This is a genomic window from Erysipelothrix piscisicarius (assembly GCF_003931795.1).
Lineage (GTDB): Bacteria > Bacillota_I > Bacilli_A > Erysipelotrichales > Erysipelotrichaceae > Erysipelothrix > Erysipelothrix piscisicarius.
On record NZ_CP034234.1, the window covers coordinates 288,358 to 403,700 of the forward strand.

108 protein-coding genes, 1 other RNA gene, 6 pseudogenes and 2 other annotated features (2 of these 117 only partly in view) are annotated in these 115,343 nt (G+C 36.5%); of the genes and pseudogenes, 74 read left to right on the forward strand and 41 right to left on the reverse strand.

Annotation, left to right across the window (positions count from 1 at the left end):
- The 3 genes in view from EEI45_RS01410 to EEI45_RS01420 are tightly spaced (at most 19 nt apart) and all read right to left on the reverse strand, a layout consistent with a single transcriptional unit that may run on beyond the window.
- A protein-coding gene (locus tag EEI45_RS01410; protein ID WP_125163846.1) for a metal ABC transporter ATP-binding protein crosses the window boundary here: on the reverse strand, window positions 1-347 show its start. It extends 394 nt beyond the left edge of the window; 347 of the gene's 741 nt are visible here — the first part of the coding sequence; it begins with the start codon at window positions 345-347; its stop codon lies off the left edge, out of view.
- 19 nt (window positions 348-366) lie between these two features.
- Window positions 367-1,281 carry a metal ABC transporter solute-binding protein, Zn/Mn family gene (locus tag EEI45_RS01415; protein WP_125163847.1) on the reverse strand — a complete coding sequence of 305 codons (915 nt, stop codon included), beginning with the start codon at window positions 1,279-1,281 and terminating at the stop codon, window positions 367-369.
- A gap of 1 nt (window position 1,282) precedes the next feature.
- Complete coding sequence (locus EEI45_RS01420) at window positions 1,283-1,936, reverse strand: metal-dependent transcriptional regulator (RefSeq protein WP_125163848.1); 654 nt, start codon at window positions 1,934-1,936, stop codon at window positions 1,283-1,285.
- A 146-nt stretch (window positions 1,937-2,082) separates the two neighbouring features.
- On the opposite strand from EEI45_RS01420, the pseudogene EEI45_RS01425 reads away from it, so the two are divergent.
- The 3 genes and pseudogenes from EEI45_RS01425 (at window position 2,083) to EEI45_RS01435 (ending at window position 4,568) form a co-directional block, all read left to right on the forward strand.
- Window positions 2,083-2,742 (forward strand): annotated as a pseudogene (locus EEI45_RS01425) (metal-dependent hydrolase).
- Between the two features lie 98 nt (window positions 2,743-2,840).
- A complete protein-coding gene (locus tag EEI45_RS01430) occupies window positions 2,841-3,314 on the forward strand; it encodes a hypothetical protein (RefSeq protein ID WP_125163849.1) in 474 nt (157 codons plus the stop codon).
- Window positions 3,315-3,417: 103 nt separating this feature from the next.
- Window positions 3,418-4,568 (forward strand): IS3-like element ISErh1 family transposase gene (locus tag EEI45_RS01435; RefSeq protein ID WP_407644011.1). Its coding sequence is split into 2 segments (ribosomal slippage): window positions 3,418-3,706 and window positions 3,706-4,568, totalling 1,152 coding nucleotides; the frame shifts between segments, so codons are not numbered across the junction.
- Between the two features lie 78 nt (window positions 4,569-4,646).
- Here EEI45_RS01435 and EEI45_RS01440 read toward each other — a convergent pair.
- Window positions 4,647-5,270, reverse strand: a complete 624-nt coding sequence (locus tag EEI45_RS01440; protein ID WP_125163850.1) for a sortase — start codon at window positions 5,268-5,270, stop codon at window positions 4,647-4,649.
- Between the two features lie 88 nt (window positions 5,271-5,358).
- On the opposite strand from EEI45_RS01440, the gene dnaX reads away from it, so the two are divergent.
- From dnaX to EEI45_RS01455, 3 genes are read left to right on the forward strand one after another with little or no spacing between them, the layout of a single operon-like run.
- The gene (gene dnaX / locus EEI45_RS01445) at window positions 5,359-7,173 is read left to right on the forward strand and encodes a DNA polymerase III subunit gamma/tau (protein WP_125163851.1); all 1,815 of its coding nucleotides are present in this window, start codon (window positions 5,359-5,361) and stop codon (window positions 7,171-7,173) included.
- 12 nt (window positions 7,174-7,185) lie between these two features.
- On the forward strand, window positions 7,186-7,776 hold the full coding sequence (gene recR / locus EEI45_RS01450; protein WP_125163852.1) for a recombination mediator RecR: 591 nt from the start codon (window positions 7,186-7,188) through the stop codon (window positions 7,774-7,776).
- Between the two features lie 9 nt (window positions 7,777-7,785).
- Entirely contained in the window at window positions 7,786-8,664 is an 879-nt protein-coding gene (locus EEI45_RS01455) for a hypothetical protein (protein ID WP_125163853.1), read from the forward strand.
- Here the strand turns inward: EEI45_RS01455 and EEI45_RS01460 are convergent.
- Window positions 8,627-9,172, reverse strand: a complete 546-nt coding sequence (locus tag EEI45_RS01460) for a CYTH domain-containing protein (protein ID WP_125163854.1) — start codon at window positions 9,170-9,172, stop codon at window positions 8,627-8,629. The two genes, EEI45_RS01455 and EEI45_RS01460, sit on opposite strands and share 38 nt — an antisense overlap.
- A gap of 42 nt (window positions 9,173-9,214) precedes the next feature.
- Here EEI45_RS01460 and EEI45_RS01465 point away from each other — a divergent pair, with 42 nt between their 5' ends.
- A complete protein-coding gene (locus tag EEI45_RS01465) occupies window positions 9,215-9,997 on the forward strand; it encodes an NAD kinase (RefSeq protein WP_125163855.1) in 783 nt (260 codons plus the stop codon).
- A 40-nt stretch (window positions 9,998-10,037) separates the two neighbouring features.
- Here EEI45_RS01465 and EEI45_RS01470 read toward each other — a convergent pair whose 3' ends face one another.
- Window positions 10,038-11,249, reverse strand: coding sequence for an FtsW/RodA/SpoVE family cell cycle protein (locus tag EEI45_RS01470; protein ID WP_125163856.1), 1,212 nt, complete (start codon window positions 11,247-11,249; stop codon window positions 10,038-10,040).
- Between the two features lie 41 nt (window positions 11,250-11,290).
- On the opposite strand from EEI45_RS01470, the gene EEI45_RS08845 reads away from it, so the two are divergent.
- From EEI45_RS08845 to EEI45_RS01505, 8 genes are read left to right on the forward strand one after another with little or no spacing between them, the layout of a single operon-like run.
- A complete protein-coding gene (locus EEI45_RS08845; protein ID WP_228410437.1) occupies window positions 11,291-12,064 on the forward strand; it encodes a hypothetical protein in 774 nt (257 codons plus the stop codon).
- Between the two features lie 43 nt (window positions 12,065-12,107).
- On the forward strand, window positions 12,108-12,854 hold the full coding sequence (locus EEI45_RS08850; protein WP_228410438.1) for a hypothetical protein: 747 nt from the start codon (window positions 12,108-12,110) through the stop codon (window positions 12,852-12,854).
- On the forward strand, window positions 12,851-15,358 hold the full coding sequence (gene mutS / locus EEI45_RS01480; protein WP_125163857.1) for a DNA mismatch repair protein MutS: 2,508 nt from the start codon (window positions 12,851-12,853) through the stop codon (window positions 15,356-15,358). Before EEI45_RS08850 ends, mutS begins: the two co-directional genes overlap by 4 nt.
- Window positions 15,351-17,108, forward strand: coding sequence for a DNA mismatch repair endonuclease MutL (mutL, locus tag EEI45_RS01485; protein ID WP_125163858.1), 1,758 nt, complete (start codon window positions 15,351-15,353; stop codon window positions 17,106-17,108). The genes mutS and mutL overlap by 8 nt, the downstream gene beginning before the upstream one ends.
- A complete protein-coding gene (gene miaA, locus EEI45_RS01490; protein WP_125163859.1) occupies window positions 17,105-18,001 on the forward strand; it encodes a tRNA (adenosine(37)-N6)-dimethylallyltransferase MiaA in 897 nt (298 codons plus the stop codon). The genes mutL and miaA overlap by 4 nt, the downstream gene beginning before the upstream one ends.
- 56 nt (window positions 18,002-18,057) lie before the next feature.
- A complete protein-coding gene (locus tag EEI45_RS01495) occupies window positions 18,058-18,909 on the forward strand; it encodes an ABC transporter ATP-binding protein (protein WP_125163860.1) in 852 nt (283 codons plus the stop codon).
- Window positions 18,893-20,026: an ABC transporter permease gene (locus tag EEI45_RS01500; protein WP_125163861.1), complete on the forward strand. Its 1,134-nt coding sequence runs from the start codon at window positions 18,893-18,895 to the stop codon at window positions 20,024-20,026. The genes EEI45_RS01495 and EEI45_RS01500 overlap by 17 nt, the downstream gene beginning before the upstream one ends.
- A 47-nt stretch (window positions 20,027-20,073) precedes the next feature.
- Window positions 20,074-22,365, forward strand: coding sequence for an ABC transporter ATP-binding protein/permease (locus EEI45_RS01505; RefSeq protein ID WP_125163862.1), 2,292 nt, complete (start codon window positions 20,074-20,076; stop codon window positions 22,363-22,365).
- Between the two features lie 58 nt (window positions 22,366-22,423).
- Here EEI45_RS01505 and EEI45_RS01510 read toward each other — a convergent pair whose 3' ends face one another.
- A complete protein-coding gene (locus EEI45_RS01510; RefSeq protein WP_125163863.1) occupies window positions 22,424-23,278 on the reverse strand; it encodes a DegV family protein in 855 nt (284 codons plus the stop codon).
- 53 nt (window positions 23,279-23,331) lie between these two features.
- Complete coding sequence (locus EEI45_RS01515) at window positions 23,332-24,201, reverse strand: DegV family protein (RefSeq protein ID WP_125163864.1); 870 nt, start codon at window positions 24,199-24,201, stop codon at window positions 23,332-23,334.
- Window positions 24,202-24,280: 79 nt separating this feature from the next.
- On the opposite strand from EEI45_RS01515, the gene EEI45_RS01520 reads away from it, so the two are divergent.
- The 4 genes from EEI45_RS01520 (at window position 24,281) to EEI45_RS01535 (ending at window position 27,377) form a co-directional block, all read left to right on the forward strand.
- Window positions 24,281-24,907 carry an IMPACT family protein gene (locus tag EEI45_RS01520; protein ID WP_125163865.1) on the forward strand — a complete coding sequence of 209 codons (627 nt, stop codon included), beginning with the start codon at window positions 24,281-24,283 and terminating at the stop codon, window positions 24,905-24,907.
- A 12-nt stretch (window positions 24,908-24,919) separates the two neighbouring features.
- Window positions 24,920-25,339: a Fur family transcriptional regulator gene (locus tag EEI45_RS01525; RefSeq protein ID WP_125163866.1), complete on the forward strand. Its 420-nt coding sequence runs from the start codon at window positions 24,920-24,922 to the stop codon at window positions 25,337-25,339.
- 68 nt (window positions 25,340-25,407) lie between these two features.
- The gene (locus EEI45_RS01530) at window positions 25,408-26,247 is read left to right on the forward strand and encodes a VOC family protein (RefSeq protein WP_125163867.1); all 840 of its coding nucleotides are present in this window, start codon (window positions 25,408-25,410) and stop codon (window positions 26,245-26,247) included.
- 17 nt (window positions 26,248-26,264) lie between these two features.
- Window positions 26,265-27,377, forward strand: a complete 1,113-nt coding sequence (locus tag EEI45_RS01535; RefSeq protein WP_125163868.1) for a cation diffusion facilitator family transporter — start codon at window positions 26,265-26,267, stop codon at window positions 27,375-27,377.
- Between the two features lie 29 nt (window positions 27,378-27,406).
- Here EEI45_RS01535 and EEI45_RS01540 read toward each other — a convergent pair whose 3' ends face one another.
- Window positions 27,407-28,084 (reverse strand): hypothetical protein, encoded by a 678-nt coding sequence (locus EEI45_RS01540; protein WP_228410439.1) that lies wholly within the window; start codon window positions 28,082-28,084, stop codon window positions 27,407-27,409.
- Between the two features lie 508 nt (window positions 28,085-28,592).
- Between EEI45_RS01540 and pyrR the strand changes: the two genes are divergently transcribed.
- The 3 genes from pyrR to pyrE are packed head-to-tail and all read left to right on the forward strand — an operon-like array spanning window position 28,593 to window position 30,427.
- Window positions 28,593-29,102 (forward strand): bifunctional pyr operon transcriptional regulator/uracil phosphoribosyltransferase PyrR, encoded by a 510-nt coding sequence (pyrR, locus tag EEI45_RS01545; protein WP_125163869.1) that lies wholly within the window; start codon window positions 28,593-28,595, stop codon window positions 29,100-29,102.
- Between the two features lie 12 nt (window positions 29,103-29,114).
- The gene (gene pyrF / locus EEI45_RS01550; RefSeq protein WP_125163870.1) at window positions 29,115-29,804 is read left to right on the forward strand and encodes an orotidine-5'-phosphate decarboxylase; all 690 of its coding nucleotides are present in this window, start codon (window positions 29,115-29,117) and stop codon (window positions 29,802-29,804) included.
- The gene (gene pyrE / locus EEI45_RS01555) at window positions 29,801-30,427 is read left to right on the forward strand and encodes an orotate phosphoribosyltransferase (RefSeq protein WP_125163871.1); all 627 of its coding nucleotides are present in this window, start codon (window positions 29,801-29,803) and stop codon (window positions 30,425-30,427) included. The genes pyrF and pyrE overlap by 4 nt, the downstream gene beginning before the upstream one ends.
- A gap of 56 nt (window positions 30,428-30,483) precedes the next feature.
- Here pyrE and EEI45_RS01560 read toward each other — a convergent pair.
- The 3 genes and pseudogenes from EEI45_RS01560 to ffs form a co-directional block, all read right to left on the reverse strand.
- A pseudogene (locus EEI45_RS01560) lies at window positions 30,484-31,626 on the reverse strand (IS3 family transposase).
- 91 nt (window positions 31,627-31,717) lie between these two features.
- Window positions 31,718-32,614, reverse strand: coding sequence for a tRNA adenosine(34) deaminase TadA (gene tadA, locus EEI45_RS01565; RefSeq protein WP_228410556.1), 897 nt, complete (start codon window positions 32,612-32,614; stop codon window positions 31,718-31,720).
- Window positions 32,615-32,635: 21 nt separating this feature from the next.
- Window positions 32,636-32,723, reverse strand: an RNA gene (gene ffs, locus EEI45_RS01570) — signal recognition particle sRNA small type.
- Between the two features lie 98 nt (window positions 32,724-32,821).
- On the opposite strand from ffs, the gene EEI45_RS01575 reads away from it, so the two are divergent.
- Window positions 32,822-33,610: an HAD family hydrolase gene (locus EEI45_RS01575; protein WP_125163873.1), complete on the forward strand. Its 789-nt coding sequence runs from the start codon at window positions 32,822-32,824 to the stop codon at window positions 33,608-33,610.
- 11 nt (window positions 33,611-33,621) lie between these two features.
- Here EEI45_RS01575 and serS read toward each other — a convergent pair whose 3' ends face one another.
- From serS to dnaA, 11 genes are all read right to left on the reverse strand, one after another.
- Window positions 33,622-34,908 (reverse strand): serine--tRNA ligase, encoded by a 1,287-nt coding sequence (gene serS, locus EEI45_RS01580; RefSeq protein ID WP_125163874.1) that lies wholly within the window; start codon window positions 34,906-34,908, stop codon window positions 33,622-33,624.
- A gap of 34 nt (window positions 34,909-34,942) precedes the next feature.
- Window positions 34,943-35,131: a binding site (T-box leader), on the reverse strand.
- A 77-nt stretch (window positions 35,132-35,208) separates the two neighbouring features.
- Complete coding sequence (gene gyrA / locus EEI45_RS01585) at window positions 35,209-37,719, reverse strand: DNA gyrase subunit A (RefSeq protein ID WP_125163875.1); 2,511 nt, start codon at window positions 37,717-37,719, stop codon at window positions 35,209-35,211.
- Between the two features lie 9 nt (window positions 37,720-37,728).
- Entirely contained in the window at window positions 37,729-39,648 is a 1,920-nt protein-coding gene (gene gyrB, locus EEI45_RS01590; protein WP_125163876.1) for a DNA topoisomerase (ATP-hydrolyzing) subunit B, read from the reverse strand.
- Entirely contained in the window at window positions 39,648-40,535 is an 888-nt protein-coding gene (gene recF, locus EEI45_RS01595) for a DNA replication/repair protein RecF (protein ID WP_323368224.1), read from the reverse strand. Before recF ends, gyrB begins: the two co-directional genes overlap by 1 nt.
- On the reverse strand, window positions 40,529-40,732 hold the full coding sequence (locus EEI45_RS08855; RefSeq protein WP_228410440.1) for an AAA family ATPase: 204 nt from the start codon (window positions 40,730-40,732) through the stop codon (window positions 40,529-40,531). Before EEI45_RS08855 ends, recF begins: the two co-directional genes overlap by 7 nt.
- The gene (locus EEI45_RS01600) at window positions 40,722-40,943 is read right to left on the reverse strand and encodes an RNA-binding S4 domain-containing protein (RefSeq protein WP_125163877.1); all 222 of its coding nucleotides are present in this window, start codon (window positions 40,941-40,943) and stop codon (window positions 40,722-40,724) included. The genes EEI45_RS08855 and EEI45_RS01600 overlap by 11 nt, the downstream gene beginning before the upstream one ends.
- A gap of 139 nt (window positions 40,944-41,082) precedes the next feature.
- The gene (locus EEI45_RS01605) at window positions 41,083-42,939 is read right to left on the reverse strand and encodes a PTS fructose transporter subunit IIABC (protein ID WP_125163878.1); all 1,857 of its coding nucleotides are present in this window, start codon (window positions 42,937-42,939) and stop codon (window positions 41,083-41,085) included.
- A 4-nt stretch (window positions 42,940-42,943) separates the two neighbouring features.
- On the reverse strand, window positions 42,944-43,867 hold the full coding sequence (locus EEI45_RS01610; protein ID WP_125163879.1) for a 1-phosphofructokinase family hexose kinase: 924 nt from the start codon (window positions 43,865-43,867) through the stop codon (window positions 42,944-42,946).
- 102 nt (window positions 43,868-43,969) lie between these two features.
- Window positions 43,970-44,719 (reverse strand): DeoR/GlpR family DNA-binding transcription regulator, encoded by a 750-nt coding sequence (locus EEI45_RS01615; protein ID WP_125163880.1) that lies wholly within the window; start codon window positions 44,717-44,719, stop codon window positions 43,970-43,972.
- Window positions 44,720-44,724: 5 nt separating this feature from the next.
- Window positions 44,725-45,843 (reverse strand): DNA polymerase III subunit beta, encoded by a 1,119-nt coding sequence (dnaN, locus tag EEI45_RS01620; protein WP_125163881.1) that lies wholly within the window; start codon window positions 45,841-45,843, stop codon window positions 44,725-44,727.
- 263 nt (window positions 45,844-46,106) lie between these two features.
- A complete protein-coding gene (dnaA, locus tag EEI45_RS01625; protein ID WP_125163882.1) occupies window positions 46,107-47,468 on the reverse strand; it encodes a chromosomal replication initiator protein DnaA in 1,362 nt (453 codons plus the stop codon).
- A 795-nt stretch (window positions 47,469-48,263) separates the two neighbouring features.
- On the opposite strand from dnaA, the gene rpmH reads away from it, so the two are divergent.
- The 12 genes and pseudogenes from rpmH (at window position 48,264) to EEI45_RS01685 (ending at window position 58,766) form a co-directional block, all read left to right on the forward strand.
- Window positions 48,264-48,398, forward strand: coding sequence for a 50S ribosomal protein L34 (gene rpmH / locus EEI45_RS01630; RefSeq protein ID WP_003774176.1), 135 nt, complete (start codon window positions 48,264-48,266; stop codon window positions 48,396-48,398).
- Window positions 48,399-48,430: 32 nt separating this feature from the next.
- Window positions 48,431-48,772, forward strand: coding sequence for a ribonuclease P protein component (rnpA, locus tag EEI45_RS01635; protein WP_228410441.1), 342 nt, complete (start codon window positions 48,431-48,433; stop codon window positions 48,770-48,772).
- A 266-nt stretch (window positions 48,773-49,038) separates the two neighbouring features.
- Window positions 49,039-49,641 (forward strand): membrane protein insertase YidC, encoded by a 603-nt coding sequence (gene yidC / locus EEI45_RS01640; RefSeq protein ID WP_267128133.1) that lies wholly within the window; start codon window positions 49,039-49,041, stop codon window positions 49,639-49,641.
- A 17-nt stretch (window positions 49,642-49,658) separates the two neighbouring features.
- On the forward strand, window positions 49,659-50,273 hold the full coding sequence (locus tag EEI45_RS01645) for a Jag family protein (protein WP_125163883.1): 615 nt from the start codon (window positions 49,659-49,661) through the stop codon (window positions 50,271-50,273).
- 39 nt (window positions 50,274-50,312) lie between these two features.
- Window positions 50,313-50,861 (forward strand): aminoacyl-tRNA hydrolase, encoded by a 549-nt coding sequence (gene pth / locus EEI45_RS01650; RefSeq protein ID WP_125163884.1) that lies wholly within the window; start codon window positions 50,313-50,315, stop codon window positions 50,859-50,861.
- A 2-nt stretch (window positions 50,862-50,863) separates the two neighbouring features.
- Complete coding sequence (gene mfd / locus EEI45_RS01655; protein ID WP_125163885.1) at window positions 50,864-54,280, forward strand: transcription-repair coupling factor; 3,417 nt, start codon at window positions 50,864-50,866, stop codon at window positions 54,278-54,280.
- A complete protein-coding gene (locus EEI45_RS01660) occupies window positions 54,277-54,549 on the forward strand; it encodes an RNA-binding S4 domain-containing protein (RefSeq protein WP_125163886.1) in 273 nt (90 codons plus the stop codon). Before mfd ends, EEI45_RS01660 begins: the two co-directional genes overlap by 4 nt.
- An 80-nt stretch (window positions 54,550-54,629) precedes the next feature.
- Window positions 54,630-54,950: an FtsB family cell division protein gene (locus EEI45_RS01665; protein ID WP_125163887.1), complete on the forward strand. Its 321-nt coding sequence runs from the start codon at window positions 54,630-54,632 to the stop codon at window positions 54,948-54,950.
- Window positions 54,951-55,146: 196 nt separating this feature from the next.
- Window positions 55,147-56,476, forward strand: a pseudogene (locus EEI45_RS01670) (IS3 family transposase).
- A gap of 44 nt (window positions 56,477-56,520) precedes the next feature.
- Window positions 56,521-57,459 carry an IS30-like element ISErh2 family transposase gene (locus EEI45_RS01675; protein ID WP_125163888.1) on the forward strand — a complete coding sequence of 313 codons (939 nt, stop codon included), beginning with the start codon at window positions 56,521-56,523 and terminating at the stop codon, window positions 57,457-57,459.
- A gap of 231 nt (window positions 57,460-57,690) precedes the next feature.
- On the forward strand, window positions 57,691-57,906 hold the full coding sequence (locus EEI45_RS01680) for an ArsR family transcriptional regulator (RefSeq protein ID WP_125163889.1): 216 nt from the start codon (window positions 57,691-57,693) through the stop codon (window positions 57,904-57,906).
- The gene (locus tag EEI45_RS01685) at window positions 57,903-58,766 is read left to right on the forward strand and encodes an IS3 family transposase (protein WP_267128154.1); all 864 of its coding nucleotides are present in this window, start codon (window positions 57,903-57,905) and stop codon (window positions 58,764-58,766) included. Before EEI45_RS01680 ends, EEI45_RS01685 begins: the two co-directional genes overlap by 4 nt.
- A 66-nt stretch (window positions 58,767-58,832) precedes the next feature.
- Here EEI45_RS01685 and EEI45_RS01690 read toward each other — a convergent pair whose 3' ends face one another.
- From EEI45_RS01690 to EEI45_RS01700, 3 genes are all read right to left on the reverse strand, one after another.
- Window positions 58,833-59,837, reverse strand: coding sequence for a linear amide C-N hydrolase (locus tag EEI45_RS01690; RefSeq protein WP_125163891.1), 1,005 nt, complete (start codon window positions 59,835-59,837; stop codon window positions 58,833-58,835).
- A gap of 98 nt (window positions 59,838-59,935) precedes the next feature.
- The gene (locus EEI45_RS01695) at window positions 59,936-60,472 is read right to left on the reverse strand and encodes an NUDIX hydrolase (protein WP_125163892.1); all 537 of its coding nucleotides are present in this window, start codon (window positions 60,470-60,472) and stop codon (window positions 59,936-59,938) included.
- On the reverse strand, window positions 60,473-60,667 hold the full coding sequence (locus EEI45_RS01700) for a hypothetical protein (protein WP_125163893.1): 195 nt from the start codon (window positions 60,665-60,667) through the stop codon (window positions 60,473-60,475). It abuts the gene before it with no gap.
- 119 nt (window positions 60,668-60,786) lie between these two features.
- Between EEI45_RS01700 and tmk the strand changes: the two genes are divergently transcribed.
- The 5 genes from tmk to EEI45_RS01725 are packed head-to-tail and all read left to right on the forward strand — an operon-like array spanning window position 60,787 to window position 64,680.
- A complete protein-coding gene (tmk, locus tag EEI45_RS01705; RefSeq protein ID WP_125163894.1) occupies window positions 60,787-61,410 on the forward strand; it encodes a dTMP kinase in 624 nt (207 codons plus the stop codon).
- Complete coding sequence (locus EEI45_RS01710; RefSeq protein WP_125163895.1) at window positions 61,403-62,353, forward strand: DNA polymerase III subunit; 951 nt, start codon at window positions 61,403-61,405, stop codon at window positions 62,351-62,353. The genes tmk and EEI45_RS01710 overlap by 8 nt, the downstream gene beginning before the upstream one ends.
- A gap of 36 nt (window positions 62,354-62,389) precedes the next feature.
- The gene (rsmI, locus tag EEI45_RS01715) at window positions 62,390-63,235 is read left to right on the forward strand and encodes a 16S rRNA (cytidine(1402)-2'-O)-methyltransferase (protein ID WP_125163896.1); all 846 of its coding nucleotides are present in this window, start codon (window positions 62,390-62,392) and stop codon (window positions 63,233-63,235) included.
- 9 nt (window positions 63,236-63,244) lie between these two features.
- The gene (guaC, locus tag EEI45_RS01720) at window positions 63,245-64,219 is read left to right on the forward strand and encodes a GMP reductase (RefSeq protein ID WP_125163897.1); all 975 of its coding nucleotides are present in this window, start codon (window positions 63,245-63,247) and stop codon (window positions 64,217-64,219) included.
- A gap of 59 nt (window positions 64,220-64,278) precedes the next feature.
- Entirely contained in the window at window positions 64,279-64,680 is a 402-nt protein-coding gene (locus tag EEI45_RS01725) for a Fur family transcriptional regulator (RefSeq protein ID WP_125163898.1), read from the forward strand.
- Between the two features lie 59 nt (window positions 64,681-64,739).
- On the opposite strand, the gene EEI45_RS01730 is transcribed toward EEI45_RS01725, so the two are convergent.
- Window positions 64,740-65,096 carry a helix-turn-helix transcriptional regulator gene (locus EEI45_RS01730; RefSeq protein ID WP_125163899.1) on the reverse strand — a complete coding sequence of 119 codons (357 nt, stop codon included), beginning with the start codon at window positions 65,094-65,096 and terminating at the stop codon, window positions 64,740-64,742.
- 263 nt (window positions 65,097-65,359) lie between these two features.
- On the opposite strand from EEI45_RS01730, the gene EEI45_RS08860 reads away from it, so the two are divergent.
- The 5 genes and pseudogenes from EEI45_RS08860 to EEI45_RS01745 all read left to right on the forward strand — a co-directional run bounded on the left by EEI45_RS08860 (window position 65,360) and on the right by EEI45_RS01745 (window position 71,461).
- Window positions 65,360-65,593 (forward strand): hypothetical protein, encoded by a 234-nt coding sequence (locus EEI45_RS08860; protein WP_228410442.1) that lies wholly within the window; start codon window positions 65,360-65,362, stop codon window positions 65,591-65,593.
- Between the two features lie 30 nt (window positions 65,594-65,623).
- On the forward strand, window positions 65,624-68,536 hold the full coding sequence (locus tag EEI45_RS01735) for a Cna B-type domain-containing protein (protein ID WP_228410443.1): 2,913 nt from the start codon (window positions 65,624-65,626) through the stop codon (window positions 68,534-68,536).
- A 54-nt stretch (window positions 68,537-68,590) separates the two neighbouring features.
- A complete protein-coding gene (locus tag EEI45_RS08865; RefSeq protein ID WP_228410444.1) occupies window positions 68,591-68,788 on the forward strand; it encodes a hypothetical protein in 198 nt (65 codons plus the stop codon).
- A 107-nt stretch (window positions 68,789-68,895) separates the two neighbouring features.
- Window positions 68,896-70,827, forward strand: coding sequence for a methionine--tRNA ligase (gene metG, locus EEI45_RS01740; RefSeq protein ID WP_125163900.1), 1,932 nt, complete (start codon window positions 68,896-68,898; stop codon window positions 70,825-70,827).
- Between the two features lie 31 nt (window positions 70,828-70,858).
- Window positions 70,859-71,461, forward strand: a pseudogene (locus EEI45_RS01745) (histidine phosphatase family protein).
- Window positions 71,462-71,515: 54 nt separating this feature from the next.
- Here EEI45_RS01745 and EEI45_RS08870 read toward each other — a convergent pair.
- The 6 genes from EEI45_RS08870 to EEI45_RS01770 form a co-directional block, all read right to left on the reverse strand.
- Window positions 71,516-71,728, reverse strand: coding sequence for an integrase core domain-containing protein (locus EEI45_RS08870; protein WP_228410445.1), 213 nt, complete (start codon window positions 71,726-71,728; stop codon window positions 71,516-71,518).
- 43 nt (window positions 71,729-71,771) lie between these two features.
- Window positions 71,772-72,329, reverse strand: a complete 558-nt coding sequence (locus EEI45_RS08875) for a hypothetical protein (RefSeq protein ID WP_228410446.1) — start codon at window positions 72,327-72,329, stop codon at window positions 71,772-71,774.
- A gap of 46 nt (window positions 72,330-72,375) precedes the next feature.
- Window positions 72,376-72,750: a helix-turn-helix domain-containing protein gene (locus tag EEI45_RS01755; protein ID WP_181950053.1), complete on the reverse strand. Its 375-nt coding sequence runs from the start codon at window positions 72,748-72,750 to the stop codon at window positions 72,376-72,378.
- A 118-nt stretch (window positions 72,751-72,868) separates the two neighbouring features.
- Window positions 72,869-74,863, reverse strand: a complete 1,995-nt coding sequence (locus EEI45_RS01760) for an ABC transporter permease (RefSeq protein ID WP_125163901.1) — start codon at window positions 74,861-74,863, stop codon at window positions 72,869-72,871.
- Window positions 74,847-75,737: an ABC transporter ATP-binding protein gene (locus EEI45_RS01765; protein ID WP_125163902.1), complete on the reverse strand. Its 891-nt coding sequence runs from the start codon at window positions 75,735-75,737 to the stop codon at window positions 74,847-74,849. Before EEI45_RS01765 ends, EEI45_RS01760 begins: the two co-directional genes overlap by 17 nt.
- On the reverse strand, window positions 75,721-76,092 hold the full coding sequence (locus EEI45_RS01770; RefSeq protein ID WP_125163903.1) for a GntR family transcriptional regulator: 372 nt from the start codon (window positions 76,090-76,092) through the stop codon (window positions 75,721-75,723). The genes EEI45_RS01765 and EEI45_RS01770 overlap by 17 nt, the downstream gene beginning before the upstream one ends.
- A 142-nt stretch (window positions 76,093-76,234) precedes the next feature.
- On the opposite strand from EEI45_RS01770, the gene mnmG reads away from it, so the two are divergent.
- The 12 genes and pseudogenes from mnmG to EEI45_RS01830 all read left to right on the forward strand — a co-directional run bounded on the left by mnmG (window position 76,235) and on the right by EEI45_RS01830 (window position 89,334).
- Window positions 76,235-78,085, forward strand: coding sequence for a tRNA uridine-5-carboxymethylaminomethyl(34) synthesis enzyme MnmG (mnmG, locus tag EEI45_RS01775; protein WP_125163904.1), 1,851 nt, complete (start codon window positions 76,235-76,237; stop codon window positions 78,083-78,085).
- A gap of 10 nt (window positions 78,086-78,095) precedes the next feature.
- A complete protein-coding gene (locus EEI45_RS01780; RefSeq protein WP_125163905.1) occupies window positions 78,096-79,055 on the forward strand; it encodes a Gfo/Idh/MocA family protein in 960 nt (319 codons plus the stop codon).
- A gap of 172 nt (window positions 79,056-79,227) precedes the next feature.
- Complete coding sequence (locus EEI45_RS01785) at window positions 79,228-81,648, forward strand: hypothetical protein (protein WP_125163906.1); 2,421 nt, start codon at window positions 79,228-79,230, stop codon at window positions 81,646-81,648.
- A 177-nt stretch (window positions 81,649-81,825) separates the two neighbouring features.
- Window positions 81,826-82,542 (forward strand): 16S rRNA (guanine(527)-N(7))-methyltransferase RsmG, encoded by a 717-nt coding sequence (gene rsmG / locus EEI45_RS01790; RefSeq protein WP_125163907.1) that lies wholly within the window; start codon window positions 81,826-81,828, stop codon window positions 82,540-82,542.
- Window positions 82,535-83,290, forward strand: coding sequence for a nucleoid occlusion protein (gene noc, locus EEI45_RS01795; RefSeq protein WP_125163908.1), 756 nt, complete (start codon window positions 82,535-82,537; stop codon window positions 83,288-83,290). The genes rsmG and noc overlap by 8 nt, the downstream gene beginning before the upstream one ends.
- A gap of 29 nt (window positions 83,291-83,319) precedes the next feature.
- Window positions 83,320-84,117, forward strand: a complete 798-nt coding sequence (locus EEI45_RS01800; protein WP_003774236.1) for a ParA family protein — start codon at window positions 83,320-83,322, stop codon at window positions 84,115-84,117.
- Window positions 84,101-84,970 carry a ParB/RepB/Spo0J family partition protein gene (locus EEI45_RS01805; protein ID WP_125163909.1) on the forward strand — a complete coding sequence of 290 codons (870 nt, stop codon included), beginning with the start codon at window positions 84,101-84,103 and terminating at the stop codon, window positions 84,968-84,970. Before EEI45_RS01800 ends, EEI45_RS01805 begins: the two co-directional genes overlap by 17 nt.
- 88 nt (window positions 84,971-85,058) lie before the next feature.
- The gene (locus tag EEI45_RS01810) at window positions 85,059-85,574 is read left to right on the forward strand and encodes a hypothetical protein (protein WP_125163910.1); all 516 of its coding nucleotides are present in this window, start codon (window positions 85,059-85,061) and stop codon (window positions 85,572-85,574) included.
- 79 nt (window positions 85,575-85,653) lie between these two features.
- A pseudogene (locus EEI45_RS10005) lies at window positions 85,654-86,540 on the forward strand (nucleoside hydrolase).
- Between the two features lie 25 nt (window positions 86,541-86,565).
- Window positions 86,566-87,117: an SIR2 family NAD-dependent protein deacylase gene (locus EEI45_RS01820; RefSeq protein WP_125163911.1), complete on the forward strand. Its 552-nt coding sequence runs from the start codon at window positions 86,566-86,568 to the stop codon at window positions 87,115-87,117.
- Between the two features lie 42 nt (window positions 87,118-87,159).
- A pseudogene (gene mnmE / locus EEI45_RS01825) lies at window positions 87,160-88,499 on the forward strand (tRNA uridine-5-carboxymethylaminomethyl(34) synthesis GTPase MnmE).
- Window positions 88,500-88,548: 49 nt separating this feature from the next.
- Entirely contained in the window at window positions 88,549-89,334 is a 786-nt protein-coding gene (locus EEI45_RS01830; protein ID WP_125164900.1) for a TatD family hydrolase, read from the forward strand.
- A gap of 254 nt (window positions 89,335-89,588) precedes the next feature.
- On the opposite strand, the gene EEI45_RS01835 is transcribed toward EEI45_RS01830, so the two are convergent.
- From EEI45_RS01835 to EEI45_RS08880, 5 genes are read right to left on the reverse strand one after another with little or no spacing between them, the layout of a single operon-like run.
- A complete protein-coding gene (locus EEI45_RS01835) occupies window positions 89,589-90,377 on the reverse strand; it encodes a MetQ/NlpA family ABC transporter substrate-binding protein (protein WP_125163912.1) in 789 nt (262 codons plus the stop codon).
- Window positions 90,378-90,387: 10 nt separating this feature from the next.
- The gene (locus EEI45_RS01840; protein WP_125163913.1) at window positions 90,388-91,059 is read right to left on the reverse strand and encodes a methionine ABC transporter permease; all 672 of its coding nucleotides are present in this window, start codon (window positions 91,057-91,059) and stop codon (window positions 90,388-90,390) included.
- Window positions 91,052-92,113 (reverse strand): methionine ABC transporter ATP-binding protein, encoded by a 1,062-nt coding sequence (locus EEI45_RS01845; RefSeq protein ID WP_125163914.1) that lies wholly within the window; start codon window positions 92,111-92,113, stop codon window positions 91,052-91,054. Before EEI45_RS01845 ends, EEI45_RS01840 begins: the two co-directional genes overlap by 8 nt.
- Window positions 92,110-93,033: a M20/M25/M40 family metallo-hydrolase gene (locus EEI45_RS01850; protein WP_228410559.1), complete on the reverse strand. Its 924-nt coding sequence runs from the start codon at window positions 93,031-93,033 to the stop codon at window positions 92,110-92,112. Before EEI45_RS01850 ends, EEI45_RS01845 begins: the two co-directional genes overlap by 4 nt.
- 18 nt (window positions 93,034-93,051) lie before the next feature.
- On the reverse strand, window positions 93,052-93,291 hold the full coding sequence (locus EEI45_RS08880; RefSeq protein WP_228410447.1) for a hypothetical protein: 240 nt from the start codon (window positions 93,289-93,291) through the stop codon (window positions 93,052-93,054).
- A 33-nt stretch (window positions 93,292-93,324) separates the two neighbouring features.
- Window positions 93,325-93,564: a binding site (T-box leader), on the reverse strand.
- Between the two features lie 80 nt (window positions 93,565-93,644).
- Between EEI45_RS08880 and EEI45_RS01855 the strand changes: the two genes are divergently transcribed.
- The 9 genes from EEI45_RS01855 (at window position 93,645) to EEI45_RS01895 (ending at window position 101,957) form a co-directional block, all read left to right on the forward strand.
- The gene (locus EEI45_RS01855; protein ID WP_125163915.1) at window positions 93,645-95,003 is read left to right on the forward strand and encodes an aldehyde dehydrogenase family protein; all 1,359 of its coding nucleotides are present in this window, start codon (window positions 93,645-93,647) and stop codon (window positions 95,001-95,003) included.
- A 298-nt stretch (window positions 95,004-95,301) separates the two neighbouring features.
- Entirely contained in the window at window positions 95,302-95,769 is a 468-nt protein-coding gene (locus EEI45_RS01860; protein ID WP_125163916.1) for a QueT transporter family protein, read from the forward strand.
- A gap of 163 nt (window positions 95,770-95,932) precedes the next feature.
- A complete protein-coding gene (locus tag EEI45_RS01865) occupies window positions 95,933-96,739 on the forward strand; it encodes a 3D domain-containing protein (protein WP_125163917.1) in 807 nt (268 codons plus the stop codon).
- 94 nt (window positions 96,740-96,833) lie between these two features.
- Complete coding sequence (gene rnmV, locus EEI45_RS01870; protein ID WP_125163918.1) at window positions 96,834-97,391, forward strand: ribonuclease M5; 558 nt, start codon at window positions 96,834-96,836, stop codon at window positions 97,389-97,391.
- Window positions 97,375-98,187: a 16S rRNA (adenine(1518)-N(6)/adenine(1519)-N(6))-dimethyltransferase RsmA gene (gene rsmA / locus EEI45_RS01875; RefSeq protein ID WP_125163919.1), complete on the forward strand. Its 813-nt coding sequence runs from the start codon at window positions 97,375-97,377 to the stop codon at window positions 98,185-98,187. Before rnmV ends, rsmA begins: the two co-directional genes overlap by 17 nt.
- Window positions 98,180-99,022 carry a 4-(cytidine 5'-diphospho)-2-C-methyl-D-erythritol kinase gene (gene ispE / locus EEI45_RS01880; RefSeq protein WP_125163920.1) on the forward strand — a complete coding sequence of 281 codons (843 nt, stop codon included), beginning with the start codon at window positions 98,180-98,182 and terminating at the stop codon, window positions 99,020-99,022. The genes rsmA and ispE overlap by 8 nt, the downstream gene beginning before the upstream one ends.
- A 177-nt stretch (window positions 99,023-99,199) precedes the next feature.
- Window positions 99,200-100,564 carry a bifunctional UDP-N-acetylglucosamine diphosphorylase/glucosamine-1-phosphate N-acetyltransferase GlmU gene (glmU, locus tag EEI45_RS01885; protein ID WP_125163921.1) on the forward strand — a complete coding sequence of 455 codons (1,365 nt, stop codon included), beginning with the start codon at window positions 99,200-99,202 and terminating at the stop codon, window positions 100,562-100,564.
- A 6-nt stretch (window positions 100,565-100,570) separates the two neighbouring features.
- The gene (locus EEI45_RS01890) at window positions 100,571-101,542 is read left to right on the forward strand and encodes a ribose-phosphate diphosphokinase (RefSeq protein WP_125163922.1); all 972 of its coding nucleotides are present in this window, start codon (window positions 100,571-100,573) and stop codon (window positions 101,540-101,542) included.
- Complete coding sequence (locus tag EEI45_RS01895; protein WP_125163923.1) at window positions 101,535-101,957, forward strand: NUDIX hydrolase; 423 nt, start codon at window positions 101,535-101,537, stop codon at window positions 101,955-101,957. Before EEI45_RS01890 ends, EEI45_RS01895 begins: the two co-directional genes overlap by 8 nt.
- On the opposite strand, the gene EEI45_RS01900 is transcribed toward EEI45_RS01895, so the two are convergent.
- Together EEI45_RS01900 and EEI45_RS01905 are read right to left on the reverse strand one after the other, a co-directional pair.
- Window positions 101,933-105,055, reverse strand: a complete 3,123-nt coding sequence (locus tag EEI45_RS01900) for a UvrD-helicase domain-containing protein (protein WP_125163924.1) — start codon at window positions 105,053-105,055, stop codon at window positions 101,933-101,935. The genes EEI45_RS01895 and EEI45_RS01900 overlap by 25 nt on opposite strands.
- Window positions 105,042-107,477 carry a PD-(D/E)XK nuclease family protein gene (locus EEI45_RS01905; RefSeq protein ID WP_125163925.1) on the reverse strand — a complete coding sequence of 812 codons (2,436 nt, stop codon included), beginning with the start codon at window positions 107,475-107,477 and terminating at the stop codon, window positions 105,042-105,044. The genes EEI45_RS01900 and EEI45_RS01905 overlap by 14 nt, the downstream gene beginning before the upstream one ends.
- Window positions 107,478-107,586: 109 nt before the next feature.
- On the opposite strand from EEI45_RS01905, the gene EEI45_RS01910 reads away from it, so the two are divergent.
- The 4 genes from EEI45_RS01910 to EEI45_RS01925 all read left to right on the forward strand — a co-directional run bounded on the left by EEI45_RS01910 (window position 107,587) and on the right by EEI45_RS01925 (window position 112,123).
- Window positions 107,587-108,378 (forward strand): hypothetical protein, encoded by a 792-nt coding sequence (locus EEI45_RS01910; RefSeq protein ID WP_125163926.1) that lies wholly within the window; start codon window positions 107,587-107,589, stop codon window positions 108,376-108,378.
- Window positions 108,378-109,133 carry an exodeoxyribonuclease III gene (locus tag EEI45_RS01915; protein ID WP_125163927.1) on the forward strand — a complete coding sequence of 252 codons (756 nt, stop codon included), beginning with the start codon at window positions 108,378-108,380 and terminating at the stop codon, window positions 109,131-109,133. The genes EEI45_RS01910 and EEI45_RS01915 overlap by 1 nt, the downstream gene beginning before the upstream one ends.
- Before the next feature lie 215 nt (window positions 109,134-109,348).
- Window positions 109,349-111,052: a DEAD/DEAH box helicase gene (locus EEI45_RS01920; RefSeq protein WP_228410449.1), complete on the forward strand. Its 1,704-nt coding sequence runs from the start codon at window positions 109,349-109,351 to the stop codon at window positions 111,050-111,052.
- A gap of 90 nt (window positions 111,053-111,142) precedes the next feature.
- The gene (locus EEI45_RS01925) at window positions 111,143-112,123 is read left to right on the forward strand and encodes a YhdH/YhfP family quinone oxidoreductase (protein ID WP_125163929.1); all 981 of its coding nucleotides are present in this window, start codon (window positions 111,143-111,145) and stop codon (window positions 112,121-112,123) included.
- A gap of 19 nt (window positions 112,124-112,142) precedes the next feature.
- Here EEI45_RS01925 and EEI45_RS01930 read toward each other — a convergent pair whose 3' ends face one another.
- Window positions 112,143-113,402 (reverse strand): replication-associated recombination protein A, encoded by a 1,260-nt coding sequence (locus tag EEI45_RS01930; protein ID WP_125163930.1) that lies wholly within the window; start codon window positions 113,400-113,402, stop codon window positions 112,143-112,145.
- Window positions 113,403-113,458: 56 nt separating this feature from the next.
- Here EEI45_RS01930 and dtd point away from each other — a divergent pair, with 56 nt between their 5' ends.
- The 4 genes in view from dtd to ychF are tightly spaced (at most 39 nt apart) and all read left to right on the forward strand, a layout consistent with a single transcriptional unit that may run on beyond the window.
- Entirely contained in the window at window positions 113,459-113,914 is a 456-nt protein-coding gene (gene dtd / locus EEI45_RS01935; RefSeq protein WP_125163931.1) for a D-aminoacyl-tRNA deacylase, read from the forward strand.
- Window positions 113,915-113,953: 39 nt separating this feature from the next.
- Window positions 113,954-114,808, forward strand: a complete 855-nt coding sequence (locus EEI45_RS01940; protein WP_125163932.1) for a bifunctional 5,10-methylenetetrahydrofolate dehydrogenase/5,10-methenyltetrahydrofolate cyclohydrolase — start codon at window positions 113,954-113,956, stop codon at window positions 114,806-114,808.
- On the forward strand, window positions 114,801-115,004 hold the full coding sequence (locus tag EEI45_RS01945) for a DUF951 domain-containing protein (RefSeq protein ID WP_003774276.1): 204 nt from the start codon (window positions 114,801-114,803) through the stop codon (window positions 115,002-115,004). The genes EEI45_RS01940 and EEI45_RS01945 overlap by 8 nt, the downstream gene beginning before the upstream one ends.
- A protein-coding gene (gene ychF, locus EEI45_RS01950; protein WP_125163933.1) for a redox-regulated ATPase YchF crosses the window boundary here: on the forward strand, window positions 115,005-115,343 show its 5' portion. Its footprint extends 765 nt past the window's final position; 339 of the gene's 1,104 nt are visible here — the first part of the coding sequence; it begins with the start codon at window positions 115,005-115,007; the stop codon falls past the right edge of the window.

The window sequence follows — 115,343 nt, forward strand, 5'->3', positions numbered from 1 at the left end:
TCTTTACGTGGGCGTTTAATCCATCCAATATGACCATAACGTCCCATCAAAACGATGTCTTCCACGGTAGCGGGAAAATCCCAGTCAACACTTCCGCTTTGAGGTACATAAGCGATATTCTTATATTCATCCTTTTGATGCTGTCCATTTATTGTTATTTTTCCAGAAATAGGTTTTAAAAGACCCATAATCGCCTTAATCATAGTCGATTTCCCTGCACCGTTAGGTCCAACAATTGCGGTCAATTTCCCCTTTTCAAATTTTACATCACAATCCCATAGAACAGGTTTAACGTCATAAGTGACCGTCAAATCTTCAACTTCGATTGCATATTCCTTCTCTGCCATATTCACACTCCCTTTTCTTTTATTTTAAGTTGTCTACAATTGTATCAACATTAATTTTATACGTCTCGATATAGCTCGCATCTTCTTTTAAGGAGTCCGAATAAATTTCTCCACCAATTGAAACATCAAAACCACGGTCTTTTACTGCTGCTTGTAACGATTCAATTGTTTTCTTAGGTACGCTTGATTCTGTATAAATTGCTTTAATTTTTCGATCAACAATCAAGTCTGAAACTTTATTGATATCTGCGATACCCGCTTCAGATTGTGTTGAAATCCCTTGGATTGCTTCCACATGAACACCAAAGTATCGACCAAAGTATGCGAACGCATCATGGGCTGTAACTAATACAAGTTGTTGTTCTGGAATCTCAGCAATACGATTTTTAATGTACGTATCCATATCTGATAATTCAGATACATATTCTGTTGCATTATTTTGATAATAATCTTTGTTCTCTGCATCAAATGCTGATAATTTATCCGCTACATGTTGTGCACTTTTTTTCCAAAGATTTACGTCAAACCAAATGTGTGGGTCATGACCCCCTTGTTCTTCATCATTAATGATGTCACTTGGTACAAGTGCATCTTCAAGTTTAATAATGTTTTTACCAGATCCTTCAAGACCCGATAGAACATCATCCAATTTAGCTTCAAGATGAACACCATTAAATGCTACAACGTCCGCTTCTTGGATTGCTTTAACATCACTTGGCTTTGCTTTATACAAGTGAGGGTCAACACCAGCAACCATCATTCCATTAACGGTTACCTTATCTCCACCAATAATTTCCACCAGGTCTTTAATCATTGTTGTTGTCGCAACAACATTAAGTTTCCCCTCTTTTTCAGTCGATGGTTTATCGGGTGCGGATTTACATCCTGTTAATACTAAGAGTGAAACAAGTAAAACTGCTAATATTTTTTTCATACTATTCCTCGCTATCTAATATTACGTAGATTTCTTGTGATGCCTTATGACTTACCGGAACATGACGATTGTCGATCAAGATATGGTGGGGTCCCTCATATGGATCAACTTCCACAACTTCAAACGTTGCACCTAAATTTAATTTCACATGTTCTAAATAATTTAAGAGTTCTTCGTGATCACGTACTTTCGCTAGCACACCACGTTGGCCTTTTTTTAATGAACTTAATGGGACTGACAGATTCGTATCTGCCGTCGCATTTCCATAAATCCGACTTCCGTGAGGACAGTGTTCTGGAAAACCTAGAAATTCATTTAACCGATCTGCAAGGAGTTCTGAAGTACCATGTTCAAGAACTTCCGCATCTTCGTGAACTTCAGTCCATGAATAACCAAGATGCTCTACAAGAAATACTTCCCAAAGACGATGCTTACGAACTAACGTTTTGGCTTCATTTGTTCCCTTTTCCGTTAAAGATAATCCAAGTTGTTTATCTTTAACGACATGATCTGATTCAATAAGCTTTCGAACCATCTCACTTGTTGAAGCAGGAGAAACGCCTAATCGTTCCGCAAGTTCTTTATTGGTTAGCTTTTCATTTTTTTCATTACATGAGTAAATTGTTTTAATATAATCTTCACGATTCGGTGTCATTGCATACCTCTTTCTAATAATTAGTCTAACCTAATTCATTAGTAGTATACACCTAACCTCTATGTTATGCAACCCATTATCCATCATTTTCCTTTCACACACTTACACACAGTCCCGTGTTACATTAAGATAAAAGAGGTCTTTCTATGAAATATATTTGGCACGGGCATTCATGTTTTGAAATTATTTGTAACAACAATCGTATGATTATTGATCCATTTATTACAGGAAATCCTTTAAGCACGACCGATATCACTGAGATATCCGTGGATGCGATTCTCATAACGCACGCACATGAAGACCACGTGGGTGATGCAGCCCGAATCGCGAAACAAAATAACGCCCCGATTATTTGTATCGTAGAGCTTGCGAATTACTTCGAGGAAGAAGGGCTTGAAACCATTGGGATGAACTTGGGTGGAACGTAGCGTCTTCCCTTTGCGTCCATAAAAATGACGCCTTCCCTCCATTCTTCATCTTATAAAGGAAAGGAACTAGGTGTCGCTGCTGGATTTGTCATCGATGATGGGACTTCTCGTTTCTATCATGCGGGAGATACCGCACTATTTAGTGATATGGAACTTATCGGTCCAGTTGACATCGCATGCCTTCCCATTGGAGATCACTTTACGATGGGTATTGAGGATGCAGCTCATGCTCCCCACTTTATTTCATCCCAGTACTATATACCTATGCACTATAATACCTTTCCCCTCATTCAAGCGGATCCAGAATTGTTTAAACTAAAATGCTCCCCCAAAAAAGTTATGATCCCCAAAATAGGCGAAATATATCACGTAAACTGACATCTAAGCGTGGTTTTGTTGTATATAGAATGTTTTCTCTCTTTCAGTATTGTTTAGTAAACATAGAGGAGTATAATTAAAATAAAGGAGTGATAATTATGTTACAGGAAAGAATTAATCGTGTTATTAATAATCATCAAATGAGTTGCGAACACCGCAGTCATTACCTCTATATCTTAAAAGGATTTAATGTTGTCCTTGATCGATTTACGGTTCCCGTTGAGAATTTAGATATCAATCGTATTGAAGAACAAAAAAACTTCTACATTAAATATGAGGAAGCGATGACCCTGGGAGATGGCATCATCAAACGACTTAAAGATAATAACTATGATATTTGGATTGTTGAGTTTAACCTTTTTGAAGGGGCTTATCTTGCAAAACGGGTTCTTTCAGATTATCTTGAAGCAACACCACTTGATGATTTCTATCTCGTTCAATATCCTGATCTTTCATGGGTGGAAACGCATAAAACGATTGCGATTTTCAACACTGATAATCCCCTCAAGGGAATTTCTGACATGCCATTGGATAATGATGCCCGTCTTGATTTGTTTAAATCTATGAAATAAAAAAACTTAGTATAAAAGGAACTGACCTAGTTCCGTGGGACTAAAGAAAAAAACCTCTTGTATGAGAATTATTGTAAAATAGTTCAATATAGGAGGTTTTTATATGGGAACACGAACTATGCATAGCTATGAGACAAAGATGAAAGTTATAGAAATGAAATTGGCAGGCTACTCAAGCAGGTTTATTCAGACTGAACTTGGAATAAAAAATGTAACACAAGTCAAAACATGGTGGAGATGGTATCGAAATGGTGAACACTATCGATTTTCTCAACCTGTAGGCAAGCAATATACTTTTGGAAAAGGGCCTGAAGGAGACACGGTCGAAGAAACACAAAGACTTAGAATTAAATCTTTGGAGCAACAAATTGAACTATTAAAAGTATTTGAAAGAGAAAGGATGTGGTTCCTGAAATAATCATCAAGCTCGTTGAAGAGTATCGCAACACTGTATCTCTTAAAGATATCTTGAATCTTTTTGGGGTACCTAAGTCAACGTATTACCGTTGGACTAAAAAAGAGCAACTAGAGTCTAATAATTATTCTGTCAATGAAGCATTAGTAATTGAACTTTGTAAAGAAAATAAATTTCGTTATGGATATCGAAAAATAACTGCATTAATTCGAAAAGAAAGAATTATCAATAAGAACACTGTTCAAAAGATAATGCAGAAACACCAATGTCAATGCCGTGTTAAGGTCAAACGGTATCGAAAAAACAAAAATCCGAAGATCATTATGCCCAATATCATTAATCGCGACTTTAAATCACTACGTCCTCTAGAGAAATTGGTGACAGATATCACTTACATCCCTTATGGCCATAAGATGCTCTATTTATCTACGATCATGGATTTATATAATGGTGAGATTATTGCGTCTACATTGAGTGACAGACAAAACCTAGAATGTGTGGTTGATACATTAAATCAACTTCCGGATATCGTTCAGCCATGTATTCTTCATTCTGATCAAGGGAGTGTCTATACATCAAAAGAGTATCAACTCAAAGTAAAAAATAAAAGCATTACCATGAGTATGTCCCGTAAGGGTACACCCGCTGATAATGCTCCTATCGAATCGTTTCATGCCTCGCTAAAGTGTGAAACATTCGAATTAAACCCAGAACTAAAGGGTTCTACTGAAATTGTATCACAAACTGTGATAAACTATTTAAAATATTACAATGAAAATCGAATACAAGAAAAGCTAGGATATCAATCTCCCGTAAATTATCGGTTAACTTCATCCTAACTTGGTTTTTTCTTTAGTCCCAAGGAACTAGGTCAGTTCCGAACTGACCTAGTTCCAGGAAACGGTGTTTTTATATGTTTAACGAGTTGGTTCAGAGCTTTCAAGCTCTGCTTTGATTATTGTACGGTTAACGCTGTAATCGTTCGCTTCGGTACAAGTCACAAGTGTAAGTGTTGCACCACGTGATTCATCGTCATTCAGTACAGAAGTATCCGTATAAGGTACTTCAAAGTTGTCATAGACTTTATAGATATAAGTTGTATTATCTTCTTTTCGATGCAATTTAATTGTATCGCCTTTTTCGATTTTTTCGAAATCACGGAAGACACAGCTTGCACAACGTCCATTATGTCCTGCTATCGAGAAGTTTCCTTCTCCAGGCGGGTCAATTGAACGATTCCAAGCTACAACATAACGGTTGAGATAACCCCAGTCGTTTGATTTCACAATCAAATGGTTGATATCAAGTTTTTCAATCTCGATCGAGCCCCATTTATCCGTCTCTTGTTTTGAAGGACCATCAGAATCATCTTGAGGTAGGGGAGCATTTAGAAAGTCTTGTAATTCTCGTTTGAGCGCTTCGCGTTCAAGGTAAGAAGAACCGACATCGTAAATGATTATTCCTAATCCAGCGAGGATCATCATGATTCCTAAAAAACCAAATAAATTAAATTTTTTCTTTTTCTTAGTATTGTTTTCCATAGTCATCCACCTTAAATACATTATATAGATTGTAAAACAGAATATCAATATAAGGTCCTCCATGATATAATGAGATAAAGGTGATAATATGTCGTATCAATCGTTATATCGTAAATATAGACCTTCACATCTTGACGAAGTTGTGGGGCAAGAACATGTCGTTCATGTTTTAAAAAATTCAATTACTAAAGATAAGATATCACATGCATATCTTTTTTGTGGTCCACGTGGAACAGGAAAAACATCGATAGCGAAATTATTTGCGCGGGCAGTCAATTGTGAGAATCCTGATCAAGTAATTTGTGGAACTTGTGACAATTGTAAGGCTGTAGCGGATGGAACGCATCCAGATCTCATTGAAATTGATGCCGCAAGTAACAATGGTGTTGATGAGATTCGTGGTCTTATTGAAAAAGTGAAATATACACCGATTCTCGGAAAATATAAAGTCTACATCATCGATGAGGTTCATATGCTTTCACAAGGTGCTTTTAATGCACTTCTTAAGACATTAGAAGAGCCACCAAGTCATGTTGTATTTATATTAGCGACAACAGAAATACATAAAGTGTTGCCTACAATAATTTCGCGCTGTCAACGCTACGATTTTAATCGTATTGGCGAAGTGGATATTGCGAAGCGATTGGATTATGTCCTTGAAAAAGAAGATGTAGAAGCTGAACAAGGAGTTTCGAAACTTATTGCAAGTTTATCTGGCGGTGGTTTAAGAAATGCATTAACGATTCTAGAACAAGCGATTGTTCTAGCAGATGATCAGATTACGGTAGCACAAATTAATGATACCAATGGTATCATTACAGACCAAGATAAGATTCGTTTATTCAATAGCATTCAGGAACAAAATATGGAAACGCTTGTGAATCAAATTGCAATGATGAGTGAGAAGAGTGTTAATATTGATCGCTTGATGATGGATCTCATTAGTGGATTAAAAGATTCAATTATCTATTCACATACAAATTCTGAAACGCTTGTCAACGAAAATAGTTTAATGTTTATCCAATATCTTGCGAAGTCGTTACAGGTTCAAGAACGATTGCAAGTGATTGACAAACTATTAGGTTATATGGATAAAATGAAATTTTCTCAAAATCAATCAACATATTTTGAATTCGCTATGGTGGATGTTTTTAATTCATTTAATCATAAAAAAAATAATGTGAATTTGAATCAACAAAACCAAGAAGCAATGACAGCTGAAGAAATCTATCGATTAGAACATGGTAATAAGCAGAGAAAGACATCACACAACGATGTTCCTAAGTCAAACGAGTCGACTCATGAACCAATTATTTTCGAAACAAATAATCCGGAAGAAATGATTGAAGATGAGATTATTGAAGAAGAAATTCAAATTGATACAGAAGTCTTTATTACAGAGCCAAATGACCAGCCGGATGCACTTCTAACAGTAGATGAAGTTGTTCAGTATATGGTAACGGCTGATAAAGCAATTCGTATCCAAGACGATGCCTCATATCAAGCAATTGATCGCTATAAGGTTGATTTAACGTGGGCACGCGCAAGTAGACTTATAAGTGGTGGGAAACTGGTATTAAGCAGTAATTTCTTTGTTGTTATTGCACTCGTCAATGACGCAGCGGTTCGAGAAGTGGCAGCAATACGAAATCAAAGCGAACTTTATCATTTCTCAAAAGTTCTTTTTGGTGGATCAAAGCAAATTTTAGCCATTACACAAGAAATGTACGCAGAAGCTGTTTCTAAATTTCTAGATCTTTCAAAGAACAACAATTTACCAGAACCAATAGAAGCAAAACCGTTTAACGATCAATCTCAAGAAGATGAAGTTGAACAAAAAGATGAAAGCTTAGAAAAAGTAAAAGAACTGTTTGGGGGAATCGTAGAGATTATAGAATCGTGAGGTTGTCAATAAATGTATCCTAAAAAACTAGAAAAATTAATTGAATCGTTTATGATGCTGCCTGGGGTTGGACAAAAGACGGCTGAGCGTTATGCACTCAGCATTTTAGATCAAAAACCAGAAGATGTGGATAAATTCTCACAAGATTTGAGTACCGCACGGCATGAAATTCAATCATGTAAAGTTTGCCATAACCTCGCGGATGAGGCGGTTTGTCAAATATGCCAAGATGAAACGCGTAATCGTTCAATCATTTGCGTTGTCGCAACAGCAAAGGAAGCATTTTCAATCGAAAAAATGAATGAATATCACGGTGTTTATCATGTCTTAGGGGGATTAATCTCTACTCAAAAAGGGATTCTTCCAGAGAATTTGAATATTCAGTCACTCATTAATCGTGTTGATGAAAACGTAACTGAAGTTATATTAGCGATCAATGCTACCGTTGAAGGGGAAATGACATCGCTTTATCTGGCGAAAAAATTAGAAGATCAAGCAGATGTTTCACGTTTAGCTTTTGGATTACCAATTGGTGGTCATTTAGACTACGCAGATGATATGACATTGATGAAAGCTTTTGAGGGTCGCAGTAAAGTTAAATAGGAGGTCCATATGAGCTCAATAGCATATATTTCCGATGAAAAGATGATTGAATATCATCGAATTAATGGAAATCAAACCGTAAATTTTTGGAGACTCAGTCTTAAAGGCTTTGAGCGGTTTGATGTTGGCGACTTACTTTTTTTCTTAGACAGGCGTTATATCCATCCTCAAACGAAAGAAAAGGGGATTATTGGTTATGGTCGCGCAAAAACAGTGCGCACCATGAGTGTAAAACGAACATGGGATCAGTATGGAACCATGAATGGCTATACTTCATTTGAAATGTTTGAAGAAGCAATTTTGAACCGTACTAAAGATCATGAAGTGCCAAAGCAAATTCAGAGCATCGAACTCGAAGATCTCAAGTTCTTTGCTGCACCAATCTATCTCCATGAAGTAGATTTTAAACTTACCAAACGTTTAGAATCATTTACTTATCTTGAGGATGATGACCAAAATACCGTATTGAATCTTCTAAACAAAGGATTAGAAATTGGGCTGGATGAGTGGTTTACCAAAGTCCATAAACATGAATTAAGCGAACGTGACATTATTCAAGATCTCGAGCATCAACGTCTAAGAGATATCCTATCAAGCATTCGGACGGAGTGGACGCTTATTCAGGAGTCGATGATTTCTACCAATCAAGAAAAGTATAAAATCGGACCGATTGGATATACCTATTATGGAAACAAAACTGCATCCATATCATTGCCCTGTTCATCCCTTAAGAATCAAATATATCCCTTGCTTGGTATTTCCTGGGTAATAAAAAAAGAACTTGAAGATTTCAAGTTCTCAATTTCTTTATGCATTAAAAATCAAACAGCATCACAATCATACAAGGATCTTATTCAGCAGATGAATCTAGAGCTCGTAGATATTTAGGTTTTGAAGGTTTATATTGAATCCCCAATAATTGAAGCGTATCAAGGTAGTGCGGGTACGCTTTTTCATTGCTTTCATGAAGTTCATATTCCAGTTCATAATCGGAATTATTTAAAAAACGGGTATAATCTAAACACCAAACACCATAGATGTCAGAGTATTCATAGCGGACTGTATTACTGAATGCGATGACCTCCATCGTATTTACGTCAATGTCTTTTTCATTTAAAAAATCAATAATGCGTTCATCCATAAGTGACTTTTCATTTAAAATAACCTCGTATTCCAATACACCTTCTTCTTGAGGTACTTTTAATGTGAACTCATGAATACTACCAATTGTGCGTATACGGCACATGGAGTGTTGTTTAAATAAAGAACCTTTCGGTGTATCATAGTATGTATTTTCTTGATACTTAGGATCTTTAAAAGGGAACGAATTCAAAATATGGTTAAATTCGTCCTGGGTGAGTTGAGTTTTATATTCAATTTCGAGATGTTGTTTCATACATCTATGGTACAATAAGTCTAAAGGAAAAGGAAGTGGATTATGAAACGTTTTACACTTGTTCAACGTGGTGATGCTGCGTCACAAGGGATCTGCATGAAGATTCGCGATGCTCTTGTGAAAAATAATTTTATATTTGATGACCAGAATCCTGAACTCATTATTTGTGTTGGTGGAGATGGAACACTTTTAAAAGCGTTTCATGACTGGATTCACATTATTGACGATGTAGCCTTCGTTGGAATTCATTCGGGAACGTTGGGTTTTTCCACAGACTATACTAAAGATTGTGTGGATCAATTTATAAAAGACGTAATCCATAATGAACCCGTGATTGAAGAAAAACGGATTCTTGAAGCACTCTGTATAAACGATACGCGTGAAATCCAAGTCTGTGCACTAAATGAAATACGTGTTGAAAACATCGTTAAAACACAAGCGTTAGATATTTACATTGATGATTGTTATTTCGAGACATTTAGAGGGAATGGTGTTTGTATCTCTGGGCAATATGGTTCGACTGCATATAATCGTTCCATCGGTGGTGCCGTTATTTTCCCAGGATTAGATTTACTACAACTAACCGAAATATCTGGAATTCATCATCGATATGCACGCAGTTTGGATTCGCCTTTGATTATGAAACCGGACTCTAAAATCATTCTAAAAAGTGATTCATTCGATCATGCATTATTATGTTATGATCACCTTCATAAGCATTTAGATGGTATTCATGAGATTAGAATTTCCAGCTATCCAAAAGTGATGCGTTTTGCGCGGTTTAATGATATTCCGCATATTCAACGATTGAATGCTTTATTTTAAAAAGAAAAGAAGGAGTGACCCTAAAGTCCTTCCTTCTTTTTTAGTGTTTGTGTAAATTAATGGTTTCGCTGTACATATGCAGTGCGACAGCAATGGGTATCATATAGGAAACAAGAGATGATCCTCCATAAGATATAAAGGGTAAGGTAATTCCGGTAATTGGCAGGATGCCTAGAATCATACCGATATTCTGTAAATCCTGGAACACAATCATTCCAATGATTCCCATCATCATATATCGTTCTTTAGATAAATTACTTCTTAGTGTATTTATCACAAGTTTTATATCAAAGGCAAATGATAAGATAACAACTAAAGATGCACCGAGAAACCCAAAGTTTTGCGAAATAACGGCGAAAATAAAGTCAGTTTGAGGTTCTGGGAACTGAGCAATTACAGATCCTAAGGGATGACCTGTAAGACCTGCAGTACCAAGTGATAACAGTGCTTGGAAGAGTTGGTATCCATATGTTTGAGGATACTTCTCATAATCGAGCCAACCATAGAAACGGGTGAGACGATAATGCGTTGCACCACCACCCAAAATGGTATTGAGTAACTCTTGATTATTGTAATAAAGCCAAACAATACCCAGTAGCAGTCCAAGTGCAAGACCAACAATAACAATGATCCATTCGCGTCGAACACCAGATAGGAAGAACATCGTAGCGAGGCTGACAAGAATAACAATTGGAACCCCAGTATCAGGTTGTAGAAATATCAAGATAAAGGGTGGAAGAACATATTTAATCATTTTATAGATTAATTCAAAATCACTTTTAAATGAATATTCAGTTTTCAATGTATTATGTTCATGAATAGTATTGGCGGTTTTAATTACGAGTACGATTTTCATAAATTCACTCGGTTGGAAGGAACCAATACCCGGAATAGAATACCAAGCATGCGTCCCATTTATTTCTGCAGCGAAGGGTATGTGAATACCGAATCGAGAAGATAGAACACGTGCTATAACAAGACCGAGTAGACATACCATTAAAATCCAATAGGCAATATCTACTGCAGTGAAGATACGATCGACGCCGATTTTGAGTAGAAAAGCAACGACTCCAAGACCTACGACAATCCAGCTAATTTGTTTTATTACTAAATTGACGCCCCCATCTTGGTTCATAAGTGGTGCTGCAAGATGAATTGCCACAAGACTTATTCCAAAGAGTGCAAAGAGTAAGACAATTAAAGTTACATCAAGGGTGAAGTGTCGTTTGCTTTCATTTATAAATTTGTTCATCGTGCCTCCTTTTGCGAATGAATGTAATAGTGTATAATAGAATGGAAAAGTTAGAGGTGCTCAAAATGAATCGTCTTCAGACATATTATGAACAGTTACAACTCCCATTGAAATCATTATTCTTGGGTTGTTTCTTGATTACAATCGGTTCTATCATAGCAAACCCATATATCGTAATGATATTTAAATTTAACAGTCCACTATTTGTTACAGCATCGAAATTGTTGTTGTATGCTGGTGGTATCATTTTATCATATTTTCCACTGTATGTTTTTATTAAATTGTTAACGCATCGAAATGATGAAACCAATGTCGTGGTTACAGGATTTATTTCATATTTAGTGTTCTTAGTTGTGATGACGCTGTTGTCACCAACAACATCACCAAAAGCTGCGTATTCAGACATTTTAAACATTACAATTGGAAACGAATCATATGGTTTGTTTAAAACAGGAATTTTTGGCTTCTTAGCCGTACTCCTTGTGGTTCGATATTGTTATCGAAGCCATAAAGAAACAACTGGTTTCTCCCAAGTTTCTTATTTAGATAAAGATACACTTAAATTAGTGAATGCAATTATTGGATCTGCAATCGTAGGGGCGCTTTTTGCATATGGATGGCTTATGTTTGTGGATGGTATCTACAATGCATTGAAATTTATATCTTCAGATTCTCATAATCCGATGAGTCTTTTTGCATACGGAGGGTTAGAACGACTTCTAACACTTGGGAACATTCAAACGATGATGCATCAAGAAATATGGCTTGGATCTCTTGGGGGATCCTGGATGAATATTGAGGCGAAACGTTTGTAGGGATGCCAATATTTGGACGGCTCAACTTAAAGAGGGTCTAAATATGATTAGTGGTGCTGGACGCTATACGAGTGCATACTATGTGCTTAATCTATTTGCGATTCCAGGTTATCTGCTTGCAGTTGTTTCAACAATCTCCAATAAAAAAGTTTTAAAGAAAAACATTTCACTCTTCGTTATTGTAATTCTAACATCAATGCTCGGGGGAATTATCTTCCCAGTTGAGTTGTTAATGCTTTTAACAAGTCCAATTCTATATTTCTTCCATCTCTTTATGACCGCATTTATTTATGCGATTCTTGTTGGATTTGGAGCAACCGTAGGCTTCTCGTATTTGGGAACGTTGACAAGTGCAACACCGGGAAACCTTATCGATTTTATTGGTCTTATGAGAAATACAGTAATGTTTGATAAAATTATGATTATTCTATTAGTTGGTATTATTACATTTATTATTTACTTTGCGATGACCCGTTTCTACTATAGTAGAATGGCAATTGATGTCTTAAATATTGGAAGTAAAAAAGAACGTGTTAATGATTTTATTGAACGATTGGGAGGCCTTGAAAATATTGAAGCGATTTCAAGCACACCAACGCATATCCATGTTGCGCTCCGTGATCGTGATGAATTAAATGTTTCAGGATTACACCGACAAGGGGTTACTCGTATCGTTGAGACTCGACAAGGTTTTACACTTTCTGTAGGATCCTCATCGTATATGTTGCAACGTGCGGTAAATCGTCATCTTGATGCACTTCCTAAAGCGGAAGAGGATGCTGAAGAATGACACAAGCAACATTAACACCAATGTTACAACAATATATGGACATAAAGAAAAACACCAATGATGCGTTGGTGTTTTATCGCTTGGGAGACTTCTATGAATTGTTCTTTGAAGATGCTATCACAGCATCAAAAGTCTTGGATCTTGTTTTAACAGCGCGTTCAGCTGGAAAGGATCAAAAGGCCCCAATGTGTGGTGTTCCACATCATGCGGCGCAAGGTTATATTCAAAAATTAGTGTCCGCAGGGTACAAAGTAGCAATTGTGGAACAAGTTGAAGATCCTAAAAACGCAAAAGGGATTGTTAAGCGTGATGTCGTTGAGATTGTAACGCCAGGAACATATTTTGAAATGGATGATAACGAAACGCGCGAAATTGCTTCAATAACGCTCGATTTAGTGTATGCAACGATTGTCAGTTGCGATATCGTTTCAGGAAATCTACGTGCAATTCGTGTCATGAATGATTTTGTTGAAATTATTAAAGTACTCCAACAATTTCAAGTAAAAGAAATTGTTGTTTCTGAACATTTTGATTCTAAAATTCTAAATGAAATTAAAAGTAAAACCGAAATCTATATTTCGTATCAAGAAGACTTAGCAGAAGATGTTCAACATCAAGATCCAACAATTTGTAAAACACAAGCACGGTTAATTCAATACCTCATTTATACACATAAGCGTAGTTTGAATCATTTATCAGAAGTTGTAGTGCTTAATGATGAAGCATATTTACGTATGGATTATGCTACAATGACGAATCTCGAACTCATTGACCATCAAAAGGGAAAAGAATTATCCCTATTCCACTTTATTAATCATACTAAAACAAACATGGGAGCACGCGCACTTAAAGAAATGTTGATGCAACCATTGGTGAGCGTTGATTCCATCAATAAGCGACACATTCAAATTGAGACACTTATCGAAGATTATCTTCTTGCGGATGCACTTTCTCAATGTTTAAAAGAAACTTATGACATTCATCGCGTTATTGCACGCTTATCAACCGCAAAGCATAATGCACAGGATCTTGTGCGTCTTAAAAAAACACTCGGTACCTTCAAACGAATACAAGAAGTAGTGGACGGTATTGACTGTTTTAACTTTATGCAGATCAACCCTCTTCAGGATGCGTATCAAGTACTTGATACACATATTTTAGACGATGCGCCGGTTGCACTTAAAGAAGGGAGAACCTTCAAACAAGGGATTCATTCTGAACTTGATGAACTTTTAGAGTTATCAAAAAATGGGAAGAAATGGCTTGTTAATTTTGAGGCGGAACAACGCGAAAGAACGGGCATTAAGAACTTAAAAGTTGGTTATACCCGTGCTTTTGGATATTACATTGAAATTAGTAAAGGCCAAATTGAGAATGTTCGTGAAGAGTTTGGTTATATTCGAAAGCAAACCTTAACAAATGCTGAACGATACACTAGTGAAGCATTACAAGAATATGAATTAAAAACAAGCCAAGCCAGTGAACGTATTTTAGAAATTGAACATGAGTTGTTTGATTCTGTTACTCAATATATTTCACAATTTTCAACGGAAATCCATAATATTGGATCATCGATAGCGCTCATGGACGCTTTGCTCTCACTTTCAGAAGTGTCTGCTTTACCAGGTTATCAACGTCCAGAATTTGTATCCGGGAGTGAGTTAGATATTAAAAACGGAAAGCATCCAGTTTTAGAATCAACATTAAAAGATCACCAGTATATTGCAAGTGATGTATTAATGAATGCAACCCGTAATACTCTAATCTTAACGGGACCCAATATGGGTGGTAAAAGTACCTATATGAGAATGGTCGCACTTAATGTTATTTTGGCGCAAATTGGATGTTATGTTCCGTGTGAAAGCATGACACTCAGCCTTGTAGACCAAATCTTTACAAGAATGGGTGCAAGTGATGATATTTTAATGGGACAGTCAACATTTATGGTTGAAATGATGGAGGCTCAAGCAGCACTTTCGCGTGCTACCAAACATTCCTTAGTGCTTTTTGATGAAATTGGACGAGGAACGTCAACATATGACGGAATGGCACTAGCTCAGGCAATTATCGAGTATATCAATAATTCAATTCAAAGTCGCACAATTTTCTCAACGCATTATCATGAATTAGTGACGTTAGAATCGATGTATGAGGGGATTAAAAATATTCATGTGGAAGTACATGAAGAAAACGATGAAGTGACGTTCCTCTATAAAGTCATTGATGGCCGTGCGGATAAGTCGTATGGGATTAATGTAGCGCGTTTGGCTCATTTACCTCAAAGTATCATTGAACGTGCTAAACACAATTTAGAGGTTCTTGAATTGTCCAAAAGCCGTTTAGATATTGATTCTAAGGTTGTTACGGTAGAAGTAGAACCGCAGGGATATAGTGTCGTAAAAAATAAATTGCAGAGCCTTGATGTTAACCAATTAACACCAATTGAAGCACTCATGGTTCTTTCTGAATTAAAATCAATCATTGAGGACAAAGGCGATGAATAAAATAAAAGTACTGGATACACATCTAACGAATATGATTGCTGCTGGAGAGGTTGTAGAACGTCCTGCGGGTATTATTAAAGAACTTGTAGAAAATTCAATTGATGCGAATGCTACAAGTATTGAGGTGCGTATTGTTGAAGGTGGGATGGGCCTTATTGAGGTCAGTGATAATGGTGATGGAATGGGCGGTGATGATTTATCACAAGCATTTGAACGTCACTCAACATCAAAAATTAAAAGTGTCCTCGATCTTAATGCGATTGCTTCTTTTGGATTTAGGGGTGAAGCATTACCATCGATTGCTTCAGTAAGTCATGTTGAAGCGTTATCAAATGACGGTACTGAAGGTCATCGCATTATTATTGATAATGGAGTAAAAAAGGTTAAAGAGCGAGCAGCTCGCAATCAAGGAACAACCATATCTGTTTCAAGTCTATTCCTTAAAACCCCTGCAAGGTTGAAGCACATCAAAAACATCCATTATGAAACATCAATCATCCTTGATACAATTCAAAAGTTTGCTATGGGAAATCCACACATATCATTTACCCTTTATAACGAAAGTAAAATAAGTTTTAGAAGTTATGGCCGGAATGATATAGCGGATGTTTTTCATCGTGTTTATGGTGCTCAAGTGACTCAAGACACGAAACTTTTTAATGCTGAAAATTACGATTTCAAAATTGATGGAATTATGGCGCTCCCTCAACATAATCGCGCAAACCGATATTCAATTTGGCTTTATATTAATAATCGTATGATTCGATTCCCTAAGATTCAAAAAGCAATCGTTGATGGTTATCGCCGTCATATGCCTACTGATCGCTACCCAATTGTTGTGATGAATATTCACGTTGATCCTCAATTAGTGGATGTGAACGTACATCCAAGCAAGTGGGAAATTCGTTTATCAAAAGATAATGTTCTTGTGGAACTGATTCAGGACTGTTTTTCATCAATTTTAGATCAACATATGCGTCCACAACGCATTACCTTTCCCACGCAACCACCCGTTCAAACAGATATAAAAGAAGACCTGCTTGGTGAACCACTACCACGTTTTGAACCGTTGATTGAAGAACCCAAAAAAGTCTATGTTCCTGATTATCTGCCTGAATCATTGCCACTTTCAGACTTTAAACCCCGAGAAATTGAACCTTTGGAGGTATCTGAAAGAATCGAACCCCTTACCGTCTTATCACAAATGAGTGGATGTTATATTTTAGCTCAAGGCGATCAAGGCCTGTATATCATTGATCAGCATGCTGCAATGGAGCGTGTACGGTATGAATATTATCAAAATAAAATGTTAAATCAAAACAACCCTACACAAGATTTTTTAATACCTCTAATAATCGAAGGACGTAAGCCAATTATTGGTCGTGTTCACGAGATTAATCAGATTCTTAAAGAATTTCAACTTGAGTTGGAAGTGTTTGGTGATGATGCATTTGTATTAAGAAGTACACCTTTATGGATCGAGGAAAAAATCGTTTCGGAGTTTATACATGAAGTTTTGGATATGTTTGAAGATGAACGAACAATTCGTGAAGAAGACTTACGACGAAATGTTTTGGCTACGTTAGCATGTCATTCTTCAGTTCGATTTAATGAATATATGTCTATGGATGAGATGACGGAGTTGGTGCGACAACTGAGAGCGTGTGATCAACCCTTTCATTGTCCACATGGTCGACCAACATTTATTACAGTTGAGCATAAACAACTCATCAAGGAGTTTAAACGATGAAAAAAGTTATCGTCATTGCCGGTGTAACAGCATCCGGAAAATCGAGCTTGGCAGTTTCATTAGCCAAAGAACTTAATGGAGAAATTATAAGTGCCGACTCCGTTGCTGTTTATAAAGAACTCAATATTGGCAGTGCAAAACCAACCGAAAAGGAACAAGATGGAATTTCGCACCATCTCATTGATATTGTTTCCATTACGGACGCATATCATGTTGCACGTTTTCAAAAAGAAGCACGAGAAGCGATTGACTTAATATTAAGTAGAGGTAAAACACCAATTGTGGTAGGTGGAACAGGGCTCTATATTAATGCATTGCTTAATGATTATAGATTTAATGAGGAGGTTCACCTTCCTCAAATTGATGAAACGTTATCCAACCAAGATTTACTGAATGAACTATTAGAAATTGATCCAGTTACTGCAGAAAAAATTCATGTCAACAATCGAAAGCGTCTTATTCGATCTTTACAAATGGTCAAGAGTGCGAATTTGACCAAAGCGGATGTTAATGAGAATAGGGGAAAAACACGTCTTTATGATGCTAGAATCTATTTCTTGCAAGGGGAGCGTTCAAGACTTTATGACCTAATAAATGCGCGTGTTGATATAATGATGCAACAAGGACTTTTGGAAGAAGTGACTGAACTTTATTCGAAGTATCCTGAGTTATTCACGATGCAAAGCATGCAATCGATAGGGTATCGAGAGTTCGTAGATTATTTCCAGGGGAATAGTACGTTAGATGAAGTTCAGGAATCCATTAAGAAAAACACCCGAAGATTGGCAAAGCGTCAAATTACCTGGTTTAAGCATCAAACTGAAAGTACATGGATTGATATTTTTAACAGTAATCCGTTAGAGTTCGTGCTAAATGATTTAAAAAAGTGGTAGATCCACTTTTTTTAGGTCAAAATTTAAAGAGTGCACATCTATTAGAGGGGTGTACTATGAAAGTTGAACAGTTAACGAAGCTTTATAAGAACAAACGAGGAATCAAAGATATCTCGTTCGAAATCAATGACGGTGAAATTCTCGCTGTGTTGGGGGTGAACGGAAGTGGTAAATCGACGCTGTTTAAGACAATTACAGGTCTAATTCAAAAAGATTCAGGAAATATTTATGTTACTAACATCGGATATATTCCGGAAAATCGTTCGCTGTATAAGGATATTACAGTAAAAGAGCATTTAGAACTCTATGCGCAATTGCATGGTATGGAACTAAATGAAATACAGTCAAGTTTGGAATATTGGATGAAGTATTTGGAAATTGAAATCTATTTCAAATCTAAAATCATGACACTTTCTAAAGGGAACCAGCAAAAAGTACAAATTCTATGTGGGCTGATTCACGATCCCAAAACAATCATAATGGATGAACCACTCAGTGGTTTGGATATCCACAATATGAGACTGATTAAAGGATTACTTCGTAAACTGGCGAAAAAAGGAAAATCAATTCTAATTTCAAGCCATCAATATGAAGAGGTCGAAGAGGTCTCCGATTACGTTCTAATTTTAAAAAACGGGAAAATGATGAAATATGGATCACTCAAAGCGTTAAAGCGGGATGCAGCGATAACATATCTAATAGTGGAAAAGGAACAGTTTTATGATATCAAACATCTTGGCTTAGACTTTAAAGTTGTAGAGGACAAGGTGTATCTGATTATTCATAATAAGGACATTTTAAAAACTATACTTCCAAATTTAATTGAGAATCGATGCGTTGAAAAAATTATCGTTGATTCAATTTCTTTAAAAGAAATGGTGGAAACTACCTATGAAGACACTCATTAAGTTTTCAATTAAGCGACGCATGCTGAATCGCGCCACCATCCTATTTTATGCAATCGTATTTACCGTGATGGGATGTTTGCTTTTTGGTGATAAAATTTTAGCGATTCTTTTACCCAGTGTTTCAGAACCAACACCCATTAAAACCATCGATATTGATTGGGAACGTTTTGCTGATGGATTCGAAAAAATCATAAAATATGATGATGAAGCTTCAGTTCTAATTACAAAAAAAGAAGGCGTTTATACAATCCAAACGGAAACACCCTTAAGTCCGACCGAGAAGAGTACATTAGGCTTGATTATTGATAGCTATGAAAATGGGAGTCATGAGAAGCCAGTGATTTTATACAAGACTACCGCCAAGAATAATCTTAATCTTGAAATTGTCTTTTCAATTCTTACAACCTTATATTTCTTAATTACCTCTTTAAGTTCTTCCGCAATGAGTGAGGTTATTATGGAGAAAACTTCCAACGTCCTAGAGATGGTACGTTCGGTGATTCATGTGAAAACATATTTTGTTACTAAAGTAATTCTTGGACTCATGATGATGACAATTCAACTCACAAGTCTTGCACTTATTTTTAGTTTTTGGGTATGCATGCGTCAGACATATGATCAAGGTGAGGGGTTGGTCGATTTATTACAAACGCTTGGTATTCTTGATTTTGAGGGACAAACATTTATTGATATCATAAAGAACCTAAACTTATCACAGAGTGATTTTATTAATATTGGATGTGCCTTTTTAATTCTAATGGTTGGAATTGCAACGATTCAAATCATCCTACTCGTACTTGCAGTTCGTATTCGATCCATTGAAGAAGCAGGTAGTGTTCATGGTCCGCTATACTTTTTAATGTTATGTATTTACTATCTATCGATTTTTCTCAATACACGTTATCATATGACCGAAGGTTGGGGTGTCTATTTGTCCCTAACACCACTATTTAGCATGTTGTTTCTCCCTCTTCGTGTGCTTGTCTATGATGTCAGCATCTACGAGATTGCATTTTCATTTGCGACGGCCATTGTTTTTTTTACACTCGTTTTTGAGTACTCGAAGTACTACAGTGAGAAGTTTATTTTTGACAATGATACGAAAAAGATTGACTAATAACCTCTAATGTATTACTGTGTTAATACATTAGAGGTCAAAATAAAATGTTAAAATTAGATAAAATAACCAAAAGATATGGTGAAGTAGAAGCGCTCAAGGGCGTCTCTTTAACATTTAGAAAAAACGAGTTCGTTTCAATTCTCGGTCCTTCAGGATGTGGGAAGACAACGATGTTGAATATAATAGGTGGACTTGATCGTTATACGAGTGGGGATCTTAATATTTCAGGAATCTCAACGAAAAACTATAAAGATCGTGATTGGGATTCTTATCGGAACAGCTCTGTAGGTTTTGTTTTTCAATCCTATAACTTAATTCCGCATCTTACGGTTCTTCAAAATGTTGAACTATCATTAAAATTATCCGGAATTTCAAAAAAAGAAGAGGAGTCACGTGCTCGTACTGCTTTAGAAAAAGTTGGATTAATCGATCATATTAATAAAAAACCGAATCAATTGTCAGGTGGACAAATGCAACGCGTTGCAATAGCGCGTGCGATTGTTAATGATCCTGAAATTATTCTAGCCGATGAACCCACGGGAGCACTTGATAGTAAAACCAGTGTTATTATCATGGATTTACTCAAAGAAATTGCTCAAGATCGTCTTGTTATCATGGTTACTCATAATGCAGAGCTTGCGCATGAATACAGCAATCGAATTGTAGAATTGTTGGACGGGCAAATTATAAGTGACAGTAATCCTTATGAAACAGATATTAATGGAGAAAAACTTACTAAACAAAAACGTACAAAAATGCCATATATTACAGCGCTTGGACTCAGTGGAAAGAACTTGTGGGCTAAAAAAGGACGTACCGTCTTAACAAGTTTTGCTGGAAGTATCGGAATTATCGGAATCGCGTTGATTTTGGCGCTTTCTTCAGGTTTATCCAACTCAATTAATAAAATGCAGTCGGATACACTCGCGACATCACCGATTACAATTAATACCTCCGTTTTTGATTTTTCAGGACCTGTTGTGGCAGAAGATACATCGAATATGAGTGAGTTTCCAACAGATTCCAAGTTGCAAATCTATGAACCTAAAGTTCAAACAAATGTTATTACAAACAATATTACTCAAGAGTATATTGATCATGTGAATAAGCTTGATGCAGATAAATATATCTCAATCCAATATATTCACAAAGCAAATATGAATATGATACGTAAAACCAGTGATAAATACGTTCATGTACAATCAAGTTCATCACATATGGGTGAGTTACTCGATAATGAAGACTTCAACAACAATCAATATGATGTTCTTGAAGGCCGTATGCCTCAAGGTGATAACGAGATGATTTTAGTCGTGGATAACTATAATCGTATCGCAAAAGAAACAATTAAAGAATTGGGTCTAGGTGATATCGAAAATAACGTTGATTTGAAATCGCTTATAGGTCAAGAATTTAAGTTAATTCAAAATAACGACTATTTTGTTAAAGATGAATTTGGGCTCTATCGCGAAGCAAGTCAACAGAACTATGAGACAATCTATGGATCTGAAAATGCCAGAACCTTATCGATTGTGGGTGTGATGAGACAAAAAGAAGATTCATCATTCCAAATGTATCAGCCGGGTTTATATTACCGTTCGGATTTAGTTAAGGCCTTTATCAAGGACTCTACAAATTCTGATGTTGTAAAAGCTCAAAAAGAGGTTGGTAAAGCGTATAGTGTTGTATCGGGGATGGGATTTGAAGGGCATTCATTTAAAGAAGCGGATGCACTCTACCAAGATCAACTTGAGGAACTTGGGTCATCTTCATTACCACGAAACATCTCAATTATTTCTTCAGATTTTGAAGCGAAAAAGGAAATTCGTACACACCTTGACGCTTACAATATTGATAAAAAAGATGCTGATAAGATCACTTACAGTGATATGTCAGAAATGATTACAGGTGTCATGGAAACAGTCGTGAATACAATTTCTTATGTGTTGATTGGATTTTCATCCATTTCTCTTGTCGTTTCTTCATTGATGATTGGAATTATTACATACGTTTCAGTTATCGAACGTACCAAAGAGATTGGTGTACTTCGTAGTCTAGGAGCTCGTAAAAAAGATATTTCGCGTGTATTTAATGCTGAAACATTCTTAATAGGATTTGTATCCGGGACATTGGGGATCGTAGTTACATATCTACTTACCTTCCCAATCAACGCGATTATTTATAACCTCACAAAAACAGAAAATATCGCCGTGGTTAATCCAATACATGCAGTGATTTTAATTATAATTAGTATCGTACTAACATCCATTTCTGGAGTAATACCTTCAAGAATGGCTGCCAAAAAAGATCCTGTAATTGCTCTAAGAAGTGAATAGAAAAAAAAGGCATCCTCGTTCAAAGGATGTCTTTTTTTAAAAGAAAAAGAAGTCCAAATTAGACTTCTATTTTTTTCATATATTGAAATGCAAGTGAACCAATTCCCACATGAACACTAACGGTTGAAATTAACTCCGTTACATATATTTCAGTATTTGGGAATGCTTCTTCAAACTTCTTAACAGTTTTTTGAAGTTCATCTTTCGCATCCACATCTACGATTGTAATTTTAAAAGTTTCATCAACGCCCGCTTCCTGCATCGCTTCAATAACACGATCAATTGCTTTAGACATCGTTCGTACTTTATCAAAAGGTTCAATAATTCCTTTTGTTTCTTTATTAAGATGAAGTATTGGTTTGATTTTTAGAAAACCACCAAGGTTTGCGGCGAGTGGTGATAGTCGACCTCCACGTGATAGATGCGCTAAATCATCAGGAATAATAAACGTGTTGCCGTTATTGAGCGCTACATCAATGCGTTCTTTAATTTCAGGGATATCATATCCTTGATCAAGAAGCTTGCGAGCAGCAATTGCACAGTCCAGTTCAATCGAAGCAGCTGTAAAGCAGTCGATATAAACAAACTCAATATCAACAAATTGAGCCGCAGTATTCATGGCACCAATTGTTCCAGAAATTCCAGTAGTTATCGGTATCGCAAGAATACGCTCATAACCTTCTGATTTAATTTCTCTAAATAAATCTTCAATCATGCCCAGTGCAGGTAGTGATGTTTGAAGCATAATATTTTTCCTCATGAGGGCATTAACTTGATCAATTGATATCTCAACACTCTCAAGTGAAGCATCCTCCTCATTGATGATCTGTAAGGGTATCGCGAAAAGACCATCCATTTCGATATGTTCATTATAATAATTACTACTACTATCGACAATAACCGCAGTTTTCATAATACAACCTCCAAGTACTACCATTATACACTAATAATGAAATGCATACGACCTCACATGATATATTTATCGGTTTTTGGAATCCATTGAATTGCGACGGTTCCAAGACCTGCATGCGTGGCAACCGCAGCTGGAAGATCCATAATATATGCATCATGGTTCCCAAACGAATCTAAAAGTGCGTCACGAAGACGTGTAATGATTTCTTTAGCGTCGCTATGTAGGTAATAAAAATCATACGCTTCAGGGGTAATGCCTTGTTCTTTCATATGATTAATCAACAGTTCAAAAATTTTAGTTTCAGTCCGTGCAGTACCAAATTTCTCAATCGTCAAACCATGATTTTCAAGATAGAGGAGGGGTTTCACCTTTAAAAGTGAAGCCAGTGTGGCTGCATGTTTCGAAATACGACCACTTACTCGTAATTGATCTAAGTTTTGGGGATAAACAAATGATTCTGTGTGAAGTAAGAATTTGTTTATTCTTTCAATCATCACATCAAGTGTAATTCCATTTAACTCCATAGCGCGCACAAGCTTTACGGTTTGTTGGACGGGTCCACCTAACGTAAAGGAATCTACAACGCGAATGTCGCAGTTCTCGACATGAGAAGCAGCCTGGTTGAAGGCACTATAAGTTCCTGATAAATTCGATGAGAGTGTTATCGAAAGAATCTGATGATAGCCCTCGTCTCGAATTGATTCAAAAAGATTAATCAAAGATCCAAGATTTGGTTGTGAAGTCATAATCTTTTCTTTCTTAGAGAGTAAGTCATGAACTTCTTCTTTGGAAATCGTTTCTTGATCTAAGTACTCCACATTGTTATGAATTAAAGTTAAGGGTGCAATAAAAACGTTATATTTCTTAATTTCTTCTGGTGTGAAACAAACTGATGAATCACATACAATCGCTAAATTTTTCATACATATCCTCCGATGAGAGCATTATAGAATATAATACTTTGAAAGTCAAACTATTATATTCCTTTATGAACGCGGCGAAATGATTTATAATAAATATATGGAACAATTAGACTATAAAACAATTCAATCAGAAGTCATTGCAGAACAAGAAATCAATAAGTCAAAATTTATTGGTTATTTGGCCCCGATTCATTCTGAAGAAGAAGCAAAAGCATATTTAAAATCAATTAAAAAGATGCACCCAAAGGCAACCCATCATTGTAGTGCTTATCGGACGGGTGATATTGAACGATCAAATGATGATGGTGAGCCTGCATCGTCTGCAGGATTACCCATGCTTCAAGTGCTCCGTGGTCATAAGCTTGACGGTGTTATTGCGGTAGTGGTTCGCTATTATGGCGGTGTTTTGCTAGGGGTTGGTGGTCTTATTCGAGCTTATGGTTCAACCGTTTCGCTTACACTTGACGAAGCAAAACTCCTTGCACCTCAAAAGGTATTTACGATTGATCTTTCGTTCCCATATGAGTTTATTAATGATGTGGAGATTCATATCACAAGCGTGGGTACGGTGTTGGATCGCAATTATGATTCCTTAGCTCGCTATCAGATTTGTGTAACTGACCCAATGTTGTTTGAGCCACTAAAGGATATAACACGGGGTACGTTAAGCACGTTCATTGTGAATGAAACCATTGAATTTATCTAGGAGGTCTTGATTATGGATATCAAAACAGAATTAAATCATCATGGCATAAAATCAACACGACAACGCGAGGCAATTTTAACGATCTTAAAGGATAGCGATACGCCTATCACGATTAATCAGATTCGTGAAGCCTTGGATGCAGATGGAGAATATATGGACTTATCAACGATTTATCGCGTGTTGGATGTCTTTGAACAGAAAAATATCATAACCAAGACGGTTCCGATTGAGCCCTCTCAAAGTGTTTATGATTATAAACGTCATATTCACAAACACCATCTTATTTGCACGCATTGCGGAACAATTACGATTATTGAAGGATGTCCTTTGGGAGATTATGAAGGTAAGGTAGCCCGCGAGAGTGGTTATATTATCGATCGTCATCAATTAGAACTCTATGGTTTATGTCCGAAATGTCAAAAAAGTGCCTAGCACTTTTTTTTATGCATAATACTTCCATTTATAACATAGTGTAGTAGTATGTTAATAGAGGTGAAACTATGAAAACATTAAAAAATATTTCAATTAAAAATGTCATTCTTAAAGTTCTTGATCTTGAAGCGATGAAATCATTTTACGAAAATACATTAGGACTTACTTTATTAAGTCAAAATCAAAATACAGTTATCTTGGGTATTGATGATGTGCCCCTTGTCACACTTAAAGCTTCCGAAAGTTATGAAAAACCAAACAAAAACTATAGTGGGCTTTATCACATGGCCTTTCTCTTACCGGATGAATCACATTTAGGTCCATTTTTAAAACATCTCATTTCGGTTAATCAATCGATTACAGGACTTGGGGATCATCTTTATTCTCAAGCCATTTATCTCAATGATCCTGAAGGAAATGGTATCGAGGTTTATGCCGACCGATCACGATCATCATGGATTATTCATGATGATGGCAGTATTGTTGGTGGGACAGAACCTGTAGACGTAGACCGACTTATGCGGATTGCTGATCCAAAAGCATGGGATGGGATGCCTTTGGGTACAATTTTAGGTCACGTTCATGTTCAGGTCGCCGATATCGAGAAAGCACGGATGTTCTATATTAATCAGTTAGGGTTTGATCTAAAAACAGAAATGCAAAAGGCTCTCTTTGTTTCTCGTGATGAATATCATCACCATATAGGGATCAATGAATGGGCGGGACCTCATATTGGAGACCTTCCTCATAATAAAACAGGTATGGAATCCTTTACAATTTCAACGTCATCTTTTACGGAATATCGAAATGAACTGATTCAAGCCGGAGAAACGATTAGAGATCTCGATGAGAATCATTTTACAGTCATGGACCCATTTCACATAAACATTATCTTTGAGAAAATTTAATATGATATAATATGGGTATGAAAAACTTAGAAAACAGAAATGTGATTGGAATCAAGGCAGGTATCGTGGGGATAATCTGTAACTTGATTCTTTTTACTTTAAAATTAATCGTTTGTACTTTGTCGCATAGTTTTGCGATTCTTGCGGATGCAATTAATAATCTATCAGATAGCTTATCATCCATCATTACGATTGTTGGATTTAAAATTGCGGCAAAGCCCGCAGATAAGGAGCATCCTTATGGACATGAGCGATTTGAATACATTAGCGGATTTGTGATTTCGATTATCATGCTTTATTTAGGTGTTGACATTATCAAGTCATCCGTTAAAGATCTTCTCAATCCTCAACCGATGCAGATGAGTCAAGCCATCATTTTTGTATTGGTATCCTCAATCATCGTGAAAATAGCGATGGCTTTATATTATTCAAAGAAAGCGAAAGAAGTAGATTCTGATGTATTGGTTGCGAGTGCTAAAGATAGTCAAAATGATGTCTATATAACAGGCTCGATTTTGTTGGCATTGATTGTTCAATATTATTTTAAGTTTCGAATTGATACCTACCTTGGGATTATTATTGCTCTTTTTATTATCTATTCTTCGGTGATGATGCTTCGTGAATTTATGAATGAACTCTTAGGAAGTAGACCGGATGGGGATACATTACAAAAAGTAAAAGAAATTCTTTGTAGGAATTCAAATATCGAGGGTTATCATGATTTAATGATTCATAATTATGGTAAATATCATATTTATGGTGTTGTCCATGTAGAAGTTAATGCAACGTTATCCCTGATTGAAGCGCATAATATTATTGATGCGATTGAACGTGAAATAAAAGAAGAAATCAATATCGACCTTGTGATCCATTTAGATCCATTGGATATGGATAGTCCGGAAATTTTAAATATTCAACAGGTAATTAAACATTACCTAAGAGATTCTTGCGCGGGATGTACATTCCATGATTTACGAATTATTAATAATGTCCTACGATTTGAAATTGTTTTATGTGATGCATTAAAGCATGAACCCGATCGCATTAAACATGAAATGACAGAGTATTTAAGAGAAGAAGGAATTCCTTACGAGTTAGAAATCACCATGGATACCGATCAGCTAATTTAAAACGTCTTGGAACAAAACCAAGACGTTTTTTATGCATACGTGGCAAGGACGGAAAAAGACCATGATAAAAGATGATAAATAAGAATGAGAGAAGGTATAAAAGGATTCATGAGATGATCCTTTTTGATTTGAGAAAAGGGGAAAAGAAGAAGTGCTAGAAAATAGAAGGGATTGATCCATAGAGAAAAGATTAATGTAAGGACGATCCCTCCTGAAAATTGAAGACGCGGAGCATCTTTTAAAATATAGAGAAGACTTGCAAAGGAAATAAGGATAAGCGCTTGATTAAGATATTTAAAGCTTAGAAGCAGTGTGATCGGAAGACAAATCCAACCGATTAATTGAAAAGTCGGGTACTTTTCTGTAATAAAGTATTCGTAGAGATAAAACAACAAGAAAATTAAAAAGAACGTCAAGCACAAATTACGCTTAACCTGGTACTGAGGAGCAAGTACAAAGGCATTAAAGAAAGCATTGAGGATAAACAAAAGTACGCTACCACCCCATAATTTGTAAAGTAAAAGGCGCTTGTTTTTTGAAGCAAGAAAGTAACGATATACCATCACAGCAATCATGGGATTAACAAGTAAAGCGAGGATTCTAAGCGGCTCAAGATTTAAGAATGAATGAATGGATTCTAAAACAATGGGTGAGCCCTGCGAGAATAGAACAAATAACATTGGATCAACTCCTTCTATAATTATCATAAGAAATAATTGGATTTTGAACCATTGAATTTACTTACACAGGTCTTACAAAGTTGTAAGTTAATGTATTTGATAATTATATAATTGTTTCACATTAATTTTGGGAGCATCTCTTAATACTACAATTCCTAAACTATCAAAGAAATATATAAAAAATATCATACTGGGAATGACAGTGTTTGATTCGATTTTGGAAAAATATATGAAATAGAGCAAATGCCTTCAGAAAGTGCTTGTAGACTTATGCTTGGTTAGGTGTTCATGTTTTCATAATGTTCCAAACATTGTAATACCTCTTTTAATTTATTCTATCATCAACGTTAAATATGAATAGTTATTATGTTAAGGAGTTGACAGTTAAATCAGAAACGCATATGATTAGTTAGAAATAGGAACCTTTAAAATTGTCCAGAGAGGCAAGCAAGGAAAGAGAAATTACCGCTTCATCTAATGATGAGCCTCTTTTCGTGCGCGAGAAGGGGCTCTTTTCTATGATTGGAGGGAAATGATGACAAAAATGATTATGAACCAAGAAGAAATTCAACGTGCTATGAATCGGATTGCGTTTGAAATTTTAGAGCGTTTCCATGGTGTTGAGAGTGTTGTGCTCTTAGGTATTGAAACACGAGGTATCGATATTGCAACGCGAATCCAGAAGAAACTTGAAAGCATTGAAGGACCGGTTGAATGCATAAGTTTAAACATCCATGCTTATCGCGATGATGTCCGTTCCAAGCAGGCACTCAAGCGATCGGATGCATTAACACAAAAACATGTGGTTATCGTAGATGATGTTTTATTTACAGGACGAAGTGTTCGCTCATCGATGGATGCGATTATTGATTTAGGGCATCCAGCTTCCATTTCCCTTGCTGTACTTATAGATCGAGGCCATCGCGAGTTACCTATTAGTGCAGACTTTATTGGTAAAAACATTCCAAGTTCACTTAAGGAGCGTATTTACGTTCAAACTGTTGAGACTGATGGAATTGATAGAGTTGTACTTGAAACTACGTAAAAGGAGAATATAATGGAAAACGTAATTATTGCATTAGATTTTGATGGAACGGACGCTGCATTAGCATTTTTAGATTTATTCGAGGGTAAGAACCTCTTTGTGAAAGTGGGAATGGAACTGTATTATCAAAGTGGTCCCTCTATTATTCATGAGATTAAAAAAAGAGGACACAAAATTTTCTTAGATCTTAAACTCCACGATATCCCCAATACTGTTGAGCGAACCATGCGTCGTTTAAAAACAATGGGTGTTGACATGACGAATGTTCATGCAGCGGGCGGTCTTGAAATGATGGAGGCGGCACGACATGGGTTTGGTGATGAGAGTGTATTAATTGCGGTAACACAATTAACATCAACATCGGAATTCCAAATGCAACAAGAACAACTTGTCCATGCATCTTTAAACGATTCGGTACTGCACTATGCTGAGCTAACACAGAGTGCTGGCCTTGATGGTGTGGTGTGTTCTCCACTCGAATCCAAACTGATTCGTGAAACTTTGGGAAATGACTTTTTAACCGTTACACCGGGCATTAGACCAAACGCTGCTGATAAAGGAGATCAAAAAAGGGTAACGACGCCTGCTCAAGCGCGTGCAAATGGTTCAAGCTATATTGTTGTGGGAAGACCCATTACGCAAGCCGAAGATCCTGTCTTAGCATATGAACAGATTGTTGCAGAATGGGAGGTCGCATCATGAATACATCTAAAAAAATAGCACAATATCTTCTTGAAGTAGAAGCTGTAACCTTAAGTCCAGATAATCTTTATACATGGGCAAGTGGAATAAAGAGTCCAATATATTGTGATAACCGAATCACAATGAGTTATCCTCATGTTCGAAAATATATTGCGGAAGCCTTTGCAAAAGCAATTCGTGAAACGTATCCAGAGGTAAATTATATTGTTGGAACTGCAACTGCTGGAATTCCACAAGCATGTTGGGTCGCAGATTTATTAGACAAACCCATGGCTTATGTTCGACCTAAACCGAAAGATCATGGGAAAGGGAAACAAATTGAAGGGATGATTCCAAAAGGTTCAAAAGTTATCGTTATCGAAGACTTGATTTCAACTGGGGGAAGTTGTATCAAGGTTTGTGATGCATTGAAAGATGAAGGAATTGAAGTTCTTTGTGTTTATGCGGTCTTTACTTATGAGCTCCAAAAAGCTCTAGTGGCTTTCAATGAAGCAAAAATCACGTTACATACTTTGTCCAATTACTCAACATTGATTCAAGTAGCACGGGAAATGGAAGCGATAACGGACGAAAACCTATCATTACTCCAAGCTTGGGCTGAAAATCCATCTTCATTTAAATAAAAAACTTAGTATATTTGGAACTGACCTAGTTCCTTGGGACTAAAGAAAAAACCAAGTTAGGATGAAGTTAACCGATAATTTACGGGAGATTGATATCCTAGCTTTTCTTGTATTCGATTTTCATTGTAATATTTTAAATAGTTTATCACAGTTTGTGATACAATTTCAGTAGAACCCTTTAGTTCTGGGTTTAATTCGAATGTTTCACACTTTAGCGAGGCATGAAACGATTCGATAGGAGCATTATCAGCGGGTGTACCCTTACGGGACATACTCATGGTAATGCTTTTATTTTTTACTTTGAGTTGATACTCTTTTGATGTATAGACACTCCCTTGATCAGAATGAAGAATACATGGCTGAACGATATCCGGAAGTTGATTTAATGTATCAACCACACATTCTAGGTTTTGTCTGTCACTCAATGTAGACGCAATAATCTCACCATTATATAAATCCATGATCGTAGATAAATAGAGCATCTTATGGCCATAAGGGATGTAAGTGATATCTGTCACCAATTTCTCTAGAGGACGTAGTGATTTAAAGTCGCGATTAATGATATTGGGCATAATGATCTTCGGATTTTGTTTTCGATACCGTTTGACCTAACACGGCATTGACATTGGTGTTTCTGCATTATCTTTGAACAGTGTTCTTATTGATAATTCTTTCTTTCGAATTAATGCAGTTATTTTCGATATCCATAACGAAATTTATTTTCTTTACAAAGTTCAATTACTAATGCTTCATTGACAGAATAATTATTAGACTCTAGTTGCTCTTTTTTAGTCCAACGGTAATACGTTGACTTAGGTACCCCAAAAAGATTCAAGATATCTTTAAGAGATACAGTGTTGCGATACTCTTCAACGAGCTTGATGATTATTTCAGGAACCACATCCTTTCTCTTCAAATACTTTTAATAGTTCAATTTGTTGCTCCAAAGATTTAATTCTAAGTCTTTGTGTTTCTTCGACCGTGTCTCCTTCAGGCCCTTTTCCAAAAGTATATTGCTTGCCTACAGGTTGAGAAAATCGATAGTGTTCACCATTTCGATACCATCTCCACCATGTTTTGACTTGTGTTACATTTTTTATTCCAAGTTCAGTCTGAATAAACCTGCTTGAGTAGCCTGCCAATTTCATTTCTATAACTTTCATCTTTGTCTCATAGCTATGCATAGTTCGTGTTCCCATATAAAAACCTCCTATATTGAACTATTTTACAATAATTCTCATACAAGAGGTTTTTTTCTTTAGTCCCACGGAACTAGGTCAGTTCCTTCCCTTAAATCGGTGTTTTTATATGTTTAATCATTTTAATATGGGAAATACCTACTTCTTCATATATTTCCCCAGTTATTTCAAATCCTTGTCTCTTATATATGTTCATTGCACTCAGTTGTGCGTTCAATTCAATTTTATCAATCCCATTGTTTTCTGCTTGGATAATTGCATAGCGAACTAGTTTGGAAGCAATTTTTTTATTACGATATGGTTTTAGAACTGCGAGTCTTCCAATTTTCATTGTTCTATCAGAGCAATATAATCGCATTGTACCGATAACGTGATTCTGTTGCATTGCAACTACATGACTAACTTGTTGATGGTCAAGGATGTCAAGTTCATCATATTCTTCTGAAGGGTCAATATTTTGCTCATCTACAAATACTTTTTTACGGACATCAAGATATCTTTTAAACATAGATTCATCTACCTTTTTAATTTTCACTTGTTTATTTCGTTGCTGTTTAAAGAAATCCAACATCAGTTGTTTGGTTTTATCTCCTTGTATTCCCGCAATCACTTCTGGATAGTGGTTATAGCCCTCTATCTTCGTAAAATCGATTACCGACCCTAAACAACCACTTTTAGGTTCTTTTGATCCGTAAACAACGGTACTTACCCTTGATTGCATAATGGCTCCTGTACACATTGCACAGGGTTCCAGTGTTACATATAAAGTGCAACCTTCTAAATTCCAAGAACCAAGTGTTTCTCCTGCCTGATCCATCGCAATAATTTCCGCATGCCCAGAAGGTTGGTGTTGCGTTTCTCGAACATTATGACCTCGTCCAATGATTTGATTGTTGTAGACAACGACAGCACCAACAGGAACTTCTTCTTTATCATAAGCTTGAAGTGCTTCTTGATATGCCGCATCCATATATTTGTTATGTTCGATAGTAACGCCCCCTTATATACAAAAAGAGCCACAACACACATAAGAGCTAATGTAAGGCTGCTGCATTCCTGCCCTGACCTGGTTAACTAGATTATGTTGTTGTAGCATAGTTATTATACCAAAACTGTCTTAAAATGCAACCTCTTAAACGACTAATTTAAATGTTCCACGTGAAACATTATGGTATAATTTCAATGGAGGTTTCTTATGATTAAATTAATAGCAACTGATATGGATCACACGCTTTTAGATGATGATTCAAATCTTCCTTGTAATTTTGAAGAGGTGCTTGCGGAGCTCAAGAACAACAACATCCATATGGTACTTGCAAGTGGTCGCACCCTCTTTAGCATTAAGAAGAAGGCCCATGATTATATCGATGATCTTTCGTTTGTTTCTGATAATGGTGCGATCGTTGAACATCAGGGTAAGATACTTTATCAATCTGTCTTTTCAAAACGCGATATTAAGATTGTTACCGAGGTTTTTAGACAATGCAAAGAAACATCGATTATCGCTTCCGGTATTAATTGCGCCTATGTCGAACTTGGTGATCCAGTCCACGAACAATATCTTGAAGAGTATTATCCTGGCTTTGTTATCGTCGATGACTTAACAGACGTTGATCTTAATTTCGTTAAAATAACTGCATGCAGTCTTCATCACACCGTTTCTAATTTCCAAGAGATCGTACAATCAGCTCTAAACGGAACCTTTAATGCCGTTACAGCTGGCGCGGTGTGGATCGATGTTATGAACTCTGATGTTAATAAAGGACAAGGAATCCAGCACCTTCTACAAACGCTTAATATCGATGCTGCGGACATTGTTACGTTTGGTGACTATCACAACGACATCCAGATGTTAAAGCTCGCTGGACGCTCGTATGCCGTTTCTAACGCACACGAAGATGTGAAGCGAATCGTTACTGAGGTAATTGATTCAAATAACAATAATGCGGTAATGAATCAAATTCAAAAATTAATCACTAAATAAAAAAATAGAGCCTATTGATTCGGCTCTATTTTTTTATTAAATCCCATATAGGGTTGTAATGCTTCTGGTATAAGTACGCTTCCGTCTGCTTGAAGATTGTTTTCTAAAAAGGCGATAAGCATTCGTGGTGGTGCTACTACCGTATTGTTTAAGGTATGTGCGTAAACACGTCCTTCTGGTGTGTCAATACGTATTTTTAATCGACGCGCTTGTGCATCTGTTAAATTTGAGCAACTTCCAACTTCAAAATATTTTTTCTGTCTAGGACTCCATGCTTCTACATCAACACTCTTGTTTTTTAAATCGGCAAGGTCTCCGGAACAACATTCGAGTACACGTACAGGAATATCAAGGGTTCTAAAGAAATCTACTGAATTATGATAAAGTTCTTCAAAGAGTGCTGCACTATCATTTGGATGACAAACGACTACCATTTCTTGTTTCTCAAATTGGTGTATACGGTATACACCGCGTTCTTCAATACCGTGCGCGCCCACTTCTTTTCGGAAACATGGTGAGTAGCTGGTAAGTTTGTGTGGGAGCGTTTCTCCATCAATAATTGTATCGATATACTTACCTATCATTGAGTGTTCACTCGTACCGATAAGATAAAGGTCTTCACCTTCAATTTTATACATCATGTTTTCCATCTCTTCAAAACTCATAACACCACTAACAACGTCACGATGAATCATAAATGGAGGGATTCCATAGTCATATCCACGATCAATCATGAAATCACGGGCATAAGTTGTCACCGCTGAATGAAGTCTCGCAATGTCTTTTTGTAAATAGTAGAATCCTGCTCCGGCAACCTTACGTGCGGCATCAAGATCAATTCCACCAAATGACTCCATAATATCCGTATGGTAAGGAACATCGAAGCCTTTATCGATAATTTCACCTACAGTATAACGTTCTACATTTTCGCTATCATCTTTTCCGATAGGAACGTCATCCGCAATAATATTAGGGATTTCCATCATCAAACCTTTAATTTTTTCAAATAGAGGTTCTTCTCTCTCTTCGATTTCTTTTAGTTCAAGGGCGAAGGCCTGTACCTGTTCCTTTACAGCATTTGCTTCTTCAATCTTCTTTTGTCCCATAAGTTGGCCGATTTGCTTACTTAAAGCATTACGTTGCCCTCTTAATTCATCCGCACGTGTTTTAATACCGCGGTATTCGATATCCAAAGCAATGATTTCATCTACCATATTTTCCTTATGATCTTGGAATTTCTTCTTAAGGTTGTCCTTAATAAGCTCAGGATTCGTTCTAAATAGATTAATATCTAACATATTTTTCTCCTTTTGAAAATAAAAAAAACACCTCTTAAGGGACGTATGTACGTGGTGCCACCCTTTTTTCATATGTTCCACGTGGAACATACCTTTAACAGATAACGGTTGTCTTCCGAAATTAATCTCTCCAGGGTGGAACTATAGCGTTTTATAATGATTTTCACCAAACATCATCTCTCTTAAATAAAACAGTTATATTATTCCCTTTCAACGAGTTTAAGTAAATTATAGCGATTATCATATTTTAAGTCAAATAGAATCGAAAGAAAAAAAGCAAGGATTTTATCCTTGCTTTGCTTATTCGGTTATTTCTATTTCTTTGTTTTCAATTTGTACTTCCGGTTCGTTCGTTTGATCGTCTTCGGGTTCCTCATCAACTGTCGGTTGTAGTATTGCTACTTGAGAAACAGAATCCGATTCACCAACATTAATCAATCTTACACCAATTGTTGAACGTCCATAGATTCCGATATTGCTAATCTCTGTTCGAATAACAGTACCCTCGTTTGATATAATTAATGCTTCTTCATCACCGTTAACTGCACGTAATGAAACAAGTTCGCCGTTTTTCTCAGTAATATTTACTGTTTTAACACCTTTAGCACCACGTTTCGTACGGCGGTATTCCGAAATGTCTGTACGCTTACCGTATCCCTTTTCAGTTACCGCTAAAATATATTGACCTTCACGATCCGTCGCAATCCCTACAACTTCACCTTCATCAACATTGAATCCAATAACACCTGACGCTGTACGTCCCATTGAACGAACCTCATTCTCATCGAATCGAACAGCTTTACCGTTGCTTCCTCCGATAATGATTTCGTTGTCCCCGTTAGTCATACGAACACCTACGAGTTCATCATCTTCTCGTAACGTAATTGCAATTTTACCGTTTTGACGGATCGATTCAAATTCTTGAACTTCAACTCGTTTCACTATACCTTGCTTTGTAACGAAGAATGCATATCTCGATTCATCATCTTTGGCAACTTTCACGAGCGTTTTAACGGTTTCTCCTTCTGCAAGATTCAATAAGTTTACAACAGGTATCCCCTTTGATGTTCGGCTTGAAGACGGTACATTAAATCCACGAATACGGTAGACTTTACCAAGGTTTGTAAAGAGTAGTAGATAGTCATGCGTCGACATTGCAATGAATTGATCCACTGTATCTTCATCATAAGTACTAATACCACGTACACCTTTCCCACCACGGTTTTGTGTGTTGAATGAATCAACTGTTGTTCGCTTGATATAACCATTCATAGTCATCGTAACAACAATATCTTCCACCGGAATTAAATCTTCATCCAACATGTCAATATCCGCTTCTACGATTTCTGAACGGCGATCATCACCGAATTTTGTTTTAATTTCGGTCAATTCGTCTTTAATAATGGTAAGTAAGCGATCATGGTTCGCTAAAATATCTTTTAAATCAATAATTAGAATTGTTAATTCATTAAATTCGCTCTCGACTTTATCACGTTGTAACCCAGTTAAACGACGTAATTGCATATCTAATACCGCTTTAGACTGGATCTCTGTTAAGTCAAATGCTTCATTAAGTCGGGTAATCGCCTCCGGATCGTCTTTAGATGATCGAATAATTGAGATTACTTCATCGATATGATCAAGTGCAATCATCAACCCTTGAAGAATATGTGCCCGATCTTCGGCTTTCTTCAATTCAAATTGTGTTCTACGTGTAACGATTTCAATTTGATGGTCGCGATAATGACTTAATACCTGTAATAGATTTAAGAGCTCGGGACGGCCATTCACCAACGCAAGCATATTTACCCCAAAAGATGATTGGAGGGCAGTAAGACGATAAAGTTGATTTAAGACAACCTCTGCTTGAACTTCTCTTCGTAATTCAACAACAATACGAATTCCTTCACGGTTTGATTCATCTCTTAAATCGGTAATTCCGTCAATTTCTTTATCACGAACAAGAGTAGCAATTTTTTCAACTAATGTGGCTTTATTTACTTGATATGGAATTTCAGAAATAACAATACGTGGCTTCCCGTTTTTCATTTCTTCGATATCCACTTTAGCCCGCATAACTACAGAACCGCGTCCTGTTTCAAATGCTGACTTAATACCACTACGACCTAATAGGAGCGCACCTGTTGGGAAGTCGGGTCCGAAAATGTATTCATCCATTAATTCTTTAATTGTAATATCTGGATTATCGATAAGTGCAATCGTTGCGTCAATAACTTCGCCAAGATTATGAGGAGGGATGTTTGTTGCCATACCAACCGCAATTCCGGTTCCACCATTAACGAGAACGTTTGGGAAACGTGACGGAAGCACTGCAGGTTCGCGTTCTTCACCGTCGTAGTTATCAATGAAATCAACGGTGTTTTTATTGATATCACGAATTAATTCCATCGAAATTTTAGACATACGCGCTTCGGTATAACGCATCGCAGCTGCACCGTCGCCATCGACTGATCCAAAGTTTCCGTGACCATCAATCAACATATAGCGGTATGAAAACTCTTGGGCCATACGTACCATTGAATCATACACAGCCGTATCCCCATGCGGGTGATACTTACCAATTACTTCACCAACAATACGTGCTGACTTTTTATAAGGTTTATCACTCGTCATACCAAGATCATTCATTGCGTATAAGATTCGACGATGAACGGGTTTTAGACCATCACGGACATCTGGCAACGCACGTGAAACAATAACCGACATGGCATAGGAGACGAATGATTTTTTCATTTCTTCAGAAATATTACGTTGTTTTATTTTGTCATAACTTTGTGTATTATCTTCCATTGTGTCCTCCTAAATATCCAAATCAGCATATTCAGCGTTCGTCTGAATAAATTCACGACGCGGTGCCACTTCATCACCCATTAAGGTTTCAAAAATAACATCGGCTTCCATTGCATCATCAATTGTAACTTGTATTAATGTACGTGTTTCTGGATCCATGGTTGTATCCCATAACTGCTCCGGATTCATTTCCCCAAGACCTTTGTATCGTTGTACGTTAAATCGGTCTCCAAATTCGACCTTTAGTTCATCCAACTCCTCTTCCTCATAGGCATAAGCAATCTTATTTCCACGAGAAATCTTATAAAGTGGTGGTTGCGCGATATAGACGAATCCATTTTCAATGAGCGGTCTTAAGAATCGGTAGAAGAATGTTAATAATAACGTTCTAATATGTGCACCATCGACGTCCGCATCAGTCATGATAATAATTTTATGGTAACGTAATTTTTCGATGTCCATTTCATCTGATACACCCGTACCAAATGCTGTAATCATCATACGAATTTCATTGTTATCAAATATTTTATGTAGGCGTGCTTTTTCTACGTTAATAACTTTACCTCGAAGCGGTAGAATCGCTTGGAATTTGCTGTCGCGGCCTTGTTTAGCACTACCACCCGCAGAATCCCCCTCGACGATATAAATTTCGCACTCAGATGGATTACGATTTGAACAGTCCGCAAGTTTTCCAGGTAAAGAAGAAACTTCAAGAGCCCCTTTTCGACGTGTTAACTCACGCGCCTTGCGAGCAGCAACACGCGCTTTCGATGCGATTGCAGCCTTATCTACGATGATTTTAGCGTCATCCGGATGTTCCATCAAGAAACGTTCTAATTGCTCACCAAAGACACTAGAAACAATCTTACGCACTTCACTATTCCCGAGTTTAGTTTTAGTTTGTCCTTCATATTGAGGATCAGGATGTTTTACAGAAATAATTGCGGTGAGTCCTTCACGAACATCGTCCCCTAAAAATCCATCATCATCCTTTTTAAGTAGATTGTGATCTTTTGCATAATTATTAATTACACGTGTTAATGCGAGTTTAAACCCATCTTCATGGGTTCCACCTTCATGTGTATTAATATTATTACAGAATGAATAAATGTTTGGCGTAAAACCATCATTATATTGCATTGATACTTCAACGAGTATTCCTTCTTCTTCTCCTTCACAATAAACAATCTCTTCATGTATTGGAGATTTATTCGCATTCATATACTGAACATATTCACGGAGCCCATCTTCGTAAATAAATTCAAGATGTATTGTTTCTTCAGGTTCACGTTCATCTTGGAAAACAAGTTTAATTCCCTTATTTAAAAATGCAATTTGACGTAAACGATCACGTAAAATATCATGTGAGAATTCAGTTGTTTCCGTAAAAATAGTAGGATCAGCCTTAAATCGAACCGTTGTTCCTTTTTTATCTGTTTTACCAACTTCTTTAAGTGGTATTGCTACTTTTCCACCTTCTTCAAAACGAAGATAGTATTCTGTACCATCCAAATAAATTTTAACTTCCAACCATTCTGACAACGCATTAACAACAGAAGCCCCAACACCGTGCAGACCTCCCGATACTTTATATGCACCACCACCGAATTTTCCTCCGGCATGGAGTACTGTAAAGATCGTCTCAGCTGTTGAAACGCCTGTTTTCGCATGAATTCCAATTGGAATCCCACGACCATTATCTGATACAGAAATTACATTATCTTTATCGACATTCACAACAATTTCTGTCGCAAATCCAGCTAAAGCTTCATCAATCCCATTATCTACAATTTCCCAAACCAAATGATGTAAACCACGGGATGAAGTTGTACCAATATACATCCCAGGTCGTTTACGTACCGCTTCCAATCCTTCAAGAACTTGAATATCGGAAGACGTATATGAATGATCTACTTTTGTATTCGACATTAAATAACCTCCTCTACATTACCACTAACAACTTTAAAGACCGTCTTATCGCGTTTGGATTTAATATAATCTAAATCTGTAGTAGTAATAAATACTTGCATTTCTTCGTGTAACACGTTTAGAACACGCTCACGTCTGACATTATCCAATTCAGAAAACAAATCATCTAAACACAAAATTGGATAAGTTTTACGACTTTGAAAAATCAATTCCACAATCGCAAGTTTAAAAGCAATTATAAGCATTCGCTTTTGTCCCTGAGATGATACATTCACAACAGGAATATCATTTATCATAAAAATAAAATCATCGCGGTGAATTCCATTCTGTGTGACTTTAAAATCACAGTCACGTTGGAATGAATCTTGCATCTTTGATAATAATTGCACCTTCAAATCCCCTTCGAGTGTAATCGGTGCTTTATAATGTAGAACGATATGATCATCAGAATCAGTGAGTAGATGATAATAGTGATTAATGATTGGATTGAGCGCTTGAACAAATTTTGCTCTCATTTCAATAATCAAAATAGACGCATCCACTAATTTTTCCGTTAAAATTTCTAGATAATCTCGATCAACACTTTTATTTTTCAAGTACGCATTGCGTTCTGATAGAAACTTATTCGACAAACTTAATTGATTGAGATACCGCTTTGACATTTTCCCCAATTCAAAGTCAATTTCTCTTCGTCTTTTTCTCGGACTATTAGAATAAAAGTTAATATCCTCAGGATTAAACAGCACAACATTACAACGACCGATAAACTCGGTCATTTTTTTTAATGGTTGTTGGTTTACTTGAAGATACTTTCCAGCAGTACTGAGTACTACCTTAAGGTTTTGAGTATTATTCTGATCCTCAATATCGGCAATAACACTTAAAATTCCTTACCGTATTGAATGAGATATTCATCCGAATTAACACGAAAGGATCGCCCTGAAGAAAGATAGACAAGCGACTCGATAATATTCGTCTTCCCCTGACCATTATCCCCTACAAAAACATTTATGTTTTTGTTAAATGATAGATTGAGATTCGAAATATTTCGAAATTGCCTTAATTCAAGATTTTTAACCTTCATGTTCTGTTGTGATTTCGTGTTTATTACCGTTAATTACAACAACATCTCCAGGATACAACTTTCTACCGCGTCGGTTCTCTTCTTCACCGTTTACTTGAATCGAAAACGTATGAATGAGGTGTTTCGCTTCTCCACCTGAATTAACATAATCCGCCACTTTTAGAAATTGCCCTAAAGTGATATATTGAGTCTCTTTTTTCATAGCACCCATCCTTTTTATTACCTTTTTATTACCTTATTATTATACTATAAAAACGAATTAAAATCATCTTTTTACGGCTCATATAACGCACAAAAAACCACATTCTTTAAACCAAATGTGGTTTCATGATAATTGTGTTAAAAAAGAACTAATTACGCTTTAAAATACCCATTAAAAGCCCACTAACAATCGAACCAATAATGATAAATAGAATATATAAGAGTGGCTGACTCACAAGAAGAATCACAAAGAGACCTCCATGTGGTGCGTTAACGGTAATATTAAATGCTAATGACAAGGCTCCTGTCAAGGCAGAACCCACAAAGAAACTTGGAATAACACGAAGGGGATCACTGGATGCAAATGGAATCGCTCCCTCAGTAATGAACGAAGCACCTAAAATTAAGTTTGTCATACCAGCTTGACGTTCTTCATCTTTAAATTTGTGTTTAAAGAACAGTGTAGCAACAAAAACAGCAAGTGGTGGAACCATCCCTGCTGCCATAACAGCAGCCATAACAGCGCTACCTTGCCCTGCGGCAGTTGCAGCTAACGTACCCGTTCCAAACACATAAGCAGCTTTATTAATTGGCCCACCAAGGTCTACAGCCATCATACCACCTAATAATGCACCTAAAAATATTGCATTGGTACCTGATAAACCATTTAAGAAGCCATTCATCGCCTCATTTACGGACTTCATCGGTATATTAATTAAAACCATTAATAAACCGGTCACAAGTACACCTAAAACGGGATACAAGAGGATTGTCTTAATACCATCAAGACTTTGTGGAAGCGTTGCAAGGAGTTTTTTAATCATGTTCATTGCATAACCCGCTAAGAAACCACCAATTAATGCCCCTAAAAATCCTGCTCCACCTGCCGAAGCAATACCTCCAGCAACAAACCCTACAACAAGTCCTGGACGATCAGCGATACTGTAAGCAATATAACCAGCGAGTACAGGCAACATAAATCCAAATGCTTGCCCACCAATATCTTTTAAAATCGCTGGAAATGCGTTATATGAACCAAGCTGTCCTAATTCTGTAGTTGGAACTCCCATCAATTGGTCAAGCATAAATGCAATCGCAATTAGAATACCGCCCCCTACAACAAATGGGAGCATGTGTGATACACCATTTAAGAGATGTTTATACAGATTACTGCCTTCATTTTCCTCACTCGATGTTACAGAAGATGATGACGTATAGATTTCCGATTCTGTTAATGCTTTATCAATAAGAGAATCGGGATGACTGATTGCGGAAGCAACCGGAACTTTGATTAATTTTTTACCGTTAAAGCGATTCATCTCTATATTAATATCTGCGGCAACAATAACTGCATCAGCATTATTAATATCACTTTGTGTCAAGCGATTTCCTACACCCGAAGAACCGTTTGTTTCGACTTTAATTGCGATTCCTTTGTTTTTAGCTGTTTCTTGAAGCTTTTCTGCTGCCATATACGTATGTGCAATCCCTGTTGCACATGCTGTTACCGCAACTACAAAAGATTCACTCTTATCATTATTCTCTTTTTCTTCTTGATCAACATCAAAAGCCGCCACAAGTTCATCATACGTTGAAGCAGTTTTTAATGCTTCTTGAACTTCTGATTTCATGAGTAAACCTGATAATGTAGATAAAATCGCTAAATGATCATCCCCAGAATTTTCTGGAGTTGCAATCATAAAGAACAAATGGGCTGGCTCACCATCCATAGAATCAAAATCGATGCCCTTATCACTTCGACCAAAGACGACAACAGATTCTGATACGACTGAACTTCGACCATGAGGGATTGCAATACCATCTCCAACACCCGTTGTACTAATGGCTTCGCGTTCTTTAAGTGTTTCGATAAACGACAGTTCATTTGAAACAATTCCCTCTTTGCTTAGTTTTCGAGTCATTTCAGATAGGACTTCTTCCTTAGATGATGCATTTAATTCGAAAATAACAAGATTTGGTTTTAAAACTTGAGTTATATTTTTCATATTATTAATCGATCCTTTCGATAATTATTTTTTCATTTAATTCAGATATTGATGTCGCTGATGCAAGATGGTCCGAAAATGCAGTTGCACTTCCCGCAGCACACGCTAACTGATACGATTCAAGTAATGAATATTTATTTACATAACCATAAATAAATGCAGCAACCATAGAATCTCCAGCACCTACAGAATCCACTAATACACCTTCCGGCGCGTAAGCTCGATAACATGCATCTTCAGTTATCAATAGAGATCCCTGTGATCGAAGTGAGACAATGATATTACGAGCCCCCCTTTCAATAAGTATTTTTGACTCACTTATTAAACGTTCTAATGATAAATCGTTTTCTTCGATGCCAAGAATAGCACGAATTTCATCCTGATTCGGTTTGATAAGAAGCGGATGATAAGCGATCATATCGATGAGTTTATCGGAACTGACATCTACTGCAAAGGGAATATTTTGTTTATTCAATGCCTCACAAACTGAGACATACCAGTCGTAAGACATGCCCGATGCAACACTTCCTGTTAAGACTACAAAATCATTCGGAGTAAGTGTCGTGATAAATGTGGAAAGTTCTTCAATTAAAGCGTCATCAATCGGATGACCACTACCATTAATTTCAGTCTCACCTTTATAATCGAGTTTAATATTTATGCGGGTTGGATTGTTTGCGTCCATAAACCCATCAACAAGCAGAGGATATTTTTTCAATTCTTCACGAACATGATTCCCTGTAAAACCTCCAAGAAAACCAATACATGTAGAAGATTGTCCCAGATTGTTTAAAACAATACCAACATTAATCCCTTTTCCACCAATACGTATCTGTTCTTCTTGAGAACGATTGGTAACGCCAAGTGATAACGTTTTAGGTGTCATTAGGTAATCAATCGAAGGGTTAAGTGTAACGATATAAATCATATTAATTTCCTCCTAAATATAGAATAACACAATATGTAAGTGGTCTCAAACATTATTTATCATATAATATCATTTATATTCAAATTATAAAAAAAGGTGAACTTAGTGTTCACCTTGTATTTTAATATCATAATTTTTATATGCTTCGCCTGGATCTTTATCCGTAATGAGCAATCCATCATCTGATAACGCAAAACTCACACTGGAGCGCTTATTAAACTTAGAGCTATCCCCAATAAAGAATACCTGCGATGATTGAGCAACAATCGTAGATTTTGTTACTGCTTCCATTTCATCCGTTGTGGAAAAACCAAAATCTGCATCCAAAGCATTAAATCCGATAAAGGATTGATCAAAATTCATTTGCTTTAGATATTGAGTACTTAATCCACCCACTGCTGCACGAGTTGTCGGCTTCACAAATACACCGATAACATAGCACTCAATACCAAATTGAACTAACGCGTCAACATGATGCAATCCATGTGTATACACAGTAACATGCTTATCTTTAAGATACGGTATCATCCGCGAAACAGATGTTCCTGCATCAAGATACACGACGCTATTCGGCTTAACCAACGCTGCAGCTGTTTTAGCGAGTTGGTCTTTGATTTCTGAATTCACATCATTTCGAGTATGTAATTCAACATCATTTGAATAATCACGAATTGTGATGGATGTCGCACCACCATGTACTTTATGAACTAACCCTTTTTCATCCAACTCATTAATATCTCGACGAACGGTTATTTCGGAAACATCCACAAGTTGTGCAAGCTCTTCAACTTTAGCAAATTGATGCAAATCAATATAGTGGATAAGTTGTAAATGTCTTTGATTCTTTAACATAATCGTTAATCAAATGTTCTTACAGGTAAAACAAGTTGGACAATTGAATCGTCTTCTGGGTTTTTAAGAATAAACGCTTGCATTTCTCCCACAAATAAAATCTTAACGATATCTGTTTTAAATGATTTAAGGGCTTCAATCATATAACGTCCACTGAATGAGATTTTTAAGTTACCACCAATATAATCAATCGGTCTTAAAATTTCCTCTGAACTACCAATTTCTTGTGACTTAGAACTAATTAGGACACCATCATTGGATGCCTCCAATTTAACAGTCCAATATCCATCACTCTTTAAGAAAGAGGATCGATCGATTGCACTGATCATATCGTGACTATTAACTGTGAGTTCAAAACCATATTCCGAAGGAATTAATCGATTAACATCGGGGAATAATCCATCAATTAAACGGGATTGAATTAACGTTGAATCGACATAGAATTGAACAAGTTTATCAGAAACAGCAATATGAACATCTTTATTATCACTAATCGTTTTTGCTACTTCATAAAGGTTAACTGCTGGAATACATATATTAAAATACATTGGTGTAGGAAGTTCAATTGATTTTTTGGCTAATCGATAACTATCCGTAGCAACACAATTCATAACATTCCCATCTGCTTTAAAATTTACTCCAGTAAATATTGGACGATCTTCACTTGTCGAACAAACAAAAGCAGTTTGTTGAATTACTTCAGAAAGTTTAAAGCCTGGCATCTTAAATTCTTTTGTTGGTTTTGTAAAATCAATTGTTGGATAAAGTTCTGCTTTACTACCATTGATGTTGTATTCTGCTTTATTTCCACTAATACGTGTTAAAGCACCATCAATGATTTCAAAGTCGATAAAATCGCTATCAAGTTTTCGAACTGCTTCAAGAATATAACGAGATTCTAAAACAACTTCCCCTTCTTCATATACGTTCAATTTATTTTCGTCATTCGCATAAAGAACTTCTTTAATTGAAATATTAGAATCACTTGCAATTAATGTTATAGCATCATCTCTTAATTCAAATTTAATTCCTGAAAGAATTGGTAATGGTGAATGTGTAGATGCTGCACGTCCTACAGAGGACAATGCTTTATAAAATGATTGTTTCTTTATATTGAACTTCATATAACCCTCCAAATGATAAACACTATTGTATTAATTATATCATATTATGTACTTTTTATTATATTCTTTTTTATAAAAATAAATGGATCACTGCGAGAACTTTTAAGTAAATTATTCTCCAAGGCGATATGTTTATTAGTATTAAATAATTAATTAGTATTACTAGGGCCTGTGGATAAGTGTATAACTTGTATAAAACACTCTAAACAAGCGACAATACTTACGAAAAACGGTGTTATTAAAGTGTGGATAACTGTTGATAACTATTTAATTTTGGCTTCAAGTTCATAAACAGCACGAGCCAGCATTTGGTCCGTTTTAAGTTTCTTTTCAATCTTGTCACAAGCACTAATAATTGTAGAGTGATCACGTTTTCCAAAATCCTCACCAATTTTATTGTAAGGCAAATCAAGATGCTTACGACATAAGTAGATTGCAATGTGTCGGGCATTTGCAATTGCTTTGGTTCGAGCCTTTGAAACAAGCTGAGCTTGGGTTAACCCATAGTAATCTGCAACAATCCGTTTAATGGTCTTTGTATCCAATTCATTTGTTTTAATAGGTTCCCCATTTGTTTTAAAGGCGTTCATTGCGATGTTAATGTCAATATGATCATTTTGAGAAAACTCAATCGAGAAAAAGATCAGTCGATTTAAGGCACCTTCTAGCATACGGACATCTTTAGAAAAATTAGAGGCGATGTAGCTTAAAACATCTTCATCAAATAATCCTGGATCAACACTTTTATGTTTGATTTTCAATTCAAGAATGGCAAGTGAGGTCTCAAATTCCGGGGAATCAACACCGACCGAAAGACCTGAAGAAAATCGACTGATTAAGCGGTCTTCTAGACCTTTTATCTCGGTAGGAAGGCGGTCACTTGTAATAACAATTTGTTTCTTATTGTAAATAAGTTCATTAAAGATATGAAAGAAGATCTCATGAGATTTTTCTTTACCTGCGAGGAACTGGATATCATCAATAAGTAAGACATCGAGATTATACATTTGTTCTTTAAAGTCTTCAATCGTGCGATTCTGTATTGAATTAGCAACTTGTCTAACGAAATCTGAACTAGACGTATAAAGGACACGTGCATCTGGATTTAGTTTTTTGATGTAATTTCCAATTGCATTTAAAAGATGTGTTTTTCCTAGACCGGAGTTTCCATAAATGAATAGGGGCGTATAAAATTGTCCAGGGCGATACGCACACCCTAATGCTGCAGAATGGCTTTCTTTATTGCTTGGACCTACGACAAAATTATCAAAAGTTTGATTTGGGGCAATGCCATCATTGCGAACAACGACTGGAATTTGAGGTTGAACAGGAACTTGAACGGAGATATTTTTCTTGAATTCATTTTCAAGCAGAACCTCACAAACCATAGATGTTTTATCTAAAATTTGATTAATAACATCATTTAAAAAAGGAATTTCTTCAGAAAGAATTACTTTTTGGAGATAGGTTGGGACCACAATAATCGCTTTTGTCTCATCCAACGCAGCAAGGTTTGTATCTTCGATGTAAGTATTATAAATGGGCTCATCGAAATGATTGCTTTCCTTGATCGCAAGCTTTACTTTTCCCCACACATCTTCTAAATAAAATTTCATAGTTGTCATATTCAAATACCCCTTTGCAAGTTCTATAATATCAAATTTAGAATACAATTCCATAGACAAAAAAACTCCCAACAAGTTATCCACATAATCTACTGTGGAATACGGCTATTCTAATGCTTATTTTGATAGTTATCCACAGTTGTCCACAAAATTATGAATGTTTATAAATTGTGGACTTCTTAAATACATTCTCAACATAGCGTTGACAAAAAATGTAGAGCTTGATTTTTGTCATTTATACGCAGACATCTCAACATGAAAATAGCTACTTATAAAAGGGTATGATGCATTTATCCACACTATCCACAATCTGTTGATAAACATTGTTATGAACTCGTATAAAAGATGGTTTATAGTTTTCCACTGATTTTTTAATCATTAAAATCTTCCACTAAATTTATCCCACGAATCCGATAGAGTTACCAACATTTCGTTGCATATGCATGAAAAAGTGGATAACCACAAGCATTTTCGAACGAAAATAATCCGATATTGGTAATAAAAGGGCAAGCATCAACTAATTTTAAAGAGGAATGCTCACTCTTTTATTACCTGTGAATTATTTAAAGGCGCTCCGATCAATAAAAAAAATTGAAAAAAATATCGTGATTGAAAGATGAATGTGTTACAATAGCGATGATAATTCTATAAAGTTAGAATGAAATAGTATCAATTAGATGGTGAATCAGATAATCAAAACGTTATTTAAGGCACTTTATTGACATTGAAAAGTATTTCTTATATAATTTTAAAGCATTTGCTCTTCGTATATATAAAGAACTGGAGGTGGTTTTCATGAAGAGAACTTATCAACCGAGCAAACGGAAACACCAAAAGGTCCATGGTTTTAGAGCCCGTATGAAAACAGTAGGCGGTCGCCGCGTGCTTTCACGTCGTAGATCAAAAGGAAGAAAAGTGTTATCTGCATAACAGTCACCCTTATGGGTGACTTTTTTGTCATAATGGAAGTGAAAAAAATGAGAGAAGAATATAGAGTAAAAAAAGCAGCGGAATTCCAAAAAATCATGGGGGCTCGTCGATTTAAAAATACCAAAGCTTTTACAGTATATATAAATAAAAAAACTAAAAATCACTCGCGATATGGAATTGCAGCACCTAAAAAACTAGGAAATGCAGTAGTGCGCAATAAAACAAAACGTCAAATAAGAAGTATGCTCCAAGACATCAACATGTTTGATACACCTTACGATTACATCGTTCTAGTTCGAAAAAAATATTACGAACAGAGTTATGAGGAAAATCGAAAAGACTTGGAAAACCTAATAAAAACGGTTAAAATGTAAAGTGAGTATTTTAGATTAGAGATAGATATGAAAAAATATAAAAAACTGATTATATTCAGTATTTTGCTATTAGCATTAACGGATGTACTCAAGTTATTGATCCACAAACGAAACAAGTATACGCTGACAAGATTATTAGTTTAGGTGATGCATGGTCATGGGGTACCGACACATGGTTTGGAGCGCTCTTTGTATGGCCAATTGCACAAGCATTAAACTTTTTCTCACAATACATCGGAACCATTGGTTCAATTGTTGTTGTAACATTGATTATTAAGCTTATTACAATCAAAGGTTCAATTAAAGCAACAGTTCAACAACAAAAAATGCAATTAATTGGTCCTGAACAAGCTCGAATTGAAGAGAAGTATCAAGGTCGAAATGATCAACAAGCAAAACTTCAAAAAGCTACTGAAATGCAAAAGTTGTTTGAAAAACATGAAATTAATCCAATGGGTGCTTTAGGTGGAACATTCCTTCAGTTACCAATTATGATTGCAATGTATCAAGCTGTTATGCGTTCAGAAGCCATCATTAATGCTACGGTATTTGGACAAACTCTAGAAGTAACGCCGATGCAAGGATTTACTCAAGGAAATATTATTATCATTGTAATTTTCATTCTAATGGCAATATCACAGTTCCTTTCAATGTTCTTGCCACAATATCTTGCAAAACAAAAACTTCGTAAACGTTCATATGAAAAACAACCTGCTAATCAAGCAAATATGATGATGTATTCATCACTTATTATGATTGTAGTTCTTGCTCTTAACTGGCAAGTGGGTATGAGTTTATACTGGATGGTTTCAGCTCTTGCACAATTAGTACAAACATTATTTATTAATCATAAATACGGCACAAAATAAAAAAGGGAGGAATACACGTGAAGCAATATACAGCTAAGTCTTTAGATGATGTTCTAAACAATGTCTCTAAAGAAAAGAATGTTGAAAAAAGTGATCTTATCTACTATGTCATCGAAGAAAAATCAGGTTTCTTAGGCATTGGGGCGAGTGTTACTTCTGAAGTGTTTGCCCTTAATGATGTCAAATTGTTTGTTGAAGAATATTTTAATAAATTCTTTACCGGTTTGGGATTAAAAGTTGAACAAGAAATTACTGTTAAGAATAATAACGTTAAAGTATCATTGAATGCAGAAAACAATGCAATCCTAATTGGTAAAAATGGGAAGTCATTGGAAGGCATGAATATGTTACTCAAACATGCAGTTAATTCCGAGTTTAAACGTCGTTTTTACGTTATGATTGATATAAACAACTATAAAACAGATCGTTATCAAAAACTTAAGGCAATGGCAAAACGGATTGCTAAGAATGTTAGTCGTTCTAAAATTGACGCATCTTTAGACCCAATGCCAAACGACGAACGTCGTGTGATTCATAAAGAATTGACTGATTTTCCAGGAATTCGCACACAAAGTGAAGGTTCAGGAAGAGACCGTCATCTTAAGATTGTCTATGATCCAAACAAAGAGTAAGGGGAGTCCCTTATTCTTTTTTGCTTAATGGAGGAATGTATGAAAGTAATCGTAGGATTAGGAAATCCCGGAAAACAGTATGAGAATACAAGACATAATGCAGGTTTTCTGGTTATTGATGAAGTTGCATCGAAATTAGGTGTTTCGATCACAACGAATAAATTTAAAGCACTTATTGCTGAAACGTTTGTAGGTACTGAAAAAGTCGTTTTGGTTAAACCACAAACATATATGAATCTCTCAGGAGAATCAGTCGGAGAAGTCATGCGTTATTATAATGTTGATCTTGAAGATCTTCTTGTTATTAGTGATGATATGGATATTACCGTCGGATCACTGAGACTTCGCGAAAAAGGATCGTCAGGTGGACAAAAAGGTGTTAAGAGCATCATTGATCATTTGGGATCAAATGAATTTTTAAGGCTAAAAGTTGGAATTGGTAAAAGCAGTCAAATAAAAACAGTTGATTGGGTACTTGGAAAAATTGATGAAGAAACAGCAATTTCATTGGGTGCTCGATGTGTAAGTGATTTTATCAGTGGAAAACGGACTGATCAATTGATGAATGAATACAATGTAAGAGTGTAAAAATGAATTGGTTATATAATTATTTAGAAAAGCATGAACTTGTGAAAGAGTACACCCAGGGCAAAAATACTTTTGCCCATTTAAGCGTGGTTCAAGAATCTTTATTAGTTCTAGGATCCAGTAGAGTAAGCAAAAAACCTTTGTTTATAATTAAGGAAAACGAACAGCAAGCATCAAATTTATATAATGAGATAAAACATCTTGATGAAAATGCAAATGTAGTTTATTACAACCATGAAGAGTCACTACGTGTTGAGGCTATTGTTCAATCAGAAATTATGAAAGCGAATCGAATTGATGCATTATTTAAAATTGTGAACGGAGACTTTGAGATTTGTATTACGCATGCAATTGCTTCAGTAAGAAAATTATCCCCGTTGAAAGTTCTTAAAAATTCGATAATCAACATTAAGACCGGTGATGAGTGGGAACCGCTCCAACTTGCACGTGAGCTCGAACGACTGGGGTATACGCGTGTTAAATATGTTGAAAAGCCATTTACATATGCAATTCGTGGTGGTGTTTGTGACGTGTTTTCTATCCAAATGGAGCAGCCACTTCGAATTGAATTTTTTGATGTAGAAGTAGATAGTCTAAGATATTTTGACATTGAGAATCAGCGATCGCTATCGCGAGTTGATGAAGCGATGATTGCATTTGCGACAGATATTCTTCTTAACGATCAGGATATTTTAGAAATCAGTAATTCATTGACTCAAAAAATCGAGGGAATCGATAATGATGATTTGATTCATGAAATGGAACAAAAACGAGAATTATTACAAATGAATCAGTTTGATGTATCGTTGTACCCACTGCTCTCATTTTGGTCAAACTATGCGACGATTTATGATTATTTAAGTGAATCAACGACGTACATGAGCCCAATTGAAGCTATTGAAAGAACACTTAAACAAAATACCTTAGATGCTCACACGTTTATTGAAGAACAGTATGAGATGAATCAAATGATTTATGTCTCAGATATTTTCGAGTCATTTGAACGGATTAAAGCAAAACATACGTATCGTGAAATTTTTGAATATCAAACCGAGGGTGAAGTTTTTATTCCTTGGCATGCACCCAATATTGTATCGGAAAGTATAGAGCAAACCATGAAGTGGCTTCGTAAAGAGGCAATAACACAAAAAGTGATCATCATACTCGATGAAGATACTATGGAAGATTTTGTTAAGACGCTACTAAATCAAGGTATTGAGTATCAGGTGTTAACCGACAAACCAACTACAAATGGAATCTATATTGAATACGGTCATATCACCTCTGGATTTATTCTAGAAGATATTGATACGGTCGTTTATACAGCAAGTGAATTGTATAAGTATAAGAAAAAGATGTTCCGATACGATAATAAGTTTTTAAAGGCAGAATCTTTAAATCAATTATCAGATCTCGATACATTGGATTATGTTGTGCACCGCCAATATGGTATCGGTAAGTATATGGGAATTACTACCAAAGAAATTGAAGGAATTCATAAAGATTTTATGCGCATTCAATATCGTGATGGTGATGAACTGTTCGTACCTCTCGAACAATTTAACCTGGTTCGTAAGTTTATGTCACGAGAGGCAGCATCAGTTCGCCTGAGCAAGCTTGGTACAAGTACCTGGCAAAAGAACAAAGAACGTATTAAACAAGATGTTGCCGATGTGGCAGATAAACTCGTAACGCTCTATTCTTCAAGAATGGAGGCAAGTGGATTTGCTTTTAGTCCCGATACGGAATACCAGAAACAGTTTGAGGATGCGTTTGAATATGAATTAACTCATGATCAAAAAACAGCCATTGAAGAAATTAAACGGGATATGGAACGCAATGTTCCGATGGATCGTTTACTTTGTGGTGATGTTGGATTTGGAAAAACCGAAGTAGCCATTCGTGCAGCGTTTAAAGCCTTTGTAGATCATAAACAAGTCGTTTTCCTTTGTCCTACAACAATCCTCTCACAACAACATGCACGAACTCTTAAAGAACGATTGAGTGATTTTCCTGTGACGATTGAAGTTTTAAATCGCTTTGTATCAGATAAAGAAAAAAAGGAAATTATTGAACGGGTCAAAGATGGCAAAGTTGATATTTTAGTGGGTACACACCGTGTATTATCACGCGATGTAAAGTTTAAAGATTTAGGATTACTAATTATTGATGAAGAGCAGCGATTTGGGGTGGAACATAAAGAGCGTATTAAGGAATTTAAAGTTTCTGTGGATGTTTTATCACTCAGTGCGACTCCGATTCCACGAACACTTCAAATGTCTCTAATTGGACTTCGTAGTTTATCACAACTCAATACTCCGCCATCAAACCGTCTTCCGGTAATGACTTATATCATTGAAAAAAACCAACAAACGCTTAATGATATTATTTCCAAAGAACTTAGTCGGGAAGGACAGGTTTTCTACCTATTTAATAATGTAGAGCAAATTTACTCTGTTGCTTCAGTCATTGCGAATCATGTGGAAGATGCACGTGTGGCTGTTGTGCATGGCCAAATGGAACGTCATGAAATTGAAGATGTGATGATACGATTTATTAGTAAGGAAATTAATGTTTTAGTTTGTACAACAATCATCGAAACTGGAATTGATATTCCAAATGCCAACACGATCATTGTGGACAATGCGCATCGTTTTGGTTTGTCACAGCTCTATCAAATCAAGGGACGCGTTGGACGGTCAGATCGTTTAGCGTATGCGTACTTTGTTGTACCCAATAAACGTGGGTTAACGGAGTTAGCACAAAAAAGACTTCAAGCAATTAAAGAGTTTACACAGCTTGGTAGTGGATATAAGATTGCAATGCGTGATTTAACGATTCGTGGTGCCGGAGAACTCCTTGGTGGTAATCAGTCGGGATTTATTGATACTGTAGGTATCGACTTATACGTACAACTTCTTAAAGAGGCCATTGCGAAAAGACAAGGTAAAGAGGTTATTGATGTTGAAGCACAAGAACGATTCAATCTTAAAGTGGATGGATATTTACCCGAAGACTTCGCAAGTGATGATGGCGAAAAATTAGATCTGTATCAACAAATTAACCAAATCCAATTACTGGATGAATTGAAGCAGTTTCATGAGATGATTGATGACCGCTATGGGAAATTACCAAATTCAGTTAAAATGCTGTTGGAAAAAACACGTCTGGAATTATTCTTAAATGATCAGCGCATTAAGTCATTTAAAGAACGTGTTAATAAAGTAGAATTAGTCTTTACAGAGGAATATAGTAGTCAAGTAGATGGTGTCCATCTCTTTGAATTAATCTCTGAAAAGTCGAGTGAAATTAAGATAAAGTATCTAAATCAAACAATCATTATTACCATGCCAATGTATACAGAGTGGGCAGAAGATTTGATTTATATACTCGAAAATTTAAAGGAGCAAACACTATGAGACTTGATAAATATTTGAAAGTATCACGAATCATTAAACGCCGTACTGTGGCGAAAGAACTCGCTGATGATGAGCGTGTCTTTATCAATGGAAAGAAATCAAAACCATCATCAGAGGTTACACTTGAAGATGTAATTGAAATTCGATTTGAACATCGCCATATTAAAATAGAAGTTACATTTTTAAGCGACAAAATTTTACGAAGTAATCCGCCGATGTATGAACTTATTTCAGATCAACGGATCGATAGAAGCGATTCAGAAAACTGACAACTCTTGCAATTTTTGAGAATGTTAGTATAATGAATATAGATAAATAAACTAACAAAAAAAGAAAGAGAAGTGGAAAGATGGGACAAACAGTTACGAAACCGCGAATAGCTAAGAATCCAACAATTAAATTTGCATCAATCATTCTTGGTATTTTGATAGTATCCGTTTCATGCCTGATGTTATCTAAATCTGCAAAAGAATTAGTATCAACATTCCAATTGAATCAACAACTAAAAAGCGAGCGCTCGAATTTAAAAGTACTCGAAACAAGACAAGGTGAACTTGCTCTTGAGAAGGCAAAACTTCAAGATCCTACTTATGTTCAAAACTATGCTCGAGGCAAACATCTCTTGTCGAAGTCAGAAGAACAAGTATTCATCTTACCTAAAACAGAATAACAAAAAAATAAAGAGTAACATTTAATGTGGAGTAGTAAACTAAAAGTAGACAAGTAAAAAAGACTTGTCTACTTTCCTAAATTCAAATCTCAACCGAACCACCCAAGGTGCGGTTGTTTTTGTATAATAAAAGGAGCCCACCCGACTATGAACCGCACCCCGAATCTTGGACAAAGATGAGGAGGTGCGGTTTTTTATGGCTAAGCTAACACGAAAACAAAAAATTGAAATATATGAAAAACGAAAGTTAGGACAATCAGTATGTTCATTAGTAAATGAGTATGGTATTAATAAATCAAGTATTAAATATTTGGTAAGACTTATCGATCAACATGGACCCAATGTTCTAAGACGAAACAAAAATCACTTTTATTCTCATGAATTTAAGTCAGAAGTAATAAATCGGATATTAATGGATGGAGAAAGTACAATAGCTGTCGCCATCGAACTTGGATTAAGTTCTGATGGATTGATTTACAATTGGATTAAAAATTATAAAGAAAACGGCTATAATGTCATAGAACGGAAACGAGGTAAACCATCTATGACAAAACCAACTAAACTATTAACAGTTAATGATGAACTAAAGGCATTGAAGAAAAAAAACAAGTATTTGGAAGCGGAGAATGAATATTTAAAAAAATTGAATGCCGTAGTGAAACAAAGGGTGGAGCGCGAAAAGAAGAAAAAACCAGAGTAGTCTCCTTACTACGACAAAAATATCCGGACTCGCTCGATCTACTTACTACTTCTACGTTTCAAAAATTGATTTTGATACCAAAAACGACGAACTCATGCAAGAGATTATAGAAATCTATTATGATCACAAAGGACGATATGGTTATCGTAGAATTACTTTAGAACTAAATAATCGAGGAATTCGTGTAAATCACAAGAAAGTCTTGAGACTTATGAATAAAATGGGATTACATTCAATCATAAGAAAGAAACGTAAGTATTCTTCATATAAAGGGACAGTGGGAACCATTGTTGAGAATCGAGTTCAAAGAGATTTTGAAGCTGATAAACCCAATCAAAAATGGTTTACGGATATCACTGAGTTTAATGTGCAAGGGAAGAAAATCTATCTTTCACCAATACTTGATGCATATGGTAGATACATTGTATCTTACAACATATCTACAAGTCCTAATTTGGATCAAACTAGAGACATGCTTCACAAGGCATTTTCTTGTAACGATACGCAAGGAACAATTATTCATTCGGATAGAGGATGGCAATACCAACATCAATTTTATGTGAAAGAATTAGAAGCACATTCGATGATTAGAAGTATGTCAAGAAAGGGAAATAGTATTGATAACGGACTCATGGAGGGCTTTTTTGGGCTACTAAAATCAGAAATGTATTATGACCAAAAACATAAGTATAAAAAGGTAGAAGAATTAGTTGATGCAATTGATGAATATATCGACTCTTATAATAACAAGAGAATTAAGAGCAAACTAAAAGGACTGACCCCTGTTCAATACAGGAATCAATCCTTAAATTTAAAAGATAATTAGCTTGTCCAAAATTTGGGGTTCAGTTCACTAAAAGGAGCTCCCATATGAAGTATAAACAATTAGATAAAAAAATGAAAGACCAAATTGATATTCTATTAAGCATCGGCTACTCTATGCGCAAGGCAGCACGTAAACTCAATATATCTCATTCTACGATTTCTAGATATAAAAATAATGTCTATAAGAAACGAACGATTGATATTCGAGAAAAATATTCCCACCTAATCGAATATCTGCATTCTCACTATGATCCTAAAGTTCATTCGGTAGAAGTATGCTTGAGTAACTATAAACGATATCATCCATATAAACCGTGTGTTTCATCGCAGCAAGTCTATAACTGGATTAATCAAGGTAAACTTGATATAAAACCAAATAGAATGTGCTATAAACGTCGAAAACGTAAAAAGAGAATTAGTGGAATGATGAATCACTTGAGATGGAACTTGGAAGAGAAAACAGTACTTCCAATTAGCCTTAGACCTAAATACATTGAGGAACGTAACGAGATTGGCCATCTCGAAATCGACTCTATAATCGGTAAGAAACATGAATCTGCAGCGATTATATCCATTGTAGACCGCTGCTCAAGAATGACCTGGCTTATTAAAGCAGAATATCGATATGACTATTACACATCAAACTTAATTCGAAAATTTATTGAAGAGAATAATATAACAACGAAATCGATAACAGTAGATAATGGACTTGAATTTAAAACATTAGGGATTACAGCCAAGCGGTTGGGTGTGAAACTATATAAGTGTGATCCATACTGTTCTTTTCAACGTGGAACCAATGAACGAGCGAATGCAATCGTTAGAAGGTTTATACCAAAAGGAAAATCAATGTATGATATAGCGCAACAATATCTTGATGATATTTGCTTCAAAATTAACTCAATGCCGCGAAAAATATTTGACTTCAAAACGGCCTATGAGATAGACTTTAATAAAAGTAAAAGTGGTGCGGTTGAGATTTGATAAAAGAAAAGTAGACAAGAAAAAAAGACTTGTCTACTTTTTTTGTGTAATAATAAAATCAGAGATAAAACGGAGGTATTAATGATGGGAAGACCCAAAGGTTGGATTAAATAATAAATGGACTTATGAGGATCGTATTAAAGTCGTTACACGTCATATTGATGAACATATAAGTGCTGCGAAACTATCACAAGTCCTAAAGGAACGATTAATGGTTGGATTGATCGATTCATGCGTGATGGTAAAGAGGGTTTAAAAAACAAGAAAAAGACAGGAAATCATTTTTCTGCGCTTCATACGAGTAAATCATTAACTGAGATCGAACGACTTCAACTCGAAATTCTAAAACGAGATATTGAGATTGTACGATTAAAAAAAGGGTACCAGGTGAAAGGAGTTGGTGTAAACAAGGAGTTCGTTACTTTAAAAGACAAGAATTCCAAATAGCACATGACTTATCTTTTAAACATCCGATTACGTTCATTCTTAGATTTATGAATTTGAACCGATCTGGTTATTACAAGTGGTTAAAGCATAAGAATGATCTCAATATTTATGAACAAAAAAGAGCGATTCTTAGCTTTGTGATTAAAGACTGGCATCGCCGTTTTCCAAGTTATGGTTATCATGATATCGCTGCAGTCATGAGAAAGCAAAGTGATTTAGGGATTGAATTTTCCGATAATTTAATCCACAAGTGTTGCAAGTTTTTAAATATTAAATCAAAAGTGAAACACTATTCCTATAAAAAACCTGGAACACAAAGTCGAATTTATCCTAATATTATAAAGAATCAATGGAGGGCAACCAAACCTTTAGAAATTATTGTTTCAGATATGACACATATTCGAAACAAAGGGATTAATTATGAATGGACTTTAATGGTTGATACCTTTAACAATGAAATTATCAGTTCTGCATTATCGCGTACAACTGGTGATCCTAAGCCTTACTACAAGTGTCTCGAGGATCTCCTTGCGCTACTTAAGGATAATAAAAAAACAGCTCCCACGATTCTTCACACAGATCAAGGAGCTGTCTACCACTCTAAAGCTTTCGCTAAAGCGCATGAAAATTATAACATAATTAGATCTATGTCGCGAGCTGGAACACCTACAGATAATCCAATTATCGAATCATTAAATGGATGGATTAAAGCAGAAATGGCGTGTGATTATCAATACTGGTCCGTAGATAACTTTGAAAATTTTATCGAAGAATATGTACATCATTTCAATTTTGAAAGACCTGCTTACTGTTTAAATTACAAAACCCCTATCCAATATAAAATGGATAAGGGTTTCTAGTCTTTTATTAATGTCTACTTTTGTTTGACAACTCCACATTTAATGTTACTCTTTTTTTAATGCTTATTATAATTTATTCATTGTTTCGATCATCTGCTTACGTTTAATCTCATAGCGAATAATCTCATGATTATTAACCAATAAGGGATCAAAATAAAATTGTTGGATTGGTCTATTCTCGTAGGTTGAGATGTTAACCGTTCTATTCTCTAAATCGTATGCAGAGGTATACTGTGTGTATTGTATCTGGTTTTTTTCATCGACAATCAATCCGTAAGGAATATCAAAGGTATTGAGGACGCGGAAAACTTTATCAAGTGTTTGGTCATCATTGGGTTGATTTGAGAGGTTATTCAAGACTGTTGCCCTTACAAATCGCGATTGTGGTGTATAGTCTCCGGGTAAGCCAAACAATCCATTCCCCGTACCAGAACTCAAACTTTCAAATTTACCAAACTTACGTGAAGGATAAATTTGATTGTTCATGGAGACATAGTTTTGAAGGTTTTGAACATGCCAAGGAAATTCAGGCTGATTGGTGAAGGTTCCAATCTCGTTGGGATAAATATCAAAGGAACCGGCGGAGTAAGGTTCAAGAACGATGCTAGCTCCTGTACGGTCTACAAAAACATAATGTTGAGGGATTACATTACCATGAATATTAGGTTCGTTGGATATTGCGACCTCTTTAATTGCTTTACGGTGTAAATCGACAATCGAATCACAATTTAGTAGAGCCAAAGTTACAAATTCCTCTCCTCTTAAGGCCTGTTTACCCATCAATTCAATTGCACTGGTGGGTGCATAATCTGAGTAATCATTTCCATAATAGAAACTCCCACCTACGAGTCCATGTTCATTCATACCATCCATAAATAAAAGATCCTGGTTCGAATCATGAAGACTAATGCCAGCTGCAGCATTTTTCGCTACAATGGGTGAAAGCATATGATTAATTGCTGTTCCACGAGGGACAAGCACGCCACAAACGGGCAAAAATGTATCAAATTCTTGAGTTCTACCCCAATAAGTATTATTTTGCTTTGAAATTACTTGTATTCCTGTACACATATAAGTACCGCCTTTCTCGTCTTTAATATATTACTATTTTATGTGAGCAATTAGTGAAGAAGCATAAAAAAAAGCGAACCAATTGGACGGTTCGCTCATTATTTTTGTGATAGATAATGATTTACTTTGTAAGCAAGGGAAATAGTTTTTGCATCCGTAATATTATTTGCTTCGATATCAGTAATAATATCATGAAGATCACGAGTATAAACATTGAGCACTTCATTGTCGTCGAGGTCTTGGCCGACATAATCTAAATCCGATGCATAATAAAGATACAAGACTTCGTCAAGATATGCGGGTGATGGATGAATGTATCCAAGTGGAACAAGTGTTTTCGCTACAAATCCAATTTCTTCCCGCAATTCCCTTAGCGCAGCATCAAGTGGCAACTCACCTTTATCAATTTTTCCTGCAGGGAACTCTTGCATAATATGTTCAACACCATAACGATATTGATCAACACAGTAGAATGCTTGATCGTCATGGGTTGCGGCAATACAGACACCGCCATCATGTTTTAAAATCTCAGCTTCAAACATGCCAGTTTGTGTTTCAAATTCAACATTATATACATCTACAATTTTTCCTTGATACTTTAATACTTCATTTAGTTTTAAGCCATCTCTTACCATCTAATCTTCCTTCTTTATAATGTGTTTGATAAGAACTCCAAAAGCGACACAAAACATCAAGAGCGTGAGAATTGTGAGGACCGTCGTATTAAGAAAATAATTAATAACGATTAAGAGTACAACAATCCCTAAAACAATCATATAGACATTGTCATTTGATGCTTTTTGAAATCCTTTTTTAATTTGTTGGATCATAATTTTTTCCTCTAAAGTTTTCTTCTTCTCTTACATAATAATCCAAAATGATAAAACACACAACTTTTAGAATAGACCACGCTATACCATGCTATAATATTCAAAGAAGAGGTGGCAACATGACATTATTTGTATCATTTGAAGGTCCTGAGGGAAGTGGTAAAACAACAATTACCAAGATCGTTTCGGATTATTTTGAGAAAAAAAATCAACCCGTCCTTTGTACTCGAGAACCTGGAGGAATTCGTATTTCTGAGAAAATTAGAGAACTGATTCTTGATCCGGATCATAAAGAAATGGATGATCGTACCGAAGCTTTGCTCTATGCTGCAAGTCGCCGACAACATTTAATTGAGAAAATTCAACCTGCACTAAACCGAGGTGAATTGGTAATATGTGATCGATTTATTGATAGCTCACTCGCTTATCAAGGTTATGCTCGAGGTATTGGTATTGATGATGTATGGGATATAAACATGTTCGCTATTGATGGTTTTCTGCCCGATTTAACAATCTTTTTGGATGTCAAACCACAAGAAGGCCTAAATCGAATTGGTGTTCGTGGATATAAAGATCGTTTAGAGCTCGAAGGCGATGTCTTTCATGAGAAAGTATATGAAGGGTATCAAGAAGTGATTCGTCGTTTCCCAAACCGTATTAAGATTGTGGATGCACATCAATCGATTGATGATGTTGCTTCCGATGTTATTAAGATTATTGAGAAACATTTGAATCATGAATAATGTTTCAAGTCAGGTTAAAGCGCTAAATCTCTTTCATCGTCAACAATCAAAAAATCGTGTTTCCCATGCCTATTTAATCGTTGGAGATTATGGAACGCTTGATTTTTCTAAATACATGGCAATGAGTATGATGTGTTGCGAACAAGACATTGGTGCCTGTGGTTCTTGTCTTACATGCCAACGAATAAACAATGAAAACCATGCGGATTTTAGAATACTTAGTGGTAAAGAACAAAGTATTAAGAAATCAGAGATCATTGATCTCAAGGAATATTTCAGTCAATCATCAATAGAAACATCAGGGCACCAAGTCTACATTATTGAAGATGTGGATAATGCGACCGTAGAGGCGATGAACAGTCTTTTGAAATTCTTAGAAGAGCCAGAAGGTGATATCGTTGCAATCTTAACAACACGCAATGAAAATCGTGTTCTTGAGACCATACGATCCAGATGTCTCACAATCCATTTGGAATCGATGAATCATCAAATGTTATTTGATGTGGCATGTGAACAAGGGATTGATCCAATTGATGCTTATTTATTATCGAGGATGAATCAAAATAGTGAAGAACTAAATCATCAGATTAATGATGACGTCTATAGAGAAGCCAGTTCAATTTTCTTTGATGTACTTGAATCTTTAAATCAACGAGACTATTTGTCGGCGATCTTAACCTTACAAGTTGAGGGGATTAAGAAAAAAAGATTGGATCGGGAACGATTGGTATTACTTTTTGAATTATTCGAATTATCGTTCTCATTACAAGGTCAACACGAACAAACAATCCAAGTTCAAACAAATCGCATTACAAATGAAGATCGTATTCATTTGCTTCAAATTGTTTTAAGCTTAAAAGATCGGATTCGACCGGGCGTCAATATTAACCTTATCATTGATCAATTTGCTTATGAATTAACGAAATACTATCAGAACCTTTAATTTCGATTAAAGGTTTATCTATTTTAGGAGAATGTTATGATAAAACAACAAAGTTTTAAAAACGAAAAACCAACACTATTCCTGGTTGCAACACCAATAGGAAATTTGAATGAGATGACACCCAGAGCGATTGAGACATTGAAAAATGTTGATGTTATTGCGGCAGAGGATACACGCAATGCACGCAAGCTATGTTCACACTTTGATATCAACACAAAAATGATCAGCCATCATATGCATAATGAACAAGAATCAACTAAAGGGATTCTTGATTTATTGGAATCAGGCTTAAGTGTTGGTTTAGTCAGTGATGCAGGATATCCATTAATCTCTGATCCAGGCCAAACATTAGTTCGCGATGTCATTGCCGCGGGCTTTAATGTTGTCCCAATATCAGGAAGTAGTGCCTTTCTTAATGCACTGGTTGCATCGGGACTTATTGTTCACCCTTTCGCATTTATGGGCTTTATGGAGCATAAAGAAAGCCAACTTAAAAAACAATTAATCCAAAACAAGGATTTACCAATGACGACAATCTATTATTTATCAGTTCATAAATTAGAAAAGACACTCGAAATCGTGTATGATGTGTTAGGTAATCGAAAGATTTGTCTTGTGCGTGAGATTACAAAAATGCACGAGGAGTTTATACGTGGTACGGTTACCGAGGTTATGGAGTCAGTTGAGACGATAAAAGGTGAGTTTGTAATTGTTATTGAGGCGAACACTGATGTATCAGAAGTAAGCTTTGATGATTTAATCATTCGCATTAAGGAACAGATTAATGCAGGAAATTCTGTTTCACGTTCAATTTCTTCTGTGGCCAAAGAGAATGGTGTTTCAAAAAACGAGCTCTATTCTTACTATCACGAGAATAAATAGGAGGCCGTAATGAAAATATTTGATTACGAAGATATTCAATTAATTCCAAATAAATGTATTGTGAAAAGTCGCTCTGAATGCGATACAAGAGTTAAATTGGGAAATCGAACCTTTGAAATGCCTGTTGTTCCTGCAAACATGCAAACAATAATCGATGAACCGCTCGCTATTTGGTTAGCAGAACATAATTATTTTTATGTTATGCATCGTTTTAACGAGGAACGTCGTTATGGATTTATTCAAGATATGAATCAACGCGGTCTATATGCCTCCATTAGTGTTGGTGTAAAAGATGACGAGTATGATTTTGTACGTCGATTGGCAGCAGATAATGTCATTCCTGACTATATTACAATCGACATTGCGCATGGTCATTCTGAGCAAGTTATTCGAATGATTAAGCACATTAAAGAATTCTTACCAAACACATTTGTGATTGCAGGAAATGTGGGAACCCCAGAAGCGGTTCGTGAACTTGAGAATGCAGGAGCAGATGCTACGAAAGTGGGTATTGGCCCGGGTAAGGTATGTATTACGAAATTAAAAACTGGGTTTGGAACAGGTGGATGGCAATTATCCGCATTATCATGGTGTGCTAAGGCTGCTCGCAAACCTTTGATTGCAGATGGAGGAATCCGAGATCATGGCGATATCGCTAAGTCAATTCGATTTGGTGCTACGATGTGTATGGTTGGATCATTATTTGCAGGACATGAAGAATCACCTGGAGAAACAATTGAAGTTGATGGCGTTCCATTCAAAGAATATTTTGGAAGTGCATCACAATTTCAAAAAGGTGAACATAAAAATGTTGAAGGAAAGCGCATTTTAATTGAACATAAAGGAAAAATCGAGGATACTCTACGCGAAATGCAACAAGATCTTCAATCATCCATTTCTTATGCTGGAGGTCGCGATCTTGAAGCGATTCGTAAGGTTGATTACGTGATTGTTAAGAACAGTATTTTTAATGGGGACCGTTAGATTAAAGCAAATATTCTTGTAAAAGCATATTTTATGCTATAATTAAGATGGTGATGATAATGAGTATCAAGCTTACTAAACAAAGACAAGAGATTTTAGATTTAATTCAAGCATCTGAAGGTCATATGACGGCAGATCAAATTCATACAAAACTTAAAGAAGGTGATGTATCAATTGGAATTGCGACGGTCTATCGAAATTTAAATGTGCTCTATAATGAAAAATTAATAAACCGTGTAAGACATCCAGAACTTGGATTTATCTACGATAAAAATCTACACGATCATTATCATTTTAGATGCAGAGAATGCAATCGCATTGAAGATGTGGAATTAGATTACCGAAAAGAATTACATCAACTCGTCGAAGAAGAATTAGGATGCCTCGAGTTAGATCACGACATTACATTCGAGGGGATTTGTAAGGACTGTTTGGCAAAATCAAATCAAAAACATAAGTAAGAACAAAAAAAGGAGCCTTTGCTCCTTTTTTTTTACCTTCATCGAAAGATGATGGCTTTCTATTTGTAACCCAGTGCTACTTTACCTACTGCTTCATTTACTTTTTCATAACTATATAAATCTAATTGAGAAAAACATTCAACAAGTTGATCAACTGTAACAGATTGAAGATGTTCAACGATTGCTGTTGCGGTTAAAGCTTCAAGTTCTTCTTCTAAACCTAATAAGTACGTTGGAGTTGTTTCTAAAGCCTCGGCGATATCATAAATTTTTGACTGGGGAAGATCGATCACACCTGCTTCAATTTTGGCAATTGTAGAACGTGATGTATACCTTACAGCAACAGCAAGTTCCTGTTGAGAAATACGTAGTTCTTTTCGACGTGCCTTCAGTCTTTGACCTAATATATTCGACATAATTACTCCTTCACCTCAATGAATATAGCATTTATATCTCTAATTTGCAATATCTATTCAGAGAGTGTGAAATTTCCATATAAAATCTGTCCTTTCTTGAATTAATATGGTGAATAATACGCCCTTTTGGATAAATTATTACCAAGACGGTAAAAAAAGTGGACATTTTACGACAAAAATAATTGACTAAATATGTGAAAACAAATATTATCAACGTTGTGATTAAAAATCACTTTTAAATGATACTTGTAAGGAGGAAAAAAATGAGAACGAGAATCATTAAAAGCGGATTAACAACCGTGTTAATCACAATGGTATTATTATCAGTAAGTACATCTTTTGTATCTGCGGAAGGACATCCTTCTACAAGTGTTAAAACATTAACAAATTCAGTACAAATAGATGATATGCAAGAAGGTTCGGTTCGCGTATTTAAAACAGCGAAACCAATTCCCAACACGATTAATCGTTGGGAAATATCGATTGATGTATATTGACGCGTAAAGCGGGAACCATCAGACATTGTTTTGGTACTTGATACATCCGGAAGTATGGATCCACAAAAAAATCCACAAGGAATTGATCGGATATCAAAGGCTAAACGTGAAGCGATTCGTTTTGTGAATGAAATTTTTGAAAGAGATGACACCGCTCGAATTGCCCTTGTATCCTATGGAACACGGGTAAAAACAAATTCATTTCATACCAAAAATGATGCAACGCATTTAATTGATGAAATTAATAATCTTAAAGCCGAAGGAGGGACCTTTACGCAAGGGGCACTTCATGAAGCGAAAACATTATTAAATCAGAGTACGGCGCCAAATAAAACAATAATCTTGTTATCAGATGGGCAACCCACTTATCGATATCCACTCAAGGCAAAAGTAAATCAAGAATTACTTGGTTTTGAGGGAAATGTTATGGTTCAAAAACGCTATAATGGACAACAACGTCCTTTTGATCCGGGAATTCCAAGTTCGGTGAACTATGCGATTCCCGGATATCGATTTAAATCATTACCGAATACCGATCATTTTGATTATAGCGCTCCGGTTTACGGAACGGGTAATGAGTATTATTTGGATCAACTTGGCGATGTACTATCATATGGAAATAAGAATTATTTTGTCTATATGTCTTCAGCAGACGCATCCATTGTCGAATCCAATCAAATTCATCAAGAACAAATCCATTTATACTCAATTGGATTTGATACCGATGATAAGGGAACCGAAATATTGAAGCGTATCAGTAAAGGAAATTATTATGATGCTACATCAAGCCGTGATAATCTGGATGATATCTTTAAGGAAATTTCAAACAATATTTTTTCTGCGGCGAAGGATATTCATATTGATGACCCAATGAGCGATGCTTTTGATGTTGATATGTCACGTTTGGATGATGCACTCTTACCAATGTATGATTCAAACCAAAAACGTTTTAATGTTCGAAGTCTAGGACTGTATGATTACGATAGTGATATCCAACACTTTGGCTATCACTATGAAGTCAAAACAAATCCATTGGCAAATATAAATGAGCACAACTTCTTTGAACTAAACAAAACAACAACCATTACGTATACAGACATCAATAATCAAACCGTTAAAAAAGAGATTACAGTTCCACAGGCTAAGCCAACACCCGTTCGACTTAAAACAGAAGTCTATAAAGCGGATAAATCACGGGATTTAAAAACAGATTATCAAGCGAATGTCGTCTTTAAATCGGATCATGATGAACAGAAACTTCATCATGTTAGTGCAATGAATGAAAGCACGACGTCATGGTCCTTTACAGATTATGGAGCGTATGATGTTCGGATTGAGGCACTCAATGTGAAAGACGAAGCACATAATCTTAAGGATTATGATGTTGTCTACGAATATTATGAGTATGTAAATGGTGAGCGTAAACCTGTATCGCGTTTAAACATTCAGAATCAACCGGAATCGTATGAGGTTGTGGTTAAACTTTATCAGAAACAATTAGGAACTATCACAATTGATAAGACCGTTAAACAGGGATCAAAAACAATATATCCTGATGATATTTTTATTTTTGAAGTCTTTAATCAAGACTACAAAATTGATGAAATTCGGTTAAAAGCGGGCGAGCATAAAACACTCACCGATTTACCGCTGGGCTCCTATCGTGTTGAAGAAAAAACACTAGGAGGATTTAGTCCAAGAACCCCACAACAATCCTTTGAAATAACGTATCAAGGTCGTGATCATACCCTTCATTTCACAAACGATGTTGAGAATAGAACATCTTATGAGGTCGAACAGATTTGGGATGGCGGTCCTCTCGAAAAACCAGAGATTGAAATGATTCTTTATCGTCAAAGTGTAACAAATCCTGAACGTGTAGATTCAAAACGCTTAACAAATGGACAAACAAAAGCCATATTTACTGATTTAGAAAAAACAGATAAAAATGGAAATCTTTATACATACTGGGTTGAAGAAGGCGATCAAGAGGGTCTGCTTCAAGAACACCACTATACCGCTGAGCGCATCGATGCCTTCACGATCGTGAATCACTATTATTCCCCTAAAACAACATTCACCATGACAAAAATATGGGATGGTGGTCCAGAAATTAAACCTGAAATTGAAGTTCAGCTTCTAAAAAACGGTGAAACTGTAGGCAATCCAATCATTCTTCATCACGGCGAAACAACCTATACGTGGACCGATCTTGATGAATTTGACAAAGACGGAAATATAATTAACTATCGTGTTCGTGAAATCAACGAACCTGAAGGATATATCCAAGCACTTGATGAAACAGGCGCCATCATAACAAATCACTTTCAACCTGAAGTTCGAACCATTAACGCTTACTTATATTGGGAACATGGACCGGATGAAAAGCCAACGGTTATTTTTGATCTCTATCAAGTTGTCGATGGTGTCGATCGCTTAACAGTAATTAACACATATCATCCCCCTGTTCAGGAATTTACGTTAAATAAGCAATGGGTGGGGGGCGAAAAGATCCAGGCAGAAGCAACATTTACGTTGTATCAAAACGAAAAGGTCTATAATGTGGTAAAGCTTTCATACAACGATACAAATTATAAATGGCTTGTAGACGCAAAGGATCTTAAAGGAAATGCGTTTACGTATCACCTTGAAGAAACTTCCGTACCTGATGCCTTTGTATCGGAACGTATTGATGCATGGACCTTCCGTAATACCTACACATCACCTAAACGTGATGTAACCGTGACAAAGCATTGGATCAATGCGCCTGAAACGGTACCAACGATTCATCTTCAACTCTTAAGAAACAATGAACCAATGGGTGACCCAATTACTTTAGAGAGTGGTCAAAGAACCTATACATGGAAACATTTAGATGAGACCGATGAACAAGGCAATGCATATGACTATCGAGTTTATGAAATTGATCCCCCTAAAGGTTAGCAAGTTTCCTATAGTGAAGATGGACTGGAAATCTTTAATAAGTATCAAGAAGATGTGTCTAACATTCGGAACGAAAATCCCTCAAAGAATACACCGAATAAAAAACCAATCCTACCAGATGAAAAACCGAATCATCATGCTCTGAATCATGAGGTTCTCCCCCAAACAGGCGTTGGAAATCCAGTTCGATTGATTCCGGGAACGGTACTGTTTGGTTTGGGTGTTATTTTATTATTGAAAAAGAAACATTAGTTTTATATTTAAAAACCTCGTATTGTGAAAAGTACGAGGTTTTGTCTTATTGTAGAGCTTACATAAATAGGCTATAATTAAGGGGAAATTCTAGCGGAGGAAATCAAATGAAAAACAATAAAAATTACTATATAACAACCGCTATTGCTTATACATCAGCAAAACCTCATATTGGTAACATTTATGAGATTGTGCTAGCAGATAGTATTGCACGATTTAAACGTGCTCAAGGTTATAATGTTCGTTTCCAAACAGGAACGGATGAACACGGTCAAAAAATAGAAGATAATGCGAAAGCACATAATATGTTACCGAAAGCATATGTCGATAATATTTCGAGTGTGATTCGCGGTTTATTTGATCTGATGAATGTTCAATATGATTATTTTATTCGAACAACAGACGACTATCATAAAACACAAGTTCAAAAGGTTTTTAAGAAACTCTTTGATCAAGGGGATTTATATAAAGGTAATTATGAAGGATGGTACTGTAAGTCATGCGAATCCTTTTATTCAGATTCACAGGTAGAAGATGAAACATGTCCAGAGTGTGGTGCGAAGGTTGTACGCCAACAAGAATCTTGCTACTTCTTTAAAATGAGTAACTATCAAGATCGCCTTGTACAATACATCAAGGATAATCCATCATTTATTCAACCTGAATCACGAAAAAATGAAATGCTTCAAAACTTCCTTAAAGAAGATCTCTATGATCTTGCGGTTTCACGAACAAGTTTCAAATGGGGAATTCCTGTAGATTTTGATCCTGAACATGTTGTGTATGTTTGGATTGATGCACTGATTAACTATATCACGGGTTTAGGATATGATGTTGATGGGAATAATGGGCCACTTTTTGATGAGTTCTGGCCAGCTGACGTGCATTTAATTGGTAAGGATATTTTACGTTTCCATACAATTTATTGGCCAATTCTATTAATGGCCCTTGATATTGAGTTACCAAAACAAATCTTCGGACACCCATGGTTACTTACTGGCGACAGCAAGATGAGTAAATCAAAAGGGAATGCACTTTATGTTGATGATCTAACATCCGTCTTAGGTGTTGATCCAGTTCGATACATTATGCTTCATGAAATGCCTTTTGAACGTGATGGTCACCTCACATATGAATTGATGATTGAACGTATTAATACAGACCTTGCGAATATTATTGGGAATCTGGTTAACCGTACCATTTCAATGACCAATAAATACTTTGACGGCGTATTGACTGTTAATCATGTGCATGAAGCAATCGATGATGAATTGATTGATGCATGTAAAAATCTTATTCCAAATGTTGAAGCGAAGATGGATACGCTTCATGTAGCGGATGCAATTTCTGAGATTGTTTCCTTATTTAGAAAAGGGAATAAGTATATTGATGATACACAACCTTGGGTTCTTGCGAAAGATGAAACGAAACAAGATCGCCTTCAAACAGTACTTTATAATCTAACGGAAATGATTCGTATTGGTGGTATCGCCCTTGAATCATTTATCCCAGAAACATCCCAACGCATTCTTGCACAATTACAAACAGAACATACAACGTTTGAAAGTGCGAAGGTGTTTGGACTCTTTGAACTTAATAAACCTGTTGTTTCAAAAACAGACATCATCTTTAATCGTTTAGATGTGAAAGAAACACTTGAGTTATTAGAAAAGGAGGTAGAACCTGTGGTAGAAACAAACGTTGTTGAAGAAGAAACAAAAGAAATAACATTTGATCAATTTCAAGATGTAGAACTTCGTACGGGGACAATCGTAAAAGTCGAAAAACATCCTAAAGCAGATAAACTCTATGTCTTACAAGTTGATTTAGGAAGCAAAGAAGTAACTGTAGTAAGCAGCCTTGTAGATTTCTTTACGGAAGAAGAACTCCTCAATCATAAAGTTGTTCTCGTTGCAAACCTCAAACCCGTTAAACTACGCGGTATAATGTCAAATGGTATGATTATTACAGCTGAAGAAGGCGACAAAGTAAGACTTGTAACCGGTGGTGATGTCGCAAACGGAACGCTATTGCGTTAAGATAGGTATTGTATAGAAAAGAGGGTGCTTTATGAAAATTGTATTAGTAAGACATGGTTATACGACTTCTAATGAAGAAGGAACGTATTCAGGGTGGTCTTATGTTCACTTATCGAAACAAGGAATCGAAGACCTAAAACAATATAAATTGGAGTACGCGTATCCACAAACAGAGCGTTATTATACATCTGATTTAACACGTACGATTGATACGTTTGAAATTCTTTACGGTAAAGAGACACCAATCTATGAATCAAGTAAAGAATTACGCGAGATCTATTTTGGTGATTATTAAGATGTACATGGGGATGACGTATCCGAAAATTATTTTGATGGATTCCTTATTAATAAACGCATTGCTCATGGAGAGACGTTAACTGAATTTAGCTACCGAATCATCTCTAAGTTGGAATGCATTCTAAAAGATATGAAAGCAACCAGTGTGGAATCTTCAACAATTGTTTGTCATTCAGGTGTTATTAAAACACTGTTAATTTTCTTAGAAAACAGACCATTCCTAGACTTTAGAGCAATTCATGCACCCAATGGACTGGGATACATACTTGATGTTGATTTCGATGATTCGTTAAATCGCATTATCTTAAAGAGTGTAGAAGCATTACCAAAAAAATAAGAAAGACACGTATCGATATGGAGTTGTCAAACAAAAGTAGACATTAATAAAAGACTAGAAACCCTTATCCATTTTATATTGGATAGGGGTTTTGTAATTTAAACAGTAAGCAGGTCTTTCAAAATTGAAATAATGTACATATTCTTCGATAAAATTTTTAAAGTTATCTACGGACCAGTATTGATAATCACACGCCATTTCTGCTTTAATCCATCCATTTAATGATTTGATAATTGGATTATCTGTAGGTGTTCCAGCTCGCGACATAGATCTAATTATGTTATAATTTTCATACGCTTTAGCGAAAGCTTTAGAGTGGTAGACAGCTCCTTGATCTGTGTGAAGAATCGTGGGAGCTGTTTTTTTTATTATCCTTAAGTAGCGCAAGGAGATCCTCGAGACACTTGTAGTAAGGCTTAGGATCACCAGTTGTACGCGATAATGCAGAACTGATAATTTCATTGTTAAAGGTATCAACCATTAAAGTCCATTCATAATTAATCCCTTTGTTTCGAATATGTGTCATATCTGAAACAATAATTTCTAAAGGTTTGGTTGCCCTCCATTGATTCTTTATAATATTAGGATAAATTCGACTTTGTGTTCCAGGTTTTTTATAGGAATAGTGTTTAACTTTTGATTTAATATTTAAAAACTTGCAACACTTGTGGATTAAATTATCGGAAAATTCAATCCCTAAATCACTTTGCTTTCTCATGACTGCAGCGATATCATGATAACCATAACTTGGAAAACGGCGATGCCAGTCTTTAATCACAAAGCTAAGAATCGCTCTTTTTTGTTCATAAATATTGAGATCATTCTTATGCTTTAACCACTTGTAATAACCAGATCGGTTCAAATTCATAAATCTAAGAATGAACGTAATCGGATGTTTAAAGATAAGTCATGCGCTATTTGGAATTCTTGTCTTTTAAAGTAACGAACTCCTTGTTTACACCAACTCCTTTCACCTGGTACCCTTTTTTTAATCGTGCAATCTCAATATCTCGTTTTAGAATTTCGAGTTGAAGTCGTTCGATCTCAGTTAATGATTTACTCGTATGAAGCGCAGAAAAATGATTTCCTGTCTTTTTCTTGTTTTTTAAACCCTCTTTACCATCACGCATGAATCGATCAATCCAACCATTAATCGTTCCTTTCGGTATTCCTGTTTCTTGTGATAGTTTCGCAGCACTTATATGTTCATCAATATGACGTGTAACGACTTTAATACGATCCTCATAAGTCCATTTATTATTTAATCCACCTTTGGGTCTTCCCATCATTAATACCTCCGTTTTATCTCTGATTTTATTATTACACAAAAAAGTAGACAAGTCTTTTTTACTTGTCTACTTTTAGTTTACTACTCCAATCGATACGTGTCTTTTTTTATGTAGAACTCTATGAATCTTTTTTAACAGAGAGGTAGTATTCAAAATAAATATTAAGATCTGTAACTTCAACATTAACTCGATAAATATCATGAGGTCGATCCGAAATTACAAATGAAGATACTTTGTCTTTAAGTAACTCTAATTCGCTTGAAGAAACAAAATCCGAATCATGATTACTTACACTGTCACTGACATAGATTGATGAAGATGCACTGATTCCTTTCGCGAATACAGAATTCTCATTCTCGGCACGATAAATCATCCCTTCAGTATTGATGTTATCGATTGGTTTTAAGTTGTTTTTGATGTACTCTGTTGTTTTAGGATGACGATTATCGATGTTTAACAGGTAATCGTTCATATAGTCACGATCTTTTAGTTTATAGGCAAGGACAAAGTTTAATGTATCGCCATTGGGTTGTAGTTCAGCATTTTGAAGGTCATCTTTATATGTTTCGATGAGTTCGCTTCGTGAACCTGTAAATCGATATCCCTTGGTTAGGGTATTATTGAAGATATAAATTTGATTGATTTGCTTTTCTTCATTGAAGAGGATGTTTGTATCTTTTAAAGTATCAGGATTTACAACTGCAGGATAGAGTGGTTTTAATAACTCATCCTTTACATTAAAACGGCGCTTAATTTTACTTCCGCTTTTGAGTTTGTACTCGATGTATATGGGCGTATATTCTGAAGTATACTCAAGATTTGAACTTACTAAGCCTTCATTTTCTTTCAATTGGCTAACGATTGAGTAATGGAATGTATTTGTAAGTTGGAGTAATTCGGGTTGTTCACGGGTAATATGAAGATTTTTTTGAAAAAGATAGTTTCCAGCATTTATGAGGAAGTCTTCATCTTCGATTCCCGAAAATTCCCCTTGAGAAGTTATCGTAACCGACTCAATTTTATCAATCTTCGGAATATAATATGTATAACCCAGCCCGTTGGTTACATATAAGATTATACAGAATATCATTAATACCACCGCAAAGATTGTATAGTTCTTCAGGATTCCTGTCATGTTTTTTAGAGAACGATTTTTGATAATGTTTAAAAGCGTAAAAAGTAATAAAGCGATTAAAATGGGCATCACAACCGATCCTACAGTAAGGGTTCGCGTTCCCATGGCAAAGATTGGAAGTAAAAATATCAAAACAATGCCTGTGAAGAGATAGATGATTAAAGGGAAAAACCAATTATTAATAAATGGCGTCTCACTTTTTTCAGATTTACGTGCATCATGAATCACAAGCGACACAGACAGCAGTATAAGTCCAAGAATTAACCAATATGATGCGTAAAGACCCATATCATAAGGTGAATTCGTAGTTCTTAGTCCAAATAGTACGGAAATCGGCGGTGATAGAAAGGCCAATGAATCCATGCGCATCGAGGTATATCCAATTACAAAAGTGGATGCAAACAATTCTAAAGCACCAAAAGCTAAAAATGGCGCAATAAAGATAATCACGGTATAGATTAATGCATCTGAGAGTGTACCCGTGTTCATCAAAACAAACATAACCGGTGTTGTGGTTGCAAAGAAAATTGCGAGTAATTGGAAGTAAGTCTCAATATGATACCATTTTAAAGAAATATTAAATAAGAGATTATTAAGGGCATAGCCTGAAAAATAGGCGATGGTGAACGGCATAAAGATAATAAGAAGGGATGCAACATAGTTTGTAAGAAATAAATCACTCCGTTTTATCGGTAGTGAGTGAAATACATCGACAGATTTCTTACTACTCAAGTAATTGAAGAGAATCATTGGGGTAACGATGGATAAAAATATTGTGATGATGATTGGTACATACACAGAAGCATTTGAGTAATTCTCAAAATTCTGCTGATCTCGAGTTTGGATCCAACGGATTAAAGTGGGTATTGGAAACGAAGTCATTAGAAATATTGTATAGAATAACAGTAAACCTTTATATTTTTTAAAGTTAAACTTTAAATAATCAAAATTGATTCGTGAATTAATCAATGTTTTCATGATTCTTGTTCTCCATTTCATAAATAAATATTTCTTCAAGGGTCACGTCATTATGTTCGACGAGTAAGGGATTCATTGAATTGAGTTCTTTTTCAATTGTTTCACGGTTTCCCTTGATAATAATTGAGAAAATACGTGCTGAACCTGTTATATTTAAAGGATTCATAAAATCAAAGTCCGAACGTTTCATTTCAGATTCAAAAGCTATTTGATAGCGATGATAAATTGATCCAAAATCATTGGTTGATTGATTCATCATGATATTGTTTTCATCGATAATCGCAACTGTATCGCAAATATCTTCAAGTTCTCTTAAGTTATGGGATGAAATAATAACGGTAGCGTTATGATCGATGATCATTTCCCCAAGAAACTGCTTAATTCGAAACCGCATGATCGGATCAAGACCATCGAAAGCTTCATCAAGAAGTAATATTTTTGGTTTTGATGCCAAAGCAAGTAAAAGGGAAACTTGTCGTTTCATTCCTTTTGATAGTGCATTGATTTTTCGATTTTCATCCAAACCAAACAACTCAAGAAGATCTTGGTAGTAATGGTCATCAAACGATTTATAGAATACTTTGTAAAACTGTTGCATGTCTTTAATCGTAGCTTGACTAAAGAAGAAAGGATCATCCCCAACAAAGAATACGTCTTTTTTGGTTTCAGGGTTATCGTAGACGCGTTGATCATTAATTAAAACAACACCAGCATCGGCATGAAGGACCCCACTGATAAGGCGTAATAGTGTCGACTTTCCGGAACCGTTTTTACCAACAAGGCCAATAATTGAACCTTCTTCAAACGTAATATTAATATCTTCGAGAACAATTTTGTTATCAAATTTTTTATTTACATTAGTGAATCGTATCATTATGTGACTCCTTTAATAGATTGAATATCGTTTCTTGTGTTTCTCCGAGTTCAAGTAATTTGTGATAGATCAGGGTGAGTTCTTGATAGGCATCACTAACGAGATTACTGACACCTTTTTCATGCTCGCTTACAAAAGATCCCTTGCCAGGAATTGAGTAAATAAGTCCATTCATTTCACATTCGTGATATGCCTTTGAAACGGTATTGGGATTGACACCGAGATCTTTGGCGAGGGAACGTACGGTTGGAAGTTGTTCATGTGGTTGGAGTATCCCCATTGCGATAAACTTTCCAACTTGTTGAATAATCTGCTCAAATATTGGTGTTGCGTTTCGTGTGTTAATTGTAAACATAGATACCTCCTATCTGTACCACTTACATTAATACAGTATTACATCATGACGTATGTGTCAAGTTTGAATAAATAAGTGAACTTAAATCATTATCAACTCGAATGTTGTATAATTGTGATAAAATACCAACGGAGGCTTTTATATGTATGATGTTATAGTAGTAGGAGGCGGTCATGCCGGTGTTGAAGCAGCAGTTGCTTCAGCCAGAATGGGGCAAAGAACGGCACTCTTTACGTTAAATGTAGATAAAATTGCATCAATGCCTTGCAATCCATCAATTGGTGGACCTGCAAAAGGGATTGTTGTTCGTGAAATTGAAGCACTTGGCGGTGTTATGGGGGAAATTGCGGATAAGACAGCCTTGCAGTTTCGGATATTAAATTCAAGTAAGGGACCGGGTGTTCAATGCTTGCGTGTTCAGTCGGATAAATTAGCGTATTCGCGTGCGATGCGTGATGCTGTTCTTGCGGAACCTGGAATTGAAATTGTTCAAAAAATGGTAGAAGGTGTTGTTGCTAAAAACGGCATTGTCACCGGTGTTCGTTGTAAAGGTGATGAGTTTGTAGCGGCTAAGGCTGTAATTATTACCAGTGGAACGTATATGAGTTCAAAAATTTTACTGTCCTCATCGGTTACCGTAAGTGGACCTGATGGCGATCCCACAACCAATAGCCTATCAGAATCATTACGTGCTTTAGGGTTGAAGACGTTCCGTCTTAAAACAGGAACGCCAGCACGTGTTTATACAGATAGTATTGATTTTAGTAAGACAACCATTCAGCCTGGGGATGATGAGCCGTATTACTTCTCCAATAGTACTCAGAAGGAAGATGTAATTAAGGAACAATATCCTTGTTATTTAACCTATACAAATCCTACAACTCACGATCTAATTGAGGCTAATCTTGAAAAATCAAGCATGTACTCAGGTGTTGTTGAAGGGGTCGGTGCACGTTATTGTCCATCAATCGAAGACAAAATTGTCCGCTTTGCAGATAAAAATCGTCACCAAATCTTTTTAGAACCAGAATCCGCAGAGTTGGATACAACTTATGTTCAAGGGCTGTCTTCATCATTACCAGAAGAGGTTCAAGACGCAATGATTCGAACCGTTCCTGGATTAGAAAACTGTCGCGTTCAACGCTATGGTTATGCTATCGAATATGATGCAATTGATCCAATTCAGTTAAAACCATCACTTGAAATCATGACTGTGGAAAATTTATTTACTGCCGGGCAAATTAACGGGACTTCAGGTTATGAAGAAGCAGCCGGTCAAGGTCTGATGGCAGGGATTAATGCAGCACTTAAAAATCAAGGGAAAGAACCCCTTATTCTTAAACGCGATGAGGCTTATATTGGTGTAATGCTCGATGATCTTGTAACTAAAGGAACATTAGAGCCGTATCGTCTCTTAACCTCACGAGCAGAGTATCGTCTCTTATTGCGTCATGATAATGCATATCGACGATTATCTCACTTTGGTCATGAGATTGGATTGTTAAGTGACGAAGATTATGAGAAAATAGAGTTAGATATTCAAATTATTGATGAATTCATTGAAGCAAGTAAAACCATCAAATTACCGCATAGTCCGGAATTTGAAGCTTATTTTGCTGAAAAGGATTCACCATTTCAAGCACATGATTTAACAATTTACGACGCGGTTAAAAGACCGGGTATTGAATTGTTAGAGGTATTAGAACTGTTGGACATGGAAGTCCGAAAAGACTTAGCATTCCAAATCCAAGTAGAAATCAAGTATGAAGGTTATATTAAGAAAGCCATGAAAGAAGCAGAAAAGCTTCGTTCGATGGAGAATATTAAATTACCGGAAGATATTAACTATGATTCTATTGAAAACTTATCAATTGAGGGGCGTCAAAAACTGACTGCTGTAAGACCGATTACAATGGGTCAAGCATCGCGTATTTCAGGTGTTAATCCAGCAGATATTGCAATTCTTGCTATGGTACTCAAACACAAAGGATAGGGTGGAAAACATGAATATTGGAACAATTGGTACAGGAATTATTGTTGAAGAATTTATTAAGTCATCACAAGATATATCAGGTGTGTCATTTAAAGCGGTTTATTCCCGCACGCAAGGCAGAGCGGATGCTTTAGCGAAGAGTTTTGGGATTACACAAACACACACGACACTTGAGGTCTTATTTTCAGATCCGTTGGTGGATACGATTTATATTGCTTCACCCAACAGTCTTCACTATGAACAAGCATATGCTGCGTTAAAAGCCGGTAAGCATGTCATTGTAGAAAAACCTTTTGTTGAAACAGAGGAACCTGCGCAACGATTGATTCGTTATGCACAAGAGCATCATTTATTCCTCTTTGAAGCAATTTGCAATATTCATTTACCGCACTATCAATTTATCAAATCAAATTTAGAAGTTATTGGTGATATTAAGCTTGTTCAGTGTAATTTCAGTCAATATTCAAGCCGATATGATGCACTCTTAGCAGGTGAAACACCCAATGTCTTCAACCCTCATTTTTCTGGAGGTGCCTTAGCGGATATCAATATATATAATATTCATTTTGTTGTTGGGATTTTTGGAATGCCCGATGAAGTAAAATATTATGCAAATAAACATTCTAATGGTATTGATACTTCTGGTGTTCTAATTATGAAATATCCGACCATGACCGTAGAGTGTGTTGGTGCTAAGGATAGTTTTTCTCAAAACTTTGGACAAATCCAAGGGGAAAAGGGCTATATTTATATTCCTGAAAGTGTCAGCAGCATTGAGTCTGTAAGTATTGTAACGAAAGATTCAAAAGAGATGATTAACATTCAAGATCTTCCAAGGCTTGCATATCAAGTAGAAGTATTTGAGCGTGCGATTCGAACACAGGATTTTGAACTTCGTGATCTGTATTTAGAACAAACACTGAGTGTGGTTCGAATTGCAGAAAAGGCCCGTAAAACAGCTAATAATTAAAGCCAACCCAGTAGGGTTGGCTTTTCTTTTATCAAATCTCAACCGCACCACTTTTACTTTTATGATTTCTTATTGAGTAGACAACACTTTGTTGTAAATCGAAAGACCTCTTTACAATCCAAGGATGTATATGTAAAAATTTAAAACGCTATTAAATGTGGAGGGGGATTTAATGATACGAAAAATTGGTATATTTGTAATGTTTATTTTACTTTTTGGTATTTTTCGAACAGAACATGTTTCTGCGGAAGTAGGTTTTGATTTTCAAAATCTAAATCAAGGAACTGATGTAATGCTACGCGGTCTTTGTCATCGCGCTAATACCTGTGTATCAGGTTCTAAAACTTACACAATTAATTGGTTCGGGATGGAGAGCGGTGATCAGCCCATCTCCTTAACAATGCAAGAGGAGTATAATGATGATACCTCCATTGAAATTGGTAAGATTACAAATCTTACAAAAGATATAAAGTCAATTACGATTGATAATCTAGTCCTTCAAGATGCATTCAACTTTAATGCTGATGGAGGCAATCTTTATCATAAAGTTTATGGCTTTAAAATTGATAAAGAAACGCCAGATGCTCTTGAATATAGAGTGATTCAGAATCAAAATATCATTAATATTGTGCGAATTAAAAATCAAACAATTAAATTCTCGGTGGTCCGGGATGGACCCATCAATGGTGTGCGATCGCTTCCTTTTGTCTTAACAAAAAATGGTGAGCAATCGAAAAGTCATCGCACTACATTTTACACACGTTCTTCAAGTCAACATTATTCGTTTATTACAACCAAGTATGACGATAAGAATCGACCTTATACATTTGATATTATTACCGATGGTGATGATAGGGTAAAAATTGAAAAAAAGGTAATCAATGAAAACGAATTTGAATTTCGTATTCGTCAAGATATTACGAAAGAAATTCCTTTAAAAGGCCATAATACAAGTGGTCTTACGGGAGAAGTCGTTTTTATTACTGATAACCAAAAAGAATTAACAGGTATTGTTAAAGACGGGAATGTGGTATTTGAGAATATTAGACATGAAGACTTGAATACATTTACTCGAATGAAACGATACAATTTGAATGATGCAAGCGTAGAACTTAATATCAGAGAAGATCGGTTAAAAGAAATTTCTGAAATTGCAGTCGAGCGATTCATTGACAAAACATTTAATGTGGAGTGGGGACCTAATATATTGGCCTATACAGGAGCCAAGGAAACAGATACGATTGATATTCACCTCTTTGAAGGAAATCAAGCCCCCGATTTCAAAAAAGCCGTCGCCTTTAATCAGTCGGAAGTAACCTTCAAGGTAAATCCTCGTAAAGAAACGACATTCTCCGTTGATGATGGGTTTGTAAGTGTCGCAAATGATTTGAAAATTTATATCGATCGTGTGATTCAGCCGCTTCAGATTGACATTCAGAAGGCATATAAGCCGAAAAAAGATGACGATTTGGATATCCAAGTAGAAATATTAAGTCCGCCTCGTGCAACAGGCAAAATTGATTTGAACGAACTGTTGGGTGTGGATGGATTTATCATTCATGAAACTCCGAAGCCTTCAATAGAACCTGATCGTGAGGTCATGCTATCGGTAGACGGTTTTTTTATTCACGATACTCTCGATGAACCTAAAAATCGTTTACGACCCGATCCGGTATTTCTTGATGGATATGGTATCGAAGACGTTCAAAATCACGAATACATCAGTGGAATGGAAGCCATTATGCAGAAGGAAAGGATGAAGCAAAAATATTTAGAAGATGTTTTAGAGCAAGATCGGAAAAATCGCATTGCTTACGAACTCAGTACGAAGGAATATGAGGCACACCTCAACCCCATAATTTTAGAGAATCATTTTGATGGATTTCCAATTGAACTACAAGAAACAGCCTTACACGAAAATCTTAATCCAATAATAGAAGTTGGAGTGTTTAATGATAATCAGCAGATTTTTAGTATGGTAGATGTTGAAGGAGAACCTATAAAAGGGGATATCCTTCCACCTTATTTAGAAGGAGAGGAAGTTCCTGAACATGCATTCGACCACACTGAAAGGGATGCGGCATCGAACTTTTTGAGTATCATTGCAACAAAAAAACGTGTGGAATTGGAGCGAATTTTACTTCAAGATATTGAAAATCGGAAACAGCACGAACGTGAAACAAATAATATATTAGACGCATTGCTACGTAGGCAACCAGACAGTCCCAACGTGATTGAACCACTTGAATATTATGCAATAATTATGTCAAATCCAATTATCCAACAAAAAGACGGCGTTTCAAAAATAACAACAGAACAACAATCATCAAATTTGGTGAGAGATAAAAGTATAAAAACCACACATACTCCAAAAGAAAAGACCGAAGAGAGTCATGCAATCAAAAGTCATTACAGTACCATTAAACAAAAGTTTGATGAGAAAACGATTGCCCGGGTAATAAACAAGGACACAGATGGCGTTCTTCCTAAGACCGGAAAACAAAAACACAGTAATAAATGGGGAATAATCCTGATATTAATGGGAGTTTGTGTATTATTACCGAAAAGGCATAAAAATAGAATTGTTAATTAGCACATAAAAGGCAGTATATACTGTCTTTTATGCATTTTAGACCAAATATTTGTCACGATGATTTGTTGTGGAAATCTTATAAATACGCTATAATTACAACGTAGTTTCGATTCTAATCATAAGAATCAAATATGATAAAAATGTGTTAATAAAAGATGCATTGCAATTGGAGGCTTCATGAATTTTTTAGAATTTATTAGTAAAATTGGAGCGTTGGGAATTGTTGTTTCAGAAGAGATGAAACAACAATTTTTATCGTACAAGAATCTTATTCAAGAAGTGAATAAAGTCTTAAATTTAACCGGTATCGATGATGATGAAGGCATATTTTTAAAGCATTTCTACGATTCATTACTTATTTCACCATTAATAAAAGAAAACAGTCGGATTGCTGATATAGGAAGTGGTGCAGGTTTTCCAGGAATTGTTCTTGCCATTGCCCGTCCGGATATCACGGTGACCTGTATTGAACCCACAACAAAACGAACAAATTTTTTAGAACGTGTTGTACTTGAATGTGGATTAAAAAATACAACTGTAATTAATGGTCGAGCAGAAGATGTTATCGGAGAACTTCGTGAATCATTTGATGTTGCGACGGCTCGGGCTGTTGCATATCTTGATATTCTAAGTGAGTTATGTCTGCCTTTCGTGAAGGTAGGCGGTGTATTTTTAGCGATGAAAGGATCTAAAGGAATTGAGGAGTATGAAGACTCCCTCAAAGCGATTAAAATCCTTGGTGGCGAACTTACGCAGACACATAAATTCAGTGATGATATCATGGGTGACCGCTATAATTTAGAGATTACAAAAGTGAAGTCCGCTTCGAAGAAGTATCCAAGAAGTTATGCTAAAATTAAAAAGACACCACTGTCTGGGAGGAATCATGATTGATCGTAGAGAAATAGCTATTGAAAAAATTAAACCTAACCGTAATCAGCCTCGGCTAACTTTTAATGATGAGAGTTTGTTGGAATTAGGACAATCGATTAGTGAAAATGGCCTTCTTCAACCGATTGTTGTTCGTGAAGTTGACGAGACAGATGAATATGAAATTATTGCCGGAGAACGTCGATATCGAGCAATGCGAATGTTTGGATTTACTGAAGTACCATGCATCATTAGTAATATTGATGATGATAAAAGTGCGACATTAGCGCTTATCGAGAACATCCAACGCGAAGATTTAAGTGTTTTGGAAGAAGCGAAAGCGTATCGCGATATTTTGCGAATTCAAAAAATTACTCAAAAGGAACTTGCAACAAAAGTAGGAAAATCGCAATCCGCAATCGCGAATAAAATCCGTTTGCTTGAATTGCCAGAACCCGTACTCGAAGCCCTTGGCGAACGTAAAATTACGGAGCGTCATGCGCGCGCGTTATTAAGCGTTGAAAAGGAAAAAACGGAAGAAGTTTTAGACGAAATCCTTAATAAAAAGTTGAACGTTAAAGAGACCGAAACCCTCATTAACAAACCACGAAAGAAAAAAGCTGTAACACGTGGTATTTCTCAACACATCAAGATTGGAATCAATACAATCAAACAATCGATTGGTATGATCGAAAAAACAGGAATTACCGTAAAACATGATATGGAAGAAACGAATGATGAGGTCGTCATCACGATACGCTTCCCTAAATAACTTAAGAAGATAACAAAGGATGTGAGTCAATGGGGAAAATAATTGCTGTAGCGAATCAAAAAGGTGGCGTTGGTAAAACAACGACAAGTATTAATTTATCTGCTGGTTTAGCCTACTTAGGCCAAAAAGTTCTATTAGTAGACCTTGACCCCCAAGGAAATGCATCTCAAGGTGTAGGTGCAAATAGAATGGCCATCAAAGACAGTACCTATGATTTAATTCTTTCTGAAAAAGAAGTAAGTGACATTAAGATGTCTCTAAACACGCCTCCAATGGATTTAATTCCCGCAACAATTGACCTTGCGGGTGCAGATCTCGAAATGGTAGAGTTTAAGATTGGTCGCGAACGTCTTTTAAAGAATAAATTAATAAAAGCAAAGGATGACTATGATTACATCATCATCGATTGTCCGCCATCATTAGGTTTGTTAAATACGAATGCTCTAACAGCTGCAGATTCGGTTATTATACCGGTCCAATGTGAGTATTATGCACTTGAAGGATTAACGCAATTGTTATCCACAATTCGACTGGTGCAAAAGCTGTTTAATCCAGATTTAAAAATAGAAGGCGTTTTACTTACGATGTTTGATGTCCGTACTCGTTTGAGTGTTGAGGTTCAACAAGAAGTTCGTAAATATTTTAAAGAACGTGTCTATAAGAGTAATATCCCTAGAAATGTTAAGTTGTCAGAAGCTCCTTCTCGTGGAAACTCAATCTTCGAATATGATTTAAAATCGGAAGGCGCTAAAGCATACGCATCTCTAGCGAAAGAAGTCTTATCATATAATAAGAAACGGAGTGACTCGAATGGCAGAGAAAGATAGTAATCGTTTAGGTCGTGGACTGGGGGCAATTTTTGGTGATGATGTGTCTTCAGTCCTTGAGGATATTCAACAAGGTAATAATGATGAGTTTACAGGCGTTAAGACAAGCCTTAAAGTCAAAGATATTCGTACAAACCCATACCAACCACGTCGTCATTTTGACGAGGATAAATTAGAAGAATTATCGCAATCAATTTCAACTCATGGTTTGTTTACCCCGATATTAGTTCGTGAAACCAATAAAGGTTACGAACTTGTCGCAGGAGAGCGTCGTTTACGTGCTACAAAACGTGCGAAAATAGAAGAAATTGCTGCAATTGTTGTCGATTTTGATGACTCACAAATGATGGAAATTGCGATTATTGAAAACGTTCAGCGTGAAGATTTAAATGTAATTGAAGAAGCGATGGGTTACAGTTCTTTAATTGATCGTTTAGGTCTAACTCAAGAAGAAGTTGCTAAACGTGTAAGTAAATCCCGCAGCCATATTACAAACTTGTTGCGTCTGCTTAGACTTCCAAAATCTGTACAAGAGATGGTGAGCGATAATAAATTAACAATGGGTCATGTACGTCCACTTGTTACAATTGAAGATCCAAAAGAAATTGAACGCATTGCGGAAGAAATTTTAAGTAATAAGTTGTCTGTTCGTGAAGCAGAACGTCTCATTAATAAAGAAGATGTTAAACCTGTTGAACCGAAAATCCGTAATAAAGATTATGATTATGCTCAATCATTATTTGAACGACGTCTACAAACGCGCGTTAATATCGCAAATAATAAAGTAACAATATCGTTTGATGATGATGAAGATTTAAATCGTATTTTAGAATTGCTTGATATCATCGAGTAAGGACGCTGACGCGTCCTTTTTCTATCTTTCATTGTAATTTCTCATATCGATAAAATGATAATGATATCGTAACATTAGAGGTGAAACTATGAAACAAGAACGACAAAAGGTGTTGGATCAGTCTAATCGGAAGAACCAACGTCTACTGAAAATCGCAGTCGTATTATTTTTAATTGTTCTGGGACTTCTAGTCTATCAAAAGTCACAAGTTAACGATCATACTAATCAAGATGATTCACTTGTTCAAAATATATCGATTCCAGTCAATGCATTGGGTGATGTCTTGAATGAAAATGCAGATGCATTTTACCAAAATCTTGTAAAATCTGAGACCATTCGTTCCTATCATCTAAATCCAATTGATCTGTGTGAGAGCGATAATCAAAAGATTCAATCTCAAATTTATGTGGTAAACATTGAAAAAGAAAATCATGAAACCAAGGAAAAAGAATACAAACCGGAGTACTTATTATCCGGAGCGGTAGAAATTGTGTATGATAATAATGAGGTAAAGGGATACAGACGATGGATTGAGCGCTCTGAAACAATTGAAGGGATTCATGAATTCGTTAAAGCACGTCAATTAACGTGCTCTATTCCGTAATCAAGGGAAAAGAGGGGAAGTTATGAAAGTTATTTTAGATGTGGATACTTGGATTGATGATACCTTTTCAATTGCCTATATGTGTGCGCAAAAGGATGTATCGTTAATTGGTATTACTACAGTTTATGGAAATATTGATGTTGATCAAGCGACACAAAATACGTTGGACTTACTCTACTATTTTAAGTGCGAAACAATTCCCGTATATCGTGGGTGTACGCATGCGCGAAGTGAGGAGGTTTATGAACATCTAGCCGGAGGCATTAAGTTTCATGGCAAGAATGGAATTGGGAATGCTGTCTTATCACCATCTCCAATACTTGAAAATTCAATCCATGCGGTTGATTTTTAATTGAGTCAGCTAAGAAGTATGGAAAAGATCTTGTAATCATATCATCGGGACCACTTACAAACTTGGCGAGAGCCATTGAACGAAATCCTAAGGCGATGGCAGGAATTAATAATCTTGTTTTAATGGGTGGTGCATTGAGTGTTCCTGGAAATGTCAGCAAGTTTGCGGAAGCAAATGTTGCACAAGATGACTTAAGCAGCAAGATTGTCTTGGGAAGTTCAATCCCAATAACGATGATTGGTTTGGATGTTACGACCCGTGCAATTATTACCCATGAAGACATCAACCATTGGACAACATCGGCGCCCGAACTTTATCAAATTATTCAATATTATTTGGACGCTTATAAAGATGCATATCCAACGTGGGGGGGATGTGCCTTGCATGACCCTCTCGCTGTTTTTGCGGCACTTCATCCTGAATTTGTAACCGGCCCGACTGTAAACGTCGAAGTTCTGACAGACCCTGAACAAAAAGGACGAACGATTTTGGATACGCATGCGTATCAGGTTGGGAAAACACCAAATGTTAAGGTTGCACTCGATGTGGATATTGAACATTTTAAGAAATCTTTATTGGGGGATATCGATTCACTACTTGATTCAATATCGTGATACAATAATTTAAAGGAGTGGTTTGATGATTTTAGCATTCACAGGTGCAGGAATTAGTAAAGCATCCGGAATTAATACGTTTATGGAACAACCTGAGATTCGAGATCGTTTGCATCGTAGCTTTGCGACACAAAATCCGAAAGCATATTGCGAAACAATTTCAGAAATGTATTATATGATTCAAAAAGCGGAACCCAATGATGCTCATTTTGCATTGGCGGAATACAAGATTCCTATTATCACGATGAACATTGATGGCTTACATGAGAAAGCAGGAAGTACACCAATTGCGTTACACGGGACCATGCCCAATGAAAGTGAACTTGCATATGCAGATCAACTTTTTAATAAACCCGTCTTATATGGCGATCCGGCACCTAATTATCGACGTGCGTATGAAAAAGTTGATGCTTTACGAGAAGATGATATCTTTCTTGTGATTGGTGCGTCACGTTTTACCGCAGTCGCAACTGATTTGCGTGAAATTGCATATGCAAATGGAGCGGAAATCATTGAAATTCAGGAAAACGCTGTTGAGCAAGTTCGCGAGACACTTGAATCCCTAAAACACGATTAAAAAAGAGAATTCATTGCGCATTCTCTTTTTTTTACCTATAATATGCGTATGATAACAGATACAATAGTAGCAATTATAACGGCACTGCAAGAAAGTGCCATCAATGTTTAAGAATAAGTGGAGTCGATGCCATAGAAACCGTGAATCAGATATTCTCTCGGGATCTTGAACAAGTCGATTCACACACCGCTCATTACGGTCATATTATTGACCCTGTGAACAAACAAGTTGTTGATGAGGTACTCGTCAGTGTTTTTAGAGCGCCTCGAACTTATACACGAGAAGATGTTGTTGAAATAAGCTGTCACGGTGGTGTTTTAGTGACCAAAAAAATATTAAGTCTTTGTCTGTCTGTAGGCGCACGGATGGCAGAACCAGGCGAATACACCCAACGTGCATTCCTTAATGGACGTATTGATCTTTCGCAAGCAGAATCAGTTATGGAATTGATTCAAGCTCCAAATGAGTTTGCGCAAGAACTTGCAATTTCTGGGGTCCAAGGAAATGTACGTAAATTAATTGAGCCATTACTTGAACGTTTAATCCAAATGATTGCCAATATTGAAGTAAATATCGACTATCCTGAGTATGATGATGTGGAGGTCTTAACAGAAGCGGTAATTCTCCCGGATGCAAAAGAATTTCTAAAAGATCTTGGAAAAATTCTAAAAGAATCGCAAAGTGGTCGTATCATGAAAGAAGGGGTCAAAACGGTTATCCTTGGAAAGCCCAATGTTGGTAAATCAAGTATTCTTAATGTCCTTCTTGAAGAAGATAAGGCAATCGTTACGGAAATAGCCGGAACAACACGCGATCTGGTCGAAGGTTGGATTCGGTTGGAGAATGTAGCTCTTCATTTAATTGATACAGCAGGCTTACGTGATACCGGTGACCGCATTGAACAAATCGGAATTGAAAAAAGTCGAAAAGCGCTTGAAACTGCCGAACTTGTCATTGTTGTTTTTGATGCATCGCAACCCAGAGATCAAGAAGATCTTGAGTTATTAGAAGCAACTAAGCACAAAGAACGCATTATTGTATACAACAAAAAAGATCTTGTAGAGCGAGCTCCCGATGGTCTATACGTCAGTGCTTTAGAGGCAGATGTTCATGAACTCGTTGATGAAATCAATAAGCGGTATGTCGAACATACGAAAGCCTTATCGAAACCCACACTGTCAAATGAACGTCATATTGCGCAGGTACAAAAGAGTTATCTCGCAATGCAGCGTGCTATTGAGGCGTTGGAATTTGGAATGGAGCTCGATTTAGTAACGATTGATTTAAATGAGTCGTATGTAGAACTTGCTTCAATTATTAAACCGAAGAAGGACATTAATGTGCTTGATGAAATTTTTGCGCGTTTCTGTCTGGGTAAATAAATTTTGGCTCCTTACGGAGCCTTTCGTATCATAAGTTAGGAGTATGAAAATGGAATATGGTTGGATTGATTCGCATGCCCACATTGCCTCCGAAGGATTGGTTGAATCTTTTGAAGCATTGGTCATGAATGCGAAGGCCGAAGGTATTGATAAAATATGCATTATCTGCGGATCGGTAAAGGAAATTGAAGATGCACTTGAAAAAACAAAAACAACTCCTGAGATGTTTGATTTAGCGATTGGAATTCATCCTTGTGATGTGAAGGATTCAAAAGAAGAAGAACTTGAAAAGATGATGACCTACATCAATCATCCCCAAGTTGTTTGTGTGGGTGAGATTGGCTTGGATTATTATTGGGATGATTCAAACAGAGAAGAACAAAAAGAAATCTTTAAAAGACAAATTGCGATTGCGAATGAGTCGGGTAAGCCTATTGCGATTCATGTTCGGAATGGGGAACTAAATGCTATGGATGATGTCATTGCTATTCTTAAAACACATCCTGCAGCAGCATCCGGAATTGTACACTGTTACAGTGATACAGTTGAGAATGCCCAACATCTTTTTGATATGGGATTTTATATCGGTGTTGGTGGTATTCTCACCTTTAAAAACGGTCAAAATGTTCGTGATGTTTTAAATATCGCGCCAATAGATCGCATATTAACTGAAACAGATTCGCCTTATTTGGCACCAGTACCGAAACGTGGAAAACGCAATGAGCCGGCTTTTGTTCGTTATACTGGCGAGAAAATAGGGGAACTGAAGGATTTGACACCACAAGAAGTTCGAAAACAAATTCATCAAAACTATAAGCAGCTCTTTAAGCGATAAAAAGGAATTTCACCAAAAAACACCGATGGCGCTAACACTAAATAAAACACGATTGTGTAAATATTTCGTTAAACGTCATCGGTGTTTTTTGGTGTCTAAAAAAATGAAGCGCAAAACAAAACAAAAAAGGATACGTTCATGGGAATCATGTCGAACGCATCCATAATCTTGGGTATCGTAGTACTATCAGATATAAATGTCTTTTTGATTTGGTATCAACTTAATTAGTACGCGCATCTGAGACTTACTTCCCTTTAGAATACAGGGACTGAAGCACCACTTGTTTCTTCAATAATTAACGCCTTCACAGCATCTGTTTTATACAGTTCCACAATACGTTTTAAATCATCGCGATCCTTATCTTCTGTACGAATTGCAATGAGGTTTACATAGTCTGCATTCTCTTCGGTTAGGGTTTCTAGTTTTAAAGCATCGCGATTCGGCGTAAATCCTGCATCAACCGCAATTCCAGAGTTAATTGCTGCAAGGGGAACTTCTGCGAGCGCTCCAGGAAGGTTTGATGCTTCTAATTCAAAAATATCAAAATTATGTGGATTTTCAATGATATCTTTTTTATCAGGAAGTTTCGCATCGTTTAATTTTAAGAGACCGTGTGTTTGAAGTAATTGTAATGCACGTGCCCCATTTGTTCGATCACTTGGAATGGCAATTTTATCACCCTCTTTTAATTCTGAAAGGTCGCTAATCGAACGAGAGTAAAGACCAAGTGGTGAGTAGAATGTATCCGCAACCGCTGTGAGTTCATAGCCGTTTTGTTGGCTCTCATCTTCTAAGTAAATGTGGTGTTGGAATGCATTCATATCAATTTCTTTAGAATTTAGAGCTGCATTGGGTTGAGGATAGTCTGAGAAATAAACCAGTTCGATGTTGATGCCTTCCTGAGCGGCTTGCTCCACAACATAATTCCAACTCTTTGTTTGGTCGCCACCATGAAGTCCGATACGTACGACATTTGATTTAGGTTTGGAACCACAACCAAAAAGTGTTAATAATGTAACAAATAAGATTAGTATTTTTTTCATAAGTTTCTCCTTAATGTGATGTTTTCTTTATAATGAAATTACCGACTGATTGAATTACTGATACAAAAATAAGAATTACAAGAACTGCTACAATCGAAATGGCAGTATTATATTTATTATGACCATAGCGGATGACGTAATCCCCCAATCCCCCTCCACCAACAACACCACCCAGTGTTGTAAGTCCGAGAAGACTGATGAGTGTGATGGTTGTAGAGCGAACAAGAGAAGGGATGCTTTCCCTTAAATAAACCCGTATAACAATTTGTAAGGTTGAAAGACCCATGGATTGCGCGGCTTCAATGAGACCGCGGTCGATTTCAGATAAACTTAAATCGACTTGTCGAACGAAGAAAGGTGTGCATCCGACGACTAGGGGAAAGATGGTACCTTCAACACCGATCGCGGTGTTGGAAACAATTTTTGTGATTGGAATCAGTGCCGTGAGTAAGATTACAAATGGAATCGAGCGAAAGATATTTACAAAAGTATCAAGAACACTATAGATCAACCGATTGGGTTTTAAACCGTCCTCGCGCGTTAATACAAGAATGACACCAAAGAAAAGACCCACAAGGATGGAATAGATTCCTGCTTTGGTAAGCATGTATAAGGTTTGTTTAATGCTTTCGATAAATTCAGGCCAATACTGAATAAGATTTGGGACAAGATTGTTAATCATTTTCGATAACCTCCACATTGATGTTGCGACTTCGTAGATTTTCTAATGCTCCCAATTTACGGTATCCAGATAAAATAACGAGCATGGTACCCACAATTTCATTTTGAACGATTTCGACATTGGCATGTATGATGCTTGCACTAACATTGAACTGCTGTGATATCTCTGAAATCACGGATTCACGTGTATTTGAACCAATAAAGTCAATGCGTACAAGACTTTGGTCCGCTTTTAAATCTAAAATTTCTGGATTTGTTTTAAAGAGTTCAATGGTTTCAAGCGTATTTGTAGTTGTATCCACAAAATCTTTGGTAATTTGTGCAGAAGGATTCGCAAAGATATCTTTGACCGTATTAACCTCTTTTACTTCCCCATCTTCCATGACCGCAACACGATCACAAATATCTTTCATAACATCCATCTCATGAGTAATAATTACGATCGTAATTCCTAAAGTGTTATTTACTTTCTTTAAAAGTTTTAAAATCGTTTTTGTCGTTTGTGGATCCAATGCGCTGGTTGCTTCATCACAGAGTAGAATATCGGGATCATTAGCGAGCGCACGGGCAATCCCTACCCGTTGTTTTTGACCCCCTGATAGCTGGCTGGGATATGCGTTTGCTTTGTCTTGGAGACCTACAAGTTCTAGGAGGCCTGTTACTTTTTGATTTAAAACTGCTTTTGAAAGTTTTTGGTCTTTAAGGGGAAAGGCAATGTTTTGGAACACTGTTCGCGATCGCATAAGATTAAATTGTTGGAAGATCATACCAATTTTTTTGCGGTGCTTACGTAATTGTTGGTTTTGGAGATGTCTTGTTTTAGCATTCGCCTTTGTCAGATTGGGATTAAGAAGCGTACCATTTACAATGACGTCTCCAGAGGTTGGGTGTTCAAGTAGGTTAATGCAACGTACAAGCGTACTCTTGCCGGCACCACTAAATCCAATAACGCCAAAGATTTCACCTTTACCCACTTCAAGAGAGACGTTTTTAAGTGCATGAACCGTTCGATCGTTTGTTTGGAATGTTTTGTTGATGTTTTGTAGTTTAATCATGATTGATTCGAAATCCTTTCTTGGGGTTCGTTTTTTATTGCCTGTAAGAGATCAGGACTTAAAATTAAATCAAGCGCTGTCAGTGCGAGCAGTTGTGCTCCAAGTTGAATGGATTCAAGTCCCTGAGGGCTACACGCTGCTGCTTTAAATTCAGGACTGTGACCAGCGATAAAAGTATCGGATATGTTTATGGTTGGCTGAATTGTAGGAACAACATAGCTTACGTTCCCAACGTCACTGGATCCAAATGTGGAACCATCGCGACTTACAACATGATGACCGTAATCTTGAAGGTGTTTAAGGTAGAGGTTATCAAATGAAGGGGTAATAATTGTATCATCGACAGCATTTTGGAATAAGCCAAATTCATACTCATATCCAGTCGATAACGCTGCCCCTTTTACAATATTTTCAAAGCGAGTATAAACATCGCGAAGTGTGGAGCGGGTATTTGCTCCGAGGTAAAAGCGTCCTTTCGCATATTCAGGAACTATATTAGGCGCGACACCACCATCGGTAATAATACCGTGGATCATGACATCTTTAGGTAGGTGTTGACGCATTGCGTTACTTGCATTGAAAACTTGAATAAGCGCTTCAAGAGCATTAATTCCTAATTCAGGCGCTGCAGCCGCATGACTGGGTTTTCCAAAAAACGCAACATCTACGGGGTCATTTGCGAGGGTTTCAACCGTGAGGCTGTGTAAGTGACCGGGATGGACGCAAAGTGCTGCATCCACATCATCAAAGTAATGATCTCGGACAAAGCTTGCCTTGGCGCTTCCATTGGTTCCGCCTTCTTCTCCAGGTGTACCGTAAATACGAATTTCACCACCGACCTCATCAATGAGTGATTTAAGGGCAGTTGCGGCAAGGATTGATGTAACACCGAAGAGATTATGCCCACAGGCATGTCCAATACCGGGTAATGCGTCATACTACGCAAGAAAGACAATAACTGGGCCGGTTTTCTCTGCTTGATAACGGGCATCAAATCCTGTAGGATGTCCGGCAACCCCAACCGTGACGTTAAACCCTTCTTGAGTACAGAGCGTGCTTAAACAGTTGCAAGCATAGACCTCTTCATTACATATTTCCGGATGTGCATGAAGATCCAATGCGATTTCTTTATAATGATCGATGCGTTTGAGTACTGCAGATTCAATATTCTTTTTCATAGACTTTCTCCTGACAAATAAAAAACGCCCATCCCAAAGGATGAGCGTGCTCATGTTACCACCTTAATTTATTAATACCTCACGGATATTAACCTCTTCAAGTTCTATCAAACTCTATCGCTTTAACGGGCGCTCCCGGCGTAGCCTAAATCTTTCGAATTCAACTACACAGCTCCAAGGCCATTTTCAGTACGCTTCCATTCATCTGCTCTCACCAATACAGACTCTCTGTAAAACTTTTCACGGACTTACTTTCCTTTTCATTATTATGTTCCAAAATGTAATATTTGTCAACCAATTCATTTAACATTTCACATTGAGTGACTTATGATGTACATAAGGAGTGTGATTCTATGAACCTACTAGAAAAGCAAAAACGATATTTTAATTTACAAAATACAAAACCAATTGCATTTAGAAAAGATGCATTAAATACACTTGAAACGGCACTTAAGGCATATGAAAACAAGATTTATGATGCATTTAAAATCGATTTAGCAAAACCTGAAATGGAGGTATATACGACCGAACTTGCAGTGGTATATCGATCCATTCGCGATGCGCAAAAAAATCTTGGGCAATGGATGAAACTTCAAAGGGTTAAAACACCCATGGTTTTAGTGGGACGAAAAAGCTATAAAATGTATGAGCCTTTAGGAAATACATTGATCATAGGGCCCTTTAATTATCCCTTACAACTCGTTCTTGTGCCCCTTGTAGGAGCGATTGCAGCGGGAAATACCGCGATCATCAAGACATCCGAACTGACACCCAAAATTTCAAGCGTAATACATACTATGATATCAGATTTTTTTTCTGAAGATTATATTGCGGTCGTGGAAGGGGATGTGACGGTGAATCAAGCATTACTCAAACTTCCCTTTGACTTTATTTTCTTCACCGGGAGCACGCAGGTTGGAAAAATCGTGATGCAACATGCTGCAGAACATCTTACACCGGTAATTTTAGAGTTAGGGGGGAAAAGTCCTTGTGTGGTAACCCAAAATGCAAATATTACATTAAGTGCTCAACGAATTGCATGGGGGAAATTTTTAAACAATGGCCAAACATGTGTTGCACCGGATTATATCCTTGTCTCAAAAAAGAACGAAGCGGCCCTAACACAAGCACTTATCAAAGCAATTAAAGCCATGTATGGGGATGATTATCAAAATAACGAAGATTATGGAAGGATCGTGAACTTAAAACACGCAGAACGACTTAAAAAGATAATTGAAGCCCATCAACAAGATATTGTATTTGGTGGCAAGACGGATGGAACATTTATTGAACCAACCTTGCTATCCCTAAACCATGCGGAGGGACCTGCAATGGAGTCTGAAATTTTTGGACCGATTCTCCCCATTATTTCATTTGATACACTGGAAGAAGCGTACTCAATCATCGAAAAAAATCCCAAACCATTATCCTTATATATGTTCACTGAATCTTTTGAAGAACAAGACGCCATTTTAAATCGCATTCAATTTGGTGGTGGCTGCATCAACGATACAATTTTACATCTTGTGAATGATGCACTGCCTTTTGGAGGTATTGGAAATTCTGGCATAGGAACCTATCATGGATTTTCGAGTTTTGAAGTTTTTTCAAACTGCAAATCAATTATGAAATCAAGTGCAATACCACTATCAGTGATGTATCCACCTTACCGAAAAACAAAATTTAACTTAATCCAAAAGATATTTCGATAAATTGCATCAAGTTTGAATTACAATACGAGTTCTATAATAAAAAAAAGTTATGAGTAAAAGAAGCGTTTCATTAAAATAGTGAAATATTTTTTCAAAAAAAGCAGGGGGTATCCCCTTCTAAAAGCGCAAGATTTTTACACAAAATATATTGCCCTATATATAAGGATAGAAAAATTGAAATAATTGGCACATTTTAGATCAAAAAATATAAATTCAATAAAACGTGAAATGCACAATTTATAAAATTAATTTGAAAGACTTATGATATAATACAAACGAAATGAAGAGAGGTAATAATATGAAAACAAAAGATTTAGCATTAGAGGCATTAATTGCGGCAGTTTATATCGCAGTTACCGTGCTTCTAAAACCGATTTCATATAGCTTTATGCAAGTTCGTATTTCAGAAGTGATGTTGATTTTAGTTCTATTTAATCGAAAACATGCTTATGGATTAATAATTGGTTGTTTACTCGCGAATTTTGTGAGTGATGCGGGGATTCTGGATGTCATTTTTGGTACATTGGCAACGGCAATCACCTGTTTCTTAATGAGTATTACAAAAGATGATCATTTGGCTCTTGTGTGGCCAGCTCTTGTGAACGGAATTATCGTTGGCGCAATGTTAGGTTATGTTCTCAATGTTCCGTACTTACCGGCTATGGGATGGGTATTTTTAGGTGAATTTATCGCAACATTTGTTCCGGGTATTTTCTTAATTAAGCCACTAAAGAAAAATACCAAGATGCAAGAAATATTTGGATAATCACATAATTTCCCACAATTAAAAAGATAACTCGGAAACTCACTTAGATAGTGAGTTTTTTAATTTCACAATGTCTTCACAAACAAGCGAAACGTAAAATTATTTGCCAAACAAATATTCTTATGATATTCTTCTCAAGTCTTTTTTGAAAGGAGACATTTTAATGAAGAAATACTTAGTGATTATCTACATGGTGGTCATGGTAACAATCATTAGTGGGTGTGCCGTGAATGCGGATGCCAATGTGGATATTACCTATCCAGTACTAAATGACATCGCTGAAAATAGCGATGAACCTTATAGGTTTAAAATAAGCGAAAAAATTGAAGATTTAGAAGAGCCTGGTGTTGAAGAACGCGAAGCTTCTGAGGTGGTGTCGGGTGGAGCCAGTTGGATCTATGCGAAGACACAAGATGGTGTAGGTGGTACAAAAACAACAAAATACAAAGAAACATATAACATAAAAGACGAATTGTTATCACGTGTTGAAATTCCTGAAGCGGCTGTTATCGAGCCAACAACCCCTACGCTTTACGAAGGGGGTCAAAAGGCTCAAGCAGGTGCTTACTATGAAGCAAGCCGTATTACTCGATATGGCGTTGACTGTGATGGCTGTAATATGAACAGTGCGGGCGAAGGTGGTACAGCTGCCGGAGTTCGTGTAAGTACTACAGCAGTGCAACAAGGCGATGGTTCTTGGTTGCCAGGAATTACATATAACGGATATTACATCATTGCAACATCAAGCTCAATTCCAATGTGCTCGATCGTTGAGATATCAAACCACACAGTAAGTGGTAAAGGAATTGAGTACAATGTACCGTTCCGCGCAATTGTATTAGATCGTGGTGGTGCCATTCAAGGCTCAAAAATTGACCTGTTTGTGGGTACAGAAACCAATATGGGTGTAACCCAAGGATCTGTACAGAATGCTCATGTTGAAATTATAAGTGTGGGTAACGGCTGTTAAAGCTTATGATAGGGTCTTAAGTAGCCAAAGGTCCTATCCACAAAGACCGAGTATACTCGGTTTTTTTGTTTTTAAAACATGATATAATTGACCCATGAACAAACTAAAGATACAAGAAGTAATTGTTGTAGAAGGAAAGCATGACAAGGAAAAAATCCTTAAATGTGTTGATGCCGATGTTATTATGTCCAGTGGCACACACATGTCAGCAGATTTCTTGGCATTATGTAAAAGATTGAATGAAGAACGCGGGATTATTGTGTTTACCGATCCGGATGGGCCTGGTGAAATGATTCGACGTCGTATTATTGAGACGGTCGGAACATGCAAGCATGCATCGCTTCATGTCTTACAAACAAAAAAGAAACAAAAAGTAGGCATTGAACATGCAGACTGTGATGATATCGTTGAGGCATTAAGTACATGCTCTACTTTTTCATTAAACAATCAATCCTTAACGCTTCCGGAATTCCAATCTTTTGGACTCAGTGGCGCAAGTGATAGTGCATTGCGTCGTGATTTGTTGTCGGAGGCATTTCGTTTTCCTAAGTCAAATGCGAAATCATGCCTGAAATATCTAAATATGCTTAATATTACGAAAGCAGACTGCCTAATGGTTTTGAAAGAGAGTAATTATGAAAACAATCGCTAACTATTCCGTAAGTATGGAATTACTACGTCGCTATGAACGACGCGCAAAGAAACACTTTGGACAAAATTTTATCATTGATCCTTCTGTTGTCCGTAATATTGCATCACAAAGTGGTGCGGGTGGGACTGTTTTGGAGATTGGTCCGGGTTTAGGAGCTTTGACGCAACAACTCGCGGAAACATATGATCACGTCGTTGCTTATGAAATTGATCCTCACATGGTTGAAATCTTAAACGAATCACTTGAGGAATACGATAATGTGAAGGTCATTCATCAAGATTTTTTAAAAGCGGATTTAAGTATGTATACAGAACCCATTACGGTTTGTGCGAATTTACCGTATTACATCACAACCCCAATTCTTTTTAGATTGATGGAGTTGGATATTGTTGCAATGACTATTATGGTTCAAAAAGAGATTGCAGATCGTCTTGGGGCAAGTCCACAAACAAAAGATTACAGTTGTCTTTCGATTAAAATGCAATATTATTTTGATATAAAGACAGTTTTAAAAGTGTCTAAGGAATCGTTCCATCCAAGACCGGGTGTGGAAAGTATTGTCATTAAACTCACACCGAAACATCAAACAATGCCGTATGATGAGAAAATATTCTTTGAATTTGTTAAGAAGTGTTTTCAGTTTAGACGTAAGACATTAGTGAATAATTTAAAAACGATTGATAAAGATGTTGATTATGCGGGGGTTTTAGAGTCGCTAGGGCTTGAAACAAACATTCGTGCGGATTACTTAACGTTTGAGGACTATCTCCGTCTTTATGGAGCTTTATATGCGTAAAAAAGCGTATGCAAAGATAACACTCTATTTGCACGCAGAAAAAAGGGTCGATAACATGCTTCACTTCAAGAACATTATCGTCCCTATTGATCTTTTTGATATGGTTTATCTTGAGAAGCATGACACCATGCACATCGAAACGGATAAAACATATTTACCGAATGATAAACGAAATACTGTTTTTAAAGCACTCATGATTATGAAACGTCAATTTAATCTCGAAGATAATTTTAAAGTGCGAATCGTTAAAAACATACCTGCACAAGCAGGTCTTGGTGGCGGTAGTGCTGATGCCGCTTGTGTCATACGAATGATTGATGAGATGTATCAATTAAACCTTACAAATCAAGCGTTGATTGATATTGCACGTCAAATCGATGAAGATACGCCCTACTGTCTTTTTAATCAACCCATGGTTGTGGAGGGAATTGGCGATATCTTAACCCCTTTAGATTTAGATATGGATCTCTATTACCTACTCATTAAACCCAGCTTTGGAGTGAGCACAAAGTCGTTTTTAAAACGTTTTAAAGACTTTACAGACTTAAAGATGTTTAATCGTTGTCTCGAGGCAATTCATGCCAATGATTATAAGGCTTTAGTTGCAAATACACATAATGATTTTCAACACCCTGTTATTAAACGCAATACACGGCTTAAAAAAGTTGTGCGAATCCTTGAAAAACAAGGGCTTGAAGGCGTTTGTATGAGCGGTAGCGGAACATCCATTTATGGTCTATCCAATCAAAAGGAAAAAGTCATGGAGGCATATGAGGCGCTCGTTTTAGATTATCCCTTTATAAAATATGGAAAGATTTTAAAAACAGAAGATTAATCTGAGTTCTTGTTTTCACAAAGAACTCTTTTTTTATGATTATTTCTTGAAAGTTGATTTAAAAACACATGTTTAGGGACATATCACCCATACTTTACATTTACTTTTATGAAATATGACGGTTTTACAGAATGAAACAGTTTGAAATGTGTTAAAATGGTTGCGGAGGCGGTCACAATGAAATATGCAATTGTTTTAGCTGCGGGTAAAGGTACCCGAATGAAATCAAATCGAAACAAGGTTATGCATGAAATACTTCATAAGCCTATGATTGGTCATTTAGTTGATCATCTTGAAGCGGTTAATACCGATAAAATTGTAGTTGTTACAGGACACCAAAATGAGCAGGTAGAATCTTACTTGGGTGATCGTGTTGAATATGCATTCCAAAGTGAACAAATTGGAACTGGAGATGCTGTATTGCAAGCACAGCAACTTCATGGAAAAGAAGGTTCGACACTCTTAGTGTTTGGAGACTGTGCATTAATTCAGCCAGAGACGCTAAATCATATCTATGAACAGCATGAGGGGCATGATTTAACGGTTATCTCTGCACAATTACAAAATCCTGGGACTTATCGTCGTATTGTACGCGATAACCAAGGACACATTGATCGGATTATCGATTACCGTAATTTGACAGAATCCGAAGTGTCAATTACAGAAATCAGTCTAGGTATCTATTGTGTAAACAATGAGTTACTTTTTAAATATTTACCAGAGATTCGTGACGAAGAAGTTACTGAAGAAATTAATCTCATTCGACTTGTAGAGATTTTGAAGAAGAATGGTCATTCGATTCAGTCTTTACGTGTATCAGATCACCAAGAATTTTTAGGTGTAAATGATCGAATGCAACTTAATATCTCTAATAAGTGGTTACAGGCACGCGTCAATGCGAAGCATCTTGCGAATGGAGTAACCATTATGGATCCACAATCAACGTACATCGGAACGGATGTTCAAATTGCGGAAGATGTAACGATCTATCCTAATAATCATATTTATGGTGATACGACTATTGGGACAGGAACTACGCTCTTACCTAACTGTTGGCTTGAAAATGCAATTGTTGGTGAAAATTCCACAATTGATGCTTCTCGCATTATAAACAGTGAAGTTAAAGATTTTGTAACATTGGGACCGTCATCACACCTTAGAATGAATTCCGTTGTGGGTTCTCATGCTCGAGTTGGAAACTATGTTGAGTTTAAGAACACTCGATTTGGAGAATATTCAAACTGTGCACACTTGACATATTTAGGTGACGCAATAATTGGAAATAAAGTTAATATTGGCTGTGGCGTTGTAACCGTAAATTATGATGGCAAGAAGAAATATCAAACTGAAGTACGCGATGGCGCATTTGTCGGAAGCAATGCGAACCTAATCGCGCCAATTACTATAGGGGAAAATGCAGTGGTGGCGGCAGGATCGACCGTTAATGGCGATGTTGCTGATGGGGAGATGGCTATTGCACGGCCTCGTCAGGAAAACAAACCTGGATATGGTGCGAAATACAAGAATAAAGAGGGTAAATAAAAGACTATGAGAGAAGAAATGAAAGACAATACAGTTATTTTTGCGTTATCGTCGAACGTAGAACTAGCAGATGAGATTTGTGAGCATTTAGATTTAGAGCGCGGTAAGATTGATGTACGTCATTTTGCAGACGGCGAAATCTTAATCGAACCACTTGTTTCTGTACGTGGAAAACATGTTTACATTATCCAATCTACAAGTTCACCAGTAAGTGAGACATATATGGAAGTTCTTATTGCGATTGACGCATGTAAGCGTGCATCTGCAGAAGAAATTACGATTGTAATGCCATATTATGGATATGCACGCCAAGATCGTAAGGCTCGTGCACGTCAACCAATTACTTCAAAATTGATGGCAAATCTATTACAAACAGCCGGAGCAGACCGCGTTGTGACAATAGACTTGCACGCACCACAAATTCAAGGATTCTTTGATATTCCTACAGATGACCTCACTGCAGTCGCAATGATTGGTCAATACTATAGAAATAAAAACTTCCAAGATGAAGTTGTTGTTGTATCCCCAGACCACGGTGGAGCAACTCGTGCGCGTCGTCTTTCAGACACAATTCCAAACTCAACAATCGCAATTATCGATAAACGTCGTACAAAACCAAACGTTGCGGAAGCAATGAACTTAATCGGTGATGTTGATGGTAAAATTGCCGTTGTTATTGATGATATGGTTGATACCGCTGGATCACTCATGGGTGGAATCAACATGTTATATGAAAAAGGTGCTAAAGAAGTTTATTGTGCATGTACACATGGTATTCTTTCAGGACCGGCAATTGAACGCATTTCAAATTCTGACATTAAAGAACTATTGATTACAAATACAATTTCTTTAAAAGAAGAAGCACGTCAAGAGCCAAAAATTAAAGAGATTTCTGTTGGATATATGCTTGCGAAAGCAATTGAAGCGATTCAATTACATACTCCTGTAAGTACACTCTTTGATTTATTCAATGACTAGTCAAACATTTCTTAAAGTTAATCTCATTATCGTTTTCGACCGAAAGGCTGAAAACGTTTTGATGTGTCATCGACAAAAGAATCCTTATAAGGGACTCTATAACTTTGTTGGTGGCAAAAAGAATCCAGGAGAATCCGATATCGAGGGTGCCTATCGAGAACTTTTCGAGGAAAGTGGAATAACCGTAAATGATATCGAAATCAAACCGTTGTTTTTTACACAATATTTTGAAGACGGTATCGAGTTGCAAGTATTTTACGGTTATCTCAACCGAGAAGTCGTTCTCGTTCCAGAAAAAAATCCCCTATTATGGATGCCCATAACAGAGGATTTCTCGGATGACACACGCTTTGCGGGTCAAGGTAATATCAAGCATATGATGGATTTAATTTATGAATCCAAACAAGGTATGTAATGATTTAAATGGAAACTGTAGATATATGTTTTAACTAAAAGCTCTGGGTAGATTATACCGAGGGCTTTTTTATATGCTTTAATCTGATCTTCATAACGTTCTACAATAATATCTAAAGAAGCATGATCACTTTTAAAGTCCACAAGAATTAGTTCGGTTTCATTGTACACATAAAAATCAATAACACCCGCATCCCCTTCAATTAAGTAAGGCATTTCATGATAGATGTGTGGATATCTATAGAGCTTTTGAGTAAATGGATGCTTGTTATATGCTTGAAGTCTCCGTTTGAATTTTGGTTCGAAATCTTTAAGATCTGCATCGGTCCAAATCCGGTGCGGAAGGTTTTCAATGGCTTCGTGCAGGGTAGACCCAAATCCGGTAGCAAAATCAAAGGACTTATCGAAATTTAAATCACGGTTTTTAGGAGTTATCGGCTCCTCTTGATCAAAAGATAGGGTCAGTTTCTCAGTGAAAACTGTGGCTCCTTCATCTTCGCTAATCGGATTAAGACTGTTTTCTGTGAGTTCCATTCCGTCAATAACACGTAAAATGGTGTTGTGAGGACTTGCAGCAAGTAATAAATCAACTTTTCGCTTATGATTTCTAAGTAATTGGTAATCTAAAGAAGCGGGTTGATATTCCTTGACTACATCAACAAGAATAAGGTGTTTCTGGGGTCTTGTGAGTGCAACATAGAGAAGACGAAGGTTTTCTTCAATCTCTTCATTATCTTGTTTTATTTCCATAACAGTTCGAATTAAATTGCGAGAAACAAAGCGCATCGGTAATTCAACATGATTCAATCCAATCCCAAAGGCATCGTCATTAAGTAAAATATCACTGTGGTCACGCACAGCATGACGTCCCATACCCCACAAGAATACAATTGGAAATTGTAATCCTTTGGATTGATGGATGGTCATTGCAGTTACAATATCTTCATCTTTATTCAGTGGTGAAGCTTCGCTACTGGTATCGTCCTTAAACTCCGCAACAAAGCGTACAAATCCCTGTAAAGTCGGAACTGAAGATGCTTGGTATTGAATTGCTTTTTCAAGGAGGAAGTCCAGATTTGTTTTATCCTGTAAGGATAGCGTTTTATTATAGACATCATTGAGTTGAATAATTTCTTGAATAATTGAGATAAGATCTTTAGATCGCCACGATAAAACCATGGTCTCAAGGGACATGTAGAGTGCGGGATTTTCTATTTCCAGTGCTTTACGAATACTTGGTGCATCCATAAGTTTAAGCGATGCGATTTGATCATCGGAATAGTTATAAAACGGTGATGTGAGCACAGGAACAAGATAAAAATCATGGAATGTTGTTGCGTAATTTAATAATGCGACAACAGAAGCAATAATCTCGGACTTATAGAAACCACTTTGATCATCAATATAATGAGGAATATTGTATTCCTCAAATGCTTCTTTAAGATAACCCTTACTTGCGTGTGATCGAACTAAAATTACCATATCTTTAAAGCGATAACCTTGATTATGATAGTTAATAATCTCTTGTGCAATATGCTGTGCACGAAGTTGATCAGATGTTTTCTTAAAACGATTATCGAGTTTTTCAATGATATGAATTTCTACGGGATGTGTATCTTCACTTTGAGAGGGAATCCCCACATTTACATGGTCGTACTCATCATAGGTAATTCCAAATGTTAAGTTCATGAGTTTATCAAACACAAAGTTGTTGTATTCAACAATATCTTTTTTTGAACGATAGTTAAAACTTAAATATAGATTTTGAGTCGAGTCGTCAAGCATTAAGTTCTGCATGATATTTGGCTTGGCCCCTCGGAATCGATAAATGGATTGTTTGATGTCACCAACTCTAAAAATATTATTCCCTGTTGATATTTTAGTAATGATCTCATCTTGATATTCATTGGTATCTTGAAATTCGTCAACCATAATTTCTTTATATTTATGTTTTACCAATTCAGATATTTCACCGTTATTTTCATTCAAAATTTGCAACGCCATCGATTCAAAATCATTGAAATCTAAGCAGTTTTCTTCTTCTTTAAGGGATGAAAAGGTATTCAAGTAATCTTGTGTCATCTGCATTAAAAGTGATACGGTTTCCAATTGATTATTTAATAATTGGAAATGCTCATTCAAAGGCATGTAGTTTTCAAAAATTCGATTAACAGTTTTCTCAATGCGTTTTCGTTGTTCAGTGTAAACATCATTTTTGGTGTCTGCGATAACTTTGAAGTTGCAAGCAGTTGGAATTTGGTCGTAAAAGCGAATGTCGTTTTGATCAATTAACGTTTTGAGATTACCAAGGCCTTCAAGAACTTGAAGCAACATGGTACTTTGCTCGAAGTATTTTTTCCCTTTTTTGTCATTTGGGTCATAGGATTCATCAGAAATCGCAATAATTGCCTGTACATCTTTTATGATTTCATGAACTTGTTGTTGGTAAAAGTTAAAAAAGATTTGTTGGAATTCCTGAGGGAAATCGTTAAATGTGGTAGCGCTATAAAGCGATTTAACAGCTTGAACTGCATAATCTGGATCTTTTTTACTTATCAACCACGTAGCATTATCGTAAATTGCAGTTTCTAAGGATGCATAGTCAAGTGGATTAGAAGAAAAGATATCTAACAGATATTTAAGGTTTTCGTAGTCATTTTGCAGCCACATATCAAAGGTTTCTCGCATTGCTTGACGTTGTAAGAGTTTCGTTTGCGCATCATCCAGAATGTTGTCAGCCCGGGAGGGGTTGACGCCGATGATATAACCGTAGTTTTTAATGATGGTGAGACAGAAAGAATGGATTGTCGAAATTTGTGCAGTCTCAACCAAAGATATTTGTTCAGCGATAAAGTCGGATGCATTGTTTCGATACTCATCATTGAGCGCGGCAAGAAGTCGTGTTTTCATTTCAGATGCGGCAGCTTCGGTAAAGGTCATCGCACACACCTCATCAATTCGAACATTATCTTTAATAATACGCTTCATCAAACGCGCAATCAAAACGGTAGTTTTTCCAGCACCAGCTGATGCAGAAACAATTACATTTTGATTCAATGCTTCGATGGCTTGTTGTTGCTGGGGATTAAAGGTTGTCATGTTTCGTTTCCTCCGCCTCTTCTTTCTTTAAATCTAAATCTTTATCGATTTCAATACTTGAATCCTCGGGATCCAACACGCCATTTAAGATATCCGAATAGATGGTTTGGTAAACTTGAGTAAGGAGTGGGTTGATTTTGTTCATGTCATAGGGTTTAGTCCAGGTTGTAACCACCCCATCCTTAGATTCTCGTAATCCACCAAAGTAGATTGCGGAATCATACGAGTCAAGTGGTTGTTCAAATAACCAACCGCGATACCGTTTCGATTTTAGCCATTCCGCCTCAAAATCAACGTCTTTTGAAACAACGCCTTTCGCAACTTTATACTCGAGTGATGGAACGGTTAGGTTTGGATTTTTAAATCCATAATAGTATACTGCAAGGCATTTTTTTTGGAACACTTTTTCCGCAATCATTGCATAAGTAAGTAATTGCAATTGTGTACCAGCCTTAACGCTTTCAGCGGTCATCGCTAATTGAGAACTTTTATAGTCGACAATTTGTACATAATGATCGTTTTCATCAATACGGTCAATAATACCGCGAAGAATGATTCCTTTAAACATTGTTTCTTCACGGAACCAACGTTCTTTGGATACAACTTGGAAGGTTGTATCTGCCATTGAGGCGTCAATAAAATCAAGATTCTGTTTCATTAAGTCTTGATTTCGATCATAAATCATACGATAACGTGGTTGAGTCATGGGAAATACCTTACGTACATCCGTCCAAGGATCAAGATCTTTGCAATCGTGGTAATATTCCATCACGGCATGATTAACAGTACCGATAATTCGGGCATCAAATTTAAGAATTTCAGGTTCTCTTATCTTTAATCCACGTTCCATAAAGAATTGATAAGGGTTATTTACAAACATTTGAAATGCTGATATCGAACCGACTAATTTCCCTTCTTCTAAATAGAGCTTTTCTGCAAGATGAGGGCTTAAACGATGCTTAACCGTTTTTCGATGGGTATTTTGCGTCAAAATCCAAGACTCAAGCGCAACCCCATTAGCGTGAGCAAATTGTTCAACAGGGTAGGAAACTTCTTGGCCTTTTCCTTCATAGGTAGCGGAACTATACGACAACGTCATGTTTGCATTGTGGTCAAAGATATGATTTTGCATGTTAAGTGTAAATTTTGTGCGTTCATCTAATCGTGGATAACCTTTAATAGAGCTTAAGTATGCCTCATCGATAATTCCAGTCCGTGAACGAATTGAAGGAAAATTCTTAGCGGATAAATTCACGACGTATAAGTGGTCTTGCGGGATTAAAGGCAATGAACCATAATCAACAATCCGTAGTGGGGCATTAACCTGTTGATGCATTTGAAGTGCGTCAAGATGTTCCAACAATAATAAATAGGTTTCTTCCTGATATTCTCCTAGGTGATTTTCAAGTAAAGAAAAAAGTGGGGTTAAATCACCGCGTGTATGACTTTTGATGACGTTATAACAGGCAATCAACGTTTCCTTAAAATCTAAATTCATTATCGAAGCAAGGGTGGCTTGTAAAAGCACAACATCTTCCTGAATTCGATTTTGAAGGGCAAACAAATCCGGATAGGATTCTGTTTCCTCACATAAATCATAGACGCCAAAGACATCACTAAGATCAAATTCAAAATGGTTGAGATAAGTTACAAGATCTTCACGACGTTTTAAGCCAAAAGCTCCGGACTCAATCGCTTTAATCAATTGATGAATATTAGAGTCAAAAGCAAAATCAAGCAAAGCTCGATATTGAGATTTCATCAGTTCAAAACGACGGTCTTGTAATTTTAACGGATAACCATAACGTTCAAAAATCGATTCTATTAGAGGTTCCATTGTTGTTGGGTTGGCAACCGCGATGGTTGCAGACTGATAACCATTACGAATGATATCTTGAATGACCGCTTCGAGTTCACTACGGGGATTTAATGCAACTTTAAATGCTAATGATTCAAGAGATTGTGATTGGGGTTTAATAAACGGAATGTTATGACGCGCTAAAAACGTATACTCCGCATGGGATAACCCATAGGCTACCGCCTCATAATCAACACCATCTTTGACAACGGGCTTTTCAAGAAAAGGATCAATCAAAGATAAACATTGAAATATTTCTTCTTGTAAGGGTGTATTACGAGGACATGCATCAAGTGTTAAACCGTACAAATATAATTCTTGGAGTAAGTCTATGAGAACATGCATCGTCTTGGGATATTTTAAGACTTCTTGAAGGCGTGGGCAATCACAGGTTTGCAGTTGATTAAACACAGAGATTTCCACAGAACGACGATGGGTATCCGATTCAAAAAACGCAAGTTTAAAATCACGGATCGCCACCCCGAGATAATGTTCTTGTTCAGATAATAAGATGTGCTTCAAATCTTCATGAAAGATTCGATTACTAACAATGATTTTGTGCATAAAAAGCCCCCTTTAATATCAATTATAAGGGATATTGAGTGGAAGTGTATGGGTCTTTTAAAATTTCCATAAATATGTCATGATATAGAAGTAAACAAAGGGGGAAACTATGGGGTTAGTTTATGCTATGAGTGAGATCAAAGATAAGCGCCAGGGGGGCCATGATTGTACATTTAATGGTTTTCTCGAGGATTATCTAAATTGTGATCAAGCTCAATATAAAGAATTACTTGAAAACGTTTTAGAAATGGATGATTCCGTACGTGTTTTGGAAAACGTCCGTATACATATAAATAAAGATTTAGTAGCGAATAAAATTATTCGCTATAAAGATGTCCATAAAATTCCGAAAGGTTATATTAAAGCGCCTTTAATTTTGTATAGTGAAGGGCATGAACGAGAGTTTGCTTTGATCCTTGTCGATCGTAATTACCTTGAAGCGAAAGGTATTTACTATTGCTTAACAGAACAAGGAGGAATTTTAGGCGCTTACCGTCATAATGTATTGGTATTACCAATTGAAGAAACTGAGATCATCTTGGAGTTGTTGAAGCTATTACCAAGTGATCTTCCAACGATCGCATCACGTCAACGCGAACAAGATCGCCGTCATTATCGTGACACGGAACATCTCATTGAAAGTGCGATTACCAAAGGTCAAGAAAATATTCAATATATCAACCAAAGCCTTCGTGATGATCCGCAAGGACGAGCAGATCGCATTCACCAAACCATTGCTTCATGGTATTTACTGAAAAAAATGCTCTATGTGCAATATATGATGGATAAGGACACCTTACTGAACACAAACCAAGGCGATATTAAATTACATCGTCAAAAAGCGAAAGAGTATTGCAATAAAATAGAATTTATACCGTTTAGTGAACTTTGGAGGATATGATGAAACTAATTTCGTGGAATGTTAATGGTTTACGCGCCGTTATGAAAAAAGATTTTGAAGGAATTTTTGAAGCGATGGACACAGATGTCCTTTGTCTTCAAGAAACAAAAATGCAAGCGGGTCAATTGGATTACGATCCGGAAGGCTATTACGCATACTATAATTATGCAGAAAAAAAAGGATATTCTGGCACCGCGGTTTATACGCGTATTAAACCGATTAACGTTACCTACGGAATTCAAGAAGATGAACATAATACTGAAGGACGTGTCATCACATGTGAGTATGATAACTTTTTTCTAGTTTGTGTTTATACACCCAATTCACAACCCGAGTTGAAACGCATTGATTATCGTATGCAATGGGAAAATGATTTTAGAGAATACTTAAAGATGTTGGATGAGTCAAAACCGGTGGTTTTATGTGGGGATTTAAATGTTGCCCATAAAGAGATTGACTTAAAAAATCCATCAGCGAATCGAAAGAACCCGGGATTTAGCGATCAAGAGCGGGAACAGTTCACCAATCTTCTCGATGCAGGATTTATTGATTCGTTCCGTGAATTGCATCCTAATGAAGTCGATCGTTATTCTTGGTGGAGTTATCGCTTTAATGCACGCAGTCGCAATGCGGGTTGGAGAATCGATTATTTCGTTGTCTCTGAACGATTAAGAAATGCCATTGAAGATGCAGATATTCTCGATCAAGTTCTTGGAAGTGATCATTGTCCTGTAATGCTTAAACTTAATTTTTAAACATAAACCTCTTGATGATACGTCATCAAGAGGTTTTTATTAAATTGTGTAAACGGTGAAAGTTTAACGTTAATGATAAACGTTGTGTATTTATAATCACACATATAATGTAAACGGTATCTTGTAAATGATTACGAGATATCGATGTAAATCCATGACTTTTGTTGATGATAATGGTATACTATCACGGTGTGTTGAAAGAAGTAGGAAAATTAATGACATTTAAAGAACTAGAATTAGAAGAAGAAATCGTAAGAGCCGTAATCGAAAAAGGTTACGAAGAGCCAACAGATATACAATCACAAGCAATTCCAATGTTGCTTGGTAATCATGACTTATTAGCTCAATCTCAAACAGGTACAGGTAAAACTGCGGCGTTTGGGTTACCAATGCTAAGTTTGACTCAACCTGGAGATAAGAAACGAACAAATTCGTTAATCCTATGTCCTACACGTGAGTTATGTATGCAAGTGGCTGAAGAAATGAGAAGTTTCTCGAAGTATAAACAAGGGGTTAACATCGCATGTGTATACGGAGGTAGCCCTATTGATAAACAAATTAGAGACCTTAAACGTGGAGCAGACATTGTAGTTGCGACACCAGGTCGTTTAATGGATCATATTCGACGTAAGACAATCCGTTTAGATGATTGCCGTCATATTGTCTTGGATGAAGCTGATGAAATGCTAAATATGGGATTTATTGAGGATATTGAAGAAATCTTTTCATTCCTTCCTGAAGAACGCCAATTCGCATTCTTCTCAGCAACAATGCCTAAGGAAATCGGTAAATTAAGCGAGAAATTTTTGGTTGAACCAGAAAGAATCACACTATCTCGTAACAATCTAACTGTTTCTCGTATTAAACAAATCTATTACACTGTTGAATCAAGAGATAAAGTTGATTTAACAATTCAATTATTACAATTGCATAAAACAAGTGGAACAATGATATTCTGTAATACCAAAAAAATGGTTGATGAACTTACAACGCAATTAAACAAAGCGGGATTCCCTGCTTTAGGGTTACATGGAGACATGAAACAAGAAATGCGTTCAATGGTAATGGGCCGTTTTAAAAAAGGTATGGTTTCTGTGTTAATTGCAACCGATGTTGCGGCACGTGGAATCGATGTTGACAGTATGGATGTAGTGATAAACTACGATATACCTCAAGAATTAGAATATTATGTACACCGTATTGGACGTACAGGTCGTGCTGGTAAAGAAGGTCTTGCGATCACTTTAGTATCACGTAGACAACGTTATGCAATTAAGCAAATCGAACGTTTATCAAATTCAACAATCGTTGAAACACCACTACCAACTAAAGAACAATTAAATGACTTAATGGTAGATCAACTTGCTCGTGAAATCCGTAAATGGAATGATCATGAGCAAGGAAAACTCTTTAATATCGCTTATGAAGGTCTTCGTAAAGAGAACTTCACACAAGAAGAAATTATTATTGCTTTCATTAATAAGATGATTAGTGAATCAAACTTAGAAGCAATCAAAGTTTCAAAACAAAAAGATGTTAAGAATAAAGGTGAAATATCACGTATTGGACTATCCGTTGGAGATCGTGATGGGATCTCTGCAGCTCACCTTGTAAGTGCAATCGCAACTGCAAGTGGAATTCGCGGAAAAGATATTGGACGTATTAAAATTGATGATAATGAAAGTACAGTGGAAGTTCCCCGTGAATTTGCACAAGATATTATTAATAAATTATCAGAAACAAAAATTAATAATAAAGACGTGAACGTTACAATGGTTGATGAATTTGCACAACCAACACCACGTGGTGGACGTAGCGGACGCGGAGGACGTGACTCACGTCGTGGCGGTGGAAATGATCGTCGCCGTGATGGCGGAAGACGTTCAAACGATCAAAGTCGTCGTAACAACAAAGGATAAAAGAGATGGGTTTACCCATCTTTTTGTGCGAAATTCGAAAATGGCCATATTTATGCTATTATATCAATATCAACACTTTTAGGAGGTCTTATGGAATATAAAGCGCTCGTTTTAAATACCAATCACGATAATGTCATACCGGAAATAAAAATACTCAATACGGATGATCTAAATCATGATGTTTTAATTAAGGTCTCTTACGCCAGTGTTAATTATAAAGATGGCCTTGCGATGAGACCCAAAACACGCGTTGTAGGTGAATATCCTACGGTTGTGGGTATTGATTTTACAGGAACCGTCGTGGAATCAAATGTTGAGAAATTTCATATTGGTGATGAGGTCATTGTCACAAGCCATGATATTCTAAAATATCGAAATGGAGGGTTTGCGGAATATGCTTCGGTCCCTGCGTCAGAGGTGACCTTACTTCCTGAATCACTCAGTTTAAAAACGGCTGCAATTATCGGAACAGCAGGGTATACTGCTGCCCTTTCAGTTTATCGTATGATGCAACAGACAAATCCAATGAAGCGCGAACCTGTATTGGTTTTAGGAGCAAGTGGTGGTGTTGGTTCAGTGGCTTGCGCAATTTTAGACCGTCTCGGTTATCCGGTAACAGCGGTAAGTCGCAAGAAGGATACTGCTCAAGATTATTTTAAAAATATGAATGTAAAAGAAGTAATGCATCCCGATGAATTAACGGAAGAACCTCTAAAACCCCTTGGAAAGATGATATGTATCGCAGTCATTGACCCAATTGGTGGAAAGTACAGTTCGTATTTGCTCCCACATCTGAATTATGAAGGTGTTTATTTGTTAAGTGGTAATACTGCCGGTGCAAAATTTGAAACGACTGTATTTCCCTTTATCTTACGCGGAATTCAAGTCATTGGGATTGACTCAGTCAATAATAATCTAAAAGATGTCTTATGGGGACTGATTGCGACTGATTATAAACCGCGTAATATTCATGCGCTTTGTGATCGCGAGATAACCTTAGAAGATGTTCCTCAAGCACTTGAAGATATTCTTGAAGGAAAAATGATGGGACGTACAATCGTGAAATTATAAAAAAAGAAACCGTAGATGTCTACGGTTTCTTTTTTTCTTTGAGTTTTCTTAATTTATTGGTGCGCTGAACTTTTTTGAGTTGTTCGTAATTAGAAGCGTATGTTTTTTCCGCAGAATTTAGGTTTTGAGGACGATAAAACTCCTCATCTTTAAGTTCGTCGGGTAAATATTGGATTTTATGCCACAAATCACTACGATCATAATCGTACATATCCTGATCATCAACACCCACAGCATTTAGACGTAGATATTGAGGTACTTGATGTGCTGTTTCACGAACGGTTTTTAAGGCTGCATCAATACCGTGTTCCCCCGCTTTAGATTTAGGTGAAAGGGCACATTCAATAACGACAACACTTAACGGAAGCTTAGCCTCAGGAAATCCAATTCGTTTTGCGGCATCGATGGCGGTGACAACACGTGCACATAATGCGGGATTTGCAAGTCCGATATCTTCATAAGCTATGGCAATAAGCCGACGTTCGATCGAATCCATATCCCCCACATGAATTAATTTCGCAAGATAGTATAGAGCGGCTTGGACATCACTTCCACGGATTGATTTTTGGAATGCACTCAGGGCATCATAGTGATTGTCGCTATCTTTATCCATTGAAATATTAACGGAGAGACTCAGTTTTTCAAGATGTTTTTCGGTAATAACATCATCGCGTGTCGATTGTGCCAGTAAATCAAGGGCATTGAGTGCGTATCGTGCATCACCATTACAACTTGAAGCAATTGATTCTAAAACATCTTCTTGAATAATTTGATTGTTTTCAAATACTGAAGCTGCACGCTTTAATATGGATACAATATTATTATAAGATAGGGGTTTAAATTCAAATAGATGTACGCGAGATCGAATCGCTGGATTTATTGAAAAATAAGGATTGGCTGTTGTTGCACCAATCATCGTGATCAGACCACTTTCCACATGAGGTAAAAGAATATCTTGTTTATCTTTATTTAAACGATGAACCTCGTCAATAATCACGACAAGACCGCTGCTCATTTCTGCTTCAAGAAAGAGTGCATCCAGTTTCTTTTTATTATCCGTAACAGCATTAAAAAGTCGATACGGTCGTTTTAACGAATTAGCGATGGCCATCGCAGTCGTTGTTTTTCCCGTACCGGGAGGTCCGAAGAAAATCATGGAATGAAGATTACCGCTTTCCACGACATTACGTAAAATTTGATTTTCCCCAAGTAGATGTTCTTGTCCGATGATATCATCAATCGTTTCAGGACGTACTCGGAATGCTAATGGTTTGTTCATAAAATCACCCTATATATTGTAACATGTTTACGGTAGAATAGAGATGAGGTGATTTCATGAAAATCGTGATACAAAAAGTAAAAGAAGCAAAAGTTGTTGTAGATCAAGCAATCGTGGGTGAAATTAAACAAGGATATATGTTACTTGTTGGGATGGAAACAGGTGATAGCGATGCCGATATTAAGAAAGCCGTTGATAAAATTGCGTCTATTCGACTTTTTGATGATGCAGAAGGAAAAATTAATCTCAGTATTCAAGATGTAGGGGGGGCTATTTTGTCAATTTCTCAATTTACATTAGCAGCAGATTGTCGTAAAGGGAATCGTCCAAGCTTTAGTAATGCAATGGAGCCAACTCAAGCAAATACGATGTTTGAGGCATTCAACACGGGGTTAAGAAATCATGGTCTTAAAGTTGAAACGGGTATTTTCCAAACCCATATGAATGTAATTTTGGATAATGATGGCCCCATTACGATTATGCTCAATATTAAAGATGGTAAGGTAATTTAAGGTGTGGTATTATTAAAGACGTTAATTGGAGATGATAACATGACAACAATACTTGATGGATTGGCTGTTTCAAAAGCAATTCGTGCTTCGTTAAAAGCAGAAACAGAAGTGCTTATTGAACAAGGGAAACGTGTACCTTCACTAACCGTTGTAATCGTGGGAAATGATCCCGCTTCACAAACGTATGTGAATTCTAAAGTAAAACAATGTAAGTCTGTAGGATTTTCTTCACAGGCGATTTCGTGTGAGGCGGATACATCTCAAGAAGCACTGCTTGAGATTATTAAGACCTTAAACCAAGATGATAATATTGATGGGATTTTGGTTCAGTTACCGTTACCGAAGCATATTGATGAAAATGTTATTATTGAAGCAATTGATCCGCTTAAGGATGTCGATGGATTACACCCCCTTAATGTAGGCTATTTAGAATTAAATCGTCCACGATTTGTATCCTGTACGCCGAAAGGGGTTATTCGCTTATTAGATTGGTATAATGTGGAAATTGAAGGGAAGCGAGCATTGGTGATTGGCAGAAGTCGCCTTGTGGGGAAACCTGTCGCAACACTGTTAACGCAAAAGAATGCGACCGTTACCTTGGCACATTCAAAAACAAAAAACTTAGAGGAACTCATTCGTTCTAATGATATAATTGTGGTTGCAATGGGAAAACCGGAAGCGATTCCCGCATCTTGGATTTCAAATCAACACGTACTCATTGATGTAGGAATTCATCGTATTGATGGAAATTTAAGAGGGGATGTAGAGCGTCAGGCTTATGAAATTGCATCGTATGCAACGCCAGTTCCGAAAGGTGTTGGACCGATGACCATTGCGAGCTTACTTGAAAATACAATGATTGCATATAAACTTAAGGAGTGTCAGAATGATTGATAAAACATATGGTTTAGGTGATATTGTACAAATGAAAAAAGATCACCCATGTAAGAAATCACAGTACTTTAAAATTACACGAATGGGTGCAGATATAAAAATTAAGTGCGAAGGATGTGGGTCTGTTATTATGCTCACACGTCAAGATTTTGAAAAAAAATTAAAGAAAGTAATTGAAAGAAACGAGGAATTATAGATGGCATTAACAGCAGGAATTGTTGGATTACCAAACGTGGGTAAATCCACAGTATTTAACGCAATCACGAAATCACAGGTTGAAGCAGCAAACTATCCATTTGCGACGATTGCACCAAACGTAGGTGTTGTAAAGGTAAACGATCCACGACTCGACACAATTCAAAAATTTATTGAGTCTAAGAAGATTATTCCCACAACGTTTGAGTTTACGGATATTGCAGGACTTGTAAAGGGTGCATCAAAAGGTGAAGGTTTAGGGAACCAATTCCTATCAAACATTCGTGAAGTGGATGCCATCGTGCATGTTGTACGTTGTTTTGAGAATTCAGATATTGTG

Coding starts and splice junctions, on each gene's coding strand:
- EEI45_RS01415 (WP_125163847.1), bottom strand. CDS start 1,281: ATGAAAAAAATATTAGCAGTTTTACTTGTTTCACTCTTAGTATTAACA.
- EEI45_RS01420 (WP_125163848.1), bottom strand. CDS start 1,936: ATGACACCGAATCGTGAAGATTATATTAAAACAATTTACTCATGTAAT.
- EEI45_RS01430 (WP_125163849.1), top strand. CDS start 2,841: ATGTTACAGGAAAGAATTAATCGTGTTATTAATAATCATCAAATGAGT.
- EEI45_RS01440 (WP_125163850.1), bottom strand. CDS start 5,270: ATGGAAAACAATACTAAGAAAAAGAAAAAATTTAATTTATTTGGTTTT.
- dnaX (WP_125163851.1), top strand. CDS start 5,359: ATGTCGTATCAATCGTTATATCGTAAATATAGACCTTCACATCTTGAC.
- recR (WP_125163852.1), top strand. CDS start 7,186: ATGTATCCTAAAAAACTAGAAAAATTAATTGAATCGTTTATGATGCTG.
- EEI45_RS01455 (WP_125163853.1), top strand. CDS start 7,786: ATGAGCTCAATAGCATATATTTCCGATGAAAAGATGATTGAATATCAT.
- EEI45_RS01460 (WP_125163854.1), bottom strand. CDS start 9,172: ATGAAACAACATCTCGAAATTGAATATAAAACTCAACTCACCCAGGAC.
- EEI45_RS01465 (WP_125163855.1), top strand. CDS start 9,215: ATGAAACGTTTTACACTTGTTCAACGTGGTGATGCTGCGTCACAAGGG.
- EEI45_RS01470 (WP_125163856.1), bottom strand. CDS start 11,249: ATGAACAAATTTATAAATGAAAGCAAACGACACTTCACCCTTGATGTA.
- EEI45_RS08845 (WP_228410437.1), top strand. CDS start 11,291: ATGGAAAAGTTAGAGGTGCTCAAAATGAATCGTCTTCAGACATATTAT.
- EEI45_RS08850 (WP_228410438.1), top strand. CDS start 12,108: ATGATTAGTGGTGCTGGACGCTATACGAGTGCATACTATGTGCTTAAT.
- mutS (WP_125163857.1), top strand. CDS start 12,851: ATGACACAAGCAACATTAACACCAATGTTACAACAATATATGGACATA.
- mutL (WP_125163858.1), top strand. CDS start 15,351: ATGAATAAAATAAAAGTACTGGATACACATCTAACGAATATGATTGCT.
- miaA (WP_125163859.1), top strand. CDS start 17,105: ATGAAAAAAGTTATCGTCATTGCCGGTGTAACAGCATCCGGAAAATCG.
- EEI45_RS01495 (WP_125163860.1), top strand. CDS start 18,058: ATGAAAGTTGAACAGTTAACGAAGCTTTATAAGAACAAACGAGGAATC.
- EEI45_RS01500 (WP_125163861.1), top strand. CDS start 18,893: ATGAAGACACTCATTAAGTTTTCAATTAAGCGACGCATGCTGAATCGC.
- EEI45_RS01505 (WP_125163862.1), top strand. CDS start 20,074: ATGTTAAAATTAGATAAAATAACCAAAAGATATGGTGAAGTAGAAGCG.
- EEI45_RS01510 (WP_125163863.1), bottom strand. CDS start 23,278: ATGAAAACTGCGGTTATTGTCGATAGTAGTAGTAATTATTATAATGAA.
- EEI45_RS01515 (WP_125163864.1), bottom strand. CDS start 24,201: ATGAAAAATTTAGCGATTGTATGTGATTCATCAGTTTGTTTCACACCA.
- EEI45_RS01520 (WP_125163865.1), top strand. CDS start 24,281: ATGATTTATAATAAATATATGGAACAATTAGACTATAAAACAATTCAA.
- EEI45_RS01525 (WP_125163866.1), top strand. CDS start 24,920: ATGGATATCAAAACAGAATTAAATCATCATGGCATAAAATCAACACGA.
- EEI45_RS01530 (WP_125163867.1), top strand. CDS start 25,408: ATGAAAACATTAAAAAATATTTCAATTAAAAATGTCATTCTTAAAGTT.
- EEI45_RS01535 (WP_125163868.1), top strand. CDS start 26,265: ATGAAAAACTTAGAAAACAGAAATGTGATTGGAATCAAGGCAGGTATC.
- EEI45_RS01540 (WP_228410439.1), bottom strand. CDS start 28,084: ATGATAATTATAGAAGGAGTTGATCCAATGTTATTTGTTCTATTCTCG.
- pyrR (WP_125163869.1), top strand. CDS start 28,593: ATGACAAAAATGATTATGAACCAAGAAGAAATTCAACGTGCTATGAAT.
- pyrF (WP_125163870.1), top strand. CDS start 29,115: ATGGAAAACGTAATTATTGCATTAGATTTTGATGGAACGGACGCTGCA.
- pyrE (WP_125163871.1), top strand. CDS start 29,801: ATGAATACATCTAAAAAAATAGCACAATATCTTCTTGAAGTAGAAGCT.
- EEI45_RS01575 (WP_125163873.1), top strand. CDS start 32,822: ATGATTAAATTAATAGCAACTGATATGGATCACACGCTTTTAGATGAT.
- serS (WP_125163874.1), bottom strand. CDS start 34,908: ATGTTAGATATTAATCTATTTAGAACGAATCCTGAGCTTATTAAGGAC.
- gyrA (WP_125163875.1), bottom strand. CDS start 37,719: ATGGAAGATAATACACAAAGTTATGACAAAATAAAACAACGTAATATT.
- gyrB (WP_125163876.1), bottom strand. CDS start 39,648: ATGTCGAATACAAAAGTAGATCATTCATATACGTCTTCCGATATTCAA.
- EEI45_RS08855 (WP_228410440.1), bottom strand. CDS start 40,732: ATGAAGGTTAAAAATCTTGAATTAAGGCAATTTCGAAATATTTCGAAT.
- EEI45_RS01600 (WP_125163877.1), bottom strand. CDS start 40,943: ATGGGTGCTATGAAAAAAGAGACTCAATATATCACTTTAGGGCAATTT.
- EEI45_RS01605 (WP_125163878.1), bottom strand. CDS start 42,939: ATGAAAAATATAACTCAAGTTTTAAAACCAAATCTTGTTATTTTCGAA.
- EEI45_RS01610 (WP_125163879.1), bottom strand. CDS start 43,867: ATGATTTATATCGTTACACTTAACCCTTCGATTGATTACCTAATGACA.
- EEI45_RS01615 (WP_125163880.1), bottom strand. CDS start 44,719: ATGTTAAAGAATCAAAGACATTTACAACTTATCCACTATATTGATTTG.
- dnaN (WP_125163881.1), bottom strand. CDS start 45,843: ATGAAGTTCAATATAAAGAAACAATCATTTTATAAAGCATTGTCCTCT.
- dnaA (WP_125163882.1), bottom strand. CDS start 47,468: ATGACAACTATGAAATTTTATTTAGAAGATGTGTGGGGAAAAGTAAAG.
- rpmH (WP_003774176.1), top strand. CDS start 48,264: ATGAAGAGAACTTATCAACCGAGCAAACGGAAACACCAAAAGGTCCAT.
- rnpA (WP_228410441.1), top strand. CDS start 48,431: ATGGAAGTGAAAAAAATGAGAGAAGAATATAGAGTAAAAAAAGCAGCG.
- pth (WP_125163884.1), top strand. CDS start 50,313: ATGAAAGTAATCGTAGGATTAGGAAATCCCGGAAAACAGTATGAGAAT.
- mfd (WP_125163885.1), top strand. CDS start 50,864: ATGAATTGGTTATATAATTATTTAGAAAAGCATGAACTTGTGAAAGAG.
- EEI45_RS01660 (WP_125163886.1), top strand. CDS start 54,277: ATGAGACTTGATAAATATTTGAAAGTATCACGAATCATTAAACGCCGT.
- EEI45_RS01665 (WP_125163887.1), top strand. CDS start 54,630: ATGGGACAAACAGTTACGAAACCGCGAATAGCTAAGAATCCAACAATT.
- EEI45_RS01675 (WP_125163888.1), top strand. CDS start 56,521: ATGAAGTATAAACAATTAGATAAAAAAATGAAAGACCAAATTGATATT.
- EEI45_RS01680 (WP_125163889.1), top strand. CDS start 57,691: ATGCGTGATGGTAAAGAGGGTTTAAAAAACAAGAAAAAGACAGGAAAT.
- EEI45_RS01690 (WP_125163891.1), bottom strand. CDS start 59,837: ATGTGTACAGGAATACAAGTAATTTCAAAGCAAAATAATACTTATTGG.
- EEI45_RS01695 (WP_125163892.1), bottom strand. CDS start 60,472: ATGGTAAGAGATGGCTTAAAACTAAATGAAGTATTAAAGTATCAAGGA.
- EEI45_RS01700 (WP_125163893.1), bottom strand. CDS start 60,667: ATGATCCAACAAATTAAAAAAGGATTTCAAAAAGCATCAAATGACAAT.
- tmk (WP_125163894.1), top strand. CDS start 60,787: ATGACATTATTTGTATCATTTGAAGGTCCTGAGGGAAGTGGTAAAACA.
- EEI45_RS01710 (WP_125163895.1), top strand. CDS start 61,403: ATGAATAATGTTTCAAGTCAGGTTAAAGCGCTAAATCTCTTTCATCGT.
- rsmI (WP_125163896.1), top strand. CDS start 62,390: ATGATAAAACAACAAAGTTTTAAAAACGAAAAACCAACACTATTCCTG.
- guaC (WP_125163897.1), top strand. CDS start 63,245: ATGAAAATATTTGATTACGAAGATATTCAATTAATTCCAAATAAATGT.
- EEI45_RS01725 (WP_125163898.1), top strand. CDS start 64,279: ATGAGTATCAAGCTTACTAAACAAAGACAAGAGATTTTAGATTTAATT.
- EEI45_RS01730 (WP_125163899.1), bottom strand. CDS start 65,096: ATGTCGAATATATTAGGTCAAAGACTGAAGGCACGTCGAAAAGAACTA.
- EEI45_RS08860 (WP_228410442.1), top strand. CDS start 65,360: ATGAGAACGAGAATCATTAAAAGCGGATTAACAACCGTGTTAATCACA.
- metG (WP_125163900.1), top strand. CDS start 68,896: ATGAAAAACAATAAAAATTACTATATAACAACCGCTATTGCTTATACA.
- EEI45_RS08870 (WP_228410445.1), bottom strand. CDS start 71,728: ATGTCGCGAGCTGGAACACCTACAGATAATCCAATTATCAAATCATTA.
- EEI45_RS08875 (WP_228410446.1), bottom strand. CDS start 72,329: ATGAATTTGAACCGATCTGGTTATTACAAGTGGTTAAAGCATAAGAAT.
- EEI45_RS01755 (WP_181950053.1), bottom strand. CDS start 72,750: ATGATGGGAAGACCCAAAGGTGGATTAAATAATAAATGGACTTATGAG.
- EEI45_RS01760 (WP_125163901.1), bottom strand. CDS start 74,863: ATGAAAACATTGATTAATTCACGAATCAATTTTGATTATTTAAAGTTT.
- EEI45_RS01765 (WP_125163902.1), bottom strand. CDS start 75,737: ATGATACGATTCACTAATGTAAATAAAAAATTTGATAACAAAATTGTT.
- EEI45_RS01770 (WP_125163903.1), bottom strand. CDS start 76,092: ATGTTTACAATTAACACACGAAACGCAACACCAATATTTGAGCAGATT.
- mnmG (WP_125163904.1), top strand. CDS start 76,235: ATGTATGATGTTATAGTAGTAGGAGGCGGTCATGCCGGTGTTGAAGCA.
- EEI45_RS01780 (WP_125163905.1), top strand. CDS start 78,096: ATGAATATTGGAACAATTGGTACAGGAATTATTGTTGAAGAATTTATT.
- EEI45_RS01785 (WP_125163906.1), top strand. CDS start 79,228: ATGATACGAAAAATTGGTATATTTGTAATGTTTATTTTACTTTTTGGT.
- rsmG (WP_125163907.1), top strand. CDS start 81,826: ATGAATTTTTTAGAATTTATTAGTAAAATTGGAGCGTTGGGAATTGTT.
- noc (WP_125163908.1), top strand. CDS start 82,535: ATGATTGATCGTAGAGAAATAGCTATTGAAAAAATTAAACCTAACCGT.
- EEI45_RS01800 (WP_003774236.1), top strand. CDS start 83,320: ATGGGGAAAATAATTGCTGTAGCGAATCAAAAAGGTGGCGTTGGTAAA.
- EEI45_RS01805 (WP_125163909.1), top strand. CDS start 84,101: ATGGCAGAGAAAGATAGTAATCGTTTAGGTCGTGGACTGGGGGCAATT.
- EEI45_RS01810 (WP_125163910.1), top strand. CDS start 85,059: ATGAAACAAGAACGACAAAAGGTGTTGGATCAGTCTAATCGGAAGAAC.
- EEI45_RS01820 (WP_125163911.1), top strand. CDS start 86,566: ATGATTTTAGCATTCACAGGTGCAGGAATTAGTAAAGCATCCGGAATT.
- EEI45_RS01830 (WP_125164900.1), top strand. CDS start 88,549: ATGGAATATGGTTGGATTGATTCGCATGCCCACATTGCCTCCGAAGGA.
- EEI45_RS01835 (WP_125163912.1), bottom strand. CDS start 90,377: ATGAAAAAAATACTAATCTTATTTGTTACATTATTAACACTTTTTGGT.
- EEI45_RS01840 (WP_125163913.1), bottom strand. CDS start 91,059: ATGATTAACAATCTTGTCCCAAATCTTATTCAGTATTGGCCTGAATTT.
- EEI45_RS01845 (WP_125163914.1), bottom strand. CDS start 92,113: ATGATTAAACTACAAAACATCAACAAAACATTCCAAACAAACGATCGA.
- EEI45_RS08880 (WP_228410447.1), bottom strand. CDS start 93,291: ATGAAAAAGAATATTGAATCTGCAGTACTCAAACGCATCGATCATTAT.
- EEI45_RS01855 (WP_125163915.1), top strand. CDS start 93,645: ATGAACCTACTAGAAAAGCAAAAACGATATTTTAATTTACAAAATACA.
- EEI45_RS01860 (WP_125163916.1), top strand. CDS start 95,302: ATGAAAACAAAAGATTTAGCATTAGAGGCATTAATTGCGGCAGTTTAT.
- EEI45_RS01865 (WP_125163917.1), top strand. CDS start 95,933: ATGAAGAAATACTTAGTGATTATCTACATGGTGGTCATGGTAACAATC.
- rnmV (WP_125163918.1), top strand. CDS start 96,834: ATGAACAAACTAAAGATACAAGAAGTAATTGTTGTAGAAGGAAAGCAT.
- rsmA (WP_125163919.1), top strand. CDS start 97,375: ATGAAAACAATCGCTAACTATTCCGTAAGTATGGAATTACTACGTCGC.
- ispE (WP_125163920.1), top strand. CDS start 98,180: ATGCGTAAAAAAGCGTATGCAAAGATAACACTCTATTTGCACGCAGAA.
- glmU (WP_125163921.1), top strand. CDS start 99,200: ATGAAATATGCAATTGTTTTAGCTGCGGGTAAAGGTACCCGAATGAAA.
- EEI45_RS01890 (WP_125163922.1), top strand. CDS start 100,571: ATGAGAGAAGAAATGAAAGACAATACAGTTATTTTTGCGTTATCGTCG.
- EEI45_RS01895 (WP_125163923.1), top strand. CDS start 101,535: ATGACTAGTCAAACATTTCTTAAAGTTAATCTCATTATCGTTTTCGAC.
- EEI45_RS01900 (WP_125163924.1), bottom strand. CDS start 105,055: ATGACAACCTTTAATCCCCAGCAACAACAAGCCATCGAAGCATTGAAT.
- EEI45_RS01905 (WP_125163925.1), bottom strand. CDS start 107,477: ATGCACAAAATCATTGTTAGTAATCGAATCTTTCATGAAGATTTGAAG.
- EEI45_RS01910 (WP_125163926.1), top strand. CDS start 107,587: ATGGGGTTAGTTTATGCTATGAGTGAGATCAAAGATAAGCGCCAGGGG.
- EEI45_RS01915 (WP_125163927.1), top strand. CDS start 108,378: ATGAAACTAATTTCGTGGAATGTTAATGGTTTACGCGCCGTTATGAAA.
- EEI45_RS01920 (WP_228410449.1), top strand. CDS start 109,349: ATGACATTTAAAGAACTAGAATTAGAAGAAGAAATCGTAAGAGCCGTA.
- EEI45_RS01925 (WP_125163929.1), top strand. CDS start 111,143: ATGGAATATAAAGCGCTCGTTTTAAATACCAATCACGATAATGTCATA.
- EEI45_RS01930 (WP_125163930.1), bottom strand. CDS start 113,402: ATGAACAAACCATTAGCATTCCGAGTACGTCCTGAAACGATTGATGAT.
- dtd (WP_125163931.1), top strand. CDS start 113,459: ATGAAAATCGTGATACAAAAAGTAAAAGAAGCAAAAGTTGTTGTAGAT.
- EEI45_RS01940 (WP_125163932.1), top strand. CDS start 113,954: ATGACAACAATACTTGATGGATTGGCTGTTTCAAAAGCAATTCGTGCT.
- EEI45_RS01945 (WP_003774276.1), top strand. CDS start 114,801: ATGATTGATAAAACATATGGTTTAGGTGATATTGTACAAATGAAAAAA.